This window comes from Rosettibacter firmus (assembly GCF_036860695.1).
Lineage (GTDB): Bacteria > Bacteroidota > Ignavibacteria > Ignavibacteriales > Melioribacteraceae > Rosettibacter > Rosettibacter firmus.
The window spans coordinates 1-115,343 of sequence record NZ_JAYKGJ010000004.1; the positions used below are offsets into that span (position 1 = coordinate 1).

Here is a 115,343-nt window from a genome sequence, read left to right on the forward strand (position 1 = left end):
CAAAGAGATAAGATTGGCAGAGATAATCACAATTCCACTATGGTTCGATTCATACACTTAGAACAAGTTATACTCCAACATCGGGTGCAGAATCACAATTCCACTATGGTTCGATTCATACTACACTGAAACAATACAAGAAGTCCAAACAGATTTAATCACAATTCCACTATGGTTCGATTCATACTTGTAAAAGCTTTTGGAGGTTTACAAAACCAAAGATTATCACAATTCCACTATGGTTCGATTCATACCAGTACGTACGCGGCACCAGTTGGTTTGATGAAAACATCACAATTCCACTATGGTTCGATTCATACATCTTAAATGCTTTAGAAAGAATGCTTACTTACAATAAATCACAATTCCACTATGGTTCGATTCATACTCAATTTGCTAATGTATTATATAGAAAGTTTTTTGATGATCACAATTCCACTATGGTTCGATTCATACAATAATTGTTTGCATAAATTTAATATCAAAAAATTAAATCACAATTCCACTATGGTTCGATTCATACCGTTTCAAAGAGGAAATTTCTAATAAACTGATAGATAATCACAATTCCACTATGGTTCGATTCATACTCTGTGAAGTTATGTAATAGTTTATTAGCAATTCAAAAATCACAATTCCACTATGGTTCGATTCATACAATACTGAAGTTTTTACATATTGCATCAACCTTATTGCATCACAATTCCACTATGGTTCGATTCATACCTTGGAGGTTAACATGAGATACAAAAGATTTCTTGTATCACAATTCCACTATGGTTCGATTCATACAATAGAATTCTCAAGATGATAATTAATTCCCGCCTGCATCACAATTCCACTATGGTTCGATTCATACGATTTACAGTTAAATAAAGTTAATCTCCCCGATAATATCACAATTCCACTATGGTTCGATTCATACTAGAATTATTAATTGGTAGGTATTTTCAACAACAAGAAATCACAATTCCACTATGGTTCGATTCATACGATTAAGCAGTGGAAATTACTATAGGGGCAAGTTATGATCACAATTCCACTATGGTTCGATTCATACTCTATGAAGTTACAATAAATTATAATAACTAAATGGAATCACAATTCCACTATGGTTCGATTCATACAGATATAAAATGGCTTCGTGAAAAATGGAACGAGGGCTATCACAATTCCACTATGGTTCGATTCATACGACAAAGTATGTAACAATCGAAATCTATCGTAAACATATCACAATTCCACTATGGTTCGATTCATACCTTGAAAATAATATTGATAAAGAAATAAAAGAAGTTAATCACAATTCCACTATGGTTCGATTCATACTGAAAAAAGTGCACCTCCCACAAATAGTCTCCAATAGATCACAATTCCACTATGGTTCGATTCATACAAAAATAATCTTTTTTATGTCTATGACAAGAAAGTGATCACAATTCCACTATGGTTCGATTCATACCAATGAAACTGACAAACAGAAAAATCATTAATATGTTATCACAATTCCACTATGGTTCGATTCATACCTGTTACAAGAATTTCTTCGTTAAAGGAGGTTTTTCTTATCACAATTCCACTATGGTTCGATTCATACGGAGACATTTGGGTATTGTAAAGCGGGGCAAACTATATCACAATTCCACTATGGTTCGATTCATACTGTCTATTTTAATTGCAAAAATATGCATTTTCGTTTTAAAATCAAGCTATAACGAATTTAAAATTTCCTTGAACCTCATTTTATTTAAAAACCCCGGGGGGTTCAAGTTTTGATTTCAGTCTGTTTTCAAATATTTTTAAAAGAGTTCCCGATTTTTCTAAAATTTTTCTCGAGATTCAAAAATTTTCCTTCGTTTTTAATCTGTTTTCTAAACTTTTAAAATCACTATTTTTGAACTTTTTCTGAATTATAAATTTTAATCATTACTTTTTTTTTTCATATAATTGCTGAAACTTACATTTATTATAATTTGAGTACATTAATATAAAGGCAGTCCACTAAACTACAGTGAACTGCCCGACTTTGGTTTTAAACCAGTAGAGTAAATTTTATTTTATCAAATTCATTTTTCTTGTTAATTGAAATTGTCCAGCTGTCATTCTTGCAAAATAAATTCCACTTGAAACTTTATTACCAAAATTATCTGTACCATTCCATTCAACAGCATAAGTACCGGGATTTAATAAATCATAATCAACCAATCTTTTTACTTCTTTTCCCATTATATCATAAACAATTAGAGAAACTTTTTCTGCTTTAGGAATAGCAAATTGAATTTTAGTTGAAGGGTTAAATGGATTAGGATAATTCTGTAATAATTTGTAATCGTCTGGTATATTTGTTTCTGTTTGTATTAATCCGGAAACATTGTGAGGATCTCCATGGCATGGTTCACAATTCATTTGAGTCATAACATTATTAAATGCTGCTGTTCCATGGCATCCCTGGCACTGAGTAACATATGAATGTGTAACATAAGTTGATGTGAAAGTTTGAGCAAAGAATGCATTTAATATTTCAGCAGTTTTTGCTGCAACATCTCCTGCCAGACGAGCACATCTTTCTTTTCTTTCTATGTCGCTAACTTTTTTCTTTGCAATATTACACCATTGACTAACAGAAGCATGACAAAGTGGACTTCCACTAACACTTTGAGGTAAAACATCATTATACTTTTTATCAATATATTTTCCATCTACTGCAGCTTGATTGGCTGCATTTGTTGGGATAGCTTCTGAAGATCCCCATCCCCAGATTTCGTTAATTAATTTACCTGAATCGGCTTTAGAAGTAACAAGACTTATGATAGCGGCGGCACCATTTAATGCACCACATAATGTTCCCCAGCCATTTCCACCGCCACGTCCAAACAACATAACTTCAACTGGCATTGTTGTCCACGGTTCGCCAATCTTTTCTCTCAATGCTTCTACAAAAGCCCCAAATACTCCAGAGGCACAGTCCTTATCGTTCCAGTATAAATGATGTGCTCTTATTCTTACATCTTCTGGATCTAAAGTTTGATAAGGCCATGGCCAGGTATAATCTTTTGGACTTGCTAAAATTTTTCCGCCAGCTAAAGCATTTAAGCCCACAACACCTGCTAATGCACCAACTGCATATTTTGATGTGTTTGTTAGAAATTCTTTTCTTGTAATTTCTTTTGACATATTATTTCCTCCCATTTTTGTATTAACAATCAAATTGTGTTCTTGATCTTCTTTATTATAGATAATACTCTTTCATCTGAACTATCTATTGCATATGCTTCTTCAAAATATTTTAGTGATTTTTGTTTATCACAATAAAGCCATAAAATTCCCAGTTCAATAAAAAACCAGTATTTATTATTATATAATGATTGGTTATCTTCTAATTTTTTTACTAAATCCGGGCAGGGACAATCTTCTTTCTCTGGATCTGTATTAATTATAAAATCAATATCTTGTTCAACTAACGAGTAAAATAGATTGAGAGCTTTTGTTAATTCATCAACCTGAGTATAACAGATGATTAGTTTTTTCCTGGCTCTTTTGTCGTCGGGATTTACTAAAAGAAAATTCTCCAGTTCATCAATTGCTGAGGAGTAATCCCGAATAAGAAAATGATAATTTCCTAACATCTCGCTCATAATAATTTATTAACACAAAATGCTTGCCATTATTTTTTTAATATTAATAAGAGAATTTTTTAGCTTTTTGAATATTTGAAATGATAGAAAGAGTGAGTGATTTAATCTCGATGTTGCATGAATTGCAACAAATATTGTAAGATGTTTAATAATAATAAATTAGGATTGTGAAATACTCTGTTGCATTTGCAACACATTTACAATTGATTCTTTTTCAACCAACGCCACAATGTTGAACGATTCACTCCAAGTATTTCTGCTACTTTCGACTTGTTCCACTTGTTGGCTTCTAAAAGCTTTAATAAATCTATAGTATCAATTTTATTATTTCTTAAAACCTTTTCCAAACATTCATCATCTGAATTATATTCCAATACCTGCCCTGGTAAATTACACAATGTTATCATATGTTCATCTTTTGTTTTAATTACAGCAAATTCAATTACATTTTCTAACTCTCGAACATTTCCAGGCCAGTGATATTTTATTAAAACATCTAAAGCATGTCGATCGATATCAATAATATCTTTATTATAAAGTAAATTAAACTTCTTGATAAAATATTTGATCAAAAAAGGAATATCTTCTTTTCTTTCTCTTAATGGTGGAATTTCAATTGGAATAACATTTAATCGATAGTATAAATCTTCTCTAAATTTGCCCTGTTTAGTTGCTTCCTTAATATTAACATTAGTTGCAGCTATAATTCTTACATCTACTCTTCGTGTTATAGATTCACCTAATCGTTCAAAAGTTCCATTTTGAATAACTCTTAATAATTGTGCCTGCGTTTGAAGAGGCATTTCTGCAATTTCATCTAAAAAGATTGTGCCTTTATCAGCCAGTTCAAATCTTCCAATGCGATCTTTAATAGCATCAGTAAAAGCTCCTTTTGCATGACCAAATAATTCACTTGCAAGTAATGCTGGAGGTAATACAGCACAATTTACTTTTACATATTTTTCATTTTTTCTTTTACTTGTTAGTTGAATTGCATCGGCAATCATTTCTTTTCCAGTTCCAGTCTCTCCCTGAATTAAAACATTGGCATCTGTGTAAGCAATTTCCTGTATTAAATTAAATATATTCACCATCGAGCGACTTTGTCCCACAATTCCATAAAAATGTTCTTCATAATCACCGATGTTTTTTTCTTTAAAGGAAGGAGTAATATCTCTAAAAGATATTATGCCACCAACAGGTTCATCGTTATCATTTTTTATTATAGAGGCATTAAGTTTAACAAGTTTAATGGTGCCTTCTTTTGTTTTTAACTTGGTTCTTAAATCGTAAATATTATCTCCGAGTTTTATTGCTCTTGCTACTGGACAATTACCAATGCACAAATCCGATTGAAAAATATTTCGACAAAATTTTCCAATTACTTCACTGTTTTTAAAGCCAGTAATTTTCTCGGCTGATTTATTAATAAAATTTATTTTGAAGTTCTTATCTACAGTAAAAATACCTTCGGCTAATGAATTTAGTATGCTGCTTTTTAAATCATTTTCTATCATATTAAGTTATTAATATCTCATTTTCTATTTATAAAAATAACAAAAATATCTTATTAACAACATTGTCAAGATTTGTATCTGATAACTTCAAATGCACTGTAAAAACTAAATAAAAAATTTCAATTGCAATTCATTAATATTATTAATTAATTTATTTCCAAATTTAAGAGTGAATAAAAAATGCTTAATAATTATTTCCAGCTGGAGAAAAATAATACTGATTTAAAAACAGAAACTTTAGCGGGAATCACTACATTCTTAGCATCAATGTATATTATTATTGTAAACCCTTCAATCATTTCTGCAACAGGAATGCCATTCGAAGGAGTTTTGACAGCAACAATACTGGTAAGTTCTTTCAGCAGCATTATGATGGGGATATATGCGAATAATCCAATTTTGATTGCACCTGGAATGGGAATAAATGCCTTTTTTACATATTCGGTTGTTTTAGGAATGGGAATTAAATGGGAAGTTGCACTTGGAATTGTTTTCTGGTCGGGAGTAATATTTCTAATATTGTCTATTCTGAATATCAGAGTATTAATTTTAAAATCAATTCCAAAACAAATTAGATTTGGTATTTCTGCTGGCATTGGATTATTCATCACACTAATTGGTTTTACAAATGCAAAATTTATAGTAAGTAATCCAGCCACTTTAATTAGTATGGGGAAAATAGATACTGTATCAATTACTTTTTTAATAGGATTGATGATTACTTCTTTTTTAGTTACTAAAAGATTAAAAGGGGCTCTTGTGCTGGGAATAATCATAACTACATTATTAACAATTCCAATAGGAAGAATTTATGGTGATGCTACTGCTAATTTTGGAACTACTACACTTGTTACCTGGAAAGGATTATTTTCTATGCCAGATTTTAGTTTACTCTTCAAACTTGATCTGATTGAATCTCTAAATTACATCTATATCCCTGTTATATTTTCATTTTTATTTGTTGATATGTTCGATTCAATTGCTACTTTTATTGGAGTAGCAGAAGCTGGAAATTTATTAGATGAATCTGGTGAACCAAGAAGAATTAAGGAATCTCTAATAGTCGATGCAATTGCTACAACAATTTCGGGATTGTTTGGCACAAGCTCTGGAACAAGTTATATTGAATCTGCAGCGGGAGTAGAAGAAGGGGGCAGGACAGGTCTTACTGCATTAATAGCAGGCTTATTGTTTTTACCTTTTATGTTCTTCTCTCCTTTATTATCAATTATACCACCAATAGCAACAGCACCTGCACTGATTCTTGTAGGTGTTTTTATGATGAAACCAATTTCAAAAATAAAATGGGATAACTTTGATGATTCTATTCCAGCATTTTTAGGTATGGTGTTAATCCCTTTAACAAATTCAATAACTAATGGAATTATCTGGAGTTTTATTTCTTGGACTATAATTAAATTAGCTCTTGGCAAGAAAGAAGAAGTTACATTAATTTTAATTGTAATAGATATATTTGCTGTTTTATCACTGATTATATAGAAAGATTATGAATTGATCAATTAACACTCAATAATAAATATCCTGATTCTGTTTTTACAAATCTAAATTTTGTAATTAATTTTTCTTCATTACTCTTAAAAATTAATTCGGCATTATAAATATTCATATTGTTTTCTTTTGTTATGTCGACCTTACCAAATTCATAATTTGTACTTACCTGCATTAATGCAGAGATTTTTTTACAAATTCTTTTCACCTGATTTAATTCTTCTGCTACAACTGGATTGAAAGAAGTTTTATATTCACGGGTTTTATCTTCACCTGTATATGCAATAAGTTTTGCTGCTTTTTCAAATGATTTATCTTTGCTAAAGTTTAATAAGTTTATAATTGTTTCTTTAATCAATTTCTCTTCTGAGCTTTGAGCAAATGAAATTTTAAATACTAAAGACATAATTAAGAGCAGAGTTATAAAAATATTTTTTTTCATTTTAAGCACCTTTCTGAATTATCTTGTTTATTGAACATCACAAAATATAAATGGTTTCTTCTATTAAAAAGTAAAATGTTTTATTTGTTCTCCTTTAGCACCAATTTCTGTCATAGCTTCAATACCAATATCAAGATGAACATCGGTATATAATTGTGTAACAAGTTTATCAGACTCTTCTGTTTTTATTCCTTCAGGAAACATTGGTAAATCCGAGACAAGCAACAATGCACCTCTTGCAATTTGATTTGCATAACCAACAATGAACAGAGTTGCAGTTTCCATATCGATTCCGATAGCTCCAATCCTTTTTAAGTATTGCTTAAAATTCTCATCCCATTCCCACAATCTTCTATTTGTTGTATAAACAACACCAGTTCTATATTCCATATTACGAGCTACAATTTTATCTGAAACAAATTTATGAAGTTTGAAAGACGGTAATGCAGGAACTTCAGGGGGAAGATAATCATTACTTGTACCCTCGCCTCTTATTGCTGCAATTGGTAAAATAAAATTTCCAATTTCAGTGGAATGTTTAAGTCCACCACACTTCCCGAGAAATAATACACCTTTTGGATTTCTTGCAACGAGTAAATCCATAATTGTAGCTGCATTTGCAGAACCAATACCAAAGTTTACTATTGTTAAGCCATTATTATTAGTAGCAGTTTGCATTGGTCTACCAATGCCTTTAATATCGCAATTAAATCTTTCTGCAAATTTTATTACATAATTATAAAAATTTGTAAGCAGCAAATAATCACCAAATTCATCTATATTAGTTCCCGTATATCTGGGCAGCCAATTTTTTGCTATTTGATATTTAGTTTTCATAGTTATTTCCCTTTTTGTTCTTTCCTTCTAAATATTTTTCAATAAATTTCACTGGATACGAAAATAAAATTCCAAGAATAATTCCAATAATTGCACCTCCTAAAATATCAGAAGGATAGTGAACACCAACATATGGTCGCGATAAAGCAATTAGTGATGCAACACTAATTAAAATCCATTTATACTTAGGAAAAAGTTTACTAAAGAATAAAGCAACTGCAAAATTATTAACTGCGTGTGAAGAAGGAAATGAAAATGAATTTGTACATCCAACCAATAAATTTACATCATTAAGAACATTGCAGGGTCTTATTCTTGCAAAAAGGTTTTTTAAATAAAAACTACTTAATTGGTCAGAAGTAATTACCAGTAAAATCAAAATGATAGAAGAAATTCTTCCTCTTTTTCCTCCTTTAATAATAAGTATAAGATACAATATTAGATAAGTAATGAACCAGTTTTTTACATCGGTTATAAATACAAAGAATTTATCGAATAATGTATTTGATAAAGTATGATTTATGAAATAAAATACTGCAAGATCTATTTGATAGAAAAATTCACCCATTAAATTCCTCGAAAATAATTACAATTTAATTTTAATATCTATTTTTGGTTGAATTTTAATTATTTATTAAATTGTTAGTAAATAAAATATTTTATCAATAATTTTTGTGTTAATATTCAAATATTACACATTAAACTTACTCAAAAATTGTAATAAATTTTCGGGAAAATTAATTTAATAAGTGAGTAAAACTATTACTACACGACAAGTACCAAAAACTCTTGAAATAAAAGTTCAAGAGTTTATTAAAGAAGAAAACAAAAGACAGTTAATACCCCCGTTCCGTTCAATAGCAACATTTGCAGCTACTGCTGGTGGAATCGCTTTAATATTCGAAGTTATCTATTTTGCAGAACATAGTTTACAACTTTATATTTCCCGTGTAACATCAGTTTTATTAGCACTTATTCTTCTTGCTTTATCATACACAAAATTAGGGAAAAAACATCCAGCAATACTTGTTCATATATTACTCCTTTCTATTGTAGCTTCGTTTGGTGTTATGATTTATTTTGAACCAGCAACTTTAGCTTTTAATTCTCACATTATTGGTTTAATTATTTTTACTGCAGCATTATTTCTAAGCTGGGAAGTTAAACATCAGGTTATTGTTGCTATTTACTATAACATTATTTTTATCTCTTCTGTTTTATCAAGCAGTCCTTCTATCTCTTCTATTTCTAATTTAATTGAATCTCTTGTTCTTGTTTTAATTATTAGTGTAATTGCAATAGTAGCAAGTTATATTAATTATAAGCTAAGACAGGAAGCACTTCTTAAAAGTTACGAAGTTGCGTTATCTGAAAAAAAATTTAGAAATATATTCGAAAATTCTACGGAAGGAGTATTTCAAATTTTACCCACAGGAAAATTTACAGCTGTTAATCCAGCCTTTGTAAAAATTTTGGGTTATACAACCGAAGACGATGTTTACAAACTAAACTTTATAGATAACTTATTTACAAGAAAAGCTGACTGGGATTTACTTCATAAATTACTCGAGAAACAGGGCAAGGTTCGTAATTATAGAGTTCAATTCTTAAAAAAAGATGGAACCGAAATTACAGTTCGCATCAATATTAGAATAACTGTAGATGAAGATGAAGATATAACTTATTATGAAGGGAGCATACAGGATATTACTCAACAAGTACATGCCGAAAATGAAAGGCAAAAAGCACTCGAAGCACTTCGACAGGAAAAATTAAAATCCGATATAGCTGCTCAAAAAGCACAACAGGAAAGCTATTATAAAACAAAGTTTCTTGCCAGTATGAGTCACGAAGTTCGAACACCAATGAATTCTGTGATGGGCTTTTTAACTCTAATTGAAAATGATTTATTTGAAAGTAAAGAAGAATTAAAAACTTTTGCAAGAGATGCAAGATTAGCTGCAGAATCTCTCCTCGATATAATTAATAACATTTTAGATATCTCTAAAATTGAAGCAGGTAAAATGGAACTTGATATTGTGGAATTTGATATTCGAGATGAAATTCATAAAGTTTATTCTATTATGGGACAAACTGCCAGACAGAAAGGAATTGAACTTGAAGAAGAAGTCGACCCCGAAATTCCAGAAAAAATTTATGGCGATCCAACAAGATATAGACAGATTGTTCTAAATTTAGTAGGCAATGCAATAAAGTTTACAGATGAAGGAAAAGTAAAAATAACAGTAACACAAAATTCAAGAACTATCAATACAGTAGAAATTATCACTTCTGTGGAAGATACCGGTCACGGAATCCCACCAGAAAAACTACCTCTTTTATTTGAACCATATGTTCAGGTAAAAAGTAAAAAAGATAGAAAAGAAGGTTCAGGTTTAGGACTGGTAATTTCTAAAGAATTTGTAAAGCTAATGGGCGGTGATATAAAAGTAGAAAGTAAAGTTGGAATAGGAAGTAAATTTTACTTCAATGCATTTTTCAAGTTACAGCCAGCTGATGAAAAAGAAAAATTATCAGTTGAAATTCCAGAAACTATTGAAACAAAAACTCAGGAAATTAAAACAGAAGAAAAATTATCAGAAAAGAAACAAAGAAAAAAATTATTGCTTGTTGAAGATAATCCTATCAGCCAAAACCTTGAAAGTAAAATACTTAGAGAAGTTGGTTATGATGTAGAAGCAGTCTCAAACGGTTATGAAGCTATCGAAGCAGTTAAATCTGGTTTATACGATTTAGTTTTAATGGATGTTGAAATGACCGATATGGACGGTATAACTGCTACTAAGAAAATAAGAGAGATTCCAGGTCACATTGGCCAAATTCCTATAATTGCTGTTACAGCTCATTCAAGCATGAAAGATAGAGAAAAATGTTTAGCAGCAGGTATGAACGACTATATTTCTAAACCAATTAATATTCACTTCCTTAAACTTACAATCGACCAATGGCTTGAAAGACCATACAGAGACTAATGCTATTTTATCAGTAAAATATTTCTATTCAAATCTCAACTACTTTTTTTATATTTATAATGATAAATGAAAGGAATAAAAATGTACTTATATCCAACTCTTTTTACTTTACATATAATATTTGCAGGTGGATGGCTTATCAGTTTTATTTCAGATATATACTTAAAATCATTATTAAATAAAAATAAAGGTCAAGATTATGAAATAAAATTCATTGACATCTATCTTACCCTAACAAATCTGAATGGAATTGTTAGTGCAACAGGAATTTTGATTACAGGTATTTTAATTACTTTACTAAATCCTGTTTATACTTTTTTTCAGTTTACAGCAAATCACTGGCTTACTACTAAACAAATATTAATGGTAATTTCATTACTTTTAATATTTTTTTATATAATTCCAACTGCAAAAAAATTGAGAAAATTTATTCCTAAAAATTCAGATACAAAAATTCAACTAAACGAAGAAGGATATAATTACTTAAATACTATTTTTAGAATAAACAGGTTAATCAATTTAATAGTAATTATAAATTTTATACTTGCAATTACTCATCGATTCATAAATTAAAATTGGTTTATGAAAAAAATTTTGATCTTAGGTTCAACAGGTTCTATTGGTAAAAATGCTCTTGATATAATCAGAAATTTTAAAGAAGAATTTTCTGTCGTTGGTCTAACAGTAAATGATAATATTGATTTACTCGAAGAACAAATTAATGAATTCAATCCAGCTACAGTTGTAGTAAAAAACAATTTAAAAGCAAAAGAGTTAAGAGAACGAATTGGTACCAGATGCAGGATTTTAGAAGGAGAAGAAGGCTTATTAGAAATAACAAAATTCGAAGATTACGATATACTTCTTTCTGCAATTGTTGGTTTTGCTGGACTTAAACCTACAATCGAAGCCATAAAAAAAGGGAAAAGAATAGCTCTTGCTAATAAAGAAACACTGGTTGTGGCTGGAGAAATTATAATTAAACTTTCCAATCAGTATCACTCGGAAATTATTCCAGTTGATTCTGAACACAGTGCAATTTTTCAATGTCTGGTTGGTGAAGATAAAAAAGATATTAACAAAATTATATTAACTGCCTCTGGCGGTCCTTTCCTTAATAAAAGCAAAGAAGAGTTTGTTAATGTAACTATTGAAGAAGCATTGCAACATCCCAACTGGAAAATGGGAAATAAAATTACCATCGATTCTGCCACCATGATGAATAAAGGTCTTGAAGTAATAGAAGCTTTCTGGTTATTTGGTTTATCAAAAGATCAAATTGATATAGCCATTCATCCACAATCTATTATTCATTCGATGGTTGAGTTTAAAGATGGTTCAATTAAAGCACAGCTAAGCTTGCCAGATATGAAACTTCCTATTCTTTATGCTTTTTCCTATCCTCATAGACTCAATTATTCCCAAATATTAACTGACATAAAAAAAATCGGACAACTTACATTTTTTGAACCAGATTTTGATAAATTTGTATGTCTAAAGCTGGCTTATGATGTAATAGAAGAAGGTGGTACTGCTCCATGCATTTTAAATGCAGCAAACGAAATGGCAGTCGAAAAATTTTTAAAAGGAAAAATTAAGTTTTCACAAATTCCTGAATTAATTAAAGAAGCTCTTGATGTAGTCAATAATCATAGCAATGCTACTTTAGAAAATATATTCGAAGCAGATTTTAGAACAAGAGAATTTATTAATAATAAATTTAAATAAGAGAAACTAAATGGATTATATAATTTATTTTATCATTACTGTTGCTATACTCGTATTTATACACGAATTCGGACACTTTGCTGCAGCAAAATTATCTAAGATGCGTGTTGATATTTTTGCTATTGGTTTTGGCAAAAGATTGTTTGGCTGGAACAAATTAAATGGATTTTCATTTGGTGATTTACCAAAAGATTGGGATAGTCAGGGAAATACAGATTATCGTATTTGTTTATTCCCGCTTGGTGGCTATGTTAAAATTGCCGGTATGATCGATGAAAGTCTTGATACAAAATTTATAGCCAGCGAACCTCAACCATACGAATTTAGATCAAAGCCTACTATTCATAAATTATTTGTAATCAGTGCCGGCGTCATAATGAATCTTATTCTCACATTAAGCATTTTCTGGGGAATAAACTATTTCATTGGAAAACAGGTATTTAAAACAACAACTATTAATAAAATAGAAACTGGTAGCATAGCAGAAAAAATTGGATTTAAATCCTACGATAAAATCATTTCTATTAATAACAATCCAGTAAAAAACTGGGATGAAATTATAGAAAATATTTTTATTAAAAATAATCAGGATATAAATGTTAAGGCTCTTAGAAATAACGATACTGTAATATTTAGTTTTCCTAAAAAATTAATTGCAGAAAATTCTCAAAATGGATTGATCTTATTTCCTTATCCAACTCAACCTTACATTCAAGATGTTATGAAAAACTCTCCTGCCGAAGATGCAGGAATTAAACCCGGTGATATATTTATTTCGATTGCAGGTATCAAAGTTATTGATAGAGAACACGTTGTTGAAATTATCTCTTCAAATAAAGAAAAAGATATTGAAATAACTTTGCTCAGAAATAATGACACAATTAAAACCAGAGTAAATCCCGGAATTGAAGGAAAAATTGGTATTGCGGTAAGTGATATTTACACTGGAGAGTTTGAATACAAAAAATATGGTATTATATCAGCTTTCACACACAGTATTGCTAATATTGGAAATTATACTGTTTTAACATTTGGAATGCTAAAGAAAGTAATCACTGGCAAAATACCTTTCAATCAGGCTTTTGGTGGTCCAGTAAAAATTGCACAGTATGCTGCCAAGTCAGCAGATTCAGGAACTATTTCATTTCTTTATTTTCTTGCAATGCTCAGTTTAAGTTTAGCAATAATAAATATACTTCCTTTCCCTGCTTTAGATGGTGGACATTTTATAATAATTTTTCTTGAAGGTATCTTTAGAAGAGAATTACCAGTAAAAGTAAAAATTGCAATTCAAAATGCAGGTTTTATAATCTTACTTATACTAATGGCATTCATAATTTACAATGATTTAATAAGCTTATAATTGTTTTTGTGATAATTAAAATTTCATTTCCATACTTCTGAAAATTAAACCTTCCTTTCAGAACCCGACCTGCCAAAAGCAGGACTCAAGTGGGATGGAAAATTTTCAGAAGTATTGAATCCTACCCCCTCAAATAATTTTACTTTTCAGCATTATTTTCTTTATCAATTAAACTAAAAAGGAGGTACAATGAAACTGAAATATTTTCTGTTTGTTGCATTTATAATCATAAGTAACTTTAGAGTATTTTCACAAGAAAAAGAATATAAATTAGATGAAGTAATTGTTTCTGCTAATCGTGTTCCGATTGAATATGCAAACTTAGCAAGAACTGTTACTGTAATTACAAACGATGAAATAAAAAATTTACCGGTAAATAACGTTCAGGATTTACTGGAATATATAAATGCAATTGATTTAAAGACCAGAGGAAGCGAAGGTGTTCAGGCAGATGCTGGAATTAGAGGTGGTACATTTGAACAAACATTGATAATGATAGATGGCATAAAAATCAGTGATCCTCAAACCGGTCATCATAATTTAAACTTACCAATTACATTAAATAATATTGAAAGAATAGAAATACTCAAAGGTCAGGGTTCAAGATTATTTGGAGCAAATGCATTTGGAGGAGCCATTAACATTATTACAAAAAAATCTAATAAAAAATCTCTTTCGCTATCAGGTTTAGCTGGAGAACACAATCTATATGAATTAAATTTATTTTCTTCTTATCCAATTGGTATAACTGGAAATAACTTTTCTGTTTCCAGAAAGAAATCAAATGGCTACAGAGAAAATACTGATTTTGATATTACTACATTTTCAATTGGACAAAATTTAAATTTCAGGAAAAGTGTTGTTAACTTTTTCTTTGGTTATGTTGATAAAAAATTTGGTGCTTATAATTTCTATTCCGATAGATTCCCAAATCAATGGGAACATACTACCACAAAACTTTTCAGTACTTCAGCTGAGTTTGGTAATAACAACTTAACTTTATCGCCAAAAATATTCTGGAGAAGAAATGATGATGATTATATACTGGATAAAAAAAATCCAGACTGGTATCATAACATTCACAAAACTTATTCTTATGGTTTCGAAGTTCAGGCTTCTCTTAAATCTTCAATTGGAATTACAAGTATAGGGACAGAAATTACAAAAGATGAAATTAAAAGTAGCAATCTTGGATATCATAAAAGAAGTAGAGGTGGAATATTTGCCGAACAACTAATTAATTTTTCAAATGATATCTCTTTGTCAGCAGGAATTTTTATTTATAATTATACAAGCATAGGATGGAAATTCTGGCCAGGGATAGATTTATCTTATAAAATTTCAAAAACTTCTAAAATATTTGCATCTTATGGAAAAGCTTTCCGTATACCAACATTCACTGAACTTTATTATACAAGTCCAGCTAATATGGGAAATCCTAATTTAAAACACGAAGAAACTACAAACTACGAATTTGGTTTCTCATATTTTGGTAAAGCTTTCAATTCAGGAATTGCATTATTTATTAAAGATGGAAATAACATAATCGATTGGGGTAGATTATCAAAAGATTCACCCTGGATAGTTGAGAATTTAGCCAATGTTAAAACATATGGAACAGAAATAAATTTGCAGATTTATCCAGCAAAAATAAATTCCGGGATTCCTGTAAATAAAATTGAGATTAATTATACTTATCTTTCTATGGATAGAACAACAGGTAAATATGAATCAAAGTATTTACTTGATTATTTAAGACATCAACTTATTTTAGGTATTGGTTATAATTTACCATTCAATATCAATCATAACTGGTTCTTCAGATTTGAAGAAAGAATTAATTTTAGTCCTTACTGGATAGTAGATTCACAAATAAGTAAACAATTAAATCGATTCTTTTTATTTATAAGAGGAACAAATATATTTAATAAATCTCGTTCAGATTTTGCAGGATTGCCATTACCCGGTAGATGGATCTCATTTGGTGTTAATTATAATTTATAAAAAAGATCCCCCTTCGTAAATTTTTTGACGAAGGGGGTTTTGTGTAGTTATACTAACCTCTGAGCAAAAAGAAATTTAATAAAATTAAAAAACATCCATATAATGATTGATTACCGGTTTTTCATTTTGCAAATGTAATATTGAAATAACATCTATCCGGCACGATTGATTTTCAATCTTATTCTCATAAAGATATGCTTCTGCAGTTTTTCTAATTTGTGATTGTTTTTTCTTGGTAATTGAATCTTCAGGCATTCCATATTCCAGAGATTTTCTATACTTCACTTCTACAAATACAAGAGTATCCCGATCTTTTGCAATAATATCAATTTCACCGTGACCATAGTGATAATTCTTTTCAAGAATTTTATAACCTCGTTCCAGTAAATAATTGCAGGCTATTTCTTCTCCCTCTTTGCCCTTCTTTACTTTATTAGTCATAAGAATATTTATTCAAAAATATTTTTTAAAAATGTTTTTCTATGAAGTGGTGTTATACCGAAAGTTTTTACTGCTTCGATATGTTGTAAAGTTGGATAACCTTTATTCTTTTCCCATAAATATTCTGGATGCATAAGTGATGCTTCCTTCATAATTCTATCTCTTGTTACTTTTGCAATTATCGAAGCAGATGCTATTGCAAATGATTTTGAATCACCTTTCACAATAGTTTTAATGTCAATTTCATTATCATTTGAAAAAGATTTATTCCCATCAATAAGAATTAAATGTGGTTTTATTTTAAGGTTATCTACAGCAATTTTCATTGCTTTAAGTGATGCCTGCAAAATATTAATTTCATCAATTTCAATATGACTTACAATGCCAATAGAATAACTGATACAGTTTTGAATTATCCACTCAAAAAGTTCTTCACGCTTTTTTTCAGAAAGTTTTTTTGAATCATTGATTTGCGGATTGAATTTTTTTTTGTCAAATATCACTGCTGCTGCTACAACCGGACCTGCAATCGGACCACGTCCTGCCTCGTCAACTCCAGCAATTAATTTTACATTTGAGTTTATGAATGAGTTGTCAAACTTTTTTAGTGAGTTATATTTTTCAATCATGAAGTATACAAACTAAATTATAATTTCTGATTTAAAATAAGCACAAAGATTTTTTCAAAAAACTCTAATAATTTTTTTGCATAAATAACTCAGCTATTCAATAATGCATATAAAATTTATCCAGTAAATTTCATTAAAATTCACTTATTATTCCAAAATGGATTTTGCCATTAGAAAATGAATCTCCTTTTCCAAGTGCAAAACTTACACCTAAAAGACCAATTCCAGTTTCTATATTCATTCCAAAACCATAACCAATTTTAAAATCTTCTGATTTTGTCATATTAGAATTTCCTGATGTTGTAAAATAACCTGAATCTAAAAATATAAATGCATAGCTCTTATCTGTTAACAAATATCTATATTCAATATTTGACCAGATGACTCTATTGCCTGAGAATTGTTTTTCTCTATAACCTCTTAATGTTTTAGTACCACCGAGAAGATACATATCACTAATTTCAATTTCAGTGCCTGTAAGTTCACGCACATAAGTTTTTAATGCTACTATCTGTTCTAAAAATATTTCTTTATAAAATTCAAAATCAATTTCCAATCTTTTTAATTCATGATTGGTTTTCATTTGTTGTGTAATATAATCTTTCGGTCCATTTATTTTTTTCATTGAATATTTATAAGAATTACTTAATAAAATCCCTCTTCTTGGTGAGTAATAGTTATCTCTTGAATCGATCTTAAATATTATTCCAATTGTTGTAGAAAAAGAGTTATAAACAGTAAATACTTTATTAAATCTTTCAAATGGTATTGTAGATTGATTATTAAAGATTATAGAAGCCGAAAGTTCATCAGATACCAAATATTCTAAATTTATTCCATAATTATTTTGAGTATATGTTGTATCTTGAACTCTCTGGAATATGTTACCAGATAAATTTATTGGCAAACTAAAAAGCCATGGTTCTTTATACTGCAATTCAAATTCCTGAGTTTTTCTATTTTCTTTTTGCCATCTTATTAATGCTGCTCTTCCTGTACCAAAAAGATTCCTGAAGCTTAAGTTTAAGAAACCTGTAAAAAATCCTTTTTCTTTTTCCTGACCAGGGACATATCCAATCAAACCATCAAAATTATTTGTAACTTTTTCTTTAATAGCAATTTTTAATACTCCTTCTTTTTTATTATTCAAATAAAAGAATGGTTTTTCAATTTGTTCAAAGTAATTTAGTTTATTCAATCTATTTGTAATCTGATCAATTTTTTTCTGATTATATATATCACCAATATTTACTCCCAGTTCTCTTAAGACTACATAATCTTTTGTTTTTGAGTTACCATCAATTTCAATTCGATTGATTGAGTATCTTTTTTCTCTCTCAATTATGATATCAATTTTAACATTGTTTCTATTAAGTAAAGTGTCGCGGTAAAAGTAAACAGAATTAATTTTTATAGATGCAAAAGGGAAGCCATTGTTTTCGTAATAGTGAAGAATATTATCGAATGTTTGTTCTATTAAACTTCTACTGAAAATATTGCCGATTAATTCTGAAAATGATTTTGATAGAAAAAGGGAATCAATTTCATCATAATTATATTTTATAAATGATATATATGCAGGTTCATTCTCATTAACATTGATTATCAATTTTGTATTTAATGAATCAATTGAATATAATTTTACTTCAACTTCAGAATTATAATAACCCTGTTCAAAAAGTGTTTTTAAAATATTCTGTTTTATAGAATCACAAATGCCATCATAAATTTTTGTGCCCTTAGATATAGAACTCCATTTCAGATAATCTTTTTCATTAAATGCTTTATTCCCGTTTAATTCAATTGAGCTAATAATTTGTGAGAAAGTAATACTGGAGACTAAAAAGAAAATAATTATAAAACTAATACCTGGGCGTATCATCTATAATTTTCATTTTCTTTCCGACAGATTCAACATGAATATAAGGTAAATATTTTTCATATTCTTCTTTTGTTACATTGCATGTAGCTAATTTAGTAGCATTTGCAATGCCCAATGCAGTTGCAATTTTTATAAATTCATCAAACACAAGAGAATGTTCTAAACCAAAAGCAATTCCTGCTGTAAATGCGTCGCCGCTTCCAGTTGAATCAATTACATCAACATTCGGGAACGAAATTTTATAAATAAAATCAAACTTGGCAGCATAAAACTGGTTGGCTCCATCGGTAAGAAAACTAAGTTTAATTCCTTTTGAATAGAGAGATTTTAAATAGTTAATTATTTCATCTTCTGAATGCAATTTAATTGATAAAGAATCTTCCACTTCAGATAAATTATTATGAACAACAGTAGGAGCTTCGTTTAAGCAATCTTCTAAATGATTTCCATAAGTATCGAGAATAGAAATTTTATCATATTTATTAGCAAGTCTAATTCCATACGGGAATATATCATCTGTTTCTTTACAGGGAGAGCTACCAGAAAAAACTACAATAGAAGAATTTTGAATCATTTTTTCTAATTTGATCTTGAATTCATTAACCTCATCAAAAGTAATATGGCTATTTTCTCCAAAAAAAGTAGTGATTCTTTTTAAATCACTTTCAATTATTACATCAGCAAGACGGGTTTCGGATTTTGTTGATTGTACAGAGAAATTAATTCTTTCTTCTGTTAAAATAGAACGCAAAACTTTTCCATTATTCCCGCCAAGAAAAGTGAGAGCTTGATTTTGTATTCCAAGAAAATTTAACTGTCTACTTACATTAATTCCTTTTCCACCTGCAGCATAAGTTTCTTTAAGGCAACGGTTATTTCTTCCTAATTCTATGGAATTAAAAAATAATCTTCTTTCGAGAAGTGGATTAAGTGTTACAGTAAGTATCATTAAAATAATTTTTTTTAAGGTTAGTAATTTTAATTTACTTTATTGTCTATAACCAGGCCAACGGCTATAATCAGGGTTAATCAATCTATAATCACCAAAGCCAGTTTGATCAACAAAGATAAATGAGCGATTTAATTCATAATAATCCCAAATTTCATAAGGTCTTGAATTTGGTTCAAGTGGATGACGTTCAACATAGCTTGGTGGACCAAAAGTAATATAAATCATTCCCATATCCGATCGCCAGCCTTCACGTCCCCAGCCTTTAAAATTTTTATTTGCGTATTCTACTCTTCTGTAATATTCTTCTAAAATTGGATTTTCTTCCATATTTGGATTAGGTTTTTTCTTTTCCCAGAATGCAAGAAAGCGATTTAACTTTTCTTCGTAAGTATTACCACTTTTAATAAAATCAATTTCATTGGGTGTTGCAATATAAATCATCTGATCAATAGCTTTATTTAGATCAACTATTGTTGAAGGAATTCCTGTTATAATTGAATAAAGTTTTTTTTCGGTTGATAAAAGTATATTGTGTTCTGCATCTGTAACATTAATTTTAAGATTATAATCCCCTAATTTAAAATCAGTATTTTCTATGGTATAATAAATTGCGTTGGTGCCTGTTTTAATTTTGTATGTGTCTTTCTGTACAATAGAAGTATTATTTTTTAAGTCCTCAATTATATATTCCAGATTAATCTCTCTATCCTTAGCTGAGTAGACTTCAAAATAAAAAGGTAATGATTTGGTTTTATTTGTTACAGTTCTCGAAACATTAGGAACAATTTTTTTCCCATCTGGATCTTTAACTATATCTTTTACAAAAATAATATCACTTATTCCAAGAGTATCGGAAATATAATTTATCTTAATCAGATAATCCTTCGAATAACTTTTTCGTGAGTCTGCATCTTCGAGAATACAGGTGAGCAAATATTCACCTGGAGTAAAATCAAAAGTCTTGTAAGATATGTTAAAATTATCCTTTGATATAGTATGCTGAAATTTATCTGTAACAACTTTTTCTTTCCATATTCTTTCAAATAGAATATTCTTTTTATCTTTATCATAAAATATTAGTGATAAATTATAATTTGCACTGAAATTATTGTTTTGCTTAACAAATTGAATGTTAGAATAAGGAACCTGGATAAATACATCAAGGCGGGTTTTAGCAGGAGTTGTATCAACATAATTTGCAAAGTCAACAAAAAAAGCCTGTGATACTATAACATTTTCCCCTCTTGATGACTCCACCTGTGCTAATAAATAATTACCTAATAAAAATATGATTACAAATATTCTTTTCATTTTAATATTCCTTTACTCACTATAATTTACCAAATAAATCATACTCATTGCAATCATAAATTTGAGTACTGTAAAAATTTCCAACCTTCACATCCTGTTGATCTTTTTGAATATAAACTTCTCCATCTACTTCAGGTGCATCTTTTTCTGTTCTCCCGATATAGAAGTCATTATTTATATCATCAATTATTACTTTAAGTTCCTTTCCTAACAATTCTTTATTTTTATTTAATGAAATATCCTTCTGAATTTCCATTAATATTGCTTTTCTTTCTTCTTTAATTTCGGCTGGAATTGGATCTCCGAGTTCATAACTTACAGTATTTTCTTCCATTGAATAAGTAAAAACTCCAAATCTTTCGAACTTTGTTTCTTTTACGAAGTTGCAAAGCTCTTCAAAATCTTTTTCTGTTTCGTTCGGATATCCTACAATAAATGTTGTTCTTAAAGTTAAGTCTGGAATTTTTGTTCGTAACTTTTCAATTAATTCAATTGTTCTTTTTTTTGTAATTCCCCGTCTCATCGATTTAAGTACATTATCAGAAATATGTTGAAGTGGCAAATCAATATATTTACATACTTTAGGATTATCTGCTATCGTATCAATTAAACTTTCTGGAAAGTGTGATGGATAAGCATACATAATTCTTATCCATTCAATTCCTTCTATTGATGATAAATCATTTACCAATTCAGAAATATTTCTTTTTCCATAAAGGTCTATTCCATAATCTGTAGTATCCTGTCCAATAAGAATTAATTCTTTAACACCTTTTGAAGATAGAAATTTTGCTTCCTGAATTAAATTTTCTTTTGGAATTGTTTTATGTTTTCCCCTCATTAAAGGTATAGCACAAAAAGAGCAGGGATGATCACAACCTTCTGATATTTTTAAATATGCATAATGTTTTGGTGGTGTTAAAAGTCTTTCACCTAAAAGTTCATATTTTAAATTACCACCAAATTCTTTCAAAATGCTTTCATAAGCTTCCGTTCCAAAATATGAATCAACTTCAGGAATTTCTTTTTTTAATTCTTTAGCATATCTCTCAGAAAGACATCCAATTACAACAACTTTCTTAATTTTCCCTTTGTTTTTTAATTCAACTGCTTCGAGTATTGTATTTATTGATTCTTCTTTTGCTGCTTCTATAAATCCACACGTATTTATTATTACAGCATCTGCATCTTCAGGATCTTCTGTTAAATTTAGATTATTGATTTTAAGCTGATTCATTAACCGTTCTGAATCAACTGTATTCTTAGAGCAACCTAATGTTATTACAGAAATTTTATGTGACTTCTTCATAATCCTTATTTTTTTGTTGCACAAAGATAAACAAATAATACTGTAGAAATTAATGGTTTCAAAGTCCCTCTGTTAATAATCTTAACATTCATATAAATTAGCTTTTTACATAATAATAATTAAAATATATATTTTAAAAAATGTCCACTACTTATTTACCAATAGCATTACTATATTTATAACATAAAAATTAAATAATGAGTTTATGAATAATCCCGATATAAGAATTGGTATACTCAGTAATAATGAAATTCAATTTGATTTATATGGTATATTCTATGAAAATACGACTAATAAAAAATTCAGTGGTAGATTAACTGCTGTACTAAAAGACAATGAAATTAGTTTAATACAAAATTCACAAGTAATCTTTTCTGCAGAAGAAATTACACTTTATCCAAACGATATCGACACAGAATCATTTGTTCTCCACAATGTTACAATCGGGAAAGAATTCCACTGGGAAAAAAAAGAAAGACAAAGATTCAGAGGCACATTAAAATTCATAATCGAAAACAATTTTATAACTGCCATAAATATTTTACCACTTGAAGATTATCTTGTAAGTGTTATCTCTTCTGAAATGAGTGCTAACTGTTCTTTAGAATTATTAAAAGCACATTCAATAATTTCACGCAGCTGGGTTTTAGCACAATTAGAAAAATCAAAAAACTATTCTCAATCAATAAATGAAATAATAACAGAAACAGAAATAATAAGATGGTATCAAAAGAATGATCATATAAATTATGACTTTTGTGCAGATGATCATTGTCAACGTTATCAAGGTATTTCGAGAATTATTAATGATAAAGTATATGAAGCTGTTGAACTTACACGAGGTTTAGTTTTAATGTATGACAATAAAATTTGTGATACAAGATTTTCAAAATGTTGCGGTGGAATTACTGAATCATATGAAAATGTATGGGAACCAGAAAGATATCATTATCTTGTACCTGTTTATGATTACAAATTTGAAAAAGAAGGTGTTGCTTACGATCTAACCAGTGAAGAAAATGCAGAGTCCTGGTTAAAAACTTCTCCACATGCTTTTTGTAACACAACAAATGAAAAAATATTGTCGCAAGTACTTAATCAATATGATCAGCTTAATAGTATCTCAATTGAGAATAATTATTTTAGATGGAAAGTTGAATATTCACAAGAAGAATTATCTGATATTATTAAATCTAAAACTGGATTCGACTTTGGATATATAAAAAATCTTATGCCTATCGAACGAGGATATTCAGGAAGAATTATTCGACTAAAAATTGAGGGAACAAAAAAATCATTAATAATTGGAAAAGAACTTGAGATAAGAAGAGTCTTATCCAGAACACATCTTTATAGTTCTGCATTTTTTGTAATAAAAGAAAATATTGTAGATGATATACCACAAAAATTTATACTAAAAGGAGGCGGATGGGGTCACGGTGTTGGTTTATGCCAGATTGGTGCTGCTGTTATGAGCGAAATGGGTTATCAGTTTGATGAAATTTTATCTCATTATTATAAAGGAGCAAAAATAAAAAAGATTTATTGATGAAAATTCTCAAAACATGCTTATCAAAAAGCTGGGGCGGTCTGGAAATGTATGCACTCCAGACAGTCAAACAATTAATCAAACATGGTGTTAATGCTGAATTATTATGTTATCCTGATTCCAGAATTTATAGTGAAGCAATTTCTGAAGGAATTACAACGCATACATCAAAGTTCAATGGTTACTTTCATCCATTTGAAATAATAAAAACAAGTTCGCTTTTGAAAAATAACTACGACATCATACACTGCGGTGCTTCTAAAGATTTATGGTTAATAGTTCCTTCTTTGCAATTAGCTAATATGAATACACCTTTAATTCTTTCAAAACAAATGGGTTCATACATAATTAAAAAAGATTTTCTTCATAAATGGATTTATAAAAGACTTGATTATGCACTTGCAATAAGCAGTGTGATTGCAAAAAATTTAGAAGAAACTACTCCATTAACAAAGAATAAAATTTTACTTTTGCACAATGCAATAGATACAGAAAAATTTAATCCTGAGTTAATAAATTCTACACTGGTAAGAAAAGAATTTAGTATTTATGATGATGAAATATTAATCGGTATGATGGCAAGGTTCAGTCCAGGAAAAGGTCACGAAGAATTTTTATATGCAGCAAATGATTTAATAAAGAAGTATGATAAAATAAAATTTATGATAGTTGGCGAAGCAAGTAAAGGTGAAGAAGAATACGAAAAAGAAATTAAAATACTTGCAAAAAGACTTGGCTTGAATAACAAACTAATTTTTACAGGTTTTCGAAAAGATACACCAGAAGTACTTGCTGCAATGGATATTTTTGTTTTTCCATCACATGCAGAAGCTTTTGGCATTGCATTAGCCGAAGCATTAAGCATGGGAAAACCTTCTGTCTGCTCTAACTCCGATGGTGTTCTGGATATTGCTGTTGATGGAGAAACTTCTTTACTTTTTGAAAAACAAAACTGGAAAGATTTATCTAATAAAATCGAAAAATTAATTCTTAATCCAGATTTAAGAATAAAATTTGGTAAGGCTGCAAGAAATCGTGCTATAAAATTATTTGATCTCGAAGTGTTTACAAAAAAATTAATCGATATTTATAAAAGGACTATAGAAGAAAGGAGTAATCGAAAATAGAATGACATTTCTTAACCCTGCTATATTATTTGGTTTAATCGCAACTTCAATTCCTATTATTCTTCATTTTATAAATCTACGTAAATTAAAAAAAGTAGAATTTAGTACATTATTGTTTTTAAAACAATTACAAAAATCAAGAATAAGAAAAATAAAAATTAAGCAATGGTTACTTCTTCTATTAAGAATATTAATAATTGTATTTTTAGTTTTTGCTTTTGCAAGACCAACACTTAAAAATGCTTCTTTCTCCAAAGGTGCTGCCAAAACAACAGCTGTATTTCTAATTGATAACACATTCAGTATGTCTGTAGTTACAAATTCTGGTTCATATTTTAATATCTCAAAACAGATAGCAAAAAACTTATTAAATAATTTTAATGCAAAAGACGAAATAATTATTCTACCCTTTGTTAACAATACAGGTATAGAAATAAAACCCAGCTCAAATTTTGACATTGTAAGAAAAACAATCGACGAACTTCAATTATCATATCAAACAAACACTTTAAATAATGTATTAACCAGAGCATCACAAATTCTATACGAATCAAAAAATTTAAATAAAGAAATTTACATACTTACCGATTTACAAAAAGATAGAATTTATAATTCTCCAGCTGAAATAATGAATCTTTCCCATCTTCTTAAGAATGTCAATATTTATTTAATTGATGTACACGAAAAAGAAATTAAAAATCTTGGGATAGAAGACTTTAAAGTAAATAACCAGATTTATGAAAAAAATAAAAACATCAGTTTTTCTTCTGTTATAAAAAATTATTCTAACACTAAAGCAACAAATGTTGTTGTTTCTTTATTCATGAATGGGAAAAGAAGTGCACAGCAAAGTATTAACTTAAATCCTTATGAATCTCAAATCGTCAATTTTGAAACCACATTAATTGATACAGGATTGGTTACAGCAACAGTTGAATTAGAAGATGATGATATAGTTTATGATAATAAATGTTATACTGCTTTATACGTTCCATCAAATATTAAAATATTAATTCTCACTGACTATAATGACGACGCAAAGTTTATCAAGCTTGCTTTATTAAATCAAAATGGAAATTTATTTCAAATAACTGAAAAAGATTTATCAACAATATCATCTACAAAATTAGAAGATTTCGATGCAGTATTCATAATTGGTTCAAATAAAATCAGTGATAAGGAAAAATTAAAAAAGTATATTGAAAATGGTGGAGCAGTAACAATAATGCCTGGTTCAAATAGTTCGTTAGAATCATTAAAAAGTCTTTATAAATATCTAAATTTATCTGAACCAATAAATTTTTCAGGAAATTTAAATTCTTTTGATTCCTTTACTTTATTCAACAAAGTAGAGCTGGAACATCCACTATTTGAAAATTTATTTGAAGATAAAAGCAAAGTAAAAGTTGAATCACCAGAAATTTATTATTATTTAAAAACACAAACTGGTTCTACTGGAAGAATTATTATTTCTCTGATTGATAACTCACCATTTTTAAGTGAATATAAAATTGGAAATGGCAGAGTGTTAAACTTTAATATTTCACCAACATTAAGCTGGAGTAATTTCCCTCTTAAATCTCTATTTGCTCCTTTAATTAATAAGATTGTTTTTTACATGTCATCAAAAATTAAATATGAACAAAATCATCATGCAGGAGATGAACTGGTAGTAAATATACAATCAAGAGAATCAAATTTGATTAAAGTAATTAATCCTAAAAATATAGAAGAATTTATAAATACAGATTCTCTTATCAACAAAAATTATCTTAGTTATAATAAAACCGATTTAGCTGGTGTTTATAAATTTTACTCCAATCAAAAATTAATTGATTATTTTTCTGTTAATCACGATGCAAAAGAATCTGTTGCTGAATACGAACCAGCTAATAAATTTAAGGAATACTTAGAAAGAATTGGTTTTAAAGGCAATTTTGCAAATGTTACGCCAGATAAAGATTATACAAGAATAATCAATCAAACAAGATATGGTGTGGAACTCTGGAAATACTTTTTAATATTTGCCTTTATTATTACGATACTGGAAATGTTTATTTCAAAAAACTCAAAAAAAGATATGATAGAAAATTGAGTTGATTTAGATAATATATGATTTATAAATTAAAACTGGTGATTTAAAACAATAAGATGATTGAAGTAAAAAGAGAAGAAAGAGAAAGAGCAATATTAATTGCTTTATCGACAGGAGCTTATACAGAAGAACAAGTAGAAGAACATCTTGACGAATTAGAATTACTTGCCGACACAGCTGGTGCCGACACAATATTCAAAATAACACAAGAAAAATCGAAACCAGATCCTGCATATTTCATAGGAAGAGGGAAAGCAGAAGAAATTGCTCAACTAATACAGGTTAATGATATTCAACTAATAATTTTTGATGATGACTTAAATCCAACACAGGTACGTAACCTCGAAAAATTATTTGGAAGAAAAGTTTTAGACAGAAGTGGTTTAATTCTCGATATTTTTGCTTCGCATGCAAAAACAAAAGAAGCAAAAACACAAGTTGAATTAGCTCAGTTACAATATATGTTGCCTCGATTAACAAGGGCATGGACTCACCTCTCCAAACAGTACGGTGGAATCGGTACAAAAGGTCCAGGCGAAAAACAAATTGAAACCGATAGAAGAATAATCAGAACAAGAATAAGTAAATTAAAAGAATATCTTAAAAAAATTGAGTCTCAACAGGAAACCAAAAGTTCATCTCATAAAAAGTTTGTAACAGCAGCACTTGTAGGTTACACCAATGCAGGTAAATCAACTTTATTGAATAGATTAACAAATGCAAATGTGCTTGCAGAAAATAAACTTTTTGCTACTCTTGATTCAACAACACGTGCCTGCGAACTGGAGAAAAACAAAAAAATTCTTCTTAGTGATACTGTTGGATTTATACGAAAATTACCACATCATTTAATTGCTTCTTTTAAAAGTACATTGAATGTTGTTAGAGATGCAGATATTATTCTTCATGTAATTGATATTACCAATCCATATTTCGAAGAACATATAAAAGTTGTAGAAAATACTTTAGAACAACTTGGTTGCGAAAAGAAGATTCAAATAAAAATATTTAATAAAATTGATTTACTAAAAGAAAAAAGCATACTCAATACAATTAATCAGAGATTTCCAAATAGTTTATTCATATCAGCTGAAAGGGGAATCGGGATTACAAATTTAAAAGATTTGCTACTCGATTACTATGAAGCAAATTTTAATGAATACCAGCTCAAGTTAAAACATAATCAATCAAAAAATATTTCAATTATTTATGAACTTGCTGAAGTTTATGATACCATTTATAAAGATGATTATATATTACTTAAATATCGAGCCAGCAAACCAATTCAAAATAAAATAATAAAATTGGTTAATCACAATTAAATTATAATTTATGCTTTTTTGCCCTCAAATAAATTCTCACATCACTTCATTTTTAATGTTCCTTCAGATATTAAAATCAAAAATTAATTTAGGTATTATATGAAACTAATAATAGATGGCAAATCACTTACATTGAACAGTATAGAAAATTTCCTTTTAAATAATATCAATATTGAATTATCAAAAGAAGCAAAAAAGAAAATAATAAAAACAAGCAAATTAATAGATGAATGGGTTAAAGATGGCAAAGTTATTTATGGAGTAACAACTGGATTTGGTGCTTTCTCAAATGTTCGAATTAATAATAGAGATATTGAAAAGCTACAGGAAAATTTAATTGTAAGTCATACTTCGGGAGTTGGTGAATATTTGCCACCGCATATTGTAAAACTAATGATGTTATTAAGAGTTAATGCTCTTGCAAGTGGATACTCAGGGATAAAAATTAATACGCTGCAATTACTTATTGATATGATAAACAATAATATTATTCCAATTATTCCTTCACAAGGATCAGTTGGTTCAAGTGGCGATCTTGCCCCACTTGCTCACCTTGTATCAGCTATGATTGGGAAAGGAAAAGTTCAATTACTTAAAAATGTTTTAAATAATGAATTCATTGACAGGAGAAAAATTATTTCATCTAAAACTGCATTTAAAAAATTTGGACTTCGACCGATTCGATTAGCTGCTAAAGAAGGATTAGCATTAATAAATGGCACTCAGATGATGACAGCTTACGGAGCTTATATTTGTATTGAAGCTCATAAACTTAAAAAACTTGCTGATATTGCTGCTGCTTTATCTCACGAAGCATTGCGTGCAACCGATTCTGCTTTCGATTTAAGATTGCATAAGTTAAGACCTTATAAAGGCCAAATAAATGTTGCACAAAATTTAAATGCCTTATTAAAAAATAGTGAAATAAGAAAATCTCATAAAGATAACGATCCAAGAGTTCAGGATGCATATTCTCTAAGATGTATTCCACAAATTCATGGTGCTGTGAGAGATGCAATTGATTTTATAAGTTCACAAATTGAAATAGAAATAAACTCAGTTAATGATAATCCGATTATCTTTCCTGAAGAAAAAGAATATATAAGTGGTGGAAATTTTCATGGTGAACCTATTGCAATACCACTCGATTTTATGGCAATTGCTCTTTCAGAATTAGCAAGTATTTCTGAGAGAAGGATTGATAGATTAGTAAATGGTTCATCAGAAAAATTACCAAAATTTCTTGCACATATTGAGGGATTAAATTCAGGCTACATGATGCTTCAATATACTGCGGCAGCATTGGTTTCAGAGAACAAAGTTCTTTCACATCCAGCAAGTGTGGATTCAATTCCAACATCTGCTAATAAAGAAGATATTAATTCAATGGGCTCAATATCTGCAAGGAAATGCTATCAGGTTTTAAAAAATACTCAAACTGTAATTGCCCTCGAATTATTGACTGCTGCACAGGCACTCGAATTTCTAAAGCCTCTGAAATGTGGAATTGGAACAAATATAGCTTACAATACAATTCGAAAATTTATTCCACCACTAAAAAATGATAGACTAATAAAAAATGATATTGATAAAATATTAGAACTGGTAAAAAGCGGAATAATTTTATCTGAAGTTGAAAAGGTGATAAGTCTTAAATAAAATTTATAATTAACAATTAATTTTATTAATTCATAAAAAAGTATTAAATAATAAAAAGAAGTTGGAGTTAATTTAAAAGGCAGGGATGCTAAATAGATTTTTGCATGCCCTGCCGTTTTGTATTAATTATTCTTCCTAAATTCTTCCATAAATGTTACAAGTGTTTCTACACCTTTTTTAGGGAAAGCATTATAAATTGAAGCACGAATTCCACCAACACTTCTATGACCTTTCAAACCATCAAGATCTCTTTTCTTTGCTTCTTCAATAAATTTCTTTTCCAATTCTTCGTTTGGTAATCTAAATGTTACATTCATAAGTGATCTATCTTCAGGGACAACGGTTCCTCTATAAAATCCATCACTTGAATCTATTGCATCATATAATATTTTTGCCTTTTCTACATTTCTCTTATACATTTCATCAAGACCGCCCATATTTAATAACCATTTAAATACCAGTCCAGCAATATAAATACCAAATGTTGCTGGAGTGTTATAAAGAGAATTATTTTCAACATGAACTTTATAATTCAAGTAAGTGTGAAGTTCGTCAGAAGATCTTTCCAGTAAATCTTTTCGAATAATTACAAGAGTTACACCAGCAGGTCCAATATTCTTTTGTGCTCCTGCATAAATTAATCCATACTTATTCACATCTATTTTTTTATGAAGGATGTCTGACGATGCATCACATACCAGAGGAACATTTCCCACTTCTGGTTCTGTTTTCCATTGAGTACCATAAATTGTATTATTCGATGTAAAGTGCACATAAGAAGCATCAGGATCTAATTTTAGTTCAGACTGTTTTGGTAAACGTGAAAAGTTTTCACTTTCAGTTGAAGCAGCTATGTTTACAGTGCCAACTCTTTTAGCTTCTTTCATCGCTTTTTTTGCCCAGGAACCTGTAATAATATAATCAGCTTTATTTTTTGGTGGCATTAAATTTAAAGGCACCATAGAGAACTGAAGTGTAGCTCCTCCCTGAAGAAATAAAACTGCATAATTATCATTGATATCAAGAAGTTTTCTTAAATCTGCTTCTGCTTCTTTAATTATCTGTTCAAATATTTTACCGCGATGACTCATTTCCATTACACTCATACCGGTTCCCTTATAAGAAAATAGATCCTTCTGAGCTTCGAGTAATACTTCTTCTGGTAACACAGCTGGACCAGCACTAAAGTTATAAATTCTTTTTTCCATATTATTCCTCTTTTATTTATTGTATCATAATAATTTTTATATTAAATGAATTAACAAACCATCTCTCAGTTTTGGTTCAAACCATGTTGATTTTGGTGGCATAATTTCATCAGCATCAGAAAGATTCATTAAATCATCCACTGTTACTGGATACAATGAAAATGCAACTTCGGCATTTCCATTATTTACATGTCTTTCTAATTCTTCTGTCCCTCTAATACCTCCAATAAAATCGATGTTTTTATCTGTACGTGGATCTTCAATACCGAGAACAGGATTTAATAAATAATTCTGTAAAATACTAACATCAAGATTATCTGTAACTTTATTTGTTGTTTTTATATTACTATTTGCTTTCAACAAATACCATTTTTTATTTAAGTACATACAAAAAGTTTTAGGTTCTACTGGTTCTTTCTGATTGGTTTCTGTAATTGTAAAGTTATGTTTAATCTTACTTAAAAAATCATCTTTATTCATATTTAATTTATGAATTATTCTATTATATGGCATTATTCTCAATTGATTTGCCGGGAAAAGAACGGCAAGAAAATAATTATATTCTTCATCACCAGTGTGATGTGGATTTTGAGCTTTTTTAATTTTTTGAACCCGGCTTGCACTTGCAGCACGATGATGTCCATCAGCTATATAAAGATTTTTAACCTTTGATATTTCTTCAATGATTACTTCACTTATATCATCTGTTAAAATCCATATTGTGTGCCTTATGCCATCTATAGCAGTAAAATCATAAATTGGATTTGATTTACTTATAAAGTTATTTACAATATTATCTATATTTGGAACAGGACGATAAGTTAAAAATACAGGTCCGGTTTGTGCCTCAGTAAAAAGAATATGATTTGTTCTATCATCTTCTTTATCTTTTCTGGTTTTTTCATGCTTTTTAATAACATTATTATCATAATCTTCAACTGAAAAAGTAGCTGCAAGACCTACCTGAGAGTGATTCCCCATAATTAAACGATAAACATAGATACATGGTTTTTCTTCAACAATTAAAGGGGCTTCATTTTTTAATCGTTCTAAATTTTCTTTTGCTTTTTTATATACATCTTCAGAATAAACATTTTCGACTTCTGGCATTTCTATTTCTGCACGTGTAACTCTAAGGAAACTCAAAGGATTCCCTTTAGCTAAATTTGATGCTTCTTCTCTGCTTACAACATCATAAGGAACACTTGCTACAAGATGAGCTACTTTTTCGTTTGGTCTTAATGCTTTAAAGGGACGAATAATTGCCATATTAACTCCAAAAAGGTAAATTTTAAAATGCAAAATAGCATATAAAGGTATTATTGTAAAACAGAAAAGAAATATTTAAGGAATATTTTATAATTATAAATTATTATTAATATTTATACATATTTAATCAGGTATGATTTTGTGATATAGTTAAGCCCAACTTTTTCAACAAACTACCCATAATTTTTTGTTCTTCCTGTGTAAGAACCGACATTAATTGAGTAATATATTCAGCATGAGAGTAAAATACTTTATCAAATAATTCTTTCCCTTCTTTTGTTAATTGTACAATAATTGCTCGTCTATCTTCTTTACTATGAACTCTTTCTATTAAACCCATTTTTTCTACATTATCAAGAACAAGAGTCATATTACCACCAGTTACAAGCATTTTTTTACAAATCTCCCCTACCTTTAGTGGTCCAAGATGACCCAGTACTTCAATTACTGCAAATTGTGGTTGAGTTAATCCATAGGTTCTTATGTTTTCTGCAATTTTTCTATTAAAAGATGCATATGCTCTTGCTAATTTAATCCACGTATTAAGTGCAAGATCTATTTTTTTACCATATCGTTTTTTCATAGTTCAGACCCAATTAAAAAATAAATTTACTTAAAATATACTAATCCAAAATAATATTAAATATCAGTGCGTGCAATTATAATACTGGCATTATTTATGAACTAATGTACCATCTTCTTTTGTTTTATAAAATGAAATTTCTTTTAAGTTCTATTTGTGATTAATTATATTTAGTTATAAATTATTACTAAAGATTAGAGGTAATATTGGAAACAAAGGTTAAATATTTTACTCCAGAAGAAGCAAAAAAATCTCTTCCTCTTGTAAAAAGAATAGTAAGAGATATTTTAAATACAGCTTATGAAATTCGGATGATAACTTATTTCAATGGTGGAAAATATGAAGGTAATTTGCAGATAGAAATTTTAAAAGAAAAAATTAATAACTACATAAAAGAACTTGAAGAAATTGGTTGTACATTTAAAGATTGGGATTTTGAAATAGGACTGGTTGATTTCCCCTCAATTATTAATGGAGAAGAAGTTTACCTTTGCTGGCGTAGTGACGAGGATGATATTAAATTTTATCATGGCATAAACGAAGGCTACACAGGTAGAAAACCCATCCCTGAAGATTACCTATAATTTCAGATTACTTCTGAAATTCTTATCAAAAAATATTTATTACAATAAACTACTCTTGAGATTCTTCAATTCTATAGGAATGAGTTATTTGAACTGCTTTTTGAAGCATTGCAGTTACACTACAATAAGTTTTTTGAGATAACTCAATTGCTCTTTCAACTGCATCTACAGGAATATTCTTACCATAAAAAACATATTCAAGATGTATTTTAGTAAAAACCTGAGGATGTGTTTCCTGTACTTCTGCAGAAATATTCATTTGAAAACCATCTAATTTCACTTTCTTTTTTTGAAGTATAACTGCAACATCACTCCCTGTACATCCACCCAATGCAATTAACAATAATTCTTTTGGTCTTATTGCCGCATTACTACCACCAAATTGTTCTGGTCCATCCATTACTACCCAATGATTTGAATCTGTTTTACCAATAAATGTTACACCCTGTATATGTTTTACAATTGCATTTTTAGTAGCCATTAAAATTCTCCATAACTTTATTTTTTAATTAATATGATGATAATTATCTTCTAAAGATTCAAAAAAATAATTATCCCATGCCAGTTATATTCTTCACTGGTTCATTAATAATTCATTAACAAAATGTTTTAATAAGGAACTATTTTTTAATGAGATATAAAATTAGAGAAATTATAATGCTCAAAATTATTGATGTAACTATGGGGAAATAAAAAGTAAAATTTTTCCCTTTAATTATTATATCACCTGGTAATCTGCCAACGAATGGAATCTTTCCCCATAGAATCATAAATAATCCTAATAAGATAATTAAAGCACCACCAAATATTAACAGTTTACCAAGTGTTTGAAATTCATTCATATTGTTGCTATTAATTTTTATCCATTTTCTCCTGCAATACGAGCAATTTGTAAAAGATAAAATCTTAGTAACTCCTGATTTTTCGTGCTTAATGGTTGATCTTCAATTTTGATAATAGATTCAACTTCTTTTAGTGCACGAATTATATTAATTGGTACTTCTGTTAAACCTTGAGATATTATTGAAAGATATTCAAAAGCAGCTGTTAAAAATTGCTGCATATTATCATCAAATGATGCTTTAGTTAGTAACTTGGGAGATATTTTTATCTTCTGTGGATTAAACAATATTTCTTTTACAGGAACATTTGCCTGAAGTGAATTCAATGCTATAGCTAATTCAACAAAACTCTCTACTCTCTGGTAGATTGGCTCTTCAAGAAATTCCCATATTTTTGCTCTCCACTCTGAAATTTTTACTGGAATTAGAAGTAATCTTTCGACTTCTTTTACCCATTTAGCATCAACTTTTCCACTTATTTGACTCAATAATTTTTCAATATCTGTATTAAAAAGTTCTGGTTGTAATAATACTGCTACATCAGGTCTGAGTGTTGGTAGTAAATCAGGAATAAATTTATTTTCATCAAAAAACTCTGTAACATTCAAACCATGTCTTCTTAACAATTCTTTCTGGAAAAAGTATAAATATTTATTGAGAGAATCCATATCTTCTCTTAAAGCAATAAGTGCACTATTACCCGCTGGAAAAGCTTTTTCGAGTTTGTTAAGATAAATTAAATCGATATCCTGATAGATTCTTAATGTATGAAGAATTTCATAAACTGGTAAATTTGGAAGAATTCTATCTGAAATTAAAGATTCAGTTTCTCCTTCTGGAAATTCTTTTTGAGAAAAATTATTTAATGCTCGGAATAATCCTGTTGTTAATTGATTAATCCCGAGTATCATTGTTTGAGATTGATTATGAGCTATTGCTCTTAATAAACTTCCATAGCGACTTAATGGAATTGTACCAGCAATTCTTTCAAGTATTTTTTGACCAATTAATTCTCCAGCATTTTGTCCTGGTCTTACTGTTGGTCTATCTCTTAAAGCAGGAATTGTTCTTCCAATAAAATAAGAAATAATATGAATGCCAACTACATCTTCTTCTCTACCATATAAAATTTGTCTAAAGTTCTCGGTATAAATATTAAGAAATACATCATAAATAGAATCTTTTTTCCCGATTGTTAATCTTTCTAATTCCTGTAAACCCCTTGTTTTGTATTGTAATCTGGTTTCTGAGAGTGGTTCACCAGCTCTTAAAATTTCTTCTCTATAAAATTTCTGAGTTTCTTTTACGTGATAAATTAACTGAGCAAAATTATGTACTGGAAGATATCGTACTTTTTCTGATATATTACTTTGAAATGTTAATAAATCCTTACAGGAGTAAACACCCATTAATGGAGTCGAAGCATACTCAGTACTTCTTTTGGTTGATGCTTCAAGATATTTTGAAAATCTTTTATTAGCATCTTCAGATTCAACAAATAATGGTTTTCCTACTTCCTGTGAATAATATCCACCCTGTCTTTGCATTGGTTCACCACTTCCCATTTTCATTCTAACTTTACCTATCAAGTTGTGAGAAGCAAGCCATTTCATCAGTTCAAATTTTGCTGTTTTGTAGAGATACATACTGTTTGGTTGTCCAACCTGTTGACTTAGATCTGAACCAGCAACAAAGATTTCAGTAATAATTTCTGCAAAACGTTCGTGTGTTTCCTGATTCATTCTTCTACTTTGAAGTGAATATTCCCAGACTTTATTTAAATAATTCTCAAGATTTTTTACCGATTCCAAATCTTCAAACAATGGAACTATCCATATGTTAGGTATTTCTATATTATTATTTTCTCTAAGTATCTGTTCTCTTTTAGAATATAATTTACGATCCAGAGATATTAATGCTTCTGGTTTTGTTGTCATACTTACCTGAATAGCCAATACCATTCCAGGATTTCCGTATCTTCCTGATATTTCATTTATTTCGTTTATATTATGAACTGTAGTATCTATTGCAAATTGATCCTGTGCAGTTATTAATTTCTGATGAATTCTGGGAGTTACAACAAATCTCTTTAATAGATCTCGGTACATTCCAGCTTCTAAGAAGAATTCTTTATTTTTAATATTTCTTTGAATAATTGGTATTAATGAATACAAAGTTTTTCTTAATTGTTTATTCAAAGCAAAATAATGTTCGAGTGTTTCTCTTCGTCTATGACGTAGTTCTAACATTTTTCTTTCGAGACGGTCGTTATGACGCCACATTTTAGTAAGTGGATCTTCAGCAAGATGTAATTTAATTCCAAGTTTTCTTAATCCACTCATCTCGATATTAAAAGGCAGTGTTCCCCTGTATCTTTTTTCCAGTTGATGAGTAAGCAATGTGATTTGATTTAATAGATCAGCAAACTTTTTATTGCTTTGTGGTAATTTTTTAATCTCTTCAACTAAATAGCTATCAATATTAATTGTTCTGTCAATATTTAAAATCATTTCAAGAATTTTTGCCTGTCTTACAACATTTTCCATTAAAATAGCAGAAACAAGACTGTGTCCCTGACCCGAAGGTCTATTACTACCATCCCAATCACCCCAGAACGATAAGAACACTTCAAAAGGTGAATCTGTATGAAGAGCCATATAATTTTCTACTGCCAATAAAGAATTTAAATCAAGGATTAATTCCTGTGGTTCTTCACTCGAAATAATTGGTACATTCTGACCAAAATATTCTTTAACAATTTCACTTTTTAATTTTTCAAATAATTCTGAACTGATATTGTGATTTTTTATTAAAGCATCAATTAATTTCTCGAATAGTTGTTCTGTTTTAATAGAATACATTTGTGTAGGATGAACAGTTCTATCATACAATCGTTTTTGAAAAGCTTCTTTTCTTCTCTGCAAATCATCCTTGTAAAATTCTCTTTCTAAAATTTCTGTTATATTTTTTCCGTCGTGTGCAAAAGAGAAATTAATAAATTCATTAATTATGGTTGCTCTATCTTCATATCTTTTTCTAAACAATGAAAGTCGTTCAGGTAAATATTCTTTAAGGAAATATTTATAATTTTTTTCAATATCAATTTCTTTGTTCAAATATTTTACAGTATCATAAAAATATGTTTTAATATTATTCTTAATCTCTTTTTCTATGGAATCCCATTTTTGTAAATCATAAGTAGTATCTATTATTTTTTTAACTCCAAGCGGAATTACATTAAATTCTCTTTTGTTATAATTAGAAGCTTCTTCGTCAATGAGTCTATTTAAATCAATCAAAACTCTTCGTGTTTTTTTCAATAAATTTTCTGCAGTATCTGTACCACCCAGAGTTAATCGGAATGTTTTTCTTCCTGCATCAAAACCTTTTTCGGTTCTGGCAAAAGTTGAGAGTGGAACTACACCTATTCCCTGTCTTGCTAATCCAGAAGACAACCAATCCAGAGAAAGTCCAGCAGGTAATTTTTCAATTATCATTTGTGGATACATACTTCCAGAAGGGGGAGTAATTGAAATTTTATATTTGTTTCTTACTTCAGGTAAATTTTCTACAGCGTCTAATAAGGCTTTACTTCTTTCTTTGAAAATTTTATTTCTTAATCGATAATATGAATCAATTATTTCTGCATTATTACGATAAAACAAATAAGATAAAAATATTGCTGCAATGTTTGGTTTTATTGTTGAATTTATTTTTTTCAATCTATTAAAAATTTCTTTATGACGAATTTCTGCTACAGATAATCTTGCACCAGCAAATGAATCTGTTTTAGACATTGAATGGATTGTAATTATATAATCAGCTTGTTTTCTGGTAATATATCCTTCTCTTAAAAGTTCATCACTCAGCTGTCGAATAGTTTTTATTTGTTTAAGATCTTCTGATGGAGTAACGTTTTGATAAGATAAATCATCAATTATCAATATATCATTTTCAAGAAGCCATTTAATAAGATTTTTAATTTTATCTTCATTAAAAATTTTACCTGTAGCATTATGTGGATTATTAATAACTATTGCACCATAACTATTCCATTTATTATCCATTATTAATTTTTCTTTGACAGCATTTTTTATCTTCTCTACATCAATATCATAATCATCTGTAAGAGAAACCACTTCAACTTTTGGGAAACAATGTTCATAAGTCCAGCTTAAATCTGGTATTATAACTTCTTTTATTCCGCAGTGGAAACCAAGTAAACTTAATGCAGTTCGAGATGAGCCACTTATTACCAGACAATTTTCTTTTTGATATTCTGGATGATAATTGAGAAAAGAGCTCAGGTAACTATTGATTAGTTCATTATAAAAATCTTCGGAATTAATGTTTTTAAATAATTCATCAAGTAAATCAAGAGCATTTATATCTATTAATTTATCATAAATATAATCATTAATGTTTTTCAGTTTGAAATTATCATTTAAATTGATTTTATATATGTGTTTTTCAAGAATATTTTCAATTGTTCTACTCTGTCTTAAAATAATTTCTTCTGTTCTTTTTTCTAAGTTTTTAATTTTATCGTAAATAACTCTGAATCCTGTTTCTTTAATAAGTGGTTTTTCATATTCGGCTTCTACAACAATATCATCAAATTTCTCATCGTTATTTAATTCCTGTAGATTTTCTTTTAGGATAAAAGCGAGTAATTCGATTTCTGTTGAAGAAGGAGTTCCCTTTAATTGAAAATGTATTGTTTCTAAAACTTTTATAAAATCTGGATTACCAAGCACAAAATTTAGAGCAATATTTCCAAGATTTTTTGATAGTACTTTTGGTGATATAATTCTAATTACTCTACTCATCATTTTAGCTTCGCGGGCAAGCGATAGATGATTTGGGGCATCGTTTGCTTCTACAAAAAATAGTGGATAATCCAGACTTAATTCACGTAGCTGTCGTCTTGTAGTTTCGTTTGTAATTTCCCCCAATAAAAGAAAATTAGGTTTATCTAAATTCTCTTTTAATTTACTTTCAAGTAATGATATTAAATTTTCTTCATCAGTAAGATTATAAAACCTCAGATTTTCAAATTCATATAAATGTTCAGGTAGATTGATATTATACAAAAAAATATTAGCTGGAAGGTATAATAGATATTCTGATATCGAATGAAAAAATATTCTCAATGTTTCATATATACCGCCAGATGTAATTATTATTTCTCTTTTTCCTGTTTTATCACCAATATCATATGTTAATGGTTCGTGTTGTTTATTGACGAGCCAATCATTAAAGTAATTAATTATAAAGTGTGGATTTGTTCTAACGAAACCACCACGAGGTGAATAAGGTGCACTTTTTTCAATTAAACGCACTAAAAATTCTAATTTTGATTTATCTTTTACATCCCTGCCTAATTTTTCTAATATATTATCAAGATTTTTAATTGATATTACTTCTTCTTTAATATCAATTCCCAGTGCCATTCTAAGATATGCAGAATATAACCTTTCATCCTGAACAGGATTCCCTATATGAAAATTAACTCTATCTTCTGGTGGAACATTTGAAGCAACTGTAGCTTCGCTTATTTCAGAAACTTTAGCAGCTTTTACTGGTTTTAACTGAAAAATATTTATTGAATTTTTTACAGTCATCATTAATCTTCTTTACTCTTCTTTTTTTGGTTTAGTTGTTCATAATTATTCAAATAACTTTGCAGAAATTTCTGGAATAAACCAATCAATTCTCCCCCCTGAGATATTTCATTAGGAGAAAGAGTTACAATAGTTCTTGCATTTTTTAAAGATTGACTTGCTTCTGCCAATCTTGCTGCCTGTGGAGTTAAAATCAGTAACTCAGGATTCTTCTTTAGTATTTCAAGTTCTTCTTTCTCGTAATCAAGTTCCAATCTTTTTCTTTTCAACTCATCCATTACTTTTTTATCAGAAATTTCAGATTCTTTTTCCAGTTCCACTTTTTTCAAATCATATTTTTTAAGTTCAAGTTCATTTTCCATAATTGCAATTTCTTCATCAGCTTTTAATTTTGCTTTGGCTGCCGAAATTCTTGCTTTTTGATTCAACAATTCTGTTTGTTCAAAAATTCTTGCGGATTCCTGTTGTTTAATTGCATCTGCAATTTTAGAATCTACAATTTCTATTGATTGGATTGAAATGGAAATAATATCCAGACCAAAAGTTTCTTTGCTAATATTTACCTTACTCATTAAGTGATTATAAATTTTTTCTGATGTCAATTCTTCTATTCCAAATCTTTCGGTAAACTCTCTTACAAAGCTATGAATCAAAGTTTCTAATTCTTTTGTTGCTTTTTGTACAGCAGACTTATTCCATCCACCTGTTTTAATCAAAGAATTAATATTTTCCTGTGATAGTGTAACCGCAATTGATAATTTAACTTTAATATCTAAACTACCTTTTGCAGTTGCATCTATATTTAATTGAGATGAATAAATTGTCCTTGGTAAAACTAAACTGAAATGACGAGGATAAAATCTCCCTTTACGAAATATTATTTTACCTTCTTTTTCTGCGAGAACTAATTCATCTGGCTTTCTAATTCTCAGCTCGTATGATAAAAGCAAAATTAATATCAGTACTATTATCAATACAACTAATATCATATTTTTTCTCCTGTTATTTATTATTTGTTTTTAATTTATAATCACTATTTGATATAATAAGTTCGAATGGATAAGAGTATAAATGAAGAAATGTAACTAAAACTTATAAACAATGTAATATTTTTTTTATAATTATGTAAGGTTTTACTAATATTTTTTATCGAATAACTTGCATATCTTTTCTAAAGTGCTTGTTTTATTAAATAGTTTCCATCTCCTTGTATTTATAGCTATAGTAAACCAATAATATTTTAGATTTGTTCATTAGTTATTATCATTATTCCTTTAAAATAATTTATTAAATTTAGTTTGTAAATATTATAATTCAATTTATGGACGAAAAAGAAATTCCAAATATTTTTGATGACAGTCAACCTGATTATGATAGAAAAAACTTTAAAGCCATCGAAAGGTCAAGAAGTGATTATATTATATCAGGATTGTGTGCTGGTCTGGGCAAATATTTTAATATTGATGCATCATATATTAGATTGTTTGGCATATTGAGTTTATTAATAGGTTTCCTTCCTGTTTATTTTTATTTAATTGCCACTTTAATATTTCCCCCTGAAACTTCAAAGCAAACCATTAGTGATGAAGATAAACTTAGAATAAACAAAAAAAATTCTTATACACTACTTGGTGGAACATTAATGTATATAAGTTTAGTATGGCTATTGATCAGTACTGGAATAATGAAAAAGGAAGAATTACTTTATTTCGATTCTATACTGAAGAATTTGACTTTATTAGTTTTTGGCGTTTACTTAATTTCAAAAAATTTTCACGAAAGTGTTTATAATAATAGATCCATTGCTTCTAATGAAAAAAGAATAATTCTGGGAGTATGCAATACTTTAAGTAATTATCTGAAAATTGATGTAATAATTATTAGAGGATTCTTTATAGTAGGCAGTTTGATTAGCACAGGTATTCTAATATTATTATACTTATTTCTCTACCTGATTTTAAAATCCAGAAAGGTCATTATTAATGAAACTCAATTATAAAATTTTGACAGGCATATCATTAGCAACTTATGGAATTTTATCCCTATTAAGTAATGGAATAATAAACTTACACAATAAAGTGATAATTGGTATTACACTTATTATTTATGCCCTGCCTTCAATCTATATCTCATTAAATTTAAGTAAAAGAAATATGATTGTGGTTTCATCAATAGCCTTTTTTGTGGGAATTATTTTTCTGCTTGATAACTCTTATAAAATTTATTCCCAGACAACTTTAATTTTCCTTTTAACATTTATTGTTGGTTCAATATTTTTCCTATTATTTATAGACAATCCAGAAGAAAAATATTTACTGATTACAAGTATCTTTTTATTTATAATTTCTTATCCTGCTGTAAAATTGTTTGAATATATTAATGATAGTTTATTCTTTTATTATTACAATAGAATAGAAAATATTATCTCGCCTGTGATATTACTTTTAATAGCTGTTAATATTTTTATAAAAAGGAATGATTGATTATTTAGACTTACCAGTTTGAGGAAAATTACCAATAAGATAATTTTGTGCTGAGGGAGTTGGTGAACCTGTACTGGATTCAATAGTAACTTTTAAAAATTCTATATTTTCCTTAGGTATAAATGGGAATGAGTTTATATGTATATATTCATTACTGCCTGGATTATAAACTCCCATTGAATAAGAAATTCCTTTGCTTACTGCCCACAATTGATATGCTTGATTTGGAGGAAGTGGTTTAACATTTTTAAATTGTATTAATCCTTCTCGAACATCAAATGAAAGAAATACTCTCGCCATTGCTTTATCATTTGGATCAACACTATTCAAGTTTACGATTATTACATCTTTGTAATTAAAAAATTCTATAAATGAAAGATAATTGTTTATAAAATTATTTGTCCTGCTAAGTTCACCTCTAAACAAAGTGATATCATGATTTAATTCTTCAATTTGCCTATTTAACGATTCAATGGAAGTAAAAGAATAATAACTTAGAATTGAAAACAAAACTATTGTAATCAATAAAGCAATCCAGCCTATAATACTACCAGATTTCTCTTTTACATGCGGTAATGTTTGTTGAGGTGTAATATATTGAAGTGGTTTTTCTGGAATAACCGAGCCATTAATTTTTGCTTGTTTTTCTTTCTCTTTTTCTTCTTCTTTAACTATTGTAGACTTTGTAAGATTTGACAATTGAAAAGTTGGCTTTTGTGGTTTTTCTGCATAGTTATTAAATGTTTTGCCCATCAAAGTTTTTCTTCGTTCTTCTCGTATTCTTGTTTTAATTTCATCCTGCAGGCTAATTAATTTTTTTGCAACTTCATCTTTAAGTGATTCCTTTGGAGTTTCTATCTCCAGAATTGTAGGTATGAGTGATACAATATTTTGCAATTCACCCAGTGCACCTTCAGGGAGTTCGCCACCATTATCAACATAATCTTTAAACTGTATAAAATTTTCTTTATCCATACAGCCAATTGCAAAAGCTGCAATCATTTCATGTACAGCAGTATCAGACATCGATTTACTCCTTTGTCAAATTATCTCTAAAGCTGTGAAGTGCATTCATAACTTTACTTCTAACAGTTTCAACAGGTACATTTAATTTATCTGCAATTTCATCAATAGTATATCCTTCATAATAGGCTAAATGAAGAACATATTTTTGTGTATCTGTTAATTTGGATAAAGCTCTTTCTACTTTGGGCTGCAAACTCATTGCTGTATTTAAATCGAGGCTATCCATATCTGGTAAAAATGTTGGAATTATAAAATAATCTTCATAATCATCATCATAAACTTGAGATGCAGAAAGTGAATTTCTACTTCTTCGCAAAGTATCAACAGCTTTATTTCGTGCAAGTGTTACAAGCCAGCTATAAACATTCCCATGTCTAAAATCAAATTTGCTTGTTTTACGCCAGACAATAACAAAAACATCAACCAGAACTTTTTCAGCCGTTGATTCATCCATCACAATTTTTTTAATGATTGTGTATAAGAGTGGTGAATATCTATCGTACAATTCTTCGAGAGCACGTGATTCAAAATTTGCTATCTGTTGCATTAATTCTAAATCTGTTAGCTCAGTGAACTTGCCCATGTAATTCCTTCTGGAATATTATTATCAAAACTAAAATTACTTATGCAAAATTACAATAAATTTATTGAAAACTTTTATGATATAATTACAAACTAAACCAGTATTTTTCATATACCAAAACCAGAGGTAAAGCTATTGACGTCCAAAAATGCTAATCTTTCTTTTTATTATATTTGTTAACATTATTTAATTAAATTATAGTTAATATGACATCCAGCGAAATAAGACAACAATTTTTAGATTTCTTTGCATCTAAAGGTCATAAAATAGTACCAAGTGCTCCTGTTGTTCCTCAGGGAGATCCTACTTTACTTTTTACTAATGCAGGAATGAATCAATTCAAGGATGTATTTTTAGGCATTGGAACACGCGATTATAAAAGAGCTGCTGATACACAAAAGTGCATTCGTGTTTCAGGAAAACATAATGACCTTGAAGAAGTTGGACACGATACTTATCACCATACATTTTTTGAGATGCTTGGAAACTGGTCTTTTGGAGATTATTATAAACGAGAAGCAATCCAGTGGGCATGGGAATTATTAACTGAAGTCTGGAAACTTCCAAAAGAAAGACTATGGGCAACTGTTTTTAGAACTGACGATGAAGCATACAATTTATGGAAAGAAGTAACAGATATAAATCCAGACCACATTTTAAGATTTGACGAAAAAGATAATTTCTGGGAAATGGGTGAAACCGGTCCATGTGGTCCCTGCTCAGAAATTCATATCAACTTAAGTGATGATTATAACAATCCTAAATGGGTTAACGCAGGTAAACCTGAATGCATAGAAATATGGAATCTTGTTTTCATTCAATATAATCGTGATGAAAATGGCAAATTACACGAATTGCCTTCCAAACATGTTGATACAGGTATGGGATTCGAAAGAATAACAGCTGTGCTTCAGGGCAAAAAATCAAATTATGACACAGATATTTTTACCCCAATAATAAATTCAATTGAAAAACTCTCGGGTCTAAAATATGATTACAATCTTCCTGCAGAGGACAAATCAATTAATGGACTTAATAATGTAGCAATGAGAGTTATTGCTGATCATATCAGAACTTTAACATTTGCTATTGCAGATGGAGCAACACCAAGTAATGATGGTCGCGGATATGTTTTAAGAAGAATTTTAAGAAGAGCTGCTCGTTATGGAAGGAAGTTGAACTTGAAAGAACCATTTTTATATAAGCTTGTTGATGTTGTCGCCAATCAATTTATTAATGTTTTCCCAGAAGTAAAAGAAAATCAATCAAAAATTGAAAAAGTAATTAAAGCAGAAGAGGAAAGCTTTAATATTACTCTCGATAGAGGAATTGAACTTTTTGAAAATCTGATAGATAAGCTTAAAAAGAAAAATGAAAAAGTTATACCCGGTAACGAAGTCTTCAAACTTTATGATACTTATGGTTTTCCTGTTGACCTAACAAATGTTATGGCAAGAGAAAATGGTTTTACAATTGATGAGAATGGCTTCAATAAATTAATGGAAGAACAGAAACAACGTGCACGAAAATCTACAAAAGAAAAACTTTCTTCTGTTAATATTATAATAAATTCAACAGACGATTTTCAAATATCATCAAATAATCCCACAGAATTTACAGGTTACGATGAATTAAAAACCAATGCTACAATTATTGGAATTAAAAATGAAAATGAAAAATCATTTATTATTCTGGATAAATCTCCATTTTATGTTGAATCAGGTGGTCAGGTTAGTGATACAGGTAATATAACAATCAACGATACACATCTACCAGTTATAAATCTCACAAAAATTAATAACCAAATTATTCATATCACAGAAAATGAATCTAATATTAAACTAAGTGTTGGCGACAAAGTAATTGCTACAGTTGATGAAAAAAGAAGATGGGATATTATGCGTAATCACTCTGCGACTCATTTTCTACATAAAGCATTACGAGAAATTTTAGGAACACATGTTCAACAATCAGGATCGTATGTTGGTCCGGATAGATTACGATTCGATTTCAGCCACTTCCAGAAATTAACAGAATCTGAACTCGAAGCAATTGAATCATTAATTAATGAAAAGCTAAGAGAAAATTTACCTCTCATACATTATCGCAACATTCCATTTGACGAAGCCAAAAATATGGGTGCGTTAATGTTTTTTGGTGATAAATATGGCGATAAAGTTAATGTAGTTCAGTTTGGTAATTATACAATGGAATTTTGCGGTGGAACTCATGTAAAGAACAGTTCACAGATAGGTCTACTAAAAATTATAAGTGAATCTTCCATTGCAAGTGGAATTAGAAGAATTGAAGCAGTTACTGGAGCTGGTGTAGAAAAATTCATAAAAGAACTCGAATCAAAAATTATTAAAAATGAAGAGCTATACGAAAAAGTGCTTGATGAAAAAAAGAAACTCGAAAAGGAATTAAGTGAACTAAAACTAAAAGAAAAATTAACACTCATCGATACAATAATTAAAAATCCCAATGATGTAAATGGAATAAAAATTTACAAAGGAAAAGTAATTGCAGAAAATATGGATGAACTAAAATCAATGGGAGATGAATTAAGAAATAAAATTAAAAGTGGAATCGGATTATTAATCTCTGAAATAGACAAAAAAGTAGGAATAGTATGTGTTGTATCAGATGATTTGATTAAGGATAAAAAATTCTCGGCTGGAAAGATAGTGGGAGAAGTTGCAAAAATTATTGGCGGGGGTGGCGGCGGTAGACCTCATTTAGCCACTGCTGGCGGAAAAGAGATAAATAAAATAAACGATGCTCTAAATTCTATTGAAAAAATTATTTCACAAATATAATTTTTATATCAAATACTCATTTATACATTATTGCACTCAACGATTTTAACTGCTATTTTTTTTATATTGTTCAAGTACAATTAAAATTGCTTATTATGAAAGATTATAAAATATTAATTGCCGACGACGATGAAACATTATGCTACCTTCTAAAAGAAGAACTTGTTAATGAAGGTTACAATGTTGATGTAGTATATGATGGTAAAGATGCAATTGAAAACCTCAAGAAAAAGCAATATGATGTTCTATTACTTGATCTTGAAATGCGTGAAGTTCATGGCGAAAAAGTTTTAAATTATGTTAACGATAATCATCCTTCCACACAGGTAATTGTTCTTACTGCAAAATCTGACATACGAACAGCAATTGATTGTATCAAACAGGGAGCTTACGATTTTATCACCAAACCATATGAATTCGGTCAATTATGTGTTACAATAGAAAGAGCAATTGAACATAAAAATTTAATTCTTCGTAATAAAATTCTTTCTTCAAAAGTTCAGGCATTTCAAACCAATATTATTGGCGAAAGTGATAGTATAAAAGAAGTAATTCGACTTGCAGAAAGAGCAGCCAAATCCGATTCAAACATTTTACTCGAAGGAGAAACCGGTACAGGAAAAGAATTATTTGCCGAGTTTATACATAAAAACTCAAATAGAGCTGATAAACCTTTTGTTGCAATTAATTGTGCATCGTTACCAGATCAATTAATAGAAAGTGAACTGTTTGGTTATGAAAAAGGGGCTTTTACAGATGCTAAAACTTCCAAACAGGGATTGGTTGAAATTGCAAACGGCGGCACATTGTTTTTAGATGAAATTGGTGAACTGAGTTTAACTCTTCAACCAAAATTACTCCGTTTTCTCGAAAATGGTGAATTCAGAAGAATTGGTGGAATTACTAATTTGAGTTCTTCTGTAAGAGTTATTGGAGCAACAAACAAAAATTTAATGGAAGAAGCTGAAAAGAAAAATTTTAGACGGGATCTTCTTTTCAGATTAAATGTAATCACTCTGAAAATTCCTCCTTTAAGAGAAAGACAGAATGATGTATTACTTTTAGCTGAATACTTCTTACAAAAAAAATCTCCAATACGAGCCACAAAAAAATTATCGGAAGAAGCTAAAAAGGAATTAATGAGATACAATTTTCCTGGAAATGTAAGAGAACTTGAACATATGATAGAAAGAGCCATTATTTTTTCTGATGGCGATATTATCTATCCACGCGACCTTAATATTCCCAAAGATGATTTTGACTTTACCAACTTTGTTAAAGATGATGGAACTATTATGACACTCGAAGAAGTAGAAAAAATTCACATTAAAAAAGCACTCGATGCTTTCAAATGGAATCGCGAAAATACTGCTCGTGCTTTAGGTATAAGTCAAAAAACTCTTTATTCAAAAATTATCAAGTATAAATTGAAATAAAATGCAAACAGAAAATAAAAGTTTGCTAATAAATCATCTTGCTCACGATATAAATAATATTTTAACACGCATCTTAAACAGTGTTGAACTTCTCAAAAAGAAAATTTCTAATTATAACGAAGTAAGTGCTTTATTGAATAATATTGAAAATGGTACTCATATAATTTCGGAATTAATTGAAGATACTGTATGGGAATCGAAGAATAAAACTCCAAGAAAAAAACGAATTAATCTAAATACTCTTATTAACGATCTTGTTAATTCATTCATTGTTCATTTAAAAGATAGAATAAATTTTATCTTAAAACTTGATCAAAACCTTTATCCAATTGAAGGAAAATATATAGACTTCTATAGAGTTCTTCTCAATCTTATTACCAATGCAGTTGAATCAATAAAAGAAACTGGAACTATTACTATTTCTACAACAAACTTAGAATCAAAATTTATAAATGAAGACGAGCTGAAACTTTTTAATAATCAATCATTTATACAAATTAAAATTGCAGATTCTGGGACAGGCATTGAATCATCTGTTATCCCTTTTATTTTTGATGAGAACTTTTCTACAAAAGGTAAATCGAAAAATCGTGGTTTTGGTTTAACCATAGTTAATAATATTATTAAAAATTATAATGGCTCAATAAAACTTAAAAGTGAAATTAATAAAGGAACAGAATTCTGTATTACTTTACCAGCAATAAAAATCAAAACTCTAAAAAACAATAAAGAGAAAAAAACAATTCTGATTGCAGAAGATGAAATTATTCTTCAAGAATTATTAACCGAATTATTAGAATCTTATAATTATGATGTAATTACAGTCTCTAATGGAAATGAAGTTATTACTCAATTAAATTCCAGAACAATTCCCGATATTCTAATTATTGATCAGAATATGCCCGATATGGATGGAATTCTATGCATAAAGAAAGTTAAAGAACTATATCAAGATCTTCCTGTAATTTTAGCAACAGGTTCACAAAGTAATTTTATGGATGATCCCGAATTAAATCAAATTATAAATCGCATCATTACTAAGCCTTACAACATTGAAGAACTTGTTTCAATAATCAAAGAACTGCTGGATTAATTTTAAATAATGAATAAAATACTATTGCCAGGAACAAAATATCAGCTAAAATTTTTATTTGAAAATCTCAAAGATTCACCAGAAAATATTCTTGTAATTGGTGCAGCGAGTGAAATTATTGCCAGTGAAATTTCGAACAAATACAAAGTAAAAATAAATTTAATAGTTGATGATTACGAATCATTCATAAATTCTCGCATTTCACTGGGAAACAATGATAATGTGAATATTATTTTGATGGATTATGAAACTACAGATTTTAATAATGACCAGTTTGATTTGATTTATGCTCAAGCATCAATATCACTAACTAATAGAAATAAAATCATTAAAGAAATTAAACGAGTATTAAAACCACGTGGTTATTTTTGTGTGGGAGAATTAGTCTCTCTGAAAAAAGAAACTCCTAAATTTATGCAAGACATTTATGAAGCATCAAATTTATTACCATTATACATCGAAGATATAAACAAATATTACAGCGAGAGAAATTTCCAGGTTTTAAAAACTCTTGATTTATCAAACACATTAAAAGAATATTACCTGACTACTTTAGATAAATTGAAAACTGAAAAAGAAAAATTAGACGAAAAAGAGAAAGCTTATTATAAAAAATTATTAAATAGATTCAGTCACGAATCAAATGCATATTTGAAATTAGGCGGAAATAAATATCTTGGTTTTGTTTCATTATTACTACAAAAAGGTGAAGCTTGAAAAAGGGAGATTTAATAGAACTTGAAATAACAGATTACGCTTTTGAAGGCAAAGGCATTGCTAAAATAGTAAAAGAAATTCATTCTCAAACTGAAGATAATCCCAAAAAATTTGTGATATTTATTGACAGCTCGTACCCTGGCGATAAAATAATCGCACAATTAAATAAAATTAAAAAATCTTACGCCGAAGGGAAAATAAAAGAAATTATTTCAAAATCTCCTTATAGAGTAAATCCAGAATGTAAATATTTTGGTGTTTGTGGTGGATGCAAACAACAGGATCTCGATTATAAAATGCAATTAAAATATAAAGAAGAACAGGTAAAAGATATTTTTGAAAGATTAGGTGGATTCTCCAATTTTGAAATTAATCCTATAATTCCTTCTGATAAAATATTTTTCTATAGAAATAAAATGGAGTTCTCTTTTGCAAATAAAAGATGGCTCACAGAAAACGAAATATCAACTATGCAGGAATTAAAAGATAAAAATTTTGCTCTCGGATTACACATTCCAAACTATTTTGATAAAGTTCTTGATATTGACGAATGCTTATTACAATCACAATTAAGCAATAATATATTGAATTTAACAAGGGATTTCTTTAAAAATAAAAACGCCACAATTTATTCAACTTACACTCACACTGGATATTTGAGAAATTTAATAATCAGACAATCTACTCATACAAATGATGTTATGGTAAACCTTGTAACATCTGAAGAGAATGATGAATTAATGCTTGAATACAAAAATGAATTACTAATGTCATTTCCAGAAATAACAACGATAGTTAATAATATAAACATAAAAAAATCTCAGGTTGCAACTGGCGATTACGAAATTGTTTATTATGGTTCTGGTTTCATCTACGATTATATAGGAGATTACAAATTTAGAATAAGTGCTAATTCATTCTTTCAAACAAATACAACACAAGCTGAAAAACTCTACAACGTTGCACTGGATTTTGCTTCGTTTAGTGGAAATGAAATTGTGTACGATTTATTTTCAGGTGCGGGCACAATTCCAGTATTCATTTCAAAGTATGTTAAAGAAGTTTTTGGATTTGAAAGTGTTGCTTCTGCAATAAACGATGCTCACGTAAATATTGAATTAAATAATATTACAAATTTTAAACCACTTCTTGTGGATCTTAATAAATCTTTCATCCCTTTAATTAAACAACAAAATTTACCTTCTCCAGATGTTATAATAATTGATCCACCTCGAAGTGGAATGAATCCCAAAACTATTAATGATATTCTGAAATTAAAACCAGATAAAATAATTTATATAAGTTGTAATCCTGCAACACAGGCAAGAGATTTGAAGTTACTTTGTGAGAATACATATAAATTAACAAGAATACAACCTGTGGATATGTTCCCTCACACTTATCATATTGAAAATGTGGCTCTAATAGAAAAAACAAATTAATTCTATTAACGAGTTTAATATGAAAGAAATTAAGGAAAAAATTGAATATATATTCAGAAATTCCAGCTCACCCGATGAATTATTTGATGCATTTACCGAAGCTATTAGATTCAGAATAAATGACATTGAAGTTTATAAAATCTTACTTGCTAACCCAGTATTATCTTTAGACGAAATTAAAATGTATGCAGAAAAACTTATAAGAGAATTTAATGATCAACAATTTCAAATCAGCATGTGGACAGCAAAAGTATTCGAAAATTTACAGAGTAATTTTGATTATCTTGAAAGTGCATTACATTATTACACAAAAGCTATTCAACATAAACCAGAATCATATGAACCATTTTTAGGAATGATTAAACTGTATAATTTTGAAATTGAACTTCCAACAAATAAAAAAATACTCCAGATAATCGAAGATAACTTAGAACCTGTTAAAATAAAAAGTAAGATATATTTTGCTCTTTCAAATTTATACAGACGATTAGGCGATAAACAAAAAGAAGCAAAATATGCAGCACTTGGCGAGAAAGCTATGGAATCTGAAATGAATGAAGATTGGTAGTTTAGCTTAAAGAAATAAAATCAATACTTCCGTTCAACAATTTAGAAAATCATTTTTAATAATAATACCCAATTGTGAAATAGAAAAAAGTATCGCCCCACACAATAGTTTTTTTAGGAAATGTGTTTTTAATATTAAAACTTTTCCCGAAGGAAAAATCTGCTGGTCCAACTGGAGTTTGAAATGAAATTGTTCCACCAATACCGTGTCGTAAATCTTTAAATCTAATTTCTTCTTTTTGAGACCAGATTGAACCAAGATCATATCTCATACTTAAATAAGTTGTAAAAAATAATTTTACTGGCAATTTATATCTATATCCAAATGATGTAAGAAAAATTTGTCTTCCACGATATTCATATTCTCTCATACCAAAAAATGAATTCTGTCCACCAAGAGAAAACTGTTGACTGAGTGGTAAAGTTTTATCGCCAAAACCAAGAACTGTTCTGAAAATAAATGTATGATCTTTAATTACGCTAAAAGTATTTTTATAATCAAAATAAAATTTTGAATAACCAATATCGCCACCAAGTGCAGTTTGTGCAGTTTCATAAAATGTTTTAACCAGAAAACCTTCGGTGGGAAATGGATAATCATTTTGCGAATCAATCGATAATGTAAATCTAAGACCAGATATAATTGATTTATAAGCCTGAGTTACAGAACCAGATTTATTTTTAATTTGATCCTGCTGAAATCTTGCTTCTATTAAAAGATTACCAAATCTTTTAACCTGAGCACCTATACCAAACGATCCACCATAAAATATTTGTCTATATTCACCAGCTTTATTTCTTACAATTCTATTAAAAGCAGCATTATCATCATTATAAACATTAACATCATTAAATTCATAAAATGCACGAACTTTATAAGTCAAATAAGTATCAAAAACTCTATTGGCTTTGTGTTCAAAAATATATGAACGAGTCCTAATGCCTGCAGAAATTATTGCCCCCATTTCAGTTCCAGTGCCATTAAAATTTTCATCACGAATATCAACAGAAGCCTGTGAATAATTTTCATTATCTATTTTGAATCCAAAACGCACTATGCTTGATGGTTTTTCAATTAACCGAATACGAATATTATTTTTTTCTTCACTGTTTTCATTTAATAATTCTACCTGTTCAAATAAGTTCGTACCACGAAGATTCGATAGACCTGCTTTTGCTACATCATATTTAAAGTAATCGCCTTTCTTTAAAGAAAATTCACGTGTTATAATTCTCTCATTAGTTTTATCATTCCCTTCCACAATAAGTGTATCAATTTTCCCTTCATTAATTTTAATAAGAAGTTTATGAGATTCTTCTATAAATTCCACTTTTTCTATACTCGCAAGTGAGTAACCCATCGAACGATAAAGTTGTAATATTTTTAATAATGTATTGAATACTGAATCTGGATTAAAAGATTTACCCAAAAGTGGATTTAATATATCCGTGAAATTCTGTGCAGTTAATATTGAATCTCCACTCAATTCATAGTTTTCAATTACAGGATAAGGAATAGTAAATAACTCGACTAATGTTTTATTGTCATCTTTAGTGATTAACCAGAATAGATCTTTGTAATTTCTGATTCGCTGGATTAAATAAAGTTTATATAAAAGATCTTTATTGCTAATAATTAAATATTGTTTAGCTCCAATAATCGAATCTAATGATGCATCATTAGTATTAATAAAAACATCTGTAAAATACTCTTCCTTTATTTTTAATTTTTCCTTAAATCTTTTTTCAAATTCTCTTTCAATTTTACCAATGACATTTTTTGTAGCATTGTACCCTTCATTAATCAACTCACTTAGCTTACTGAAATCTGTATTTTTTCTTCCTTTCAAATCTGGTTGTATTACAAAATCCGATGATTCAAGTTGTTGTTCGTTTAATATTTGCATTGGGATACTGATTAATTGATCAGCAATTACCCAAGGATAATTCAATTCACTTTCTTTATAAAGGGGACTCACAGTATTTACAGTTACAACGATATCAGCTCCAAGTCTGCGTGTTTCTTTAGCTGGGATATTTGCTACTAAGCCACCATCCACAAGATTAAAATTCCCTTTTTTAACAGGTGGAAGAAGAAGTGTTACACTTGAACTTGCTTGCATTGCCAGTCCAAGAGGTGGTTCATCAAGAATAATTTCTTTTCCAGAGACTAAATCTGTAGCAATTGCTCTGAACTTATAAAGTAGTTCATCAAAATTTTTATGAGGTTTAACCGGAGCATTTAAAGCAAGAAGATTTAAATAATTTGCACCACGTTGACCGGAAATTATTGACTTTGGAATGAGTGGTTTTAATCCCTGGAGTCTGAATGATACTACAGCTTTATCTTGAGTAATTTTTTGATCAATAAATAATTCATTTCTATTAGTTTGTTCAATAGAAAAGAAGTCGCTCCAGTTAGTTGATTTTACAATTGAATCAAGTTCATCAAAACTATAACCTGAAGAATAAAGTCCACCAACTATACTTCCCATACTTGTTCCAACAATAATATCAATTGGAATATTTTTTTCTTCGAGTGCTTTTAGTACCCCAAGCTGAGAAATTGCACGAGCTCCACCACCACTCAATGCAATTCCAATTCTGGGAAGATTTTCTGGTATCTTTTTGGTTAATCCAAATGGTAAATTTTTATCGATAAAATTTAAGCGTAAAGTATCTTTTGACTGTGCAAAAAGAAGTTGTCCACTAATAATTATAATTAAAAAAAACTTATTAAATATATTCACAGCGGTTTCCAAACTGGAATTATTTTCTCTTTTGAGTTGCTTTCTTTTGAGCTTGAGCCTGTTTTTCTGCTGCTTCCATCATTCTTGCCATAAAACCCTTTTTCTTCTTATTCTCAGCTACTGGCACAAGTTGAACATCATCTTTCTTTTTATTTATATAATATTGTTGAGCAATCGATAACAAATTGAACATAAAGTAGTAAAGATTCAATCCAGATGGAAAACCCATAAACATTAATGTAAACATCACTGGCATTATATAAACAAGAGCCTTTTGCGAAGGATCTTTTACACTTTGCTTCTGTTGAATAAACATTGTTATACCAAGAAGTAGTGCAAGTCCACTTACAATATCAATGTTGAATAAAGGAATTTTAAATGGAAGTTTATAAATTTTATCTGGTGCAGATAAATTATCTATCCACCATACAAAAGGTTGTTGTCTTATATCTATCACATTATTAAATAAGCTCCACAATGCAATTAATATTGGCATCTGTAAAAGAATAGGTAAACAACCACCCATTGGATTAATTCCATATGTAGAATAAAGTTTCATTGTTTCTTTTTGAATTCTTTGAGGGTCATCTTTATATTTTTCTTTAATCTCATTAATCTTTGGTTGAAGCAATTGCATCTTCTTCATCGATTTCATACTCTGACGTGTAAGAGGATGCAAAGCAAACTTTATAATAATTGAAAGAACAATTATTACCAATCCATAATTTGGAATAAACTTATGTAAAAACTGAAGTAATGGAAGAAGAATATATTCAGAAATTGGTCGAATAATAAATTTCAAACCAAAAAAGCTTCCAAAGTCTACAATAATTTCAAAATTTCTTCCATAACTTTTAAGTACATCATAATCTATTGGTCCAAGATATAGTTTAAAGGAATCTTTTTGATATTTCTGATTTTTGAAAGGAACTTTCAAACTCATACTATAATATTCACGAACACCATCGAGAATCTTCTTATGATATCCTTCGATGTAAGCACCACCATCATCACTTGGATTTTCTGGTGAAAGTATAACAGTAAAATATTTATTTCTAATAGCTGTCCAATCGACTTTACCATTTATATCTTTTGTATATTTTTCATTTTCATGTGTAGCATCAATTATTGTTTGTTCTTCGCCAGCATAAACACTTGCATTAGAATGATTTGCTTCGTCAACAGAATTTTTTTCTGTAAAGTTAATTCCATTATTCCATACCAAATCATATCTATAACTACTAATAACATCATCATAATTTTCAAACTCAATGTCCACATCGGCTGCATAATTATTTCCATAAAAAGTAAAATTCTTTTTTATTGTTTTATTGTTAGCTGTAGTAAAAGTATATGTTAAGGAAAGAGAATCGTTTCCATTTAATTTGTAATAATAATTATTCAGATTAGGATCAAAATCAATATTGGAAGTGTTAATTAGTTTTCCTTCCTTAGTTACAAAAATTATATTTAAATCACCACCCTGTTTTTGATTAACTAATTGAACATGACGATTATAAAAATCCGATTTATCAAATTCTTTATGATACCAGGTTTCATATTTTTTCAAATAATATTTTCTAATTTTTCCACCTCGAGATGTTAACTCGATTTTTGCTAAATCAGTTTCAATAGTAATAATTCTTTCTGGTTTTGTTATAAGTGTTGTGTCGTTTGTGGAAGTTACAGATAAATTTTCTTTATCAATTAATTCTTCCTGATTAAGTTTAGTATCCTCTTTTTGAACTTTAGTAGTATCTGCAATTTGTTTTTGTGGAGGTGGTGGTGTGGGAGTATTCCAGTATAACCACAGTATTAAAATAATTCCAATTAAAATAAAACCAATTGTTGATTGTTTATCCATTATTCAACCTTTATATTATTCAAGTGGATCATAACCGCCTTTATTAAACGGATTACATCTTAAAATTCGCCAAATAGCTTTGATACCTCCCTTCAGAAGACCATATTTTGATAATGATTCAACAGCATATTGAGAGCATGTTGGATAAAATCGACATGATGAAGGGAAAAGTGGCGAAATTAATTTTTGATAGATTTTAATTAAATATATAAATATAAATCGCATTTCAAATTCTTAACTTAATCTTATTCATCAAATCTACAATATCGGGCATAATATTGCTTAATTTAATTTTTTTATTCTTAGCTTCATTTAAAGTATTCGATGCAAAAATAATATACAATCCAATTTTTTTTTCTAAGCAGAGAGGGATTAAAATTTGTTTATTAAGACGATACGATTCACGTAAAAGTCTTTTAAGCCGATTTCTCCAGACTGCTTTACCAGTTTTTCTTGATACAGCAAAAGCTGTTTTTACTCCAATATAATCAGAGTCTTTATTAATATAAAAAATTGCTTTTATGATAGATGATGAAGAATAAATAGTTTCGCCTTTTGTATAGACTAACTCAATTTCTTTCTTCTTCTTGATTCTTTCTTTTGCAGAAAGACCAAATTGTTTCAAATTGACCTCCTCGCAATTTATGCGAGGCAAATTTATTAGCGTTCGTCACTAACTGTTAATTTTTTTCTCCCTTTTGCTCTTCTTCTTGCAAGAACTTTTCTGCCATTTTTTGTTGACATTCTTTCACGAAATCCATGTGTATTTTTTCTTTTTCTAATACTTGGTTGATAAGTTCTTTTCATGATTTACCTTAATTTCATTTGAAAGTGTGCAAAATTACTGAATTTGTGCATAATAACCAAAAGAAAGGGATCAAATTCATTCTTCAGGCGGGATTAACGGGAAGCGGAAATCCCAGTGAACAGCCCAGCCAACTATCCACCAGAATAACCGCTCCCTATAATTTTGTAATTGCATAAATACATCATATATAAAATTACTATTTGCGTGCCAGATTTTGTTTAATAATTTCATTAATATCACAACATCTTTTATAAAATTATGTCTCAAAAAGAAAATCTTATCTTTTTTATACACTTAGAACAAATTGTTTTAAGATTATTTATTTTTCCAGCCCATTTTTATTTTAAAACTATAAAGAATTGGAATTCAATAGTTTGATATATATCAATAATTACGCAAGACAATAACTTTTATAAAATATTATTTCAAAGTAACTTTTTGAATGATGACCAGTCTAAATGCTAAGAAAAAAGATAAATCAAGTAAATAGAGCAGATTATGAAAAAAAACTTTTTACTTTTATTCATCATTACACCATTAATATTCTTAAATGCTGGTAGAACAACCACAGATAAAGTTGTTCCTGCATTAAAAGTAGAAAAAATAGAAATTAAATTAGATGGTAAACTTGATGAACCCATCTGGCAAACTATACCGATTAAAGGTTTTACACAACGAGACCCTAACGAAGGACAACCCGCATCCGAAGAAACACACGTCTGGATAGCATATGATGATGAAAACATTTATGTAGCAGCAAGATGCTTTGATTCTCAACCCGAATTAATTGATGCCAGTTTAACTCGTAGAGATAATTATATACTTTCAGATTGGTTCGGCTTTTATGTTGATCCTTTTAATGATAAAAAAAATGGTTACTTTTTTGTAGTTAATGCTGGTGGTTCAATCATGGATGGCGTGTTATTTAACGATAGCTGGGATGATGATTCGTGGGATGGAATATGGGAAGCAAAAACTCAGATTGATGATAAAGGATGGACTGTTGAAATGAAAATTCCATTTTCTCAGCTGAGATTTAAGAAGTCTGATAAAATGCAATGGGGAATTAATTTCGCAAGAGAGATTAAAAGAAAAAATGAACGTTCTTATTTTATAATGGTACCTAAAAATGAAAGTGGATTCGTATCACGATTTGCTATTCTTGATGGACTTAATGGAATTAAACCAAAACAACGCTTTGAAATTTTTCCTTACATTGTTCAAAAAGCTCAATATCTTGTTCACGATGCAAACGATCCATTTTATAAAAGTAATCAATATAAGACTGCAATTGGTGCAGATTTTAAAATTGGATTGGGAAGTAACTTAAACATTGATGCAACAATAAATCCAGATTTTGGTCAGGTTGAAGTTGACCCTGCTGTTATAAATCTAACTGCCTTCGAATCATATTTCGAAGAAAAAAGACCATTCTTTATTGAAGGCTCAAACATTTTTTATTTCGGTATTGGTGGAGCTAATAATAATTGGGGTTTCAATTTTGGCTGGCCAGAACTTTTTTATTCAAGAAGAATTGGAAGACGACCACAAGGTAATGTATCTGACAACGAGTTTGTAAACTATCCTTCTGAAACAAGAATAATCGGTGCTGCCAAACTTACAGGCAAATTAGATGAAACAACTTCGATTGGTGCAATCAGTGCAATAACAGAAAGAACTTATGCAACACTCTTCAATAAAGGAATTAAATATGAAGAAGAAGTTGAACCTTTAACACACTATGGAGTTTTTAGATCTAAGAAAGAATTCAATAATGGAAATCAGGCATTGGGAGTAATGTTCACATCTGTAAATAGAGATTTACAAAATAATTCACTAAAAAATATTTTATCTAAAAATGCTTATACATTTGGCATTGATGGATGGACATTCTTAGATGAATCAAAAGTATATGTTTTAACAGGAGCTTTTGCCGCAAGTTATGTTGAAGGTACAAAAGATTTTATAACTGAATTACAAAAGAAACCTTATAGATATTTTCAAAGACCCGATGCTATTAAATATAAAATTGATTCTTCAAAAACATCTCTTGCAGGTTATTACGGAAGATTAATGCTAAATAAACAGGAAGGAAATTTCTATATAAATGCTGCACTTGGGGCTGTATCTCCTGGTTTTGAACAAAATGACCTTGGATTTCAGTGGATGGCAGATAGAATTAATGCACACATTGTTTTAGGTTACAGATGGTTTAATCCAGAAGGTATTTTCAGATCCAAACATATTTATATGGCTCATACAAGATCTTATAATTTCGATGGAAATATTACCTCAAATTTTATATGGTATCGAATAGGTGGTACATTTACAAATTATTATACACTGGTAATGGGAGGAAATTATCAAGCTGAAACTTATAATGTATCTTTAACCAGAGGAGGCCCATTAGCAAAGAATCCTGCAGAATGGAATATCTGGCTTTATGCTGAAACTGATGAAAGAAAAAAAATCAAACTTGAATTAGAAAGTGTTTATGGTCAAGATAAATTAGGTGGATTATATAAGGAAATAAAATTAAATCTTGATTGGAAACCAAATTCACAAATAAAAATAAGTTTTGGACCTTCCTATTCTTATTCAATTAACCCAACACAATGGATAAATAATTTCGAAGACCAGTACGCAGTAAATACTTATCAATACAGATATGTATTTGGAAAAATTATTCAAAATACTTTATCAACAAACATTAGACTTAATTGGACTTTTACACCTAAACTAAGTCTGCAAGTATACTTACAACCATTCTTTGCTGTTGGTGATTATCAAGAATTTAAAGAGCTCTCCAAACCTAAAAGTCTGTCATATCTAATTTATGGACAAAATAACTCTACAATAAATTACAACGAAATCAATAACGAATACGAAGTTGATCCCGATGGTAATGGTCCTGCAACAACTTTTAAATTCGGAAATCCTGATTTTAATTATAAATCAATTAGAGGAACAGCTGTATTAAGATGGGAAATAAAGCCCGGTTCAATTTTATATCTTGTCTGGTCTCATAATCAAACTAATGATAGTAATCCTGGTGAATTTAATTTAAAAAGAGATTTTAAAAACTTATGGAAATCTGATGGAGACAATATTTTTCTGATAAAATTCTCTTATTGGTTTAATATTTAAAAAGAATTTTAATAAATTAAAATATATTTCAAACACATTTAAGAAAAAGAATTTAATTAATATGGCATTAAAATTATCCAGACGAGTAGAAAGAATAGAAATTTCGCCAACAATGAAAATTTCACAACTTGCTATAGAAATGAAAGCTCGTGGCGAAAACTTAATTGATTTAAGCGTTGGAGAACCAGATTTTCCAACACCAGAAAACATTAAAGAAGAAGGAATAAATTCTATAAAAAATAATTTTACAAAATACACTATAAATTCTGGAATAATTGAACTAAGAAGAGCAATCTCAGAAAAATTTAAAAGAGAACATAACCTTGATTATAAACCAGAAGAAATAATAGTTTCATCAGGTGCAAAACAAAGTATTTTTAATACCATAATGTCATTGGTAGATGATGACGATGAAGTGATTATACCTTCCCCTTATTATGTTTCTTATCCGCATATGGTTTCTCTGGCAAATGGTAAGTCAATAATAATTGAAACAAAAGAAGAGAATGGATTTAAAATTACAAGCGAACTATTAAGCCAAGCTATAACTTCAAAGACTAAATTGTTGATTTTATGTAATCCTTCCAATCCAACAGGTACTGCATATTCTAAAAAAGAGCTGGAAGAACTTATTCCAGTTCTTGAAGAAAATGATTTTTATATTCTATCTGATGAGATTTATGAAAAGCTCGTATATGATGATTTTAAATTTATCAGCATTGCTTCTTTAAGTGAAAAAATTAAAAACAAAACTGTTATAATTAATGGTCATTCAAAATCATACTCGATGACTGGCTGGAGAATTGGATATGCTGCAGGTCCAATTGAAATTATAAAAGCAATGAATAAAATCCAGAGTCATAGCACATCGAATGCATCATCAATTTCACAAAGAGCAGCTCTTGCTGCTTTACTTGGTCCTCAAGATTATGTTGAATTTTCCAGAAATGAATTTCAAAAAAGAAGAGATATTCTTTATAACGAGCTAACATCAATCAATGGAATTAAATGCTATAAACCACAGGGAGCTTTTTATTTATTCCCCAATGTATCTTTTTATTTTGGCAAACATAGTGGAAACATAACTATTAACAACTCATTTGATTTAGCACTTTATCTTTTAAATCAAGCCAAAGTAGCAGTAGTTCCTGGAAGTGTTTTTGGTGCAGAAGGATACATAAGATTATCATATTCAACATCTGTAGAAAATTTAATTGAAGGTGCAAAAAGAATAAAAGAAGCTTTACAAAGATTAGTAAGTTAACAGCTGATTTAATTTAAAGAACTATCGAATCCAGACTGTTTTTATATTTACAAATTCTTTAATTCCATAATGAGAAAGTTCTCTTCCATATCCAGAATTTTTAACTCCACCGAAAGGCAATCTCGGATCACTTTTTACCATACCATTAATAAATACAGAACCTGCTTCGATTTGGCGAGCAAGTTTTCTGGCTTTCTCAATATTATTTGTCCACAACGAAGCACCAAGACCATATTTGGTATCGTTGGCAATTTCAATAGCTTCGTTATCATCTTTTACTTTTATTAAAGCTGCTACTGGACCAAATATTTCTTCTTCATAAGCAGGCATTCCTTTTTTAACATTAGCAAGTACAGTTGGTTCAAAGAACAAACTTTCTGAATCTATTCTTTTACCTCCACATAAAATTACTGCTCCATTTTCCACCGAATTTTTGACCTGATATTCAAGTTCAATTAATAAATCTTCTCGTGCAATTGGTCCAAGTTCTGTTGTTTCTTCCATTGGATTACCAACTTTAACTTTCGACATCAAATCAACAAATTTTTTCTCAAATTCATCATAAACTTTTTCAACAACAATAAATCTTTTTGCTGCAATGCAACTCTGACCATTATTAATTAATCTCGCATTTACTCCTGTTTTAACAGCTAAATCAATATCAGCATCTTCAAGAATTATAAATGGATCGCTACCACCTAATTCCATTACAGATTTTTTTAAAAACTTACCACAATATCCTGCAACCTGTCTACCAGCATATTCGCTACCAGTTAATGTTACAGCTTTAACTTTTGGATGATTGATAATTTCTTCGACATCCGAAGGATTAATCAGAACAGTTCTGAATAAATTTTGTGGAAATTGAGCATCTTTAAATATTTTCTCAATTGCTAAAGCACACATTGGAACATTAGAAGCGTGTTTTAGTAAACATGCATTACCTGCCATTAAAGCAGGGACTGCAAATCTAAATACCTGCCAGAATGGAAAATTCCATGGCATTATTGCAAATATTATTCCGAGCGGATCAAATTGAATATAACTTTCTGATGCATCTGTTTGAATATATTCTTTCTGTAAAAAATCTTCTGCATTTTCTGAATAATATTCACAAACCCATGCACACTTTTCTATTTCTGATATTGCTTGAGTTATTGGTTTTCCCATTTCTGTTACAATAATTTTAGCATACTCTCTTTTATTCTCTTTTAAAATCTTTGCAACATTTTTCATCAATATACTTCGTTCATAAAATGAAGTTTCTTTCCAGTATTGAAATGCATTTTGAACATCATCTATTAAATTAAAAACTATTTCCAGAGAATATTCTTCAAAAACTTTTTCAACTTTTTTTGTTGATGGATTAATTGATTTAATTGCCATTTTACCCCCCAGAAAATTTAAAACAAATATAATCAGTAAGCTTCGATTTTAGTATAAAAATTTTGTAAGTTATAAGAAAAATAATTCAAATATAAACATGATAAATTACCTCAATTAAATAATTATTCTTTATGAAAAAATCTAAACCTAAAACTTTTGTTCTCGACACAAATGTTATTTTACACGATCCAACCTGCATTCATCACTTTGAAGAAAATAATATTATAATTCCACTGGTTGTAATTGAAGAACTTGATCATTTCAAGAGAGGAAATCAGGTAATTAATTTAAATGCAAGAGAGTTTGCAAGAACTCTGGATTCAATAACAGGTAATGAAATTTTTAATGGTGGAGTTCCACTTGGTCGTGGAAAAGGTAAAGTAAGAATTGTTATCACAAAAGGATTGAACAAAGAAATTCAAGAAATATTTCGGGAAGATAATGTTGATCATCGTGTATTGAGTGCAGCTTATGAAGCATTAAAGAATAGCAAAGATAAAACAAAAGTTGTTCTTGTAAGTAAGGATGTTAATCTTCGAATGAAGGCTAAAGCTATTGGTATACCTGCTGAGGATTATTCGACAGATAGAATTCCAAATATCGAAGAATTATACAGTGGAAAAGAAATAATAGAAAATTTTGATGATGATATTTTACAAAAATTATATCAACCACCTTACGAAGTTCCTTCGAAACAAATTCTAAAAAAAATAAAAGTTGAAGCTGTTCCAAATAAATTTTTTATAATGAGGAATTCCAATCGTTCTATTCTAACTGTATTAGATAAAGAAATGGATAAATTCAGAAGAATTGATAAGGAAACTGTTTATGGAATTAAACCAAGAAATGCAGAACAAACTTTTGCAGTAAATGCATTATGTAATCCAGATATTCCACTTGTTACTTTAACAGGCAAAGCAGGCACAGGAAAAACATTACTTGCACTTGCAAGTGCTTTACACGTCAGAAAAAATTATAGACAAATTTATGTTGCTCGTCCAGTTGTGCCACTTAGCAATAAAGATATTGGATATTTACCCGGAGACGTAGAAAGTAAATTAGCTCCATATATGCAGCCATTATGGGATAACTTAAAAGTAATTCAGGATCAATTTCCAGAGACAGATAAAAACTATCAACTAATTAATTCATTGGTAAAAGAAGAAAAACTTGTAATTGAACCATTAAGTTATATTCGTGGGAGAAGTTTGCAAAGAATTTATTTTATTGTTGACGAAGCACAAAATTTAACTCCACACGAAATTAAAACAATAATAACTCGAGCAGGCGAAGGAGCTAAAATTGTTTTAACCGGCGACATATATCAAATCGATCATCCTTATCTTGATGCTCAATCTAATGGCCTTTCTTATCTTATTGAAAATTTTAAAGGCCAGAAGCTATATGCTCATATAAATCTTGAAAAAGGTGAACGCTCAATACTTGCTGAACTTGCAAGTAATTTATTATAGCTTTCTTAATATTTTTTTATTGAGAAGTTTTCACAAGAGTAGTTTCTATGCTGAAATTTAATGGTTCTACTCTTGAAAAAGATGGCATAGTTCTTCTCATATTACCCGATGGTCTTCTAAATTCACCCTGTGGAAAATTTCTAACCGGTCTATCTTTTACATCTGACAATTTAATCTCTTCGGTCTCAAATGTAATTTTTAATTTATCACCCGGCTTTGATTGTATGCAAAGCTTATCTTCGTGATTTCCTGATAATGGAATTTGAAGTTCATAAACAAGTTTATTTGCATTAACTGCCATTTTAATTTTTATATCTTTATCATTATTAATTGAATACAACCATAAAGGATATTTATTTTCATCAACAATTTGAAAATTTTGTTCGTTAGCCAGTAATCTTTCTACCATTTTATCAAGTTTCACTTTTTCATTTCTGAGAGAATCTCTGTCACTTATGGGCGGTCTATTTCTAATATCAAAATTCTCTTCTAAACGAGATTCTAAAATTCCCAGTGGATATTTCAAACCAATTATTTTTGATTTATCCTCAGGAACAAACCAAACAATAAATCCCCTTCGTAATATTTGAATTGCTTGAGATGGATTTTCTACAATTAAACATAGATAAATAAAATTATCGTTGTTTTTAATTCCTATCGAAACATTTTTATCTTTAATATAGGTAAGATTATTTACCCAGTCATTATAATTACCATCAATATTTATTTCTTCGGAATTCCATTTACTTACAATCTGCTCTGTTGAACTGCAACCAATTAAAAGCGTGCTTATAATGATTAAGGAAATATTGTAAAATATCTTTAAGGATTTGTGAATATAACTCAAATAATTATCTGTTATTATTGATAAACTTCGAAAGTTCATTTTCACATTCATATAAAAATTCCTTTTCATTATATAAACTCCTGAATTTCATTTTTTTGACATTTCCCTACAATACTTAGTTTAAATCAATCATAAAGAGAATAAATCTTTCAGGATTTTATCTAAATGATAAATATTTATTATTAAGATAAAAACCATTTTCCAATCATTAAATAATTTCTTCTAAAACAAATGATTATACGATTTTAATATGGCATTCTTTATGCAATTTTTTTTATTATAATTCTTTATCGAATCATACTTTTAAAAAGGAGAATTATATGAAACAAACGATGATATATTTTATAGTTCTTGCAATGACATACTCAATTTATAGTCAATCAAATTTGAAAATAAACGAAATGGGATATTATGAATTACCAGGATTAAACATTATGGTATTTGATGATTTCTATCCAGAAGGTCATCAAGGTGGTGTTACAATTGTTATGTTCGGGAAACGACTTGCAGCTAATGGAGATTTAAGATTAGAACCTACACCTGGACAATGGTCACCTGTCCCCAAAATTGGAAATAGAATTGTCGATAAAAAAAATAATACAATTACAGTAGAATTGTGGTATCCTGATTCAAGCAAAGATAGAAAGGGATTTAATCCAATTGAATATCCAGATCTTAAATTAAAATACAAAATAAGAACTGAAGTTGATGGACAAAGTTTAAAAGTGATTGTTGACCTTGATGAACCTTTACCTGAAGAGTGGTCAAACAAAGTTGGATTTAATTTGGAATTATTTCCTGGAGAATATTTCAATGAATTTTATTTAATGGATAATAACACAGGGCAATTTCCAAGACAACCAGTTAATGAAATGTTCTATGATAGTGATGGAAATCTCCAGATAAAACCACTTGCAGAAGGTAAACAATTAATTGTAGCTCCAGACAAAAAAGAAAAGAGAATAGAATTTTACAGTCTAAAAAACAAACTTATACTTCTTGATGGAAGAGGATTACACAACAATGGATGGTTTATAATTCGTTCCACAATTCCAGCCAATGTTACTAAAAATGCAATTGAATGGATAATAACACCTTCGATTGATACAACCTGGAGATATAAACCTGTAATTCAGATTTCACAGATTGGTTATCATCCTGAACAATCCAAATTTGCAGTGATTGAATTAGATAAGCTAACAAAAAAACTTGATGAGATAAAACTTATAAAAATAAATAAAGACTCAGAGAAAATAATCAAACAAGAGAGCAATCCAATTTTGTGGGGAAATTTCTTAAGATACAAATACATACGCTTCGATTTTTCTGAAATAAAAGAAGAAGGACTTTATAAAATTAAATATGGAAACATAGAATCGAATGTATTTGAAATAAAGAATGATATTTTTTCCAAAGGAGTATGGCAACCTACAATAGATTATTTTCTTCCAGCTCAAATGTGTCACATGAGAATTGAAGATAGATACAAAGTTTGGCATGGGCTATGTCACATGGACGATGCAATTATGGCTCCAACTAATCACAATCATTTCGATGGATATTATCAACATGAATCAACATTAACAAAATACAAATCAGGAGAACATGTGCCAGGATTAAATATTGGAGGCTGGCATGATGCAGGTGACTATGATCTAAGAATTGAATCTCAAGCAGAAACTGTTTATAAACTTTCTCTTGCTTATGAATTATTCCACATTGAACACGATCAAACAACTATTGACCAGAACCAGAGATTAGCAATTATACACAAACCTGATGGCAAGCCAGATATATTACAACAAATTGAACATGGTATATTATCTATAATTGGTGGTTATGAATCTTTAGGTAGATTATATCGAGGGATTATTTGCCAATCGCTCAAACAATATGTTCATCTTGGTGATGCATCAACTATGACTGATAATTTTATTTATAATGAAAACAAATTAAATCCAATTTTAGAGAAAAAACTTTTAAATGATGACCGTTTTGTTTTTACTGAAATAAATCCTCAAAGAGAACTTTATGTTGCACAAACTTTAGCAGCTGTTTACAGAGTGATGAAAGATTATAATAAAGAATTAGCAGAAAAATGTTTGAATATTGCAGAAGAACTATTTATCCAGAATTCTAATATTAATGAAAAAATAAAACTCAATGCTGCAGCTGAACTTTACATATCAACATCAAAAGATACTTACAAAAAAATATTATTAAACAATATTGATGAATTATCAAACCACATTGAAAATTATAGTGAAACAATTGGAAGAGTTGTTGAAAAAATTAACGATAAAAATTTTGTAAATAAGATTGAAGCCAGTGTTAAAAACTATTATAACAAAACAATTGAATTACAAAAAGAAAATCCATACGGAATACCATATAAACCATATATCTGGGGTGCAGGCTGGGGAATCCAGGAATTTGGAGTGAATTTATTATTACTGCATCTTTACTTCCCACACATTATAAATAAAGATTTTGTTTTTAATGCATTAAACTTTGTTCTTGGCTGTCATCCAGGAGAAAACACAGCATCATTTGTTTCGGGCGTCGGTGTAAATTCACTAATTGTTGCATATGGATTTAACAGAGACGAATGGAGTTATATTCCTGGTGGTGTTGCAAGTGGCACTGCTTTAATTCGTCCCGATTTACCTGAATTAAAAATCTGGCCTTATTTATGGCAACAATCTGAATATGTTTTAGGTGGAGGAACAACTAATTTCATTTTATTAGCAATAGCTGCAGACTATCTCTATAATAAACAATAAATTTCTAAAAGAGCTATTAAAAAAATTACAGGGGTTTTCTTATGAAACGAAGAGATTTTATAAAAACAAGTGCAATAATTTCAGCAGGACTTTCATTAACTAATTTTACATTAAGCTCAAGCGAAGTCAAAACTCAAAATAAAGTTATTAAGATTCCAAGATATATAGGTTTTAATCTCACAGAAAAAGCTGGTATCAACGGGAAAAAATTTAATGAAGAAGATTTTGAAATCATGGCTGAATGGGGATTTAATTTTGCTCGCATCCCTATGTCATACTGGAACTGGGCTCCTAAAGATGATTGGTATAATATTAATGAAGATTTTTTCAAAGACATCGATGAAGTTATTGAATTCGGTAAACAATATAATATTCATATCAATCTTAATTTGCATCGTATTCCTGGTTATTGTATTAATGGAAGAAATTTTGAACCTTATGATTTATTTGAAGATACTCCAAAAAACATGCAAAAAGCTCTTGATGCTGCTGTATATCACTGGAAATATATTGCAAAAAGATATGCAGGCATTCCAAATTCTCAATTGAGTTTCGATTTGATTAACGAACCTCCCAAAAGAACCAATGAAGAAAGATATGTAGAAATTGTAAAAGCTCTTGTTAAAGGAATAAAAGAAGAAGATCCTGAAAGATTAATAATCGCAGATGGAAAAGATATTGGAAGGTATCCAGTTATGGGATTAGTTGGAATTGTTGATGTTCAGAGCACACGTGGTTATGATCCGATGAGCTTAACTCATTACACAGCTACTTGGGTTCCAAAAGATGAATTTGAAACTTTTAATCCTCCTACCTGGCCACTTAAAGGTGATGATGGAAAAATATGGGATAAAGCTGCACTTAAAGAAAAATTAATCGATTCATGGATGCCTCTGGTCGAAAAAGGTGTTCAGGTTCATGTGGGCGAATGGGGTTGCTACAATAAAACACCACATGATATTGTTCTAAGATGGATGGAAGATGTTTTATCTCTCTGGAAAGAAGTTAATTGGGGTTATGCAATGTGGAATTTAAAAGGGGATTTCGGTATTCTTAACAGTAATCGTGCTGATGTAAAATATGAAAATTATAAAGGACACAAATTAGATAGAAAAATGCTTGAACTACTAAAAAAATATTTCTAAAAAATTTTACAATAGTTATGCTATCAATAAATATTTCTTGAAAGATTAATTGATAATATACTGTTTCCACGATGTTGAGAATTGATTTATAAAATAAATCTCACAATAAAAATTAAGTGGAGATAATTAAAATGAATCGGAAATCATTCTTAAAGATCATACCACTTGCTGGAATACTTTTAAGTTCACAAAATGATTTAATATTTTCTAAAGGTAAAGAAAAAAATCAAAACATATTCAAAAACAAATCAACACTCGAAAAAGTAAAATTAGCAATGTTAAGCATGCAACGTGCAACATGGGAACAGGGTGTAGCAATGCAAGCAATGCTCGAATCTGGCGAAGAAGAACTTGTAATTTTGATGGCTAAAGAGGCAGTATTAAGACAATCACCTGATGGAAGACTTGCAATGCTGGGAGAAGAATTTGCTCTAAGTGATGCATGTTCACCTGGAGAAGCTGTTCTATGGGCTGCAAAAAAGACTGGCGATGAATCTTTGATGAATGGCTTTAATAAACTCCTCGATTATATTATGAATAAAGCTCCTCGCAACAAAGATGGAATTATTTATCATTTTACAAACGTTCCACAAATCTGGAGCGATATAAATTACATGTTACCTCCATTTCTTGCAGTTGCAAAAAAATATGAAGAAGCAGTAAAGCAAATCGAAGGAGCTTTTTCTTGTCTGTGGAATCCTGATAAAAAACTTCTATCGCATATGTGGGATTGTGAAAAAAATGAATTCGTTCGAAAAGATTGCTGGGGTGTTGGTAATGGATGGTCGGCTGCTGGACTTACAAGAGTCATAAACATGTTGCCAGATTCCATGCAACAAGAGAAGAATAAACTAATTAATTATGTAAAAGATATAATTGATGGTTGCATTGCACACATCAGAGAAGATGGATTATTCCATAATATTGTTGATAATCCAAATTCTTTTGTAGAAACAAATTTATCTCAAATGCTTGCTTATACAATCTATCGGGGTATAAAAAGTGGCTGGCTCGATAAAAGTTATAAAAAATATGCCGATAAAATGAGAACTGCTGCACATTCTAAAGTTGACAAACTTGGATTAGTTCAGGGTGTATGTGGATCTCCAGAATTTGATCATCCTGGAACTGCAACAGAAGGACAGGCATTTTTTATTTTGATGGAAGCTGCTTATAGAGACTTAAATTCTTAATTACCAGAATGTTACTTCAAGTTATATAATTATGTCTTGTAGTTTAGATATATTTTTAATATTTATAAATTAGTAAATTGTTCTTTATGGCTGGAAGAAATGATTTGTCTTATTAATTGTAGAGGGGGAGGTTATGAAAAAGTTTTTTAATTACGTACTGATATTTTCTTCACTCTTATTTTTAGCCTGTAGCAGCAAAATAGAAAAGAGTCCGGCAGCAGGTTATGAACCACCAACTTTATTAAAACAGCCGAGATTATATTATCCTAAAATCGCTCAAGAAAATGCCCTCTGGGGCAGTACCAAACTTATCATCTCAATCAATGAAAATGGAATTGTTAATAATGTTTATGTAATTAAATCTTCCGGACACAAAATTCTTGACAGTGCTGCTATTAATTATTGCAAAAATCTTTTATTCAATCCTGCTAAAAGAAATGGAAAACCTGTTAACTCAAAAATTGAATGGGTTATTAAATTCAATATCTCTGATCAAAACTGGGAAATTGATAATTATCTTCTCGAATTATCAAGATTATATGATAAGGTTCAACGTCTTAATCAGGAATACAGAATTGAAGTTGAACGAGAAATATTGAAAAAGCACAATGAGTTTGTTCAAAACTTTAGCGATGCTCTTAATTTTAATAAAGTATTATTACAGATAATATTACCAGAGATTTCAAAAGAGTGGGAAAAAGATTGGAATGGCTGGCCACTTTCCTTTTTATTATATCATGATTTTATTAAAAGATTTCCAGATTACGATAGTATTTCTGTAGTAAAAAATTTATTGATTAATTCTTTGAAGTCAGATATCCAGTACATTAAAAATACACCAGCTTTAGACATTAATGTAAAGAAAGAAAAGGAAAAAATTCTTAACAAAATAAAAATTTTCATAACTACAAATTATCCAGATGTTATACTAAAAGATATTAATCTGGAAGCCAATGTAAGTTCAATTTATTTATCAAAAATGTAATTAATTAAAGGAAAGATAATCCATAAAACTAATCAACTATATGTCATACATGGTTAATAAACACTTTTCAAGAAATTTCTTTGCATATCTTATAGTTTTTTTATTTTCATCACTTAATCTATCTGCTCAATTCATTAATACATTTAATGATGGACTTAAATTAGATCCCAGAGGATTAAATGGTTGGACATACAGAACTGGAGATGGAGAAGCCACAATGAATTTTGTTCCATCTCCAGATGGATATGCTTCAATAATTGTTGATGCCACTAAAGATAAAATGGGAATATGGTGGGCATTGATAAGAAGAAGAATTTCAGAAAATATGGATCTCTCATTAATTCAAAATCCAGAATTTGAATTCAGAATCGAGGCAAAAGTAAGAGTTAGTGATGCACCTAAAAGAATCAATCTCCATCTTAATACACAAAGGACTACAGATTTTCACTCTCATTTAATGGAATACGATATCCCAGATACTACAAACTGGCATATTATCAGTATGACTACAAAGAATTTTGATGCAAGACCTGGAGATACTGTTTATGCTCAGCTTGCATTAATGGATTGGGGTTTTGAAAAATATCGTGTCGATATTGATTATTATAAAGTTGACATTGTTAATATTAATTCTACTGGAAAAGATTTAGGAGAACCAATTCCCTATCATCCACCAATTCCAGATACTTCTACTTTTAATTTTCATATCCCTGTAAGCAATGATGCAATTATTGATTTAAATTTACCTGACCTGAATTTTAATAACTGGTCAACAATCGATGAAACTGGTAATAAAATAAACTTGATCACCGTAAGTCAAAATCAATATATAATATTAAAATTCGATCTAAGAGATTTTAAAAACAAAAAAGTAAGTGGCTCTGGATTACTTGAATTAACAACTTATTCATTACAAAATTCTCCTGATTACAAAAAAGATTTTGGAATGATTAGAGTTACAGAAATTCTTGGTGGTGATAATTGGACTCAAGAAAAAGTCACATTTAATAATTTTTGCAAAAATCAGCCAATTAACAAAGTATTAAATAGCCAGATGATAATTGATGTTTCTGTAAACAATCGAAAGGGAGAAAAAAATTATATTACAATATCAAAACCTGTATTACAAAGACTAATTGATGGAAAAACAAAAGGTTTAGCTATAAAACCACTGGGAGCTGTAGTTGCTTCATTTTATGCATCCGAAAATAAGTTTATGATACCTAAACTTCATTTTAATATTCTAAACGAATAAAATTGCTTACATAAATATCATTGAGGTATTATATGAAAATTCTTTTTATTGGTGGTACTGGAAATATTAGCACTTCTGTAAGTAAACTCTGTATCGAAAGAGGTTTTGAATTATATCTACTCAATAGAGGATTAACCAATAATAAAATTGAAGGAGCTAAAACAATCACTGCAGACATCAATAATTTTTCTCAAGTAGATGAAGCACTAAAAAATTTTTACTGGGATGCAGTTGTAAACTGGATTGCTTTTACTCCAGAACACATAGAAAGAGATTTAAAACTTTTTAAGAATAAAACAAAGCAATATATTTTTATCAGCTCTGCTTCGATTTATCAGAAACCACCATTAAATCCAGTCATTACAGAATCAACACCACTTAAAAATCCATACTGGGATTATTCAAGAAACAAAATTGCATGCGAAGAAAGATTAAATAAAGCTTATCGAGAAGAAGATTTTCCAATAACTATAGTTAGACCTTCTCACACTTATTCTAATGTTATTCCCGTACCAATAGGAGGATGGACAGAATATACAATTGTGGATAGAATTAAAAAAGGTGAAAAAATAATTGTACATGGTGATGGAACATCACTATGGACTTTAACACATGCAGATGATTTTGCACTTGGATTCATTGGCTTAATTGGCAATTATAAAACCATCGGTCACGCATTTCATATTACATCAGATGAAGTATTAACATGGGATCAAATTCATTTCTTACTGGCAGAAGCTGTTGGAAAAGAACCGAATATAATTCATATCCCTTCTGATTTTATTGTAAAATGTGAACCATCTTTAACTGGCTCATTACTCGGCGATAAAACCTGGAATGCAATATTCGATAATTCAAAAATCAAAAAATTCTGTCCAGATTTTGTTGCCAGAATACCATTTAGAGAAGGCATTAAAAAAACAATTCAATGGTTCGAAGAAAAACCAGAAAGAAAAATTATACGCAAGGAAACAAATGATATGATTGATAGAATAATTCAATGTTATAATAAATGATCATCATTTTATTAATCTGATAAATATTTATTTTTTTAATAAATCAATAATTCCCTGAACATTTGTTACTACAAAAATTAAAGCATTGAATTATTAATATAACACAGTAAAACTGTCGAGTACTCCAGCTGGCATAATTTTAGTCTATTCAATTTTTATACTTACTTTCAACAAATATTCCAGGGAGGAAAACATGAAAATATTATCAAAGTTATTATTAATTCTTTTCATTATATCAACTCAAATATTTTCACAGGGAGAAACAGAACTAAAGAAAGGAGTAAATTTAATTCCAACTAAAATTTACACAGAAGAAGAAGATGCAAGAATTTTAAAACTCTTTGAAGGACTTCGAGTAGCAGATGTATCTGATGGAATGGATATGGTTGGTTTGCCTGGAAGAGGTTTGGTTGATCCTTCAATTCATCCTGCGTGGATTGATCCTGTTGACTTAACTCATCAATTCAGAGGAATTGCTATTACTGCAAGATATGTCCCCACACAAAAACCAGATCGTCCAGAGCATGGAGAAGAATTTTCTAAATGGGAAGGAAATTTTTATAATGCATATTCAAGCGAAGCATTTACACAATTAATAAAACCAGGTACTGTAGTTGTGATTGATGATGTCGAAGAAAAAGATATTGGTTCAATAGGTTCATATAATATTCTCGAATGGCATCGTCGAGGAGCTGTTGGTGTAGTTACAGATGCTTCTGCAAGAGATCTTGATGAAATTGCAATTGAAAAAGTACCACTCTATTTTAGAAAACCAGGTCGTGGAATTAGACCAGGTAGAAATGAGCTTGAATCTGTAAATAGACCGGTTGTTATTGGTGGAGTACTGGTCTGCCCGGGTGATATAATAGTAGCCGATAAAGATGGTGTTTGTGTTGTACCACGTTATGTAGCCGAGGATGTAGCCAAGTATGCAAGAGAAATTTTGAATAAAGATAAAGAAGGAAGAAGAAACTTATACGAAAGCTTGAAAATGAAATTAGATAAAACTGTTAAATAAATTTCTAAAAACATATGAAAAAAAATTATTTCATCTATCTCGCTTTAATTATTGTGATAATATTTCAAAATATCTTATCCAAAAATTTGTCATCAAATTTAGATTCGACAAATAAAATTATATTAAATGAATTAAAATATGTGCTCCAAAAAGATATTGAAAAATGGTATCCACTTGCTATTGATACAATTTATGGTGGATTTTTTAGTGATATCAATTATAAATGGGAATTAGCAGGAGCTCAAAATAAATTTATTGTTACACAAGCACGTCACATCTGGACGTGTGCAAAATTGTCTGAATTCTATCACAATGATTACTACACAAAAATTGCAAAGCATGGATTTGAATTTCTTAAAAATGTAATGTGGGATAAAAAGTACGGTGGTTTTTTCGATTTAGTTACCAGAAAAGGAAAACCAATTAAAGAAAACAATAAAATAATAAAAAAAGCTTATGGACATGCATTTGTTATTTATGGTTTATCTGCTTATTTCGAAGTTAGCAATGATTCATCAGCATTGAAGTTAGCTCAAAAAACTTTTGAATGGCTTGAAAATCATAGTTACGATACAATCTATGGTGGTTACTTTCAATTCATTTCTGAAAAAGGAGAACCATTTGTAAATGGATATAATGGAACTCCACCAAAAGATTACAATTCAATGATTCACATTCTTGAGGCATACACAGAGTTATACAAAACATGGAAAAACGAAAAACTAAAAGAAAGATTAACTTCTTTATTTTATTTAATAAGAGATAAAGTAACAACCGATAAAGGCTATATGAGATTATATTTCCAGAGAGATTGGACGCCTGTTGAATTTAATTATTCAAGCACGGATAAAAACAAAAATTTTCTGCTTGATCATGTATCATTTGGTCATGATATTGAAACTGCATATCTACTTTTAGAAGCTGCAGAAATCTTAGGAATAAAAGATTCACTAACAATTATCAAAGCCAAAACTATGGTCAATCATACTATAAGTAATGGATGGGATTCTTTTAATGGAGGAATATTTGATGCTGGATATTATTTCAAAGATAAAGATAGTATTACAATTATTAAAAATACAAAAGAATGGTGGTCGCAAGCAGAAGCACTAAATTCGTTTTTATTAATGTCAGAATTATTTCCAGAAGACAGAGTTGTTTATTATAATTATTTTAAATCCCAATGGGAGTACATTAAAAAATATCTTATTGATAATATAAATCAAGGATGGTTTATTGGTGGAATAGATATCGTTCCAGAAAATAAATTTTCTCCTAAAAGTACTATCTGGAAATGTAATTACCACACAACACGAGCTTTAATAAATTGCATCAATACATTAGAAAGAAATAATAATTACAAATAACAAAAGTGAGAGCATTATGAAAAGAATTAATTTAATAATTATTTTAATTGCAACATCATTATATGCACAAAAATTCGAAGGACTTGCATTAACACCACCAATGGGCTGGAATAGCTGGAATAAGTTTGGATGTGAAATCAATGAAGAAATAATAAAGAAAATGGCAGATGCAATGGTTGAAAGTGGAATGAAAGACGCTGGCTATCAATATATAATTATTGATGATTGCTGGCAGGGAGAACGTGATAGTCTTGGTTTTATTCAACCAGATCCACAAAGATTTCCATCAGGTATAAAAGCATTAGCTGATTATATTCATTCTAAAGGATTAAAATTTGGAATTTATTCCTGTGCAGGCTGGAAAACATGTGGTGGAAGACCAGGTAGTCGTGGTTATGAATTTCAAGATGCAAAAAAATATGCTGAATGGGGCGTAGATTACTTAAAGTACGATTGGTGTTACACAGAAGGATTAAATGCAGAAGGAGCATATCTAACTATGCGCAATGCACTTTATGCAGCTGGTAGACCAATTGTTTTTAGTATTTGTGAATGGGGAAATAATAAACCCTGGGAATGGGGAAAAAATATTGGCCATTTATGGAGAACTACTGGCGATATAACAAATTGTTTTGATTGTATAGTTGATCATGGAACCTGGAAATCCTGGGGTGTAATGCAAATACTTGATATGCAAAAAGGATTAAGAGCTTATGCTGGCCCAGATCACTGGAATGATCCTGATATGCTTGAAGTTGGGAATGGAATGTCAGTCAACGAAGATAGGGCTCATTTTTCAATGTGGTGTATGCTTGCAGCACCATTAATTGCTGGAAACGATTTATCAAATATGTCAAAAGAAACAATAGAAATTCTTACTAATAAAGAAGTAATTGATATAAATCAGGATTCACTGGGAATTCAAGGATTTAAATACTTTGAAAAAGATAGTATTGAAATCTGGTTTAAACCCTTAAAAAAAGATAACTGGGCTGTATGCTTTCTTAATCGATCAAAAAAAACACATGAAATTAAATTTTCATGGAAAGAGCATGAAGTTATAGACTCAATTTTTAATAAAGAAGCTAACTTCAAAAAAACTGTTTTCAATATCAGGGATTTATGGAAAAAGAAAAATATTGGTACAACAAAAGATGATTTCGTTGCTGTCATTCCTTCACATGATGTAATTCTATTAAGATTATCTCCTATCAAACAACATTAATATAACTTTCAAAACAGGTTTAAAATAAAAAAGGCTGAGTTTATTCAACTCAGCCTTTTTCAAAACTGCCTAATACAACTTACTTCAAGAGAATCATTTTCTTATAAGCCTTAAAATCACCTGCTTCAATTCCATAGAAATAAACACCAGAAGCTAAGTTTGCTGCATTAAAGTCAACTGTATAAACACCTGCATTCATGAACTTATTATCAATCAATGTAACTACTCTTTGCCCGAGTATATTATAAACTGTTAGTTTTACATTTGCAGGTTTAGCAATTGAGAATTTTATTGTTGTAGTTGGGTTAAATGGATTTGGATAATTTTGTTCAAGAGCATAACCATTTGGAATTTGATCAAGATTTTTAACCGATGAGATCACAGTTACTTTTATAAATTGAATTAAATCAACACTTACATTTTGACCTGCTAATGTAATTGAATGATTTCCTTGAGATAACTGGAATCTATCTGTTAGATAAGATAATCCAGTTGAATCATCTTTGCTTTCAAGAGTAGCAGTCAAAACAGTATTGCCATCTGCTTTAATAGTTAAATTCTGTGGTCCACTGTAATTTTGATACAAAATATTCAATGAATAAGAACCATCTGCAGGTGCATTTACATTAAATGTAATTGAACCATTTGTATTAAGTGCAACAGATTTAAACCAGCTTGGTACCCAAACAGCACCTTCAACCTGTGGTTGAACCAAATCATATGCTGTAACATCAGCACCAGTTAATTCTTTTATTATCTGACCATTTTTAATAATTCTAATACCAGCAAAGTTCTGCCATCCCCACGATTTTTCAATTTTAATTGTGTTTGTTCCCTGCTTAAATGTTAAAGCACCAGCTTCAAGAATATCTGCTTGTTTAACAACTACCCATTGCCAGCTATTAACATCAATTCCAGTTGCTGGTCCAGATGCTGGATCAAAAATCAATTCGCCCCAGCCATGTGCTGCATCATGAATCTCAACACCATTAACATAAGTATGTTGACCTCTCTGTGAATTACCACGCATATGCTGTAAAATACCTAAATCATATTCACCACCTTCTGGTAAATCGAATGTCCATTCAATATAACCACCAGCATCCATTACAAAATAAACAAAGCCAGATACTGATTTAATCTGAGCATCGCCGCCTAAAGTTGTTTTTTCTGCTTCATGTTCAGAAACTATATCATATTTATAAATAGGTCCAGCCATATTTCTTAACTGTTCTACATATTGTTCTTTATTTTGTTCAAATATTGCTTTTTTCTCCGGGAACCAATTTAAATCACCAAGTGGTAATCCATCTGTTCCAGCTGTTAAAAGAAATGCGGGTTGTGTATAAGAGAAGTTTTCTGGTAAGGGCCAGCTTGGGCATGTAGCACAAACAGTACCATCTGGATTTGTTGGTAATTTCCAGAAATATGTTGGAATTTCACTTGCACCAGCTCTTAATCCTGTAATATTCTCTATCATTTTAGGAATTATTTCAGATGGATAAGTTGGGAAATTTGGTCTCTGGTCTAACCAGAATGTATCCTTAACTACCATATTTTCATATTTGCTTAAAAAGTCTTCTTTAAGAACTGGTCCAACAAATGGTTGTTTTCTAATAGAATCACCATAAAATGTAATAAATTGTGGATCTAACCATGCAGCTGTATTAGTAAATAAAATTCTCCTACTTTTTTCAGGTCCATATTTGGTTGGCAATGCACCGAAGCTAAAGATTCCAGATGTTGTAGCTCTTGGATCTCTGTTTGGACTGTCTAATTCAGTTTGATTATGTGCTTCACCATGCCAGAATGGATTAATAATTAAATTATTTGCAAAATATGCTTCGTATAACCATGGTGTTGTATTAATACCACGACCATTAAAAACAATTGTATTATGATTAAATCTCAAATACTTTGCTGCTCCACTTTCAATTTGAAGTGATGTAAATCCAATATTAAAGAAAGTATTATTTTCAATTATTACTGTATCTGCATCATTCCATATTGAGATTCCTCTACCAGTCCAGATTTGTGTTGGAGGGGATTCTAACAAATTTCTATAAACACAATTTGTTATAATAATGTCATTATTTTTACCAGTCCATGCAACAAGTGCAAAATTAGTTCTTTCAAAAATGCAACCGTCAAAAACGAAACGGCTATCACTTGCATCAATTTGAATTGGTTGATAAGCTGTTTGAACACCAGCATCATCACAACCAATAAAATAAATATTCTTAAATGTTATGCTACCACCCCCAGTAATTAAACGACCGGTAACTGACCCATCCGGTCTTGATACTCTTTGAATTACTGCCGGGAATTTATCTGGATTTGTGGGATCGGGTTTTTCGCCAACAATTCTTAAATGCCAACCATCATTTTTAATTTCTTCTGTAACCCAATAAATTCCACCTGCACGTAATTTATAAACTCTTCCGGCAGGACGATTGACATCTTCGTTAATAGCTTTTGTTAAAGCATCTACTACAAAATTACCCTGGCTGTCGAGATATTCTACGACAAGAGTATCGCCCTGTTGTGCACTGACTTTTTTAGCCGGTGAAAAAAATAATACTAATGTTAAAGAAACAAGTAGCAACTTTAAAAATTGCTTCATACTGAATCCTCCTATTTAGTTTTAAAGAGATTTTTTAAGTTGAGAAAACAATTTCTCATCTAAAAATTGTACCTTAAGCCAACATCCATTGTAAATCCATAGTATTCTGTATATGCTGCGTTAGTTTCATCATTACCTCTGTAACTTCTATCTGCTCTTTTATTGAGATTATTCAGGTTAACAAATAATTGCAAACCCCATCTCAATTTTTGTTGCAGTGTTAAATCCCAGCGATAATAAGTTCCTGTAGATTGATCGAGACCAGGGTAATTAGCCAGGTATGTTAATTTATCCGTTTGATATAAGAATGATAATCTTGCCGAAAAATCTTTATAATCATAGCCAAGTGTAAAATTGAAAATATGTGCAGGTTGATAAGGCATTCTACCAGTTCGAATTGTATCACTTACAACATATTTAATTGTAACTCTGGGTGGTTTTCCTTCAACAACTCGATTAACAACAAATCTCTGTTTATCAACTTCAGAGAAAATTCTTGTATAGTTAGCATTAAATATCAGTCCCTTAAATATAGAAGGTAAATACCAGAAATGTGTTTGCCATTCTACTTCGAAACCACGATAATATGCAGGGTAAGGATTATTCAAATAAGTATCCATATATGGTGTTGCAACTACTCTACCATCTTTATCTCTCAACCAGGAAGTTGGAATATTTAAGCCTTCAGGTATAGCAACCCCAGGTTGTAACTGATAACCGGATTGAAAAATTAAATTATCAATTTTTTTATAAAATCCTGAAAGTGTAAAGAATCCTATATAATTCTGATATACTTGAATCGACGCATCATAATTAGTAGATTTTGCAGGTTTCAATGCAGCATTATTAGCTCTGATATATCCATTATATCTATCGATTGTAGTTATAGGTGCATATTGTATATAATCCGGTCTTGTTAAGGTTTCTGTTCTTGCAAGACGTATCTTCATCCAGCTAAGTGGATTAACTATTAAATGTACCATTGGTAACCAGAACTTATTTTCTCGTGTATTTTCTAAGTCCTGGAAATCAACTGGTGGAAGCTGTACTCCAGCCTGTTCAGCTTCTTTAAATCTTTGTCCATGATATTTTGAATAGTCTTTTTCAAAACGTACGCCTGGTATCAAAGTAATTAAATTTTTATAACTAATTTCTGTCATAATATAAGCTGCTTGATAGCGTTCAATTCCATCATAATCATAACCAATTGAACCCATTGAATAATAAAGCCAATTACCGGGTGTTTCTTTAGAAGTCTCCTGTAATGCTTCCAAAAATTGTCTGAGTAATCTTTCATTTACCATAAAGCCTAAATCATATTCACCATTGAGGAAATGAGGAGGTTTTTCGTTGGTAAGAAATCTGGAAATTGGGAATACAGCATTAGAACGAGCAAGTGCAGAATCCTGTAACCAATTCCAGTCATTTGGATACTTAGCACTCAAATATCTAAGCACAGGGTCTACAACACTATTTAATCCTACTCCACCATATTGAATATTATCCCTACCATATTGTTCCTGATCATTATTTTTGTCGAGCCATCTGAATTTTCCACCTAATTTTACATAACCATTAATATTCTTTCCTAAATTAAAAGGAACTTTTATATTGAGTTGATATGATGTTTCATTTTCTTTTAGTTTTATACTATACTTATGAGCATTCTTAAATCCTGTTTTTAAAGTATCAATAATTTGTAAAGATGGGATTAAATGAGGATCCATTCCGGGTTCAACTTTGGCAGTTTGAAATGCTCCATTTTCTTGAACAAAACCAAAAACAAGATCCCCCGGATTATCAGTTAAAGAAGATGACCTTGATAAAGACATATCAAAATTCATAAAACCATAATCCTGTTGAAAACCAATTGCTCCTGTGAATAAAGAAGTATTCCCTTCTCGTAATTCAAGATTATAGTAATGACTATTATGTTCTATAGCCATATCATTAATTCTAAAAAGTGCTTTCGTGTGTAGTCTATTATAAAATGAATTAGCAGTAAGTTTACCATATGGTAATTTATAATCAAGCAAAATGCTGGCTCCAGTTCTTCCTCTTTTAACATTTTCATTTCTCAAAGTTATTTCATTAGGTTTTACAATAATATTTTCTCCCGAGCCAGTTTGATTATAACTACCAGAAAATTTATCTGCACTTCTATCGTAATTATCAAGGTTAAAATTCAACATTATACCAAGTTTACTATTTAGAAACCTATTGCTTACACTCCCATTAAAATTATAATTACCATAATAATTTTGAAGTTGATTATATCCACCCTGTGCAGTAACATTTATTTTTAAACCTTCAGGAGCTTCTTTCAATCTTAAATCTACAGTACCACCCAATGCATCAGCATCCATATCAGGTGTATTTGCTTTTTTAAGAACTATACCATCAAGCATATTTGAAGAAATTAGTGATAAATCAACACTTCTATCGTAACTGCTGGTTGAAGGTAGACGTACTCCATTAACAGTTATTGTATTATATTTTGGTTCTAAACCTCTTATAGAAATTTTTGTAGCTTCTCCACCATATCTCTCTATTGAAACACCGGGTAATCTTCCTATTGATTCAGCTGCATTTACATCCGGTAATTCTTTTATACGATCTTTTGAAACTACATTTGCAATTGTATTAGCAGATAATTGTTGATTAATTGCAGATAGCTGACCTTCTGCCTGTGCAGTAATAATTATAGTTTCTCCAGTAATAGTTTTTGCTTCAAGATAAAAATTCTGTTCTAAAGTTCTATTGGGAACAACTGTCACTTCTGTTGATACAGTAGTATATCCAATATAGGAAACAGTCAAAGTATAAGTGCCTGCTGGAATTCCTCTAATAACATATTTGCCATCAATATCTGTAGCTGCCCCCAAACTCGTATTTTTAATTAAAACATTTGCTCCAATTAAAGGCTCTCCTGTATCTTTCTCAAATACTCTACCTCTAATTGTTCCTGTCCCCTGAGCAAATAATGAGTTTGTAATTATCAGTAAGCATATAATAAAAGTTAATTTTTTTAGAAATGTGTAAATTTTTATCATGCTGCTCCTCCCGATAGTTTCTATTATGATATGTAACAAACTAAAGAAATGTCATACAATATTAAACACCTAATTAAATACCTTACAAACTATTGGTAAAATAAGAATCAAATTTGCTTTTTACTTTATTTTATTCTTCTTTGCCCATGCAAATAATAAAGAACATTAATAAACGAAACCCTTCATTCAGGGTTACTTAAAACACTTTTTACACATAAATTATGCCACTTAAAGGGATTAAAAAAGTTGTAAAAAAGAGATGGTTTTAAGATTTGTTGTTTATTATTTTAATAAAAAATTATGTTTATAATAAAATGTTTATAGGAATTAAAAGTTAAAAGATTGATATAATAAAAGGCAGGTGTGAAATCTGGTGCTTCCTGGGGGACTCGAACCCCCGACCAATAGATTAAGAGTCTACTGCTCTACCAACTGAGCTAAGGAAGCGTCGCAAAAATAATCAATTTTTTTTCTTCAACAAAGTTCACTTTTAATTAACATTTTTTTATATAATTGATAATAATTTCATTTTATTTATATGAAAGCACTAAAGTTATTTTTCATTATTCTATTTATCCTTTGTAGCTGTAACAAAGAAGAACAGAACAATAATAAAATTATCTTTAAAGATGATATTGGGAATACCATAACTTTAAATAAATCGCCTAAGAGAATTATAACCTTAGCTCCCAATCTTACAGAAATTATCTTTGACCTTAAACTCGATAAATATCTTGTGGGAAATACCCTTTATTGCAACTTCCCCGAACAGGCTAATAAAATTGAAAAAGTTGGAGATATGATTAATTTTGATTTTGAAAAAATTATTTCACTAAAACCCGATTTGATTTTCATTACTGTTGAAGGCAATACAAAAGAAGCATACAATAAATTCAATGAGTTGGGCTTAAAAGTATTTGTATCAAATCCGAGAAATATTTCTGGAATAAAAAAAACTTATTTAGATATTGCAAAAATTCTTGGAGCTGAAACACTGGCTAAAATTAATATTTCATTAAGAGATTCTCTTATAGCTAAAATTTCAAGAGCTGCTAAAAATTATGAAAGAAAAAGTGTAATGTATCTTGTAGAATTACAACCTTTAATGTTAGCAGGAAAAAATACTTTCATTAATGAATATTTAGAAATTTGTGGTCTTGAAAACATTGCAAAAGATGTTAATATAAATTATCCCATTTTTAATAGAGAAGAGATTCTAAAACGAAATCCAGATATAATTATTATTCCAGATGATGGCATTATTACAAAACAAAAAATTTTAGAGCTTTATCCCGAATGGAAAAATTTGAAGGCTATAAATAATAACAAAGTTATTTTTGTTAACAGGGATTTATTTTCAAGACCTGGTCCAAGATATGCAGATGCAGTTAAAGAATTGTTTATTACTCTTCATCCTCAAGAAAAAGATCTTCGTTAGATTCTGCAATGAAAAGCATAGCACATTTATCACCTTTAAATTTACCTGTGTTCTTACAATTTTTATGACGTTCTTTTATTTTATTAAGATCAACTTCGCCTGGTTCAACACCAAAAAAAGTAAGTGCTTCGCCACATTCTGCACAAAAGATTACATTATTTTTTATTGATTCTTCTTTATCGGTTTTATAATGTTTTTTCTTCATATTCATAATCCTTTAACTCCCAGTCCAGACCTTCACATGGAAGTTCTTTTAATGTTGGATGTTTATCATACTTCATACAAATTATTGCTGATTTATCAAAATATCTACATGATGAACACAAAGTATTATTAATAAGTTCTTCATTTTCTTCTTGAAACAATCTATATTGAATTGTTGCTGGATAAATTATCACTCCATAAATTGAAAGAATAACCAACCACCACCAGTACTTATATTCAATCAATCCATATAATAACCATAGAACTGGAATTAACAATGCTGTACGAATTATTCCCCAAAATATTATCGCACCCATTTCAACCTTTCATAGCCTTATAAAATAGACTAACATAAAATATAATTTACTTTGCGAAGTATCAAACCAGAAAAATCCATTATTGGTTTACAAAAATGATATTTTAATTCAATAGACTTTTATGACCTGAAAACTTTGTTAATAATAAGTCATTTCTTAATATTATACTTTTATTGATTTTAGAATTAACAAAATTTAACTTATCATTGTAATTAATACTTTTATTTTCTAAACAAAATGGAAAATCATTTGAAAGAAAATCAGAAATCGGATTCTCAAAATTCACATTCACAAACTGGTAAAAAACAAAGAAGATTTTTTTATAGGAAAAAAGTAAAACCAATTCAAGCATATCAAGAGTTTAGAGAAGTACAGAATTTTAGCTTTAAAAAAGTATCAATTGTTATTCCCCTTTACAACGAAGAAGAATCCATTAAACCTTTGTATAATGATCTAAAGAAGTCATTGAAAAATATATCTTGCGAACACGAAATTATTTTTGTAGATGATGGAAGTACAGATAAATCATTAAACATAATTAAAGAATTAGCACGTTATGATAATCGTGTTCACTATCTTAGTTTCAGAACAAATTATGGAAAATCTGCTGCTTTACAAATGGGATTCAAACATTGTACTGGAGATGTAATAATTACTATGGATGCCGATCTTCAGGATGACCCCGAAGAAATACCAAATCTTTTAAGAAAACTTGAAGAAGGTTACGATCTTGTATCTGGCTGGAAAAAGAAAAGATACGATCCTTTCATTAAAAAATACTCATCCAGATTTTTTAATTTTGTTACTCGTTTCCTTTCAAAAGTAAAAATTCATGATTTTAATTGTGGATTGAAAGCTTATCGTAGAGCTGTAGTTCAGAGCATAAATGTGTATGGTGAACTTCATCGTTATATTCCTGTACTTGCAGGCTGGAAAGGTTTTACAGTATCAGAAATTGTAGTAAAACATCATCCCCGTAGATATGGAAAAACAAAGTTTGGCATTTCACGTTTCTTCAAAGGATTTTTAGATTTAATTACTGTAATTTTTACAATTCGTTTTATCAAAAGACCAATGCATTTATTTGGAATTGCTGGATTGCTATTTACAATTCTTGGAACTTTCATTAGTCTCTGGTTAACTTATGAAAAATTATTTTTTGGAAGAGGAATAAATAATCGACCTATTTTCTTTCTTGGAATTTTATTAATTATAGTTGGCATCCAATTCTTTGCAATTGGACTTCTGGGAGAATTATTTGTTCATAATTTTCAAAGCGATAAAGAATATGTAATAAAAGAAAAAAAATAACCAAAATTTTTCTGCACTATCAGAGTGATAGAGAATACTTAACAAAATAAACTATGCATTGAAAAAAACATTAATTCCTTTGACATCACCAATTTTATACCTTTCAAATATTCTAATTAAAAATTCTTATTTTTCACAAAAAGAAAAAGGAATATTTACATGAAATATCATCTTGTTACTGGAGCCTGTGGATTTGTAGGAAGAAACACTGTAAAACAATTACTAAAAAGAACTAATGATATTATTCTTATGGTTGATGATTTATCCGTTGGTACACATCCATCTACATGGCTGGAAGATTCTACAAGAAAAAATTTTAAAGACATTGAAATATTCGGAAAGGATGAAAGATTATTCTTCTGGAAAACCGATATACGTAAATTTTTAAATAAGCTTCAAGAAAATTCAAACTGGTTAAAAAGTGAATATGGCTTGAACATAGAAAGATTTGCAGATGTCTTTCACTTTGCAGCTATAGTTGGTGGCCGAGCAAAAATTGAAGGTGATCCAATGGCTGTGGCTCTTGATTTATCTATAGATGCTGAATTCTTTAACTGGATTGCTAAAGCTAAACCTGAAAGAGTTTTATATCCAAGTTCTTCTGCTGCTTATCCAATTAATTTGCAAACAGAAAATAATGCAATTGCACTTAAAGAATCTGATATTAATATTGATGGATACACTCTTGGAAAACCTGATATGACTTATGGATGGACAAAACTAACCGGTGAATATCTTGCAAAAATTGCTGCACAACATTATGGAATTTCAATTGTATGCATAAGACCATTTTCTGGTTATGGAGAAGATCAGGATTTGAGTTATCCAGTTCCTGCAATTGCTGCAAGAGCAGCAAGAAAAGAGAATCCTTTTGAAGTATGGGGGACTGGTAAACAGGGAAGAGACTTTGTTCATATAGATGATGTTATGGATTGTATGTTTTTAGCAATGGATAAAATTCATGATGGCTCTGCAATTAACATTGGTTCAGGTAAACTGACTACATTCATAGATTTAATAAAATTATTTGCAAGTTTTGCAGGTTACAATCCAACCATTAAACCTTTAGTAGATAAACCGATGGGAGTTCATTCAAGATATTCTGATATGAGTTATGTAAAAGAAAAATTAGGCTGGCAACCAAAAATTTCGCTCGAAGAAGGAATGCGAAGAGTTTATGACGTTGCAGTTGAAAGATTAAAAAAATTAAGTGACTGAAAATTCTAATATTTTCTTGATAAACTAAAAAAATAAGTAATTCTTGTTATATATTATTGAAATCTTTTAAAAACATTATCGAATTCCAGATTCAAACACATAAATTGTAATACAAGTAAGAAATAATATTATCAAACAAAAAAGATTATGAAAAAAGTTATAATATTTGGACCCGGTCCACAGTTTAAGGGAGGTATAGCTAACTACACTTCTTCGCTTGCAAAAGCACTTTCTAAACTTGGTGCCGAAGTTCATATAGTTTCCTGGACTCAACAATATCCATCGATTATACCAAGAGATTTTATTGATCATTCAAGTCAAAAAAATTTTCTGGAAGGGACTCCAGTTAAAGTCCATTATATAACAAATTATAATAATCCAGTTTCATGGGAAAAAACAATAAAAGTTATAAAAGAACTCAAACCCGATATTGTTGTATTTCAATGGGCTATTTCTGTTCAAGGATTACCAATGGGCTATATTGCAAAAAGATTAAAAAAAGACAACAATTGTGAAATAATTTTTGATTTACATGTAGTAGCACAAAAAGAAAGAAGTATAATAGATAATTTATTTCTAAGATATGCACTTTCTAAACCACACACATTTATAGTTCATTCCTTAAAAACATTTGAAGAACTAAAAGAAATTTTCCCAAAACAAAAATTTATACTTTGTGATCAGGTGCCGAGAGAAGATTTTAAAAAATTAATTAACTCCAAATTAAAACAGGTTATTAAACTTTATCACCCCGTTTATGATATGTTCACACCGAATATGAATGTAGACAGAGAAAAAATTCGAAAGGAACTTAAATTAAGAAAATATGTTTTCCTGTTTTTTGGATTCATAAGAAAGTATAAAGGACTTCATAATGTTATACGTGCGTTTGCAAAACTTGCTCAGGAGCGAGATGATGTTTCATTATTAATTGTTGGAGAATCTTTCTGGCATACTCTCGACGATAAAAAGTTATCAACAAAAATTAAAAAGTCTGTCTTTGGATTTTTAAAAAAATTGTTAACAAAAGAAACTGAAGACGAAAGTAATTATCGCCCACTTGATTTAATTGATGAACTTGGAATTAGAGATAAAGTTGTTGTTGTAAATAAATATGTTCCTAATGAAGAAGTTCATAAATATTTTCAGGTTGCAGATTGTAATGTTTTGTTTTATGAAGTTGCTACTCCATCAGGCGTAGAATCTCTTGCTTATAATTTTAAATTACCAACAATTGCAACTGCCGTTGGACATTTCCCTGAAACAATCAAACATGGATATAATGGTTATTTAGCAAAACCTAATGACATCGATTCGATGTATCAAACAATGAAAGATTTTCTTAATAATCCAATTCCACGTGGCAGAATTGAAGAACAGGCAAAAAAATTAAGCTGGGAAAACTATGCCAAAGCAATTTTGAATGAACAAAATATATAATCATTAAACTGCTAAGAAACTGTTAGAAATTTCAAATATATTACCTCTGTGAACTTTGCAGTTCCATACAACAAGTTCTTAAAGAGAAAAATTATAATGCAGGAGTTTATAAATGAAAAAACAAAAATCTAAAGAACCAGCCAGAGAATTTGGTTTCTCCTTAGAAAAAATTATCCCGGAAAAATTTCAAACTCCATTTTTTTTGATACTCATAATTCTATTACTCTTCCTTTTCTTTTTCCCTGTTATGTTTGGTGATAAAACAACTTCTTCTGGAGATTTAATTCAAGGAAAAAGTTTAAGACAATATGCATTGAAAGAAAGAGATGGAGTATCTCTCTGGAATCCACATATATTTTGTGGAATACCTGCTGTAGTTACATCTATGTCACCTCGATATTATGACCTAACTGTAATGATTTATTCTTATGCATCAAAAATATATTCTGCTGCATTTAAAAATTATAATGCCCTGTACACTTTCAACTTACTAATACTGGCTTTTACTTCATTTTTCTTTATGCGAAGTTTTGGTGCCAGCAGACTGGTAAGTTTTCTTGTTGCAATATCAACAATTTTTAGCACTGGAATTCTTGTTCTCTTTTATATTGGTCATACTTCTAAACTTGTAAGTCTTTCTATATTCCCATTCATTTTAATGATGCTTTTTAAGTTCCAGAAAGAAATAAAAATTCTGGATGTTCTATTATATATAATTGGCTTACATATTCTAATTTTTGGTGCACATGTACAAATAGTATTTTACTTCGGTTTGGTTGCATTAATTTATTTCATTTACTTTTTTATTCATTCATTTATTACAAAAAATAATTTTTTGCAAAAACAATTATTGAAATCGCTCCTGATTTCTATTGTTGCTGGATTAATTGCAATTGCTATGTCATACGATACTTATGGACAACTTTATGAGTACAAACTATATTCAACACGTGGTACAAAAAGTATTGTGGAATTACAAAATCCAGTTGCAAAATCTCAAACTAATTCTTATGAGTATAATACAAACTGGTCATTTTCTCCTGGAGAAGTTTTAACATTTTTAATTCCATCATATTATGGATTTGGTAGATCAACATATCAAGGACCTCTCACAAATAATCAACCTGTTGAAGTTAACACTTACTTTGGTCAAATGCCTTTTGTTGATACAGCAATGTATATGGGTGTAATAATTTTTGTGCTTGGATTATTTACTCTCTTTGTTCGATGGAAAGAACCATTGATTCAATTTTTAGGAATAACTGTAATCTTATTTATCTTTTTATCATTCGGAAGAAATTTCCCATTGATATTTAATTTATTCTATTACTACTTCCCATTTTTCGATAACTTTAGAACACCATCAATGATTCTTCATGTTGTTCAAATTATCTTTCCAATACTTGCTGGTTTCGGTTTATTAAAAATTATTTCTTTAAGAGAAGAAAAAAATCTAAAATTAGAAAAAGCAATTAAAAATCTCGCATTTATTTTTACTGGCCTTTTCATACTTTCAATACTATTTAATTCAATGCTTACAGATTGGTTTACAGAGAGAGTACAAAATTATGCATCCACTTTAGGCAATCAGCAAGAAGCACAAATGTTTAATGCATTGTCTGGTTACATGGCTGACATGTTCAGAAGCGATTTTCAAATTGCAATGGTTTTATTAGCATTAACATTCTGGCTTTGTCATGCTTACATTAATAAAAAAGTTAATAAAGATCTCGTAATATCAGGATTAATAATTTTTGTTTTGATAGATTTATTTAGGATTGGTAATCGTGGTGCAAGTTATGTAGATTCTGCAAAGATTGATGAATTATTTAAAGAACCAGAATATGTCACAGTAATTAAACAGCAAAAAGAGAAAACGCCTTTTAGAATCCTTAATTTAAAACAGGATGGTTTCGGCACACTTCAGAATAATGCAAACTTTCATGCATACTTTTTACTTGAAGACTTTTACGGTTATTCAGCAGTAAAGCCCAGAAGTTATCAGGATATAATTGATGTTGTTTCGCCAGTAAACTTAACTTTATGGAATATGCTTAGTGTAAAATATATAATTACGGATAGACCATATAATCCTGATGGGTTCGTACCAATTTATCAAACACAAAATACATTTGTTTATAAAAATGTAAATGCACTTCCAAGAGTTTATTTTGTTGATAGTGTTGCAGTAAAATCTCCATTAGATATTCTAAACGAAATAAAAAATGAATCATTTAATCCAAAACATGTTGCATTTGTAGAAAACAAAGATTTTGAAATCTGGAAAACAGATTCAACAACATTAGCAGAAATTATCAGTTATAAAGACGAACAAATAATTATTAAAACAAAGTCAACAAAAAATCATTTCTTATTTTTTAGTACAACATATTTACCAGGCTGGAAAGCTTTTATCGATAACAATCAAACAAAAATTTATAAAACAAATTATGGATTTCAGGGTATAGTTGTTCCTGAAGGAGAACATAAAATCGAATTTAAATATGAACCAAGAGCTTTTGTAGTTGGGAAAACCATTTCTTTGACATTAAACTTACTTTTATATGCAGGAATAATTGTTGTGTTGCTAATTCAGAAGAAAAAATAATGTTAGAACGAATTAAGAATACAATTAAAGACACTTTTATTTATAGCTTAAGCAATATTGCACCTAAAATTATTGGTGTTATACTTCTTCCAATCTACACAGCATATTTAAACAAAGCTGAATTTGGAACATGGGATTTACTTGATGTAACAACAAATATATTAGCAGAAATATTTTTATTCGGTCAGGCAGCATCTCTAATTTTTCTTAACAATTCTTCTGAATTTAAAGAAAAGAAAAAAATCACACTCTTTACTTTGTTTATATTTTTATTTGTAGCAGGCACATTTTTAATAATCATATCTGAGTTATTTATTTCATTAGACATTATTACCGATAAGATAATTAATACAATTTATATAAGATTAATAGCATTAATAGTTCTTTTCAGAACTTTGAACAATTTATTCCTGTCAAAATATCGAGCCGAAGAAAAAGCAATTTTCTTTTCATCAATAAGCATAATTAAGCTTTTAATAATTGCTGCACTCACAATTTATTTCATTGTAAATATTAAAAAAGGAATTGAAGGGATATTTCTTGCTGCTGTAATAGGCGAAGCAATAATATCAATTTTTCTGTTTTTATCTTTGATCAGACAAATGAATTTTAAATTTGATTTTAAGATTTTGAAAATATCATTAAAGTTTGGATTCCCTTTAATCTTTGCATCACTTGGAATAATGTTGCTCAATTTAAGTGATCGTTATATTATTACTTATTTTTTAGGATACGAAGCAAATGCAATTTATGGACTTGGTTACAGAGTTGCTGGTGTATTAAATATGTTTTTAGTAATGCCTTTTAGTATGAGTTTGATGCCCATTGCATTTAAATATTATGGTCAACAGGATGATAAAAGATTTTTCAGTAAAATTATGACTTATTCTACCTTTGTATTTATCTGGGGATCTATTTTTATTTCTCTATTCAGTAAAGAAATAATAAAGATATTTGCACTAAAACCAGAATTTTATAATGCATTTTATGTTGTACCAATAATATTATTTTCGTATGTATTTAGTGGAATGAGACTAACAGCATCACTTGGAATGATGTTAACAAAAAACACAAAACATATTGCATCAATCACTCTTGGTGCAGCAATATTAAACATAGTACTGAATTTAATTTTTGTTCCATATTTTGGAATACTTGCAGCAGCAATAAACACACTTATAGCCTTTGTTATATTTTATTACATAACACAAAAAGTTTCTAACAGATATTTCCCTATACCATTTGAGAATAAAAAATTAATTCTAATGATATGCACTGGAATTATATTGTCATCATTTGGGTATTTTCTGAAAGATAATTTTATTTATCAAATATTAAAGATAATTATTGCCTGTTTTTTCCCTGCAACTCTATACTTATTAGGTTTTTTTGAATTAAACGAAATCAATTTTTTAAATTATTTTGCTAAAAAATTAATTGTTTTTAAAAATGGGAAAAAATAGTAAAAAAGTATTAATTATCACATACTACTGGCCACCCTCAGGTGGAATAGCCGTACACAGATGTTTAAAATTTGCTAAATATCTCAGGTATTTTGGATGGGAACCAGTGATATGCACTGCAGAAAATCCAGAATATCCTGTCTTAGATGAATCTAATTTTAAAGACATTCCTGATGGAATAACAGTTCTTAAAACAAAAATATGGGAACCATATAATCTCTTTAAAATTATCACTGGCAAAAAAAAGGAAGAGCGAATTCACAATGTTTTTTTAGAAGAAGAAAAACATACTTTTGCACATAAATTAGGAATATGGATAAGAGGGAACATTTTTATACCGGATGCAAGAAAATTCTGGATCAGACCAACTGCAAATTTTCTAATTAAGTATCTTAAAGAAAATCCTGTGGATGTATTATTTACCAATGGACCACCCCATACTAATCACATGATAGCATATAAAATAAAAAAGAAATTAAAAATTCCATGGCATGCAGATTTTCAAGACCCTTGGACACAAGTAGATTACTTCCCACAACTTATGTTAAATCCTATTTCAAAGAAAATCCATAAGATGATGGAACAAAGAGTATTTAAATTTGCGGATAAAATTACTATTTGCAGCGAATCATGGAAAAAGGATCTTGAATCCATAGGAGCTAAAGATGTAGGTGTGATTGTATGGGGATTTGATGAAGACGATTTTAAGAGTATAAATGAGCCATTATCAGAAAAATTTACAATAAGTCACTACGGGAGTTTAGGTCCTGATAGAAATGCGAAAACTCTATGGAAAGTATTATCAGATATATCAAAAGAGAATAAAGAATTTTCCGAAATGCTAGAAATCGAACTGGCAGGATTTATTGGTTACCCTGTTATTGAGGAAATAAAAAGTAATGATTTAAGTAAAAATTTACGTTTACTCCCACATTTATCGAGAAATGATACACTCAAAAGAATGCATCGTTCACAGGTTTTGTTACTAATATTAAATAATATGCCCAATGTAAATGGAAGATTACCTGGAAAACTTTTTGAATATATAGCATCAAGGAGACCAATTTTGTTGATTGGTCCAGAAAATAGTGACGCTTCTAAGATTATTAAAAGTATAAATGCTGGATATTCATGTAATTTTGATGATTATGAAAAATTACGCATTTGTGTCTTGGAACTATATAACAAATTTAAGAACAAAGTTTTATTCTCAAATACTAACGATATTACAATGTATTCAAATAGAAATCTAACACAAAAATTAGCACAATATTTAAACGAGATCACTAAAAATTAGTTATCAATTTAAAATGAACCGGAAAATAAGAGTACTTTGCTTTACAGACCTTGCAACTGGTAGAGATGTAGAGATGATATTACCAATAAGATTTTTTGCAGAAAAGTTTTTGAATTGTGAATTTTATCATGCTCTAAATATAGATATCCATAAAATTTTTATTATAAAACCAGATATTATTTTACTCCCAAATACAATTGGTTCCAATCTTTATTTTGAGATCTCAAAAATTGCACATCAACAATCTATACCATTATTTGCATTGATTTCTGAAGGAAATTTCCGTACTGATGGTTCATTTAATATCTGGGGTTTTAATAAGGACAAAAAATTCTATCAGGAATTTATATGCTGCTGGAGTCAAAGAACTGCAGAATACCTTAAGAAAATTGTACCTGAGTACAAAGATAGAATAGTTGTAACAGGTGGTGTTGGATTTGATAGGTATGTTATCTACCAGTTCATGACTAAAGAGAACTTCTTGAAAAAATATAAAAAAGAAGAATATAAAAAAGTTATTGGTTATGCAGGATGGGCTTTCGGTAAAAAAGATCATAAAAGAGGTAGAGAAGAATTAATTTCTTTTTTCAAAGGAGATCATTCAAAACTTCAATGGGTTGAAGAACAAAGAATTAAAGTACGAGAAATATTAAGATCATTAATAGAATCAAATCCGGATATTCTCTTTATTCTTAAACAACATCCGCAAGAAAATGCACCTGAACGCCCAGAACCTGTTATCAACGAAATGTGTGAACTGGTTAACTATCCTAATGTTTTATACTTGTGTAATGAAGAATCTATACACGACTTAATTTCTGTATCCGATATCTGGACTTGCTTTGAATCTACTACTGCACTTGAAAGCTGGCTTATGGGGAAACAAACAATTTTTATAAATCCAGATCCAGATTTTAACCGCGATTTAATTTATAAAGGTTCTGCCTTAGCAAAAAATTATAATGAAATTCAAGAAATGATTTCTCAATTCTATAATAAAGGAAAAATTGATGAATTTTTTTATGAGGACAAAATTAAAATGAGAAATCAACTAATAAATGATATAATAGGATTTGGTGATGGATTCAATCATATACGTGCTTCGTTATATTTAAAAAAGACAATTGATCACTATCTTGAAGGTAAATATAATCCAACATACAAATTTCACTTCTGGCACTGGTTGGTTTATATACTAATTAGAATAGCAGGACCATTTTACAATAAAAAATTATACTCACACATATATAAACTAAAAAAACATCTCTGGGTATTTGAAGATTACAAAATGGATAAACTCTATCAATTGTATGAAAGATATAAAATATTTCTTGATAAATTTTATCAAATTAAAAATATAGATGAAAAATATATTGCTGGCGAACTATTGAAAAATATTTAACAAAACCACAAAGTAACGAGGGCTTATGTTAATTAGAATAATTATTATCATCATAGCCCGGTGAAATTATAGTTAACAAACTAGTTCAAACTACCGTGAATCACGAACATTTCTATGATAATTCACAAATCAGAATGCCAATGTATAAATTAGATGGGAAAAAATATTACATACACGATATTTTCAGAAAACTCCATTATGCATTTAAAGGATATTTTATATTAAAAGATTATGCAGATTTTCTTGGTGCAAAAATTTATAATGCCAGTTCAAAAAGCTACATAGATGCATTTGAAAGAATTTTCATTTAGTTCAGCTTCCTGTTTATCACCATAATATTTTCTCCGGTTTTCAAGTTTGATAAATTTTATTTCATTGAGTATTTTTACTCATCATATTGAGTAAATTTACTCATAATATTGAGTATTTTGAATAATTTTATGTATAAAAGAAAACAATACGATCTAATATTAAAAAGACTTAAAGAAAAAGATAATTTTATACAGGTTCTTATTGGACCACGACAATGTGGCAAAACTACATTAGCTCAACAAATAGCTGCATCAATTAAAATCAAAACACATTATATAACTGCTGACTCTCCTGTCCCCTATTCAACAACCTGGCTGGAACAACAATGGGAAGTAGCAAGACAATTATCCAGAAAATCCTCCAGAGGTGCACTTTTAATTTTAGATGAAATACAAAAAATACAGGGCTGGTCTGAAGTAGTAAAAAAATTATGGGATGAAGATAAATCTAATAAAATAAACTTAAAAGTAATGATTCTTGGTAGCTCTCCATTATTAATACAAAAAGGACTAACTGAAAGCTTAGCCGGAAGATTTGAATTAATTCCTCTTTATCACTGGAGTTTTAGTGAAATGAATGAAGCATTTGGCTGGAGCTTAGAAAAATATATTTATTTTGGTGGTTATCCTGGCGCAGCAAAATTAATTAATGATGAACAAAGATGGTCAAATTATATAAAAGACTCTTTAATCTAAACAACTATTTCAAGAGATATTTTTCTTCTTACAAGAATAGACAAACAATCTTTGTTCCGACAATTATTCAAACTGGGAACCAGTTATTCTTGTCAAATAGTTTCTTATCAAAAATTATTAGGGCAACTTCATGATGCTGGCAATACAACTACCTTAGCACATTATCTTCAATTATTATCAAATGCTGGAATGCTGACCGGTCTTCAGAAGTACTCAGGCTCAGAAATCAGACAACGCTCCTCAAGTCCCAAATTCTTATCTTTAAACAATGCATTAATTACATCTCAATCTCAATACACATTTAAAGATGCAAAATTAGATACTAATTTCTGGGGTCGTTTGATCGAAAATGCAGTTGGCTCCCATTTATATTCAGCCACTATTGGAACAAAATTAAAATTGATGTACTGGAGAGAAGGTTCCTATGAGGTAGATTTTATCTTGCAAAATGGTTCTAATTTAACAGCTATTGAAGTTAAAAGCGGTAGATTAAGAGAAAGTCTTAGAGGTTTTGATTTATTCTGTAAACAATATAATCCTAAAAGAAAATTATTAATCGGTCAGGGTGGTATCTCAATAGAAGAATTTTTATTAACACCTGCCAGCGAATGGTATAATTAACAATTATTTCTTCTATAAAAAGTCAGATGATTTTTTATAATTGATATTACAAATACATTATCAAATTTTATTACAATGCATTTTAAGTTTATCAACAACATATTAAAAAATATATTTATTCTGTTATAGAGCAAAGAACAATATTAAATTCAAAATCAATTCTTGTCATATTTTTGCATTTGAATCCACATGCGATGAAATAATACAATTCCAACTCCAGTTCTACATAACATAATTGTAAAATTAACTTAATTAAATTGAATAACATTAAATCTGATTAGCATACAATCCTTTTAAATATAAAACACTAATTCTACTTGGAGAATCCATAGCATATAATTTTTATACAAATTAATTCAAACTATTTGTGATAATTTACAATTTGTTTTTAGAAAGAATATCCAAAACAAATTAATATGTACCGATAAATTACAATGTTAATACAAAATCTTGTTGGTATATTAAAGAACTAAAAACTGTTGATTTTATTTCAAATAAGATTTACAAATAATAATCGCCATTCAGAAGGTATAGTTAACAATGTTGTAAACTACAAGAATGCATTCAAATACTTAATAATTACAACACATTGATCTAACAACACAACAAAAATAAACTGGAAAAATTAATATGATGAAAAAATTAAGGTTATTCCTTTCCCTAACACAAAAACAATTGACAAAAAATTTCTAATTACTTACATAAATATTTTTTCCTATTATAATTCATCCAGCACAATAAAAAATTTCATAAATTTGGATTGAATAAATTTGGATTAATATGGATGGTAAAACAATTTTAATAACCGGGGGCACTGGTTCATTTGGTAAAAAATTTATAGAAACAGTACTCAAAAGATTTACACCTAAAAAAATTATTGTTTATAGTCGTGATGAATTAAAACAATTCGAAATGCAAAATGACCCTCGCTTTCAAAAAGAAGGTGTATTAATGCGTTACTTTATTGGCGATGTAAGAGATCTCGATAGATTGAAAAGAGCGATGGAAGGTGTTGATATTGTTATTCATGCTGCTGCACTTAAACAGGTTCCTGCTGCCGAATATAATCCTTTTGAAGCAGTTAAAACAAATATCATTGGTGGACAAAATGTTATTGATGCCTGCCTTGCTTCTGGAGTTAAAAAAGTTATTGCATTAAGTACCGATAAAGCTGCTGCCCCTGTTAATCTTTATGGTGCTACAAAATTAACTTCTGATAAATTATTTATTGCTGCCAATAATTATAAAGGAACACACGACATAAAATTTTCTGTTGTTCGTTATGGAAATGTAATGGGAAGTAGAGGTTCTGTAATTCCTTTCTTTTTGCAAAAAAGAAAAGAAGGCGTTATTCCTATTACAGATGAACGAATGACAAGATTTAATATTACACTTCAGGAAGGAGTCGATTTTGTTTTATTCTGTCTCGAAAAAATGTGGGGCGGTGAATTATTTGTTCCTAAAATTCCTTCTTATAGAATTCTTGATCTTGCAAAAGCAATAGCTCCTGAATGTAAAATTGAAATTGTTGGTATTCGTCCAGGTGAAAAAATTCATGAAGAAATGATTACTCAAGCCGATGCTCTAAATACAATTGAGTTCGAAAAATATTTTGTTATACTTCCTTCTGTTCAGCTTGGAAATAATAAACATTTAAGACTCTGGGATACAGAAGAATTCAGAACAAAAAGTAATAGTAAACCTGGCAAATTTTGTGAATATGGATTTTCATACAATAGCGGAACAAATCCACATTTTTTAACAGTTGAAGAATTAAGAGAACTAATTGAGAAAAATGTTAAGATGTGATTTTGTTTCAGAAAAAAATTTTCTTATTTAAGATTACTAATAATAATACTTTATTAAAAAAGTAAAAAATGAATAAAAATAATTTCTTTAAACAAACTGAAACCCCAAAATCAAAAAACATTGATAAGTCTCAAAATTCACAATTAAAATACTATTACGGTCGACAATGTATCTCGGGGGATGATATACAAGCCGTAACTGAAGTACTAAAATCAGATCTTATTACTCAGGGTCCAAAAGCTAAAGAATTTGAAAATGAACTTTCAAAATTCTTTGGAGCAAAATTTGCAGCTACAGTAGCCAATGGTACAGCTGGATTACATTTAATTGGTTTAGCTCTCGGATGGAAACAAGATGATATTATTATAACATCACCAATTACATTTTTAGCAAGTGCTAATTGTGCCATTTATGCTGGTGCTAAGGTTGACTTTGTAGATATCGATGAAAAAACTTATACTATTGACCCAAATAAACTTGAAGATAAAATAAAATCTTATTCTTCTAAGAATAAAAAAATAAAAGCTGTAGTTGCAGTTGATTATGCTGGTCATCCATGTGACTGGAAATCTCTAAATGAATTAAAAAATAAATATGATTTTCAATTAATAAACGATTTCTGCCATGCATTAGGAGCAGAATATGAAAATGATATTAAGTATGCAGTCAAATATGCTGATGCAGTAAATTTAAGTTTTCATCCTGTAAAACATATCACAACTGGCGAAGGTGGTGCTGTTCTAACAAACAATGAGCTAATTGACAGAAAAATTAAAACTCTTCGAACTCATGGCATGACAAAAGATGAATCGATACTCGAAAAAAATGATGGTCCATGGTATTACGAAATGCATGAAGTTGGCTTCAATTATAGAATAACAGATTTTCAATGTGCACTTGGTATAAGTCAACTCAAAAAATTAAATAAATTTCTTGAACAGAGAAGAACAATAGCAAATTTTTATAATAATTATTTTAAAGACGACGAAAGATTTATTACTCCTTTTGTTGCAAGCAACGTAAAACATGCATATCATCTTTATCCACTTCAAATAAAATTTGATGAATTAAAAATTGATAAAAAAGAATTTTACTTCCGACTGAAAGAAAATGGCGTTGTTTTTCAGGTTCATTATATACCAGTTCACCTTCAACCTTTTTATAAAAAAAATTTTGGATTTAAGGAAGGTGATTTTCCAATTTCAGAAAAATTTTATCAAAGAGAATTATCTATTCCAATTTACCCTTCGCTAAATGAAGAAGATCTCACATTTATAAGTAATGCAATTGTAACTACACTTAACGAAATGAAATGAAAGTATCAATCATTACAGAAGGTTTTGAAAATACCGGTTATGGACATATTACTCGTTGTATTTCTCTTTATCAGGCTTTCATGGATAGAAATATCTATCCAGCTCTATATATAAATGGAGACGAAAAATCAAAATCGTTTTTGAGTAATGTTAATTACGAATTAATTGACTGGCTTACTCATCCTGCACAACTAATAAAAAAAATCATTAATAGTGATATTGTGATTATTGATTCATATAACGCTGGCAAAGAGTTTTATGAAAACATTTCAAGATTTACAAAAATATTATTGATGATCGATGATTTCATTAGAATTGATTATCCACCGGGCATAGTATTAAATGGAAGTATAAATGCAGAGCTATTACCATATCCTAAAAAATCTAATATAGAATATTTATTAGGTACAAAATATATTCCAATAAGAAAAGCTTTCTGGGAAATCACCAATAGAAAATATAAAAGTGAACTTGAATCGATTTTAATTACTTTTGGAGGACAGGATATAAGAAATCTAACAATCCCGGTTTTAAATGCAATTACAGATTATAATCCCGAATTAAAAATAAGTGTTGTTTTTGGGAATAAAGATGGAAACAAATATTCAGAATTAAAAAGTAAATATCCAAATGCAGAATTTTATTATTCAATTAATGAATATGAAATGAAAGAATTAATGATTAATTGTGATTTAGCTATATCTGCTGCCGGTCAAACTTTATATGAATTAGCTGCTACAGGTACACCAACTATTGCTATTGCTGTTGCTGAAAATCAAAAGAATAATATAAACGAATGGCACAAAGCTGGTTTTATACTTGAGCCTATTTTTTATAATGATATAAATTGCATTAAAAAAATAATTGAACAACTGAATAAATTAAAATCAATAAGATTGAGAAAGAAACTTGGTAACAATGGAAAAATAAAAGTTGATGGTAAAGGAAGTAAAAAAGTTGTAAACCATTTAATCGAAAAGTATTGTGAAGAAGAAGGATTCTATTTAAGAAAAGCTATTGATATAGATTCCGAACCTGTCTTTAATTTATCAAACGATCCAGCTGTACGACAACAATCTATAAACAAAAATCCAATAACATGGGAAGAACATTTACAATGGTTTAATAGCAGAATTAATGACAAAAATTATTTATTTCTACTTGCATTTGATAAAGATGATAAATTTATTGGTCAAATTAGATTTCAGATCGAAGAGGAATCGGCAATAGTAAGTATAAGCATCACAAAAGAATTCAGAGGTAAAGGATTATCAAAAAAAATTATAAAAGCAGCATGCTCAAAACTTTTCAACGAACGTAATATAAAACTTATTGTTGCTTATATATTACCTGATAATCATGCATCAATAAATGGATTTAAATCTGCAGGATTTACACAAATTGGAGAAGAAAATATTAATGATGAAAAATATTTAAAATTTGTTTTAAAGAGAGATTAAAATGCAAATAGGAAAAATTAATCTAAATGAAAAAGTATTTATTATTGCCGAACTCTCTGCAAACCACAATCAAAAATTTGAAATAGCAGTTGAATCAATTAAAGCAATCAAAGATTGTGGAGCTGATGCTGTAAAACTTCAAACTTATACACCAGATACAATTACCATTGATTGTAACAATGAGTATTTTCAAATAAAGCAGGGAACAATCTGGGATGGTATTACACTTTATGAACTTTATAAAAAAGCTTATACACCATGGGAGTGGCAACCAAAATTAAAAGAAGTTGCTGAAGATTTAGGATTAATATTTTTTTCAACTCCATTCGATAAATCTGCTGTTGATTTTCTTGAGGAATTAAATGTACCATGTTATAAGATTGCTTCTTTCGAAATTGTAGATATCCCATTAATTGAATACGTTGCTTCCAAAGGAAAACCAGTTATCATTTCTACTGGTATTGCCACAGAGAATGAGATTCAAGAAGCAGTTGATGCATGTAAAAAAATGAATAATAATCAAATTGCACTATTAAAATGCACATCCGAATATCCAACACCAATTGAAGATTCTAATCTTAACACTATAACATTATTAAAAGAAAAATTTCAAACTATAGTTGGATTATCTGATCATACACAGGGAATAATAGCTCCAGTAACATCAATTGCATTAGGTGCAAGAATTATAGAAAAACATTTTATACTTGATAGAAATTTAGGTGGACCAGATGCTTCTTTTTCATTAGAGACACATGAATTTAAACAAATGGTTGAACAGATTCGACTTGCTGAAAAAGCACTTGGAAAAGCTACTCTTGAACTTTCAGATAAACTTATAAAAAGCAGAACATTTGCTCGCTCTTTGTTTGCTGTAAAAGATATAAATGCTGGAGAGTTATTTACAGAAGATAATATTAAATCGATACGACCAGCATATGGTTTGCCTCCAAAGTATCTAAAAGATATAATTGGAAAAAAAGCAAAAGTAAATATTAAAAAAGGGACTCCTTTAAACTGGGATTTAATAGAATAAAAATGAGATTAAAAAAAGAACATATAGACATTATAAAAAAATTAACTCAAGAGATATTTGGCTACGATGCAAAAGTTTACCTCTTTGGTTCTCGAGTAGACGACAAAAAAAGAGGTGGTGATATAGATTTATATATTGAAACTAATATTAAAGATAACATACTCGAAAAAAAATTAAAACTTATTGGTGAATTACATAAACATCTTGGCGAACAAAAAATTGATATTGTTATTAATAACTTTAGAGACGAAAAATTTATTTACTCAATTGCTAAAAATGAAGGGATTCTTCTATGAGCAAAGAAAAATTAATTCTTTCATCCATAGTTAAGGAATGCCTGATACATCAGAAAAGAATGAATTATGCATATAATAAACTCTAAATCCTTTGCCAAGTAACTGTTTTAATTATCTAATAACCAAAGGAATATTAATTAAAGAATGAATAGTCATTTCAATAACATTACTGCAATAATTCAAGCAAGAGTTGGTTCAACAAGATTACCAAATAAAATATTCAAAGAAGTTTGTGGAAAGCCTATCTTATGGCATGTAGTAAATAGAGTATCAAAATCAAAAATCATAAATAATATAATAGTTGCAACAACTAATCTTAAAGATGATGATGTTACAGAAAATTTCTGCAAGGAGAATAATATTTTATATCATAGAGGCAGTTCCGAGGATGTTTTATCAAGATATTATGAAGCAGCACAAAAATTTAATGGAGATTTAATTTTAAGAATTACATCTGATTGCCCATTAATTGATCCTAAAATAATTGACAAAATGCTCGCGGAATTTTTAATCTTATACGAAAAAGAAAAATTAGACTACATGAGTAATTCTATTGTTCGAACATTTCCAAGAGGATTAGATACTGAAATATTTCCTTTAAGTGTTTTAGAGAAAGTACATTTTGAAGCAAAAGAAAAATATGAAAGAGAACACGTAACGCCATATATTTATCAGCATCCCGAAATATTCAAAATAAAAAATTACGCTAATGAGATTGATTATTCATATTATCGATGGACACTTGATACAGCAGAAGATTTAGAATTGATTAAAATAATTTATGAATCTTTATACAACAAAAAAGAAATCTTTTTATTTGATGATATATTAAAATTATTTAATGAAAGACCTGAATTAATAGAGATAAATAGAAATGTAAAGCAAAAACAACTTGGTGAATAAATTATGCTTCTTTGAGTTTTTCGGTTTTATCTGCAATCTTTAAGTGTTCAATTAATTCATCAAGTTCACCTTCCATAATGCTATCGAGATTATAAAGAGTTAATCCAATACGATGGTCTGTTACTCTATTTTGTGGAAAATTATAAGTACGAATTTTATCGCTTCTATCACCTTTGCGTACCATTGATTTTCTTTGAGCAGCAATTTCATTCATCTGTTCAGTCATTTTTAAATCATAAAGTCTGGCTTTCAATACTTTCATTGCTTTCTGTCTATTCTTCAATTGCGAACGTTCATCCTGACATTGTACTACAATTCCAGTTGGAATATGAGTTATTCTTATTGCAGTTTCTACTTTATTAACATTCTGTCCTCCCGCACCACCACTTCTATAAACATCAATTCGTAAATCATTAGGATCAATATCAATTTCGATGTCTTCAACTTCTGGCAATACAACAACCGAAGCAGCGGAAGTATGGATTCTACCACTTGCTTCTGTAACTGGAACTCGTTGAACTCTGTGTACGCCACTTTCATATTTCATATCACCATAAACACTTTCACCTGATAAAGAAAAAACAACTTCTTTTATACCGCCCAATCCCGTATCATTTAAATCAATTAATTCTTTTTTCCATCCTCTTTTCTCTGCATACCTCGAATACATTCGATATAAATCTGCTGCAAATAAACTTGCTTCTTCGCCACCAGTACCTGCTCTTATTTCAATGATTACATTTTTATCATCATCGGGATCTTTTGGGATTAACAGCATTTTAATTTTTTCTTCGAGTTCAGCTAACTTTTTATATAAATCTTTTAACTCTATTTCTGCTAATTCTACCAGTTCTTTATCATCAGAAGTATTAATTATTTCCTGATTCCCTGAAATGTTTTTCATTACTTCTTCATATTCATTATAAGCTTTTACAATTTCTTCGAGTTCACGTCTCTCTTTGCTCAAAGAAATCATACGAGATTGGTCGGATATAATATTCGGGTCTGAAAGTTGTTGGTTAATCTCGCTGTACTTTTCTTTAATCGATTTTAGTTTTTCGTATAATTCCATATAACTCAAAATATTTTATGCAAATATACAAAAAGTTTAGATGGCTTAAATTATTAATTTATGTGAGTTCATTTTTATCAATTTTTTTCTTCCTGATAGGAAGAACTGCAATTTCTTTTCGCATATTAAAGTAGTCCTGATAAGGCTTTAATTTTTCAACACTTTCTTCAGAAGTATCACACAATAAATCAAGAGCATCATCTAAATTAAGAAGCACTGGCATACGATTATGAAAAGGTTCTATAAATTTATTTGATGTAGTTGTAATAATTGATACCGAAAGATTATCTTCTTTATCTTTATAAATTATTCCTGGAACAAAAAAATATTCTTCGTTATAGATATAAATTCTGTGTTGCACTTTTTTCCCCTGCACTTCTATCCATTCATAAAAACTTGTCATAGGAACCAGACATCGATTATTCATAAATAAATCGTTCCAGAATTTTTTTTCTTTAATGGTTTCCATTCTTGAATTTACAATTGTTGGTTTATCTTTTGAAAATTTAATTCCCCAATTTATTAAGCTTATCTGAAGTTTATTTTCTTTTTTATAAATACAAAGAATTTTATCGTTCGGTCTAATATTTTCTTTTTTAAATGTTTCCACAAGAGAAGAAGCATCTACATCATATTTTTTTTCGAGTATTTTCTGTATTAAGATTGATGCTTCAACTTTTGATTCAAATCCATAACACATAATTATTTCCTGAATAAATTTTGATTTTATAATTGTCGGCAAATATCACGCAGGCAATATAAATATTTAAGTTGAGTATTTACATCGGGTATTAATTCATTTCTGTTAATTTCAAAATGATAATTCATCATCTTCAATAAATCATCAACTGCATCAAACATATTAACAGGTGGAAAATCTGTATCACGCAGATAATGAATTAATTTCATTGTTCTAAATGCATCAAACCAGTATAATTTTTGTTTTTGTATCTGTTCATCATTTTTAGAATTAGATAAAATATTTTCCCACGCTGTTTCAAAAGAATTTAGTTCAAGGAATTCTCTTAATCTAAAATGAATTTTCTCCGATTCTGTAAGATAATATTGAGCATCTTTTATTGTCTTATTATGAAAAATTAAAAGCCATTGTTTAAGAATATTAAAGCATTCAGGATTATAGAGTTTGTATTCATTTTTTTCATTTAAATATTTACTTATACTTTTGCCTGTCCCAAAAGGAACTCTCCACGAACTTCTACTCGAAGGAAAAACAGTTGTTGAATTTATATGATTTATAGTTGTTATCTTTGCAAGTTTTTCAAGGAAATAAAAATCTTCACCTGCTTTTCGTTTATTCATTCCACCAGCTTTACAATAAGTTTCTGTGTCACATACTATTGTTGATCCTATTGAATGATATGCATAATGAGAATTAGAATATTTCAATCCCAGAACATAGTATCTCAAGAATATTTCATAATTAATTATTGCTAATTTTTCTCCTTCACTGTCGGGAAGTAAATGTTCATAATAAACTACTGCTGCATTAACATTTTTTTGATTGAATGCTTCTACAATTTTATTCAAATAATTTTTTGCTATTAAACAATCAGCATCGAGTGAGATTAAAATATTTTTCTTTGGATTATTGTAATCAAATATTCTTAATGCTAAATCCATTCCGATTTTTCTTGCCAATCCCACTCCAGCATCTTTATCAGGTAGTTCATATCCTTTTGAAGAAGCGTCGACAAATCCAATATTTATTTTATTATCATAAATCTTATATGCCAGTTCACTTTGCAAATTTTTATTGATAATACTTCTCAATAATTCTATTGTATTTTTATTTTCGTTAATAATTTCTGTATTGCAGGATTCAGGATTGTTAATCACAAACAAAAATAATGTTTCGTCAAAATAATCTGATTCATTTTCTGAAATTGAATTCAGAAGCTTAAGAATATTTTCATACTCTTTAATTGCAGGGATTACAACGATGTTTTTAAATCTTTTGTTACTATTACATTCAATTTCCCAGTGATCAATAAAATATTTTTTCAAATATGATAATACATAAGAAGGTAAATTTTCAGAAGTTATTTTATTCATGCGAAGTAATTATCTTCAATAATTTTTTTAGCTGCATCAAAATCTGCTTCTTCAAGCCAGTGAATTTTAATTCCCTCTCTCTCCATTTTTCTGAACCAGGTCATCTGTCTTTTTGCAAATTGTTGAATTGCACTGTTTAATTTCTGAAACATATCATTATAATTAAGCTCACATTTTAGATACATACCAATATATTTATATTCAAGACCAAAAAATTCTAATTTGTCGAATGTAATTCCTTCTGCAACAAGTTTCTCAACTTCTTCAATCATTCCGTTTTCAAGTCGATATTTCAATCTTTCAGTAATTCTTTCTTTTATTTTTTCTCTACCTGGATTTATTCCAATTGTTAAGGATCTTATTTCAGGATGTTCATTAAAATTATTTTCTGCTTCGGAAATAATTATTGCTCTTATAATTCTATCTTTTTCTAACAAATCTGTAGTATTATGTAATTTTGGATTAACTTTTATAAGTCTTTCTCTCAGTTCTTCAATACTTAATTTATCCAGTTCTTCATACTTTTCTTTTGAGAATTCTACTTTATTTAGTTTATAGCCTTTAAGAATTGAATGAAGATATAATCCTGTTCCGCCTACGAGAAAAGGAATTTTATTTCTTGATGTGATATCATTAAAAGCTTTGTAAAAATACTCGTTGAAAAGAAATAAATTAAACTCTTCAGTTGGTTCAACAATGTCTATCAAATAATAAGGAATTTTTTTCCCATTGATTATATAATCTTCCAGATCTTTTCCTGTACCAATATTCATTCTTTTATATACTTGACGAGAATCTGCTGAAATTATTTCGCCATCAAAATGATTTGCCAATAATGCAGCAAGTTTTGTTTTACCAACAGCAGTAGGACCAAGAATAGTAATCAAATTATAAGACATAAAATTCATCAAATTTTATAATACAGAACACATCTATCAATCACAAAATTTTATCTATTATAATAATGATGCTACAGGCAGAGTAATTATGAAAGTAGCTCCTTCGCCAAGTGCACTTTGGACTTCAATTTTTCCTCCATGAGCTTCAACTATTTGCTTGGTTATAGAAAGTCCCAATCCAGTTCCTTCTTTTTTTCCCTGTGTGAAGAAAGGTTCAAATATTTTTTCTTTTAAGCTTTCTGCAATTCCTAATCCAGTATCTCTAATAAATATTCTAACTTTTTTATCTTTCTCATCTTTCTTTGTTAGAACAGTAATAGTTCCTCCTTCTGGCATTGCATCGCATGCATTTTTAATAAGATGCATATAACATTGATAAAATTCTTTTACATCGAGTTTCACATTTACATCTTTATCAAATTCATTTGCTATTTTGCAATTACGAGATTCAACATAAGTTTCTATGCGAGTAGAATAATCTGTTAATGTTTTATTTAAGCTAACATTTAGTGTTCTTAAAATTGTTTTCCCTTCTGAATAGCTTGATGTAGTTTGAACCAGATCGGCAACATGATTTAATTGTTCAAGCAACATATCAACAATCTGGACATTATCTGGAGATAAGTTTTTGTTCTTTAAATGTTCTGCATAACGTTTACTTACAAGTATTGGTTTTTTAATATCCTGAATTAAAAAGTTTGCCATCTTACCAAGAGATTGTACACGTTCTGCCTGTAAAAGTTTTTCTACAAGTTCTGCATTTTGAATTGCGATTGCCGAATGAATAGACATTGCATTAAGTAATTCCTCATCGTATTTAGAGAATTCACCTTTTTTGCTATTCAACAATTGAAGAACTCCGATTATATCACCTTTTCTATTTTTAATAGGAAATGTCAATGCATTTTTTGTTTCATAACCACTTGCTTTATCGAAATCTGAACGATAGCGTGGATCTTTTGAAACATCTTTTATATTTAATATTTCACCTGTTCTTGCAACATATCCAGCCATCCCTTCTCCAATTTTCAATCTTATCTCTTTTATTTCCGATCCCATAGCAATTAAAGACCACAATTCATTTTTTTCATGATCTATTAGATAAAGTGTGCCTCTGTCTGCTTCAGTAAGTTCTGTGGCAACTTCTACAATATTTTTCAATACTTCATCTAACTTAATAGTTGAATTAACTAATTCAGCTGCTTTAATGATCATTTGTAATTGGTCTACTTTCATTTTTATTTCCTCGTTTTCAATATTTTTTTTGATTTCTCTAATTTCTTCTTTTTCTGAAAGTATTTTTAGTTTAGTATCAACTTCTTCGAATATTTCTTCTGTTTCATAATCCTGCCAGGTTATATGTCTTCCTTTTTTGTCAACTTTAGATTCTTCATCACTCAATTGATTTTCTGTTGTTTCTTCTTTTTCTATAGACTGCTCATTAATTGGGAAACTTTCACTTTCTGATTTCATAGTTACATTTTCTTCAATATTTTCTTTGTGTGTTTCTATTTCTTCTATGTTTTCTTTATCAAATGTTGTTTCTTCTGTTTGAATTTCTGGTTTTTGCTCAACACCACTTAAAATCTGAAATAGTACATCATCCAGATTTTCTTTTTCTATATTACTGCTTTCTTCTTTTGGCAACTCAAATTCTGGTTTTGGTATTCCAGTTTCTTTAAATACAACATTTGTTTTTTCTTCTTCTTGCTCAGTTGTTTCTGTTAAATCAACTTCTGCTTTTGGAATCCCATCCTCATTATATAATATTTTCTCAATATCTTCTATTTCTTCGGTTATTGATTTAGATTCTTTCTTGTTCTCAGAGATTTCTTCGATGGGTTGAATTATTTTTTCTTCATTAGATGTATCAGCAATTGTTTGAAAATATTCTTCTGTAATTTTTTCTGTAGTTAATCTTTCTTCTACTGAATCATCAAAAGTAGATTTTTTTCCTTTTTCAGCCGTTTCTTCGATTTCTTCTTCTATCTCAGGCAAGGGTTTTAGCATATTTAATTTTATATTTTCATCCTGTTGTATCAAATTTTCAATTTCATCTAACGATAGTGCAATTAAATAAGAATCACGAAGTACAACTGCTGTAGAAGTTCGAGAAGTTTTTTCTAAATATTCTTCGTGACCAAAGAAAGTATTATCATAAAAAACTGAAGATTTACTTTTACCGAGTAATCTTTTTTTAATAACATTTACTTCGCCACTTACAACTAAAAAAATTTCATTTGTATGATCACCTTCTCGATAAACTATCTCTCCTTCATTAAAGGTGACCAATCTTCCTTTAATATTACTAAAATCGATTTTCTGAATATCAACATTTTTTAGTAATTTGTTTTTACTTAAACTAATTATTAATTGATTTTCCATTATACTTATAGATATTATGTTAAATAATGAAATTGAAAAAGCAATCCAGCATCTTTCAAAAAACGATCCTGTATTATCTGCTTTAATTCAGAAGTTTGGAACATATAAAATAGAAACACACAAAAAATACTTTTTTGATTTATTAAGAGCAATAATAGGACAGCAGTTATCTATGAAAGCTGCTGCTTCAATTGAAAAAAAGTTTATGACATTTTTTAAAAACAAACCAACTCCTGAATTAATCTTAGAAACAGAGAATACTCATTTGCGAGCACTTGGTTTATCAAATTCAAAAGTAATATATATTAAAGATTTATCCGAGAAAATTATTACTAAACGAATTACGCTTAATAGAATATCAGAAAAATCAGATGAAGAAATAATCAATGAACTAACTCAAGTAAAAGGAATTGGAATATGGACAGTTCACATGTTTTTAATATTCACTTTAGGAAGATTAAATGTATTACCTTATACAGATCTTGGCATAAGAAAAGCTGTTGTTTTAAATTACGGATTAAAAAAATTACCAGATGAAATAAAACTTAAAAAGTTAGCAAAAGATAAAGGATGGCATCCATATTGTTCTGTTGCCAGCATTTATTTATGGAAGAGCTTAAATAATAAGAATCTCGATTAAAAAGCAGGCATCATATTACATGGAAGAAAAAGAATTAATTGAAAAAGCACAAAAAGGGGATAGAAAAGCATTAACAGAACTCGTTAAGATGTATGAACAAACTGTTTATAACTTTTCTTTTAAAATTTGCAGAAATAAAGAACGTGCTGAACATACAATGCAGGAAACATTTTTAAGCATGGTTAAAAATTTACATCAATTTAGTGGCGATTCTAAATTATCTACATGGCTTTATCGTGTAGTTGCTAATCATTGTTTAATGCTTGCTCGTTCAGAAAGTAAATATGGATTCACATCGATTGATGATGATGAAGCTCTAATAGATGAAAAAAATCTTGCAGATTGGAAAGTTACTCCAGAACATGTTACAGAAAATAATGAACTAAAAAAAATACTGGACGAAGCAATTCAAAAACTTGCACCTGAATATAGAGTTGTATTTATGCTTAGAGATGTTGAAGGCTTATCTACAGAAGAAACAGCTAAGATTGTTGAATTATCGATACCAGCAGTTAAATCTCGTTTACATCGAGCAAGAGCTTTTTTAAGAAACGAGTTAAATAAGAGGTTAGCTTATGAATAAGCCAACATGTAAAGATGTAATGATGCACATATGCGATAATCTCGGTGAAGAATTAAATTCACCAACCTGTATTGAAATTAAAGCTCATTTAGAAAACTGCGAAAACTGTCAACACTTCTTTAAGTCAGTGGAAGATACAATTCAATTTTACAGAAAATATAATATTCAAATTTCAGAAGATGTACATAATAGACTTTTAGAGTTTCTGGGATTAAAAGAATAATTTAATCACACATCTAAAATTATTTCTGTTCTTCGCTTTGAGTTTTACATGTTGTTATTCCAAAAGGAGCATATAATGGACACCAGCCAATTAATGCAGTAGCAATAGGGATTAACCCAATTAAACCCCACCAGCTTTTTGTGATTAGTCCAATAGCAATTATTAAAATACCAATTATAACTCTAAGTATTTTATCTGTAGAACCAATATTCTTTTTCATATTACCTCCTATATTTGCTTACTGTTAGATGAAATAAATTTATTAGAGTTTCATTTTAATAACATACATTTTCGAGTTAATATTTTATCACCAATTGATAAAGAAATTACATAAAACCCGGCTGATAAATCACTCCCATTAAATTCAAGCTCATAAATACCCGGATAAGTAAAATCGTCTTTAAGAATTTTTACTTCATTACCCAGTATATCATATACTTTAATCAAAATTCTTTTATTTATAAACTCTTCATTTTCTGGAATTAAGTATTTTATTTTAGTTACAGGATTAAAAGGATTGGGATAGTTTTGAAACAATTCGAGATTATTTGATAAATCAAGTTTTACAAAAATTTCTTTTGAGTATTCAGAAGTTCCATCATAATCAATTTGTTTCAATCGATATGCAAATTCATTACCTCCTTTTGGTTCGTCTATAAAATAATAATACTTTGGTGAGTTACTATTGCCGTGTCCTTCTACAAAACCTATAGTTTCCCAATTATAAAATCGACCTATGTTTCTTCTTTGTATTTGAAATCCATAATTATTCATTTCAGTTGCAGTTGACCATTTTAACAGAACTTTATCTTTATAGACTGTACCAAAAAAAGATGTAAGTTCAACTGGAAGAGGGGAAGGAATAGAATTACTAAAAAAATCATTTCTATTATCGTTCGTATCCCAACCATTTCCATTTCCATATGTAGAACCACCATTATTATCTTTTCTACATAATGATCTTGTATTACTGGATGGATAAACAGCATAATTACTACCCTCATACTCATTGGCAGTACTACCATAACCAACAAAATCTATAACATTTTCATCTTCTTTATTACTAATTGGATCAGTATTATTAACAAGAGCCAGTTTGCCACTTGTGCCTGATAAATTAATGTTTCCGATTAAATCGGGTGTGGTTGGTAAATCACTTCCAGTGTTTCCTGAACTATATAATTGTATTAAGTAATAACTAAAAGCCTGTATATTCCCAGTTAATTGCAAAACAGTATAGTTATAACTTGTTGCTGGTGAATATTGAATAGACCAGTTTGATAAATCCACACTATTTGATGTTGGATTATAAAGCACAACATAATCATATTTATAAACAGCATCTGAATTTCCACCATTCCCATAAATTTCTGCTATTACAACATGATCTGCAACCTGTGCGTAATAGATTATACTTATAAATAAAAATAATGATGAAAATAATTTTGCTTTCATTGTGCCCTTCATTTAGAAATGTTTTAAGTACCTTCAAAAAATTAAGAATTTTAGTTTATAAAAACATCAAAATTTTATTGAACTTTTTGAATTTATTTTCTGTCTTTATAGATAAACAAATTACTTATGTGTTTCAAAATCATTTTACTTTTAATGCTATTAATTGGAGATTATCAGGAAGGAAAAAAATCTAAAGTGGAAAATATTGATAAAAAATTTGAATCTATAATTTTAGGTGGTGGTTGCTTCTGGTGTACAGAAGCAATTTTTCAAAGAGTAAAGGGAATTACAAGTGTAGTTAGTGGTTATTCAGGAGGCAACGTAGCTAATCCCACTTATGAATTAGTATGCACAGGAAAGACCGGTCATGCAGAAGTTGTTAAGATTACTTATGATCCAAAAGTTATTACACTCGAAGAGATCCTTGAAATTTTTTTCAGCACACACGACCCAACAACTTTAAATCAACAGGGGGCAGATATTGGAACTCAATATCGTTCTGTAATTTTTTATTACAATGAAAATCAAAAAAGAATTGCAGAAGATATAATTAAAAAATTAGAGTCAGAAAAAATCTGGGATAAACCAATTGTTACTGAATTAATGGAGTTCAAAAATTTTTATAAAGCTGAAGATTATCATCAAAATTACTACAATAACAATACACATCAACCATATTGCAGCTTTGTAATCTCACCAAAACTTAATAAACTAAAAAAGTTTTTCAAGGAAAAATTAAAATAAAAAAACCCGGTAATAAATTTACCGGGTTAATTGTGAAGCAAGTTAAATCTAATATTATTTTATTACTTTAACTTCTTGAGCTTGCGGACCTTTTTGTCCTTGAGCAATAGTGAATTCAACTTGCTGACCTTCTTGTAGACTTCTATAACCTTCGCCTACAATTGCTTGGAAATGAACAAATACATCCTCGCCATCTTTACGAGAGATGAATCCATAACCTTTAGAACTATTGAACCATTTTACGGTTCCTCTTACTTTTTCTGCCATCTTAAAGATGCTCCTAAAATGTTAATAAATAAATTAATTTTAGAACAGAACACCCGAATTGTTAAAAAACAATTT

Annotated in this window: 94 protein-coding genes, 1 tRNA gene and 1 CRISPR repeat array; of the genes, 53 read left to right on the forward strand and 42 right to left on the reverse strand. The window is 29.3% G+C overall.

The annotated features are described in order from the left end of the window. Positions 1-25 precede the first annotated feature (25 nt). A CRISPR array of direct repeats spans positions 26-1,663; the repeat unit is 30 nt; unit sequence ATCACAATTCCACTATGGTTCGATTCATAC. A gap of 389 nt (positions 1,664-2,052) precedes the next feature. From VJY38_RS11860 to VJY38_RS11870, 3 genes are all read right to left on the reverse strand, one after another. After that, on the reverse strand, positions 2,053-3,174 hold the full coding sequence (locus VJY38_RS11860; RefSeq protein WP_353680931.1) for a C-GCAxxG-C-C family protein: 1,122 nt from the start codon (positions 3,172-3,174) through the stop codon (positions 2,053-2,055). Positions 3,175-3,203: 29 nt separating this feature from the next. Continuing rightward, a complete protein-coding gene (locus VJY38_RS11865; RefSeq protein ID WP_353680932.1) occupies positions 3,204-3,635 on the reverse strand; it encodes a hypothetical protein in 432 nt (143 codons plus the stop codon). Between the two features lie 197 nt (positions 3,636-3,832). Continuing rightward, positions 3,833-5,152: a sigma-54 interaction domain-containing protein gene (locus tag VJY38_RS11870; RefSeq protein WP_353680933.1), complete on the reverse strand. Its 1,320-nt coding sequence runs from the start codon at positions 5,150-5,152 to the stop codon at positions 3,833-3,835. Positions 5,153-5,332: 180 nt separating this feature from the next. Here VJY38_RS11870 and VJY38_RS11875 point away from each other — a divergent pair, with 180 nt between their 5' ends. Beyond that, complete coding sequence (locus VJY38_RS11875) at positions 5,333-6,652, forward strand: NCS2 family permease (RefSeq protein ID WP_353680934.1); 1,320 nt, start codon at positions 5,333-5,335, stop codon at positions 6,650-6,652. Positions 6,653-6,668: 16 nt separating this feature from the next. Here the strand turns inward: VJY38_RS11875 and VJY38_RS11880 are convergent, their stop codons facing one another. From VJY38_RS11880 to VJY38_RS11890, 3 genes are all read right to left on the reverse strand, one after another. Then, a complete protein-coding gene (locus VJY38_RS11880) occupies positions 6,669-7,103 on the reverse strand; it encodes a hypothetical protein (RefSeq protein WP_353680935.1) in 435 nt (144 codons plus the stop codon). A gap of 63 nt (positions 7,104-7,166) precedes the next feature. Beyond that, positions 7,167-7,940 carry an AMP nucleosidase gene (locus VJY38_RS11885; protein WP_353680936.1) on the reverse strand — a complete coding sequence of 258 codons (774 nt, stop codon included), beginning with the start codon at positions 7,938-7,940 and terminating at the stop codon, positions 7,167-7,169. Continuing rightward, complete coding sequence (locus VJY38_RS11890) at positions 7,930-8,508, reverse strand: phosphatase PAP2 family protein (RefSeq protein ID WP_353680937.1); 579 nt, start codon at positions 8,506-8,508, stop codon at positions 7,930-7,932. The genes VJY38_RS11885 and VJY38_RS11890 overlap by 11 nt, the downstream gene beginning before the upstream one ends. 181 nt (positions 8,509-8,689) lie before the next feature. On the opposite strand from VJY38_RS11890, the gene VJY38_RS11895 reads away from it, so the two are divergent. The 5 genes from VJY38_RS11895 (at position 8,690) to VJY38_RS11915 (ending at position 16,028) form a co-directional block, all read left to right on the forward strand. After that, on the forward strand, positions 8,690-10,933 hold the full coding sequence (locus tag VJY38_RS11895) for a hybrid sensor histidine kinase/response regulator (RefSeq protein WP_353680938.1): 2,244 nt from the start codon (positions 8,690-8,692) through the stop codon (positions 10,931-10,933). A 66-nt stretch (positions 10,934-10,999) separates the two neighbouring features. Beyond that, entirely contained in the window at positions 11,000-11,506 is a 507-nt protein-coding gene (locus tag VJY38_RS11900; protein WP_353680939.1) for a hypothetical protein, read from the forward strand. Positions 11,507-11,515: 9 nt separating this feature from the next. After that, positions 11,516-12,661, forward strand: a complete 1,146-nt coding sequence (locus VJY38_RS11905) for a 1-deoxy-D-xylulose-5-phosphate reductoisomerase (RefSeq protein ID WP_353680940.1) — start codon at positions 11,516-11,518, stop codon at positions 12,659-12,661. Between the two features lie 10 nt (positions 12,662-12,671). Further along, positions 12,672-14,024: an RIP metalloprotease RseP gene (rseP, locus tag VJY38_RS11910; protein ID WP_353680941.1), complete on the forward strand. Its 1,353-nt coding sequence runs from the start codon at positions 12,672-12,674 to the stop codon at positions 14,022-14,024. A gap of 189 nt (positions 14,025-14,213) precedes the next feature. Next, a complete protein-coding gene (locus tag VJY38_RS11915; RefSeq protein ID WP_353680942.1) occupies positions 14,214-16,028 on the forward strand; it encodes a TonB-dependent receptor plug domain-containing protein in 1,815 nt (604 codons plus the stop codon). Positions 16,029-16,112: 84 nt separating this feature from the next. On the opposite strand, the gene VJY38_RS11920 is transcribed toward VJY38_RS11915, so the two are convergent. From VJY38_RS11920 to rimO, 6 genes are all read right to left on the reverse strand, one after another. Beyond that, entirely contained in the window at positions 16,113-16,469 is a 357-nt protein-coding gene (locus VJY38_RS11920) for a YraN family protein (RefSeq protein WP_353680943.1), read from the reverse strand. Positions 16,470-16,477: 8 nt separating this feature from the next. Then, a complete protein-coding gene (gene rnhB, locus VJY38_RS11925) occupies positions 16,478-17,098 on the reverse strand; it encodes a ribonuclease HII (RefSeq protein WP_353680944.1) in 621 nt (206 codons plus the stop codon). A gap of 133 nt (positions 17,099-17,231) precedes the next feature. Beyond that, on the reverse strand, positions 17,232-18,980 hold the full coding sequence (locus VJY38_RS11930) for a BamA/OMP85 family outer membrane protein (protein ID WP_353680945.1): 1,749 nt from the start codon (positions 18,978-18,980) through the stop codon (positions 17,232-17,234). Further along, positions 18,961-19,929 carry a 1-phosphofructokinase family hexose kinase gene (locus VJY38_RS11935; RefSeq protein WP_353680946.1) on the reverse strand — a complete coding sequence of 323 codons (969 nt, stop codon included), beginning with the start codon at positions 19,927-19,929 and terminating at the stop codon, positions 18,961-18,963. The genes VJY38_RS11930 and VJY38_RS11935 overlap by 20 nt, the downstream gene beginning before the upstream one ends. 39 nt (positions 19,930-19,968) lie before the next feature. Further along, positions 19,969-21,243 carry a GWxTD domain-containing protein gene (locus tag VJY38_RS11940; RefSeq protein WP_353680947.1) on the reverse strand — a complete coding sequence of 425 codons (1,275 nt, stop codon included), beginning with the start codon at positions 21,241-21,243 and terminating at the stop codon, positions 19,969-19,971. A gap of 19 nt (positions 21,244-21,262) precedes the next feature. Further along, positions 21,263-22,552 carry a 30S ribosomal protein S12 methylthiotransferase RimO gene (rimO, locus tag VJY38_RS11945; RefSeq protein ID WP_353680948.1) on the reverse strand — a complete coding sequence of 430 codons (1,290 nt, stop codon included), beginning with the start codon at positions 22,550-22,552 and terminating at the stop codon, positions 21,263-21,265. A 205-nt stretch (positions 22,553-22,757) separates the two neighbouring features. Here rimO and VJY38_RS11950 point away from each other — a divergent pair, with 205 nt between their 5' ends. From VJY38_RS11950 to hutH, 5 genes are all read left to right on the forward strand, one after another. Beyond that, positions 22,758-24,101 (forward strand): SpoIID/LytB domain-containing protein, encoded by a 1,344-nt coding sequence (locus tag VJY38_RS11950; protein WP_353680949.1) that lies wholly within the window; start codon positions 22,758-22,760, stop codon positions 24,099-24,101. Next, the gene (locus VJY38_RS11955) at positions 24,101-25,228 is read left to right on the forward strand and encodes a glycosyltransferase family 4 protein (RefSeq protein WP_353680950.1); all 1,128 of its coding nucleotides are present in this window, start codon (positions 24,101-24,103) and stop codon (positions 25,226-25,228) included. The genes VJY38_RS11950 and VJY38_RS11955 overlap by 1 nt, the downstream gene beginning before the upstream one ends. Position 25,229: 1 nt before the next feature. Further along, positions 25,230-27,323, forward strand: coding sequence for a BatA domain-containing protein (locus VJY38_RS11960; RefSeq protein ID WP_353680951.1), 2,094 nt, complete (start codon positions 25,230-25,232; stop codon positions 27,321-27,323). Positions 27,324-27,379: 56 nt separating this feature from the next. Next, positions 27,380-28,645, forward strand: coding sequence for a GTPase HflX (gene hflX, locus VJY38_RS11965; RefSeq protein ID WP_353680952.1), 1,266 nt, complete (start codon positions 27,380-27,382; stop codon positions 28,643-28,645). A gap of 99 nt (positions 28,646-28,744) precedes the next feature. Further along, positions 28,745-30,304, forward strand: a complete 1,560-nt coding sequence (gene hutH, locus VJY38_RS11970) for a histidine ammonia-lyase (RefSeq protein WP_353680953.1) — start codon at positions 28,745-28,747, stop codon at positions 30,302-30,304. Positions 30,305-30,426: 122 nt separating this feature from the next. On the opposite strand, the gene serC is transcribed toward hutH, so the two are convergent. The 3 genes from serC to VJY38_RS11985 form a co-directional block, all read right to left on the reverse strand. Then, complete coding sequence (gene serC / locus VJY38_RS11975; RefSeq protein WP_353680954.1) at positions 30,427-31,512, reverse strand: 3-phosphoserine/phosphohydroxythreonine transaminase; 1,086 nt, start codon at positions 31,510-31,512, stop codon at positions 30,427-30,429. A 36-nt stretch (positions 31,513-31,548) separates the two neighbouring features. After that, a complete protein-coding gene (locus VJY38_RS11980) occupies positions 31,549-32,781 on the reverse strand; it encodes a DUF1015 domain-containing protein (RefSeq protein ID WP_353680955.1) in 1,233 nt (410 codons plus the stop codon). Positions 32,782-32,908: 127 nt separating this feature from the next. Continuing rightward, entirely contained in the window at positions 32,909-33,364 is a 456-nt protein-coding gene (locus tag VJY38_RS11985; protein WP_353680956.1) for a MarR family winged helix-turn-helix transcriptional regulator, read from the reverse strand. A 206-nt stretch (positions 33,365-33,570) separates the two neighbouring features. On the opposite strand from VJY38_RS11985, the gene VJY38_RS11990 reads away from it, so the two are divergent. Next, complete coding sequence (locus VJY38_RS11990; RefSeq protein WP_353680957.1) at positions 33,571-33,948, forward strand: DUF2203 domain-containing protein; 378 nt, start codon at positions 33,571-33,573, stop codon at positions 33,946-33,948. Between the two features lie 49 nt (positions 33,949-33,997). Here the strand turns inward: VJY38_RS11990 and VJY38_RS11995 are convergent, their stop codons facing one another. From VJY38_RS11995 to VJY38_RS12010, 4 genes are all read right to left on the reverse strand, one after another. Then, the gene (locus VJY38_RS11995; protein WP_353680958.1) at positions 33,998-34,429 is read right to left on the reverse strand and encodes an OsmC family protein; all 432 of its coding nucleotides are present in this window, start codon (positions 34,427-34,429) and stop codon (positions 33,998-34,000) included. 139 nt (positions 34,430-34,568) lie between these two features. Next, positions 34,569-34,790, reverse strand: coding sequence for a DUF2905 domain-containing protein (locus tag VJY38_RS12000; RefSeq protein ID WP_353680959.1), 222 nt, complete (start codon positions 34,788-34,790; stop codon positions 34,569-34,571). A gap of 17 nt (positions 34,791-34,807) precedes the next feature. Continuing rightward, positions 34,808-40,417 (reverse strand): pyridoxal phosphate-dependent aminotransferase, encoded by a 5,610-nt coding sequence (locus VJY38_RS12005; protein ID WP_353680960.1) that lies wholly within the window; start codon positions 40,415-40,417, stop codon positions 34,808-34,810. Next, positions 40,417-41,403 carry a hypothetical protein gene (locus VJY38_RS12010; RefSeq protein ID WP_353680961.1) on the reverse strand — a complete coding sequence of 329 codons (987 nt, stop codon included), beginning with the start codon at positions 41,401-41,403 and terminating at the stop codon, positions 40,417-40,419. The genes VJY38_RS12005 and VJY38_RS12010 overlap by 1 nt, the downstream gene beginning before the upstream one ends. Before the next feature lie 332 nt (positions 41,404-41,735). Between VJY38_RS12010 and VJY38_RS12015 the strand changes: the two genes are divergently transcribed. Beyond that, positions 41,736-42,413, forward strand: coding sequence for a PspC domain-containing protein (locus VJY38_RS12015; protein WP_353680962.1), 678 nt, complete (start codon positions 41,736-41,738; stop codon positions 42,411-42,413). Beyond that, on the forward strand, positions 42,397-42,897 hold the full coding sequence (locus VJY38_RS12020) for a hypothetical protein (RefSeq protein WP_353680963.1): 501 nt from the start codon (positions 42,397-42,399) through the stop codon (positions 42,895-42,897). Before VJY38_RS12015 ends, VJY38_RS12020 begins: the two co-directional genes overlap by 17 nt. Here the strand turns inward: VJY38_RS12020 and VJY38_RS12025 are convergent, their stop codons facing one another. Together VJY38_RS12025 and VJY38_RS12030 are read right to left on the reverse strand one after the other, a co-directional pair. Next, positions 42,898-43,923, reverse strand: coding sequence for an anti-sigma factor (locus VJY38_RS12025; protein WP_353680964.1), 1,026 nt, complete (start codon positions 43,921-43,923; stop codon positions 42,898-42,900). A 4-nt stretch (positions 43,924-43,927) separates the two neighbouring features. Then, entirely contained in the window at positions 43,928-44,506 is a 579-nt protein-coding gene (locus VJY38_RS12030) for an RNA polymerase sigma factor (RefSeq protein ID WP_353680965.1), read from the reverse strand. Between the two features lie 206 nt (positions 44,507-44,712). Here VJY38_RS12030 and alaS point away from each other — a divergent pair, with 206 nt between their 5' ends. The 6 genes from alaS (at position 44,713) to VJY38_RS12060 (ending at position 52,581) form a co-directional block, all read left to right on the forward strand. Beyond that, a complete protein-coding gene (alaS, locus tag VJY38_RS12035) occupies positions 44,713-47,325 on the forward strand; it encodes an alanine--tRNA ligase (protein WP_353680966.1) in 2,613 nt (870 codons plus the stop codon). Between the two features lie 95 nt (positions 47,326-47,420). Beyond that, positions 47,421-48,761 carry a sigma-54-dependent transcriptional regulator gene (locus VJY38_RS12040; protein ID WP_353680967.1) on the forward strand — a complete coding sequence of 447 codons (1,341 nt, stop codon included), beginning with the start codon at positions 47,421-47,423 and terminating at the stop codon, positions 48,759-48,761. A gap of 1 nt (position 48,762) precedes the next feature. Continuing rightward, complete coding sequence (locus VJY38_RS12045; protein WP_353680968.1) at positions 48,763-49,854, forward strand: ATP-binding response regulator; 1,092 nt, start codon at positions 48,763-48,765, stop codon at positions 49,852-49,854. Positions 49,855-49,863: 9 nt separating this feature from the next. Further along, positions 49,864-50,571 (forward strand): methyltransferase domain-containing protein, encoded by a 708-nt coding sequence (locus tag VJY38_RS12050; protein WP_353680969.1) that lies wholly within the window; start codon positions 49,864-49,866, stop codon positions 50,569-50,571. Continuing rightward, positions 50,568-52,013: a 23S rRNA (uracil(1939)-C(5))-methyltransferase RlmD gene (gene rlmD, locus VJY38_RS12055; RefSeq protein ID WP_353680970.1), complete on the forward strand. Its 1,446-nt coding sequence runs from the start codon at positions 50,568-50,570 to the stop codon at positions 52,011-52,013. Before VJY38_RS12050 ends, rlmD begins: the two co-directional genes overlap by 4 nt. 19 nt (positions 52,014-52,032) lie before the next feature. Further along, the gene (locus VJY38_RS12060) at positions 52,033-52,581 is read left to right on the forward strand and encodes a hypothetical protein (protein ID WP_353680971.1); all 549 of its coding nucleotides are present in this window, start codon (positions 52,033-52,035) and stop codon (positions 52,579-52,581) included. Positions 52,582-52,636: 55 nt separating this feature from the next. Here VJY38_RS12060 and VJY38_RS12065 read toward each other — a convergent pair whose 3' ends face one another. The 6 genes from VJY38_RS12065 to VJY38_RS12090 all read right to left on the reverse strand — a co-directional run bounded on the left by VJY38_RS12065 (position 52,637) and on the right by VJY38_RS12090 (position 58,233). After that, positions 52,637-55,330: a patatin-like phospholipase family protein gene (locus VJY38_RS12065; RefSeq protein WP_353680972.1), complete on the reverse strand. Its 2,694-nt coding sequence runs from the start codon at positions 55,328-55,330 to the stop codon at positions 52,637-52,639. A 19-nt stretch (positions 55,331-55,349) separates the two neighbouring features. Beyond that, entirely contained in the window at positions 55,350-57,194 is a 1,845-nt protein-coding gene (yidC, locus tag VJY38_RS12070; RefSeq protein ID WP_353680973.1) for a membrane protein insertase YidC, read from the reverse strand. Between the two features lie 15 nt (positions 57,195-57,209). Continuing rightward, positions 57,210-57,419: a membrane protein insertion efficiency factor YidD gene (gene yidD, locus VJY38_RS12075; protein WP_353680974.1), complete on the reverse strand. Its 210-nt coding sequence runs from the start codon at positions 57,417-57,419 to the stop codon at positions 57,210-57,212. A gap of 1 nt (position 57,420) precedes the next feature. Then, a complete protein-coding gene (locus VJY38_RS12080) occupies positions 57,421-57,819 on the reverse strand; it encodes a ribonuclease P protein component (protein WP_353680975.1) in 399 nt (132 codons plus the stop codon). A 35-nt stretch (positions 57,820-57,854) separates the two neighbouring features. Then, complete coding sequence (gene rpmH / locus VJY38_RS12085; RefSeq protein ID WP_353680976.1) at positions 57,855-58,001, reverse strand: 50S ribosomal protein L34; 147 nt, start codon at positions 57,999-58,001, stop codon at positions 57,855-57,857. A gap of 76 nt (positions 58,002-58,077) precedes the next feature. Next, complete coding sequence (locus tag VJY38_RS12090) at positions 58,078-58,233, reverse strand: hypothetical protein (RefSeq protein WP_353680977.1); 156 nt, start codon at positions 58,231-58,233, stop codon at positions 58,078-58,080. A 267-nt stretch (positions 58,234-58,500) separates the two neighbouring features. Here VJY38_RS12090 and VJY38_RS12095 point away from each other — a divergent pair, with 267 nt between their 5' ends. Together VJY38_RS12095 and VJY38_RS12100 are read left to right on the forward strand one after the other, a co-directional pair. Further along, complete coding sequence (locus tag VJY38_RS12095; RefSeq protein ID WP_353680978.1) at positions 58,501-61,149, forward strand: DUF5916 domain-containing protein; 2,649 nt, start codon at positions 58,501-58,503, stop codon at positions 61,147-61,149. Positions 61,150-61,210: 61 nt separating this feature from the next. Continuing rightward, positions 61,211-62,413 (forward strand): pyridoxal phosphate-dependent aminotransferase, encoded by a 1,203-nt coding sequence (locus VJY38_RS12100; RefSeq protein WP_353680979.1) that lies wholly within the window; start codon positions 61,211-61,213, stop codon positions 62,411-62,413. A 21-nt stretch (positions 62,414-62,434) separates the two neighbouring features. On the opposite strand, the gene VJY38_RS12105 is transcribed toward VJY38_RS12100, so the two are convergent. Then, positions 62,435-63,799 (reverse strand): NAD-dependent succinate-semialdehyde dehydrogenase, encoded by a 1,365-nt coding sequence (locus VJY38_RS12105; protein ID WP_353680980.1) that lies wholly within the window; start codon positions 63,797-63,799, stop codon positions 62,435-62,437. A gap of 131 nt (positions 63,800-63,930) precedes the next feature. Here VJY38_RS12105 and VJY38_RS12110 point away from each other — a divergent pair, with 131 nt between their 5' ends. Then, positions 63,931-65,271: a PhoH family protein gene (locus tag VJY38_RS12110; RefSeq protein ID WP_353680981.1), complete on the forward strand. Its 1,341-nt coding sequence runs from the start codon at positions 63,931-63,933 to the stop codon at positions 65,269-65,271. Between the two features lie 16 nt (positions 65,272-65,287). Here the strand turns inward: VJY38_RS12110 and VJY38_RS12115 are convergent, their stop codons facing one another. Further along, positions 65,288-66,187, reverse strand: a complete 900-nt coding sequence (locus VJY38_RS12115; protein WP_353680982.1) for a hypothetical protein — start codon at positions 66,185-66,187, stop codon at positions 65,288-65,290. Positions 66,188-66,438: 251 nt separating this feature from the next. Here VJY38_RS12115 and VJY38_RS12120 point away from each other — a divergent pair, with 251 nt between their 5' ends. From VJY38_RS12120 to VJY38_RS12160, 9 genes are all read left to right on the forward strand, one after another. Further along, positions 66,439-68,901: a glycoside hydrolase family 9 protein gene (locus VJY38_RS12120; protein ID WP_353680983.1), complete on the forward strand. Its 2,463-nt coding sequence runs from the start codon at positions 66,439-66,441 to the stop codon at positions 68,899-68,901. Positions 68,902-68,942: 41 nt separating this feature from the next. Continuing rightward, complete coding sequence (locus tag VJY38_RS12125) at positions 68,943-70,046, forward strand: glycoside hydrolase family 5 protein (protein WP_353680984.1); 1,104 nt, start codon at positions 68,943-68,945, stop codon at positions 70,044-70,046. 131 nt (positions 70,047-70,177) lie between these two features. Continuing rightward, a complete protein-coding gene (locus VJY38_RS12130; RefSeq protein WP_353680985.1) occupies positions 70,178-71,239 on the forward strand; it encodes a glycoside hydrolase family 88 protein in 1,062 nt (353 codons plus the stop codon). A 133-nt stretch (positions 71,240-71,372) separates the two neighbouring features. Continuing rightward, positions 71,373-72,224, forward strand: coding sequence for an energy transducer TonB (locus VJY38_RS12135; protein ID WP_353680986.1), 852 nt, complete (start codon positions 71,373-71,375; stop codon positions 72,222-72,224). A 49-nt stretch (positions 72,225-72,273) separates the two neighbouring features. Further along, the gene (locus VJY38_RS12140) at positions 72,274-73,479 is read left to right on the forward strand and encodes a hypothetical protein (protein ID WP_353680987.1); all 1,206 of its coding nucleotides are present in this window, start codon (positions 72,274-72,276) and stop codon (positions 73,477-73,479) included. A gap of 32 nt (positions 73,480-73,511) precedes the next feature. Continuing rightward, the gene (locus VJY38_RS12145; protein WP_353680988.1) at positions 73,512-74,495 is read left to right on the forward strand and encodes an SDR family oxidoreductase; all 984 of its coding nucleotides are present in this window, start codon (positions 73,512-73,514) and stop codon (positions 74,493-74,495) included. Positions 74,496-74,688: 193 nt separating this feature from the next. Then, positions 74,689-75,513: an RraA family protein gene (locus VJY38_RS12150; RefSeq protein WP_353680989.1), complete on the forward strand. Its 825-nt coding sequence runs from the start codon at positions 74,689-74,691 to the stop codon at positions 75,511-75,513. 140 nt (positions 75,514-75,653) lie between these two features. Then, on the forward strand, positions 75,654-76,880 hold the full coding sequence (locus VJY38_RS12155) for an AGE family epimerase/isomerase (RefSeq protein ID WP_353680990.1): 1,227 nt from the start codon (positions 75,654-75,656) through the stop codon (positions 76,878-76,880). Between the two features lie 16 nt (positions 76,881-76,896). Beyond that, the gene (locus VJY38_RS12160; RefSeq protein WP_353680991.1) at positions 76,897-78,105 is read left to right on the forward strand and encodes a glycoside hydrolase family 27 protein; all 1,209 of its coding nucleotides are present in this window, start codon (positions 76,897-76,899) and stop codon (positions 78,103-78,105) included. Between the two features lie 79 nt (positions 78,106-78,184). Here VJY38_RS12160 and VJY38_RS12165 read toward each other — a convergent pair whose 3' ends face one another. From VJY38_RS12165 to VJY38_RS12175, 3 genes are all read right to left on the reverse strand, one after another. Then, a complete protein-coding gene (locus tag VJY38_RS12165; protein ID WP_353680992.1) occupies positions 78,185-80,728 on the reverse strand; it encodes a T9SS type A sorting domain-containing protein in 2,544 nt (847 codons plus the stop codon). Between the two features lie 59 nt (positions 80,729-80,787). After that, positions 80,788-83,781, reverse strand: coding sequence for a TonB-dependent receptor (locus VJY38_RS12170; protein ID WP_353680993.1), 2,994 nt, complete (start codon positions 83,779-83,781; stop codon positions 80,788-80,790). A 371-nt stretch (positions 83,782-84,152) separates the two neighbouring features. Then, positions 84,153-84,228: transfer RNA gene (locus tag VJY38_RS12175), tRNA-Lys, on the reverse strand. A 91-nt stretch (positions 84,229-84,319) separates the two neighbouring features. Here VJY38_RS12175 and VJY38_RS12180 point away from each other — a divergent pair. After that, the gene (locus VJY38_RS12180; RefSeq protein ID WP_353680994.1) at positions 84,320-85,219 is read left to right on the forward strand and encodes an ABC transporter substrate-binding protein; all 900 of its coding nucleotides are present in this window, start codon (positions 84,320-84,322) and stop codon (positions 85,217-85,219) included. Here VJY38_RS12180 and VJY38_RS12185 read toward each other — a convergent pair. Together VJY38_RS12185 and VJY38_RS12190 are read right to left on the reverse strand one after the other, a co-directional pair. Further along, entirely contained in the window at positions 85,185-85,424 is a 240-nt protein-coding gene (locus tag VJY38_RS12185) for a hypothetical protein (RefSeq protein ID WP_353680995.1), read from the reverse strand. The genes VJY38_RS12180 and VJY38_RS12185 overlap by 35 nt on opposite strands. After that, complete coding sequence (locus tag VJY38_RS12190) at positions 85,405-85,740, reverse strand: hypothetical protein (protein ID WP_353680996.1); 336 nt, start codon at positions 85,738-85,740, stop codon at positions 85,405-85,407. Before VJY38_RS12190 ends, VJY38_RS12185 begins: the two co-directional genes overlap by 20 nt. Positions 85,741-85,989: 249 nt before the next feature. Here VJY38_RS12190 and VJY38_RS12195 point away from each other — a divergent pair, with 249 nt between their 5' ends. The 16 genes from VJY38_RS12195 to VJY38_RS12270 all read left to right on the forward strand — a co-directional run bounded on the left by VJY38_RS12195 (position 85,990) and on the right by VJY38_RS12270 (position 104,927). Beyond that, on the forward strand, positions 85,990-87,051 hold the full coding sequence (locus tag VJY38_RS12195) for a glycosyltransferase family 2 protein (protein WP_353680997.1): 1,062 nt from the start codon (positions 85,990-85,992) through the stop codon (positions 87,049-87,051). A gap of 159 nt (positions 87,052-87,210) precedes the next feature. Beyond that, positions 87,211-88,269, forward strand: a complete 1,059-nt coding sequence (locus tag VJY38_RS12200; protein ID WP_353680998.1) for an NAD-dependent epimerase/dehydratase family protein — start codon at positions 87,211-87,213, stop codon at positions 88,267-88,269. A 147-nt stretch (positions 88,270-88,416) separates the two neighbouring features. Then, entirely contained in the window at positions 88,417-89,709 is a 1,293-nt protein-coding gene (locus tag VJY38_RS12205; protein ID WP_353680999.1) for a glycosyltransferase, read from the forward strand. Positions 89,710-89,821: 112 nt separating this feature from the next. After that, a complete protein-coding gene (locus VJY38_RS12210; RefSeq protein ID WP_353681000.1) occupies positions 89,822-92,317 on the forward strand; it encodes a YfhO family protein in 2,496 nt (831 codons plus the stop codon). Next, positions 92,317-93,780 (forward strand): oligosaccharide flippase family protein, encoded by a 1,464-nt coding sequence (locus VJY38_RS12215; RefSeq protein WP_353681001.1) that lies wholly within the window; start codon positions 92,317-92,319, stop codon positions 93,778-93,780. The genes VJY38_RS12210 and VJY38_RS12215 overlap by 1 nt, the downstream gene beginning before the upstream one ends. Beyond that, on the forward strand, positions 93,767-95,077 hold the full coding sequence (locus VJY38_RS12220) for a glycosyltransferase (protein WP_353681002.1): 1,311 nt from the start codon (positions 93,767-93,769) through the stop codon (positions 95,075-95,077). The genes VJY38_RS12215 and VJY38_RS12220 overlap by 14 nt, the downstream gene beginning before the upstream one ends. Before the next feature lie 13 nt (positions 95,078-95,090). Continuing rightward, positions 95,091-96,479 (forward strand): BFO_1060 family glycosyltransferase, encoded by a 1,389-nt coding sequence (locus tag VJY38_RS12225; RefSeq protein WP_353681003.1) that lies wholly within the window; start codon positions 95,091-95,093, stop codon positions 96,477-96,479. Positions 96,480-96,619: 140 nt separating this feature from the next. Beyond that, positions 96,620-96,790: a hypothetical protein gene (locus VJY38_RS12230; protein WP_353681004.1), complete on the forward strand. Its 171-nt coding sequence runs from the start codon at positions 96,620-96,622 to the stop codon at positions 96,788-96,790. Positions 96,791-96,919: 129 nt separating this feature from the next. Next, positions 96,920-97,486, forward strand: coding sequence for an ATP-binding protein (locus tag VJY38_RS12235; protein ID WP_353681005.1), 567 nt, complete (start codon positions 96,920-96,922; stop codon positions 97,484-97,486). A gap of 6 nt (positions 97,487-97,492) precedes the next feature. Continuing rightward, entirely contained in the window at positions 97,493-98,107 is a 615-nt protein-coding gene (locus tag VJY38_RS12240) for a DUF4143 domain-containing protein (protein ID WP_492008312.1), read from the forward strand. A 780-nt stretch (positions 98,108-98,887) separates the two neighbouring features. Beyond that, positions 98,888-99,916 carry a UDP-N-acetylglucosamine 4,6-dehydratase (inverting) gene (gene pseB / locus VJY38_RS12245; RefSeq protein ID WP_353681006.1) on the forward strand — a complete coding sequence of 343 codons (1,029 nt, stop codon included), beginning with the start codon at positions 98,888-98,890 and terminating at the stop codon, positions 99,914-99,916. Between the two features lie 68 nt (positions 99,917-99,984). After that, positions 99,985-101,232, forward strand: coding sequence for a UDP-4-amino-4,6-dideoxy-N-acetyl-beta-L-altrosamine transaminase (gene pseC / locus VJY38_RS12250; protein WP_353681007.1), 1,248 nt, complete (start codon positions 99,985-99,987; stop codon positions 101,230-101,232). Then, on the forward strand, positions 101,229-102,692 hold the full coding sequence (locus tag VJY38_RS12255; protein ID WP_353681008.1) for a GNAT family N-acetyltransferase: 1,464 nt from the start codon (positions 101,229-101,231) through the stop codon (positions 102,690-102,692). Before pseC ends, VJY38_RS12255 begins: the two co-directional genes overlap by 4 nt. A 1-nt stretch (position 102,693) precedes the next feature. Then, the gene (gene pseI / locus VJY38_RS12260; protein ID WP_353681009.1) at positions 102,694-103,728 is read left to right on the forward strand and encodes a pseudaminic acid synthase; all 1,035 of its coding nucleotides are present in this window, start codon (positions 102,694-102,696) and stop codon (positions 103,726-103,728) included. A gap of 2 nt (positions 103,729-103,730) precedes the next feature. After that, positions 103,731-104,024, forward strand: coding sequence for a nucleotidyltransferase domain-containing protein (locus VJY38_RS12265; protein WP_353681010.1), 294 nt, complete (start codon positions 103,731-103,733; stop codon positions 104,022-104,024). 144 nt (positions 104,025-104,168) lie between these two features. Further along, positions 104,169-104,927 (forward strand): cytidylyltransferase domain-containing protein, encoded by a 759-nt coding sequence (locus VJY38_RS12270; protein ID WP_353681011.1) that lies wholly within the window; start codon positions 104,169-104,171, stop codon positions 104,925-104,927. A 1-nt stretch (position 104,928) separates the two neighbouring features. On the opposite strand, the gene prfA is transcribed toward VJY38_RS12270, so the two are convergent. From prfA to VJY38_RS12295, 5 genes are read right to left on the reverse strand one after another with little or no spacing between them, the layout of a single operon-like run. Further along, positions 104,929-105,999, reverse strand: a complete 1,071-nt coding sequence (gene prfA / locus VJY38_RS12275; RefSeq protein ID WP_353681012.1) for a peptide chain release factor 1 — start codon at positions 105,997-105,999, stop codon at positions 104,929-104,931. 58 nt (positions 106,000-106,057) lie between these two features. Then, positions 106,058-106,699 (reverse strand): SOS response-associated peptidase, encoded by a 642-nt coding sequence (locus tag VJY38_RS12280; RefSeq protein WP_353681013.1) that lies wholly within the window; start codon positions 106,697-106,699, stop codon positions 106,058-106,060. A 26-nt stretch (positions 106,700-106,725) separates the two neighbouring features. Beyond that, positions 106,726-108,072, reverse strand: a complete 1,347-nt coding sequence (locus VJY38_RS12285) for a glycosyltransferase family 2 protein (protein ID WP_353681014.1) — start codon at positions 108,070-108,072, stop codon at positions 106,726-106,728. Continuing rightward, positions 108,069-108,971: a tRNA (adenosine(37)-N6)-dimethylallyltransferase MiaA gene (miaA, locus tag VJY38_RS12290; RefSeq protein ID WP_353681015.1), complete on the reverse strand. Its 903-nt coding sequence runs from the start codon at positions 108,969-108,971 to the stop codon at positions 108,069-108,071. Before miaA ends, VJY38_RS12285 begins: the two co-directional genes overlap by 4 nt. 57 nt (positions 108,972-109,028) lie before the next feature. Beyond that, positions 109,029-111,356 carry an ATP-binding protein gene (locus VJY38_RS12295; protein ID WP_353681016.1) on the reverse strand — a complete coding sequence of 776 codons (2,328 nt, stop codon included), beginning with the start codon at positions 111,354-111,356 and terminating at the stop codon, positions 109,029-109,031. A gap of 16 nt (positions 111,357-111,372) precedes the next feature. Here VJY38_RS12295 and VJY38_RS12300 point away from each other — a divergent pair, with 16 nt between their 5' ends. From VJY38_RS12300 to VJY38_RS12310, 3 genes are read left to right on the forward strand one after another with little or no spacing between them, the layout of a single operon-like run. After that, on the forward strand, positions 111,373-111,996 hold the full coding sequence (locus VJY38_RS12300; RefSeq protein ID WP_353681017.1) for a DNA-3-methyladenine glycosylase family protein: 624 nt from the start codon (positions 111,373-111,375) through the stop codon (positions 111,994-111,996). A 19-nt stretch (positions 111,997-112,015) separates the two neighbouring features. Next, a complete protein-coding gene (locus VJY38_RS12305) occupies positions 112,016-112,579 on the forward strand; it encodes an RNA polymerase sigma factor (RefSeq protein ID WP_353681018.1) in 564 nt (187 codons plus the stop codon). Further along, positions 112,572-112,802: a zf-HC2 domain-containing protein gene (locus VJY38_RS12310; protein ID WP_353681019.1), complete on the forward strand. Its 231-nt coding sequence runs from the start codon at positions 112,572-112,574 to the stop codon at positions 112,800-112,802. The genes VJY38_RS12305 and VJY38_RS12310 overlap by 8 nt, the downstream gene beginning before the upstream one ends. A 19-nt stretch (positions 112,803-112,821) precedes the next feature. On the opposite strand, the gene VJY38_RS12315 is transcribed toward VJY38_RS12310, so the two are convergent. Further along, positions 112,822-113,022: a YgaP family membrane protein gene (locus VJY38_RS12315; RefSeq protein WP_353681020.1), complete on the reverse strand. Its 201-nt coding sequence runs from the start codon at positions 113,020-113,022 to the stop codon at positions 112,822-112,824. 50 nt (positions 113,023-113,072) lie between these two features. Further along, positions 113,073-114,257: a lamin tail domain-containing protein gene (locus VJY38_RS12320; RefSeq protein WP_353681021.1), complete on the reverse strand. Its 1,185-nt coding sequence runs from the start codon at positions 114,255-114,257 to the stop codon at positions 113,073-113,075. A gap of 126 nt (positions 114,258-114,383) precedes the next feature. Between VJY38_RS12320 and msrA the strand changes: the two genes are divergently transcribed. After that, the gene (gene msrA / locus VJY38_RS12325) at positions 114,384-115,001 is read left to right on the forward strand and encodes a peptide-methionine (S)-S-oxide reductase MsrA (RefSeq protein WP_353681022.1); all 618 of its coding nucleotides are present in this window, start codon (positions 114,384-114,386) and stop codon (positions 114,999-115,001) included. A gap of 54 nt (positions 115,002-115,055) precedes the next feature. On the opposite strand, the gene VJY38_RS12330 is transcribed toward msrA, so the two are convergent. Next, a complete protein-coding gene (locus tag VJY38_RS12330; protein WP_353681023.1) occupies positions 115,056-115,268 on the reverse strand; it encodes a cold-shock protein in 213 nt (70 codons plus the stop codon). Positions 115,269-115,343: the final 75 nt, after the last annotated feature.

Bases quoted from the DNA above. Each gene is read 5' to 3' on its own strand.
- VJY38_RS12150 (WP_353680989.1), top strand. From the start codon at position 74,689: ATGAAAATATTATCAAAGTTATTATTAATTCTTTTCATTATATCAACT.
- VJY38_RS12120 (WP_353680983.1), top strand. From the start codon at position 66,439: ATGAAACAAACGATGATATATTTTATAGTTCTTGCAATGACATACTCA.
- VJY38_RS12105 (WP_353680980.1), bottom strand. From the start codon at position 63,799: ATGGCAATTAAATCAATTAATCCATCAACAAAAAAAGTTGAAAAAGTT.
- VJY38_RS12015 (WP_353680962.1), top strand. From the start codon at position 41,736: ATGGACGAAAAAGAAATTCCAAATATTTTTGATGACAGTCAACCTGAT.
- rpmH (WP_353680976.1), bottom strand. From the start codon at position 58,001: ATGAAAAGAACTTATCAACCAAGTATTAGAAAAAGAAAAAATACACAT.
- rnhB (WP_353680944.1), bottom strand. From the start codon at position 17,098: ATGATTGAAAAATATAACTCACTAAAAAAGTTTGACAACTCATTCATA.
- VJY38_RS11870 (WP_353680933.1), bottom strand. From the start codon at position 5,152: ATGATAGAAAATGATTTAAAAAGCAGCATACTAAATTCATTAGCCGAA.
- pseB (WP_353681006.1), top strand. From the start codon at position 98,888: ATGGATGGTAAAACAATTTTAATAACCGGGGGCACTGGTTCATTTGGT.
- VJY38_RS12135 (WP_353680986.1), top strand. From the start codon at position 71,373: ATGAAAAAGTTTTTTAATTACGTACTGATATTTTCTTCACTCTTATTT.
- VJY38_RS12115 (WP_353680982.1), bottom strand. From the start codon at position 66,187: ATGAAAAGGAATTTTTATATGAATGTGAAAATGAACTTTCGAAGTTTA.
- VJY38_RS11985 (WP_353680956.1), bottom strand. From the start codon at position 33,364: ATGAAAAAACGATATGGTAAAAAAATAGATCTTGCACTTAATACGTGG.
- VJY38_RS12285 (WP_353681014.1), bottom strand. From the start codon at position 108,072: ATGAATAAAATAACTTCTGAAAATTTACCTTCTTATGTATTATCATAT.
- VJY38_RS12280 (WP_353681013.1), bottom strand. From the start codon at position 106,699: ATGTGTTATGGATTTGAATCAAAAGTTGAAGCATCAATCTTAATACAG.
- VJY38_RS12330 (WP_353681023.1), bottom strand. From the start codon at position 115,268: ATGGCAGAAAAAGTAAGAGGAACCGTAAAATGGTTCAATAGTTCTAAA.
- VJY38_RS12320 (WP_353681021.1), bottom strand. From the start codon at position 114,257: ATGAAAGCAAAATTATTTTCATCATTATTTTTATTTATAAGTATAATC.
- VJY38_RS12190 (WP_353680996.1), bottom strand. From the start codon at position 85,740: ATGGGTGCGATAATATTTTGGGGAATAATTCGTACAGCATTGTTAATT.
- VJY38_RS11875 (WP_353680934.1), top strand. From the start codon at position 5,333: ATGCTTAATAATTATTTCCAGCTGGAGAAAAATAATACTGATTTAAAA.
- VJY38_RS12160 (WP_353680991.1), top strand. From the start codon at position 76,897: ATGAAAAGAATTAATTTAATAATTATTTTAATTGCAACATCATTATAT.
- VJY38_RS11950 (WP_353680949.1), top strand. From the start codon at position 22,758: ATGAATAATCCCGATATAAGAATTGGTATACTCAGTAATAATGAAATT.
- VJY38_RS12125 (WP_353680984.1), top strand. From the start codon at position 68,943: ATGAAACGAAGAGATTTTATAAAAACAAGTGCAATAATTTCAGCAGGA.
- VJY38_RS12295 (WP_353681016.1), bottom strand. From the start codon at position 111,356: ATGGAAAATCAATTAATAATTAGTTTAAGTAAAAACAAATTACTAAAA.
- VJY38_RS12225 (WP_353681003.1), top strand. From the start codon at position 95,091: ATGAACCGGAAAATAAGAGTACTTTGCTTTACAGACCTTGCAACTGGT.
- VJY38_RS12180 (WP_353680994.1), top strand. From the start codon at position 84,320: ATGAAAGCACTAAAGTTATTTTTCATTATTCTATTTATCCTTTGTAGC.
- VJY38_RS12045 (WP_353680968.1), top strand. From the start codon at position 48,763: ATGCAAACAGAAAATAAAAGTTTGCTAATAAATCATCTTGCTCACGAT.
- VJY38_RS12210 (WP_353681000.1), top strand. From the start codon at position 89,822: ATGAAAAAACAAAAATCTAAAGAACCAGCCAGAGAATTTGGTTTCTCC.
- VJY38_RS12050 (WP_353680969.1), top strand. From the start codon at position 49,864: ATGAATAAAATACTATTGCCAGGAACAAAATATCAGCTAAAATTTTTA.
- VJY38_RS11955 (WP_353680950.1), top strand. From the start codon at position 24,101: ATGAAAATTCTCAAAACATGCTTATCAAAAAGCTGGGGCGGTCTGGAA.
- VJY38_RS11865 (WP_353680932.1), bottom strand. From the start codon at position 3,635: ATGAGCGAGATGTTAGGAAATTATCATTTTCTTATTCGGGATTACTCC.
- VJY38_RS12000 (WP_353680959.1), bottom strand. From the start codon at position 34,790: ATGAATGAATTTCAAACACTTGGTAAACTGTTAATATTTGGTGGTGCT.
- serC (WP_353680954.1), bottom strand. From the start codon at position 31,512: ATGGAAAAAAGAATTTATAACTTTAGTGCTGGTCCAGCTGTGTTACCA.
- VJY38_RS11930 (WP_353680945.1), bottom strand. From the start codon at position 18,980: ATGATACGCCCAGGTATTAGTTTTATAATTATTTTCTTTTTAGTCTCC.
- miaA (WP_353681015.1), bottom strand. From the start codon at position 108,971: ATGTCTTATAATTTGATTACTATTCTTGGTCCTACTGCTGTTGGTAAA.
- VJY38_RS12165 (WP_353680992.1), bottom strand. From the start codon at position 80,728: ATGAAGCAATTTTTAAAGTTGCTACTTGTTTCTTTAACATTAGTATTA.
- VJY38_RS11885 (WP_353680936.1), bottom strand. From the start codon at position 7,940: ATGAAAACTAAATATCAAATAGCAAAAAATTGGCTGCCCAGATATACG.
- yidC (WP_353680973.1), bottom strand. From the start codon at position 57,194: ATGGATAAACAATCAACAATTGGTTTTATTTTAATTGGAATTATTTTA.
- VJY38_RS12200 (WP_353680998.1), top strand. From the start codon at position 87,211: ATGAAATATCATCTTGTTACTGGAGCCTGTGGATTTGTAGGAAGAAAC.
- VJY38_RS12140 (WP_353680987.1), top strand. From the start codon at position 72,274: ATGGTTAATAAACACTTTTCAAGAAATTTCTTTGCATATCTTATAGTT.
- VJY38_RS11900 (WP_353680939.1), top strand. From the start codon at position 11,000: ATGAAAGGAATAAAAATGTACTTATATCCAACTCTTTTTACTTTACAT.
- VJY38_RS11960 (WP_353680951.1), top strand. From the start codon at position 25,230: ATGACATTTCTTAACCCTGCTATATTATTTGGTTTAATCGCAACTTCA.
- VJY38_RS11905 (WP_353680940.1), top strand. From the start codon at position 11,516: ATGAAAAAAATTTTGATCTTAGGTTCAACAGGTTCTATTGGTAAAAAT.
- prfA (WP_353681012.1), bottom strand. From the start codon at position 105,999: ATGGAATTATACGAAAAACTAAAATCGATTAAAGAAAAGTACAGCGAG.
- VJY38_RS12205 (WP_353680999.1), top strand. From the start codon at position 88,417: ATGAAAAAAGTTATAATATTTGGACCCGGTCCACAGTTTAAGGGAGGT.
- msrA (WP_353681022.1), top strand. From the start codon at position 114,384: ATGTGTTTCAAAATCATTTTACTTTTAATGCTATTAATTGGAGATTAT.
- VJY38_RS12095 (WP_353680978.1), top strand. From the start codon at position 58,501: ATGAAAAAAAACTTTTTACTTTTATTCATCATTACACCATTAATATTC.
- VJY38_RS12170 (WP_353680993.1), bottom strand. From the start codon at position 83,781: ATGATAAAAATTTACACATTTCTAAAAAAATTAACTTTTATTATATGC.
- VJY38_RS12255 (WP_353681008.1), top strand. From the start codon at position 101,229: ATGAAAGTATCAATCATTACAGAAGGTTTTGAAAATACCGGTTATGGA.
- VJY38_RS12230 (WP_353681004.1), top strand. From the start codon at position 96,620: ATGTATAAATTAGATGGGAAAAAATATTACATACACGATATTTTCAGA.
- VJY38_RS12060 (WP_353680971.1), top strand. From the start codon at position 52,033: ATGAAAGAAATTAAGGAAAAAATTGAATATATATTCAGAAATTCCAGC.
- hutH (WP_353680953.1), top strand. From the start codon at position 28,745: ATGAAACTAATAATAGATGGCAAATCACTTACATTGAACAGTATAGAA.
- VJY38_RS11915 (WP_353680942.1), top strand. From the start codon at position 14,214: ATGAAACTGAAATATTTTCTGTTTGTTGCATTTATAATCATAAGTAAC.
- VJY38_RS11860 (WP_353680931.1), bottom strand. From the start codon at position 3,174: ATGTCAAAAGAAATTACAAGAAAAGAATTTCTAACAAACACATCAAAA.
- VJY38_RS11880 (WP_353680935.1), bottom strand. From the start codon at position 7,103: ATGAAAAAAAATATTTTTATAACTCTGCTCTTAATTATGTCTTTAGTA.
- VJY38_RS12110 (WP_353680981.1), top strand. From the start codon at position 63,931: ATGAAAAAATCTAAACCTAAAACTTTTGTTCTCGACACAAATGTTATT.
- VJY38_RS12270 (WP_353681011.1), top strand. From the start codon at position 104,169: ATGAATAGTCATTTCAATAACATTACTGCAATAATTCAAGCAAGAGTT.
- VJY38_RS12315 (WP_353681020.1), bottom strand. From the start codon at position 113,022: ATGAAAAAGAATATTGGTTCTACAGATAAAATACTTAGAGTTATAATT.
- VJY38_RS12010 (WP_353680961.1), bottom strand. From the start codon at position 41,403: ATGATATTAGTTGTATTGATAATAGTACTGATATTAATTTTGCTTTTA.
- VJY38_RS12300 (WP_353681017.1), top strand. From the start codon at position 111,373: ATGTTAAATAATGAAATTGAAAAAGCAATCCAGCATCTTTCAAAAAAC.
- yidD (WP_353680974.1), bottom strand. From the start codon at position 57,419: ATGCGATTTATATTTATATATTTAATTAAAATCTATCAAAAATTAATT.
- VJY38_RS12130 (WP_353680985.1), top strand. From the start codon at position 70,178: ATGAATCGGAAATCATTCTTAAAGATCATACCACTTGCTGGAATACTT.
- VJY38_RS11980 (WP_353680955.1), bottom strand. From the start codon at position 32,781: ATGGCAATTATTCGTCCCTTTAAAGCATTAAGACCAAACGAAAAAGTA.
- VJY38_RS12185 (WP_353680995.1), bottom strand. From the start codon at position 85,424: ATGAAGAAAAAACATTATAAAACCGATAAAGAAGAATCAATAAAAAAT.
- VJY38_RS12100 (WP_353680979.1), top strand. From the start codon at position 61,211: ATGGCATTAAAATTATCCAGACGAGTAGAAAGAATAGAAATTTCGCCA.
- VJY38_RS12235 (WP_353681005.1), top strand. From the start codon at position 96,920: ATGTATAAAAGAAAACAATACGATCTAATATTAAAAAGACTTAAAGAA.
- pseC (WP_353681007.1), top strand. From the start codon at position 99,985: ATGAATAAAAATAATTTCTTTAAACAAACTGAAACCCCAAAATCAAAA.
- rseP (WP_353680941.1), top strand. From the start codon at position 12,672: ATGGATTATATAATTTATTTTATCATTACTGTTGCTATACTCGTATTT.
- VJY38_RS12305 (WP_353681018.1), top strand. From the start codon at position 112,016: ATGGAAGAAAAAGAATTAATTGAAAAAGCACAAAAAGGGGATAGAAAA.
- pseI (WP_353681009.1), top strand. From the start codon at position 102,694: ATGCAAATAGGAAAAATTAATCTAAATGAAAAAGTATTTATTATTGCC.
- rimO (WP_353680948.1), bottom strand. From the start codon at position 22,552: ATGAAGAAGTCACATAAAATTTCTGTAATAACATTAGGTTGCTCTAAG.
- VJY38_RS12040 (WP_353680967.1), top strand. From the start codon at position 47,421: ATGAAAGATTATAAAATATTAATTGCCGACGACGATGAAACATTATGC.
- VJY38_RS12030 (WP_353680965.1), bottom strand. From the start codon at position 44,506: ATGGGCAAGTTCACTGAGCTAACAGATTTAGAATTAATGCAACAGATA.
- VJY38_RS12090 (WP_353680977.1), bottom strand. From the start codon at position 58,233: ATGAAATTATTAAACAAAATCTGGCACGCAAATAGTAATTTTATATAT.
- VJY38_RS12215 (WP_353681001.1), top strand. From the start codon at position 92,317: ATGTTAGAACGAATTAAGAATACAATTAAAGACACTTTTATTTATAGC.
- VJY38_RS11995 (WP_353680958.1), bottom strand. From the start codon at position 34,429: ATGGCTACTAAAAATGCAATTGTAAAACATATACAGGGTGTAACATTT.
- hflX (WP_353680952.1), top strand. From the start codon at position 27,380: ATGATTGAAGTAAAAAGAGAAGAAAGAGAAAGAGCAATATTAATTGCT.
- VJY38_RS11920 (WP_353680943.1), bottom strand. From the start codon at position 16,469: ATGACTAATAAAGTAAAGAAGGGCAAAGAGGGAGAAGAAATAGCCTGC.
- VJY38_RS12145 (WP_353680988.1), top strand. From the start codon at position 73,512: ATGAAAATTCTTTTTATTGGTGGTACTGGAAATATTAGCACTTCTGTA.
- VJY38_RS12265 (WP_353681010.1), top strand. From the start codon at position 103,731: ATGAGATTAAAAAAAGAACATATAGACATTATAAAAAAATTAACTCAA.
- VJY38_RS11935 (WP_353680946.1), bottom strand. From the start codon at position 19,929: ATGATACTTACTGTAACACTTAATCCACTTCTCGAAAGAAGATTATTT.
- VJY38_RS12025 (WP_353680964.1), bottom strand. From the start codon at position 43,923: ATGTCTGATACTGCTGTACATGAAATGATTGCAGCTTTTGCAATTGGC.
- VJY38_RS12005 (WP_353680960.1), bottom strand. From the start codon at position 40,417: ATGATGACTGTAAAAAATTCAATAAATATTTTTCAGTTAAAACCAGTA.
- VJY38_RS11940 (WP_353680947.1), bottom strand. From the start codon at position 21,243: ATGAAAAGAATATTTGTAATCATATTTTTATTAGGTAATTATTTATTA.
- alaS (WP_353680966.1), top strand. From the start codon at position 44,713: ATGACATCCAGCGAAATAAGACAACAATTTTTAGATTTCTTTGCATCT.
- VJY38_RS11890 (WP_353680937.1), bottom strand. From the start codon at position 8,508: ATGGGTGAATTTTTCTATCAAATAGATCTTGCAGTATTTTATTTCATA.
- VJY38_RS12310 (WP_353681019.1), top strand. From the start codon at position 112,572: ATGAATAAGCCAACATGTAAAGATGTAATGATGCACATATGCGATAAT.
- VJY38_RS12020 (WP_353680963.1), top strand. From the start codon at position 42,397: ATGAAACTCAATTATAAAATTTTGACAGGCATATCATTAGCAACTTAT.
- VJY38_RS12220 (WP_353681002.1), top strand. From the start codon at position 93,767: ATGGGAAAAAATAGTAAAAAAGTATTAATTATCACATACTACTGGCCA.